The 115343-nt window shown below is 54.2% G+C and carries 89 protein-coding genes, 1 rRNA gene, 6 pseudogenes and 1 other annotated feature (2 of these 97 only partly in view); of the genes and pseudogenes, 55 read left to right on the top strand and 41 right to left on the bottom strand.

The features are described 5' to 3' along the window. Positions 1 to 364 (bottom strand): annotated as a pseudogene (locus tag JMJ16_RS46340) (AAA family ATPase); it reaches 1292 nt to the left of the window's first position. 311 nt (positions 365 to 675) lie between these two features. On the opposite strand from JMJ16_RS46340, the gene JMJ16_RS46335 reads away from it, so the two are divergent. The 4 genes from JMJ16_RS46335 (at position 676) to JMJ16_RS46320 (ending at position 4280) form a co-directional block, all read left to right on the top strand. Next, on the top strand, positions 676 to 1860 hold the full coding sequence (locus JMJ16_RS46335; protein ID WP_201392675.1) for a diguanylate cyclase domain-containing protein: 1185 nt from the start codon (positions 676 to 678) through the stop codon (positions 1858 to 1860). A 51-nt stretch (positions 1861 to 1911) separates the two neighbouring features. Next, positions 1912 to 2322, top strand: a complete 411-nt coding sequence (locus JMJ16_RS46330) for a trans-aconitate 2-methyltransferase (protein WP_201392667.1) — start codon at positions 1912 to 1914, stop codon at positions 2320 to 2322. Between the two features lie 421 nt (positions 2323 to 2743). Beyond that, the gene (locus tag JMJ16_RS46325; protein ID WP_201392665.1) at positions 2744 to 3316 is read left to right on the top strand and encodes a PadR family transcriptional regulator; all 573 of its coding nucleotides are present in this window, start codon (positions 2744 to 2746) and stop codon (positions 3314 to 3316) included. Next, on the top strand, positions 3300 to 4280 hold the full coding sequence (locus JMJ16_RS46320; RefSeq protein WP_201392663.1) for a BtrH N-terminal domain-containing protein: 981 nt from the start codon (positions 3300 to 3302) through the stop codon (positions 4278 to 4280). Before JMJ16_RS46325 ends, JMJ16_RS46320 begins: the two co-directional genes overlap by 17 nt. Before the next feature lie 251 nt (positions 4281 to 4531). Here JMJ16_RS46320 and JMJ16_RS46315 read toward each other — a convergent pair whose 3' ends face one another. Then, entirely contained in the window at positions 4532 to 4912 is a 381-nt protein-coding gene (locus JMJ16_RS46315; RefSeq protein ID WP_201392661.1) for a hypothetical protein, read from the bottom strand. Positions 4913 to 5165: 253 nt separating this feature from the next. Between JMJ16_RS46315 and JMJ16_RS46310 the strand changes: the two genes are divergently transcribed. After that, the gene (locus JMJ16_RS46310) at positions 5166 to 5429 is read left to right on the top strand and encodes a YkgJ family cysteine cluster protein (RefSeq protein WP_236602019.1); all 264 of its coding nucleotides are present in this window, start codon (positions 5166 to 5168) and stop codon (positions 5427 to 5429) included. Between the two features lie 215 nt (positions 5430 to 5644). Next, positions 5645 to 8824, top strand: a complete 3180-nt coding sequence (locus JMJ16_RS46305) for a LuxR C-terminal-related transcriptional regulator (protein WP_201392659.1) — start codon at positions 5645 to 5647, stop codon at positions 8822 to 8824. Positions 8825 to 9006: 182 nt separating this feature from the next. Here the strand turns inward: JMJ16_RS46305 and JMJ16_RS46300 are convergent, their stop codons facing one another. After that, positions 9007 to 10074 (bottom strand): glycosyltransferase family 9 protein, encoded by a 1068-nt coding sequence (locus JMJ16_RS46300; RefSeq protein ID WP_201392657.1) that lies wholly within the window; start codon positions 10072 to 10074, stop codon positions 9007 to 9009. Positions 10075 to 10311: 237 nt separating this feature from the next. Here JMJ16_RS46300 and JMJ16_RS46295 point away from each other — a divergent pair, with 237 nt between their 5' ends. Both JMJ16_RS46295 and JMJ16_RS46290 read left to right on the top strand, forming a co-directional pair. Next, positions 10312 to 10620, top strand: coding sequence for a hypothetical protein (locus tag JMJ16_RS46295; RefSeq protein WP_201392655.1), 309 nt, complete (start codon positions 10312 to 10314; stop codon positions 10618 to 10620). Positions 10621 to 10763: 143 nt separating this feature from the next. Continuing rightward, positions 10764 to 11198: a hypothetical protein gene (locus JMJ16_RS46290; protein ID WP_201392652.1), complete on the top strand. Its 435-nt coding sequence runs from the start codon at positions 10764 to 10766 to the stop codon at positions 11196 to 11198. 100 nt (positions 11199 to 11298) lie between these two features. Here JMJ16_RS46290 and JMJ16_RS46285 read toward each other — a convergent pair whose 3' ends face one another. Continuing rightward, entirely contained in the window at positions 11299 to 12252 is a 954-nt protein-coding gene (locus JMJ16_RS46285) for an aldo/keto reductase (protein ID WP_201392650.1), read from the bottom strand. A gap of 129 nt (positions 12253 to 12381) precedes the next feature. Next, the gene (locus tag JMJ16_RS46280) at positions 12382 to 13146 is read right to left on the bottom strand and encodes a Type 1 glutamine amidotransferase-like domain-containing protein (protein ID WP_201392648.1); all 765 of its coding nucleotides are present in this window, start codon (positions 13144 to 13146) and stop codon (positions 12382 to 12384) included. Positions 13147 to 13774: 628 nt separating this feature from the next. Between JMJ16_RS46280 and JMJ16_RS46275 the strand changes: the two genes are divergently transcribed. Beyond that, entirely contained in the window at positions 13775 to 14845 is a 1071-nt protein-coding gene (locus tag JMJ16_RS46275) for a glycosyl hydrolase (protein ID WP_236602018.1), read from the top strand. A gap of 173 nt (positions 14846 to 15018) precedes the next feature. On the opposite strand, the gene JMJ16_RS46270 is transcribed toward JMJ16_RS46275, so the two are convergent. Beyond that, the gene (locus JMJ16_RS46270) at positions 15019 to 15924 is read right to left on the bottom strand and encodes a 2-deoxy-5-keto-D-gluconate 6-phosphate aldolase domain-containing protein (RefSeq protein WP_236602017.1); all 906 of its coding nucleotides are present in this window, start codon (positions 15922 to 15924) and stop codon (positions 15019 to 15021) included. Between the two features lie 116 nt (positions 15925 to 16040). After that, positions 16041 to 16886: an MIP/aquaporin family protein gene (locus JMJ16_RS46265; RefSeq protein ID WP_201392644.1), complete on the bottom strand. Its 846-nt coding sequence runs from the start codon at positions 16884 to 16886 to the stop codon at positions 16041 to 16043. Between the two features lie 541 nt (positions 16887 to 17427). On the opposite strand from JMJ16_RS46265, the pseudogene JMJ16_RS55255 reads away from it, so the two are divergent. The 5 genes and pseudogenes from JMJ16_RS55255 to JMJ16_RS46235 form a co-directional block, all read left to right on the top strand. Next, positions 17428 to 19832: pseudogene (locus tag JMJ16_RS55255) on the top strand (histidine kinase dimerization/phospho-acceptor domain-containing protein); the annotation flags it as partial. 227 nt (positions 19833 to 20059) lie between these two features. Next, positions 20060 to 21453, top strand: a pseudogene (locus tag JMJ16_RS57625) (mercuric reductase). A 244-nt stretch (positions 21454 to 21697) separates the two neighbouring features. Further along, a complete protein-coding gene (locus JMJ16_RS46245) occupies positions 21698 to 22309 on the top strand; it encodes a sulfite oxidase-like oxidoreductase (RefSeq protein WP_201392640.1) in 612 nt (203 codons plus the stop codon). Further along, positions 22279 to 23037, top strand: coding sequence for a ferredoxin reductase (locus JMJ16_RS46240; RefSeq protein WP_201392638.1), 759 nt, complete (start codon positions 22279 to 22281; stop codon positions 23035 to 23037). The genes JMJ16_RS46245 and JMJ16_RS46240 overlap by 31 nt, the downstream gene beginning before the upstream one ends. After that, entirely contained in the window at positions 23034 to 23300 is a 267-nt protein-coding gene (locus JMJ16_RS46235; RefSeq protein ID WP_236602016.1) for a DUF6510 family protein, read from the top strand. The genes JMJ16_RS46240 and JMJ16_RS46235 overlap by 4 nt, the downstream gene beginning before the upstream one ends. A 62-nt stretch (positions 23301 to 23362) precedes the next feature. Here the strand turns inward: JMJ16_RS46235 and JMJ16_RS46230 are convergent, their stop codons facing one another. Continuing rightward, entirely contained in the window at positions 23363 to 24877 is a 1515-nt protein-coding gene (locus tag JMJ16_RS46230; protein WP_201392636.1) for an APC family permease, read from the bottom strand. A 534-nt stretch (positions 24878 to 25411) separates the two neighbouring features. Between JMJ16_RS46230 and JMJ16_RS46225 the strand changes: the two genes are divergently transcribed. Beyond that, positions 25412 to 28549 (top strand): transglycosylase domain-containing protein, encoded by a 3138-nt coding sequence (locus JMJ16_RS46225; RefSeq protein ID WP_201392633.1) that lies wholly within the window; start codon positions 25412 to 25414, stop codon positions 28547 to 28549. A 92-nt stretch (positions 28550 to 28641) separates the two neighbouring features. Here the strand turns inward: JMJ16_RS46225 and JMJ16_RS55245 are convergent. Next, a pseudogene (locus JMJ16_RS55245) lies at positions 28642 to 29882 on the bottom strand (glutamine synthetase family protein). A 326-nt stretch (positions 29883 to 30208) separates the two neighbouring features. Between JMJ16_RS55245 and JMJ16_RS46210 the strand changes: the two are divergent. Then, positions 30209 to 31771, top strand: coding sequence for a PAS domain S-box protein (locus JMJ16_RS46210; protein ID WP_201392629.1), 1563 nt, complete (start codon positions 30209 to 30211; stop codon positions 31769 to 31771). Beyond that, positions 31758 to 32213: a PleD family two-component system response regulator gene (locus JMJ16_RS46205; protein ID WP_201392627.1), complete on the top strand. Its 456-nt coding sequence runs from the start codon at positions 31758 to 31760 to the stop codon at positions 32211 to 32213. The genes JMJ16_RS46210 and JMJ16_RS46205 overlap by 14 nt, the downstream gene beginning before the upstream one ends. A gap of 62 nt (positions 32214 to 32275) precedes the next feature. On the opposite strand, the gene JMJ16_RS46200 is transcribed toward JMJ16_RS46205, so the two are convergent. Next, the gene (locus JMJ16_RS46200) at positions 32276 to 33163 is read right to left on the bottom strand and encodes an RNA polymerase sigma-70 factor (protein WP_201392625.1); all 888 of its coding nucleotides are present in this window, start codon (positions 33161 to 33163) and stop codon (positions 32276 to 32278) included. Positions 33164 to 33477: 314 nt separating this feature from the next. On the opposite strand from JMJ16_RS46200, the gene JMJ16_RS55240 reads away from it, so the two are divergent. Continuing rightward, on the top strand, positions 33478 to 33729 hold the full coding sequence (locus tag JMJ16_RS55240) for a helix-turn-helix domain-containing protein (protein WP_255553322.1): 252 nt from the start codon (positions 33478 to 33480) through the stop codon (positions 33727 to 33729). Positions 33730 to 33979: 250 nt separating this feature from the next. Next, positions 33980 to 34384 (top strand): PPOX class F420-dependent oxidoreductase, encoded by a 405-nt coding sequence (locus JMJ16_RS46190; RefSeq protein ID WP_201392622.1) that lies wholly within the window; start codon positions 33980 to 33982, stop codon positions 34382 to 34384. 75 nt (positions 34385 to 34459) lie between these two features. Here JMJ16_RS46190 and JMJ16_RS46185 read toward each other — a convergent pair whose 3' ends face one another. Both JMJ16_RS46185 and JMJ16_RS46180 read right to left on the bottom strand, forming a co-directional pair. Further along, positions 34460 to 35641, bottom strand: a complete 1182-nt coding sequence (locus JMJ16_RS46185) for a zinc-dependent alcohol dehydrogenase (RefSeq protein ID WP_201392620.1) — start codon at positions 35639 to 35641, stop codon at positions 34460 to 34462. Continuing rightward, positions 35638 to 36447, bottom strand: a complete 810-nt coding sequence (locus tag JMJ16_RS46180; protein ID WP_201392618.1) for an SRPBCC family protein — start codon at positions 36445 to 36447, stop codon at positions 35638 to 35640. The genes JMJ16_RS46185 and JMJ16_RS46180 overlap by 4 nt, the downstream gene beginning before the upstream one ends. Positions 36448 to 36639: 192 nt before the next feature. Here JMJ16_RS46180 and JMJ16_RS46175 point away from each other — a divergent pair, with 192 nt between their 5' ends. Next, complete coding sequence (locus JMJ16_RS46175; RefSeq protein WP_201392617.1) at positions 36640 to 38172, top strand: zinc ribbon domain-containing protein; 1533 nt, start codon at positions 36640 to 36642, stop codon at positions 38170 to 38172. Between the two features lie 479 nt (positions 38173 to 38651). On the opposite strand, the gene JMJ16_RS46170 is transcribed toward JMJ16_RS46175, so the two are convergent. Further along, positions 38652 to 38816 carry a hypothetical protein gene (locus JMJ16_RS46170; protein ID WP_201375275.1) on the bottom strand — a complete coding sequence of 55 codons (165 nt, stop codon included), beginning with the start codon at positions 38814 to 38816 and terminating at the stop codon, positions 38652 to 38654. 555 nt (positions 38817 to 39371) lie between these two features. Here JMJ16_RS46170 and JMJ16_RS46165 point away from each other — a divergent pair. The 6 genes from JMJ16_RS46165 (at position 39372) to JMJ16_RS46140 (ending at position 49850) form a co-directional block, all read left to right on the top strand. Continuing rightward, positions 39372 to 40769, top strand: coding sequence for a cytochrome ubiquinol oxidase subunit I (locus JMJ16_RS46165; RefSeq protein ID WP_201392615.1), 1398 nt, complete (start codon positions 39372 to 39374; stop codon positions 40767 to 40769). A gap of 11 nt (positions 40770 to 40780) precedes the next feature. Beyond that, positions 40781 to 41797 carry a cytochrome d ubiquinol oxidase subunit II gene (gene cydB / locus JMJ16_RS46160; RefSeq protein ID WP_201392614.1) on the top strand — a complete coding sequence of 339 codons (1017 nt, stop codon included), beginning with the start codon at positions 40781 to 40783 and terminating at the stop codon, positions 41795 to 41797. A 218-nt stretch (positions 41798 to 42015) separates the two neighbouring features. Continuing rightward, positions 42016 to 43767, top strand: a complete 1752-nt coding sequence (gene cydD / locus JMJ16_RS46155; RefSeq protein WP_201392613.1) for a thiol reductant ABC exporter subunit CydD — start codon at positions 42016 to 42018, stop codon at positions 43765 to 43767. Continuing rightward, a complete protein-coding gene (gene cydC, locus JMJ16_RS46150) occupies positions 43764 to 45533 on the top strand; it encodes a thiol reductant ABC exporter subunit CydC (RefSeq protein ID WP_201392612.1) in 1770 nt (589 codons plus the stop codon). Before cydD ends, cydC begins: the two co-directional genes overlap by 4 nt. Positions 45534 to 45832: 299 nt before the next feature. Further along, positions 45833 to 47788 carry a CBM35 domain-containing protein gene (locus JMJ16_RS46145; protein WP_201392611.1) on the top strand — a complete coding sequence of 652 codons (1956 nt, stop codon included), beginning with the start codon at positions 45833 to 45835 and terminating at the stop codon, positions 47786 to 47788. A 331-nt stretch (positions 47789 to 48119) separates the two neighbouring features. After that, positions 48120 to 49850: an ABC transporter substrate-binding protein gene (locus JMJ16_RS46140; protein WP_201392610.1), complete on the top strand. Its 1731-nt coding sequence runs from the start codon at positions 48120 to 48122 to the stop codon at positions 49848 to 49850. Positions 49851 to 50038: 188 nt separating this feature from the next. Here JMJ16_RS46140 and JMJ16_RS46135 read toward each other — a convergent pair whose 3' ends face one another. Further along, entirely contained in the window at positions 50039 to 50566 is a 528-nt protein-coding gene (locus JMJ16_RS46135; protein ID WP_201392609.1) for a hypothetical protein, read from the bottom strand. 80 nt (positions 50567 to 50646) lie between these two features. Between JMJ16_RS46135 and JMJ16_RS46130 the strand changes: the two are divergent. Continuing rightward, positions 50647 to 50808: pseudogene (locus JMJ16_RS46130) on the top strand (IS982 family transposase); the annotation flags it as partial. A 157-nt stretch (positions 50809 to 50965) separates the two neighbouring features. On the opposite strand, the gene JMJ16_RS46125 reads toward JMJ16_RS46130, so the two are convergent. Next, a complete protein-coding gene (locus tag JMJ16_RS46125) occupies positions 50966 to 51919 on the bottom strand; it encodes an aldo/keto reductase (RefSeq protein ID WP_201392608.1) in 954 nt (317 codons plus the stop codon). An 11-nt stretch (positions 51920 to 51930) separates the two neighbouring features. Then, positions 51931 to 52320, bottom strand: a complete 390-nt coding sequence (locus JMJ16_RS46120; protein ID WP_201392606.1) for a PPOX class F420-dependent oxidoreductase — start codon at positions 52318 to 52320, stop codon at positions 51931 to 51933. Between the two features lie 177 nt (positions 52321 to 52497). On the opposite strand from JMJ16_RS46120, the gene JMJ16_RS46115 reads away from it, so the two are divergent. Further along, positions 52498 to 53349, top strand: a complete 852-nt coding sequence (locus tag JMJ16_RS46115; RefSeq protein ID WP_236602014.1) for a helix-turn-helix transcriptional regulator — start codon at positions 52498 to 52500, stop codon at positions 53347 to 53349. Between the two features lie 155 nt (positions 53350 to 53504). On the opposite strand, the gene JMJ16_RS46110 is transcribed toward JMJ16_RS46115, so the two are convergent. The 7 genes from JMJ16_RS46110 to JMJ16_RS46080 all read right to left on the bottom strand — a co-directional run bounded on the left by JMJ16_RS46110 (position 53505) and on the right by JMJ16_RS46080 (position 61894). Continuing rightward, positions 53505 to 54344: a Vms1/Ankzf1 family peptidyl-tRNA hydrolase gene (locus JMJ16_RS46110; protein ID WP_201392602.1), complete on the bottom strand. Its 840-nt coding sequence runs from the start codon at positions 54342 to 54344 to the stop codon at positions 53505 to 53507. Positions 54345 to 54723: 379 nt separating this feature from the next. Continuing rightward, on the bottom strand, positions 54724 to 55584 hold the full coding sequence (locus JMJ16_RS46105; RefSeq protein ID WP_201392600.1) for a phosphotransferase family protein: 861 nt from the start codon (positions 55582 to 55584) through the stop codon (positions 54724 to 54726). Between the two features lie 149 nt (positions 55585 to 55733). Then, positions 55734 to 58235 carry a leucine--tRNA ligase gene (gene leuS, locus JMJ16_RS46100; RefSeq protein ID WP_201392598.1) on the bottom strand — a complete coding sequence of 834 codons (2502 nt, stop codon included), beginning with the start codon at positions 58233 to 58235 and terminating at the stop codon, positions 55734 to 55736. 81 nt (positions 58236 to 58316) lie between these two features. Continuing rightward, positions 58317 to 58583, bottom strand: a binding site (T-box leader). Between the two features lie 123 nt (positions 58584 to 58706). Next, a complete protein-coding gene (locus tag JMJ16_RS46095; protein ID WP_201392596.1) occupies positions 58707 to 59651 on the bottom strand; it encodes an LLM class F420-dependent oxidoreductase in 945 nt (314 codons plus the stop codon). A 105-nt stretch (positions 59652 to 59756) separates the two neighbouring features. Further along, entirely contained in the window at positions 59757 to 60428 is a 672-nt protein-coding gene (locus JMJ16_RS46090; RefSeq protein ID WP_201392594.1) for a DedA family protein, read from the bottom strand. Between the two features lie 141 nt (positions 60429 to 60569). Next, the gene (locus JMJ16_RS46085; protein ID WP_201392592.1) at positions 60570 to 61448 is read right to left on the bottom strand and encodes a hypothetical protein; all 879 of its coding nucleotides are present in this window, start codon (positions 61446 to 61448) and stop codon (positions 60570 to 60572) included. Between the two features lie 218 nt (positions 61449 to 61666). Next, positions 61667 to 61894: a hypothetical protein gene (locus JMJ16_RS46080; protein ID WP_201392590.1), complete on the bottom strand. Its 228-nt coding sequence runs from the start codon at positions 61892 to 61894 to the stop codon at positions 61667 to 61669. A 360-nt stretch (positions 61895 to 62254) separates the two neighbouring features. Between JMJ16_RS46080 and efeO the strand changes: the two genes are divergently transcribed. The 3 genes from efeO to JMJ16_RS46065 all read left to right on the top strand — a co-directional run bounded on the left by efeO (position 62255) and on the right by JMJ16_RS46065 (position 65690). Further along, on the top strand, positions 62255 to 63409 hold the full coding sequence (gene efeO / locus JMJ16_RS46075) for an iron uptake system protein EfeO (protein WP_201392588.1): 1155 nt from the start codon (positions 62255 to 62257) through the stop codon (positions 63407 to 63409). 120 nt (positions 63410 to 63529) lie between these two features. Beyond that, positions 63530 to 64795, top strand: a complete 1266-nt coding sequence (efeB, locus tag JMJ16_RS46070; protein WP_201392586.1) for an iron uptake transporter deferrochelatase/peroxidase subunit — start codon at positions 63530 to 63532, stop codon at positions 64793 to 64795. 28 nt (positions 64796 to 64823) lie between these two features. After that, positions 64824 to 65690 (top strand): FTR1 family protein, encoded by an 867-nt coding sequence (locus tag JMJ16_RS46065; protein ID WP_201392584.1) that lies wholly within the window; start codon positions 64824 to 64826, stop codon positions 65688 to 65690. A gap of 68 nt (positions 65691 to 65758) precedes the next feature. Here JMJ16_RS46065 and JMJ16_RS46060 read toward each other — a convergent pair whose 3' ends face one another. After that, positions 65759 to 66511, bottom strand: coding sequence for an SDR family NAD(P)-dependent oxidoreductase (locus JMJ16_RS46060; protein WP_201392582.1), 753 nt, complete (start codon positions 66509 to 66511; stop codon positions 65759 to 65761). A gap of 252 nt (positions 66512 to 66763) precedes the next feature. On the opposite strand from JMJ16_RS46060, the gene JMJ16_RS46055 reads away from it, so the two are divergent. Then, a complete protein-coding gene (locus JMJ16_RS46055) occupies positions 66764 to 67669 on the top strand; it encodes a LysR family transcriptional regulator (protein ID WP_201392580.1) in 906 nt (301 codons plus the stop codon). 88 nt (positions 67670 to 67757) lie between these two features. Here the strand turns inward: JMJ16_RS46055 and JMJ16_RS46050 are convergent, their stop codons facing one another. Continuing rightward, a complete protein-coding gene (locus JMJ16_RS46050; protein WP_201392578.1) occupies positions 67758 to 68330 on the bottom strand; it encodes a cytochrome d ubiquinol oxidase subunit II in 573 nt (190 codons plus the stop codon). 235 nt (positions 68331 to 68565) lie between these two features. Further along, complete coding sequence (locus JMJ16_RS46045; RefSeq protein WP_201392576.1) at positions 68566 to 69216, bottom strand: hypothetical protein; 651 nt, start codon at positions 69214 to 69216, stop codon at positions 68566 to 68568. A gap of 865 nt (positions 69217 to 70081) precedes the next feature. Between JMJ16_RS46045 and JMJ16_RS46040 the strand changes: the two genes are divergently transcribed. Next, positions 70082 to 71926, top strand: a complete 1845-nt coding sequence (locus JMJ16_RS46040) for a glycoside hydrolase family 15 protein (protein WP_201392574.1) — start codon at positions 70082 to 70084, stop codon at positions 71924 to 71926. On the opposite strand, the gene JMJ16_RS46035 is transcribed toward JMJ16_RS46040, so the two are convergent. The 5 genes from JMJ16_RS46035 to JMJ16_RS46015 form a co-directional block, all read right to left on the bottom strand. Further along, the gene (locus JMJ16_RS46035) at positions 71923 to 73110 is read right to left on the bottom strand and encodes a cation diffusion facilitator family transporter (RefSeq protein WP_201392572.1); all 1188 of its coding nucleotides are present in this window, start codon (positions 73108 to 73110) and stop codon (positions 71923 to 71925) included. The two genes, JMJ16_RS46040 and JMJ16_RS46035, sit on opposite strands and share 4 nt — an antisense overlap. Positions 73111 to 73267: 157 nt before the next feature. Further along, complete coding sequence (locus tag JMJ16_RS46030) at positions 73268 to 74152, bottom strand: carbohydrate ABC transporter permease (protein WP_236602013.1); 885 nt, start codon at positions 74150 to 74152, stop codon at positions 73268 to 73270. Then, a complete protein-coding gene (locus JMJ16_RS46025; protein ID WP_201392570.1) occupies positions 74152 to 75129 on the bottom strand; it encodes a carbohydrate ABC transporter permease in 978 nt (325 codons plus the stop codon). Before JMJ16_RS46025 ends, JMJ16_RS46030 begins: the two co-directional genes overlap by 1 nt. Positions 75130 to 75152: 23 nt before the next feature. Next, a complete protein-coding gene (locus JMJ16_RS46020) occupies positions 75153 to 76463 on the bottom strand; it encodes an ABC transporter substrate-binding protein (protein WP_201392568.1) in 1311 nt (436 codons plus the stop codon). A 205-nt stretch (positions 76464 to 76668) separates the two neighbouring features. Next, on the bottom strand, positions 76669 to 77700 hold the full coding sequence (locus JMJ16_RS46015; RefSeq protein ID WP_201392566.1) for a LacI family DNA-binding transcriptional regulator: 1032 nt from the start codon (positions 77698 to 77700) through the stop codon (positions 76669 to 76671). 364 nt (positions 77701 to 78064) lie between these two features. On the opposite strand from JMJ16_RS46015, the gene JMJ16_RS46010 reads away from it, so the two are divergent. The 6 genes from JMJ16_RS46010 (at position 78065) to JMJ16_RS45985 (ending at position 87063) form a co-directional block, all read left to right on the top strand. Next, positions 78065 to 79396, top strand: coding sequence for a Gfo/Idh/MocA family oxidoreductase (locus JMJ16_RS46010; RefSeq protein WP_201392564.1), 1332 nt, complete (start codon positions 78065 to 78067; stop codon positions 79394 to 79396). Between the two features lie 156 nt (positions 79397 to 79552). After that, on the top strand, positions 79553 to 80428 hold the full coding sequence (locus JMJ16_RS46005; protein WP_201392562.1) for a sugar phosphate isomerase/epimerase: 876 nt from the start codon (positions 79553 to 79555) through the stop codon (positions 80426 to 80428). 124 nt (positions 80429 to 80552) lie between these two features. Beyond that, positions 80553 to 81653, top strand: a complete 1101-nt coding sequence (locus JMJ16_RS46000) for a Gfo/Idh/MocA family protein (RefSeq protein ID WP_201392560.1) — start codon at positions 80553 to 80555, stop codon at positions 81651 to 81653. A 273-nt stretch (positions 81654 to 81926) separates the two neighbouring features. After that, positions 81927 to 83594: a family 20 glycosylhydrolase gene (locus JMJ16_RS45995; protein WP_201392558.1), complete on the top strand. Its 1668-nt coding sequence runs from the start codon at positions 81927 to 81929 to the stop codon at positions 83592 to 83594. A 179-nt stretch (positions 83595 to 83773) separates the two neighbouring features. Next, entirely contained in the window at positions 83774 to 85909 is a 2136-nt protein-coding gene (locus JMJ16_RS45990; RefSeq protein WP_236602012.1) for an APC family permease, read from the top strand. Between the two features lie 59 nt (positions 85910 to 85968). Then, the gene (locus JMJ16_RS45985; protein ID WP_201392556.1) at positions 85969 to 87063 is read left to right on the top strand and encodes a hypothetical protein; all 1095 of its coding nucleotides are present in this window, start codon (positions 85969 to 85971) and stop codon (positions 87061 to 87063) included. A gap of 51 nt (positions 87064 to 87114) precedes the next feature. Here the strand turns inward: JMJ16_RS45985 and JMJ16_RS45980 are convergent, their stop codons facing one another. Then, positions 87115 to 88002 (bottom strand): AraC family transcriptional regulator, encoded by an 888-nt coding sequence (locus JMJ16_RS45980; RefSeq protein WP_201392554.1) that lies wholly within the window; start codon positions 88000 to 88002, stop codon positions 87115 to 87117. Between the two features lie 44 nt (positions 88003 to 88046). Here JMJ16_RS45980 and JMJ16_RS45975 point away from each other — a divergent pair, with 44 nt between their 5' ends. Beyond that, positions 88047 to 88643 carry a LysE family translocator gene (locus tag JMJ16_RS45975; RefSeq protein ID WP_201392552.1) on the top strand — a complete coding sequence of 199 codons (597 nt, stop codon included), beginning with the start codon at positions 88047 to 88049 and terminating at the stop codon, positions 88641 to 88643. Positions 88644 to 88796: 153 nt separating this feature from the next. On the opposite strand, the gene JMJ16_RS45970 is transcribed toward JMJ16_RS45975, so the two are convergent. Both JMJ16_RS45970 and JMJ16_RS45965 read right to left on the bottom strand, forming a co-directional pair. Then, positions 88797 to 89216: a TIGR03618 family F420-dependent PPOX class oxidoreductase gene (locus JMJ16_RS45970; RefSeq protein WP_201392550.1), complete on the bottom strand. Its 420-nt coding sequence runs from the start codon at positions 89214 to 89216 to the stop codon at positions 88797 to 88799. 40 nt (positions 89217 to 89256) lie between these two features. Next, complete coding sequence (locus JMJ16_RS45965) at positions 89257 to 90543, bottom strand: sugar MFS transporter (RefSeq protein ID WP_201392548.1); 1287 nt, start codon at positions 90541 to 90543, stop codon at positions 89257 to 89259. Between the two features lie 358 nt (positions 90544 to 90901). Between JMJ16_RS45965 and JMJ16_RS45960 the strand changes: the two genes are divergently transcribed. Together JMJ16_RS45960 and JMJ16_RS45955 are read left to right on the top strand one after the other, a co-directional pair. Then, positions 90902 to 92635 carry a serine hydrolase gene (locus tag JMJ16_RS45960; RefSeq protein WP_201392545.1) on the top strand — a complete coding sequence of 578 codons (1734 nt, stop codon included), beginning with the start codon at positions 90902 to 90904 and terminating at the stop codon, positions 92633 to 92635. A 211-nt stretch (positions 92636 to 92846) separates the two neighbouring features. Further along, positions 92847 to 95756 (top strand): amino acid permease, encoded by a 2910-nt coding sequence (locus JMJ16_RS45955; protein WP_201392543.1) that lies wholly within the window; start codon positions 92847 to 92849, stop codon positions 95754 to 95756. Positions 95757 to 95821: 65 nt separating this feature from the next. Here JMJ16_RS45955 and JMJ16_RS45950 read toward each other — a convergent pair whose 3' ends face one another. The 3 genes from JMJ16_RS45950 to JMJ16_RS45940 form a co-directional block, all read right to left on the bottom strand. Continuing rightward, entirely contained in the window at positions 95822 to 97042 is a 1221-nt protein-coding gene (locus JMJ16_RS45950) for an FAD-dependent oxidoreductase (RefSeq protein WP_201392541.1), read from the bottom strand. A 352-nt stretch (positions 97043 to 97394) separates the two neighbouring features. Then, positions 97395 to 99092: a cell wall metabolism sensor histidine kinase WalK gene (locus JMJ16_RS45945; protein WP_201392539.1), complete on the bottom strand. Its 1698-nt coding sequence runs from the start codon at positions 99090 to 99092 to the stop codon at positions 97395 to 97397. A gap of 137 nt (positions 99093 to 99229) precedes the next feature. Further along, positions 99230 to 99940, bottom strand: a complete 711-nt coding sequence (locus JMJ16_RS45940) for a response regulator transcription factor (protein WP_236602011.1) — start codon at positions 99938 to 99940, stop codon at positions 99230 to 99232. Positions 99941 to 100187: 247 nt separating this feature from the next. On the opposite strand from JMJ16_RS45940, the gene JMJ16_RS45935 reads away from it, so the two are divergent. Continuing rightward, positions 100188 to 101438: a S9 family peptidase gene (locus tag JMJ16_RS45935; protein WP_201392535.1), complete on the top strand. Its 1251-nt coding sequence runs from the start codon at positions 100188 to 100190 to the stop codon at positions 101436 to 101438. Between the two features lie 254 nt (positions 101439 to 101692). On the opposite strand, the gene JMJ16_RS45930 is transcribed toward JMJ16_RS45935, so the two are convergent. Further along, positions 101693 to 102430, bottom strand: a complete 738-nt coding sequence (locus JMJ16_RS45930; RefSeq protein ID WP_201392534.1) for an aspartate/glutamate racemase family protein — start codon at positions 102428 to 102430, stop codon at positions 101693 to 101695. 102 nt (positions 102431 to 102532) lie between these two features. On the opposite strand from JMJ16_RS45930, the pseudogene JMJ16_RS45925 reads away from it, so the two are divergent. Then, a pseudogene (locus JMJ16_RS45925) lies at positions 102533 to 102673 on the top strand (LuxR C-terminal-related transcriptional regulator); the annotation flags it as partial. Between the two features lie 92 nt (positions 102674 to 102765). On the opposite strand, the gene JMJ16_RS45920 reads toward JMJ16_RS45925, so the two are convergent. Both JMJ16_RS45920 and JMJ16_RS45915 read right to left on the bottom strand, forming a co-directional pair. Further along, positions 102766 to 103224 (bottom strand): ester cyclase, encoded by a 459-nt coding sequence (locus JMJ16_RS45920; RefSeq protein ID WP_007919155.1) that lies wholly within the window; start codon positions 103222 to 103224, stop codon positions 102766 to 102768. A gap of 60 nt (positions 103225 to 103284) precedes the next feature. Then, complete coding sequence (locus tag JMJ16_RS45915; RefSeq protein ID WP_201392532.1) at positions 103285 to 103983, bottom strand: class I SAM-dependent methyltransferase; 699 nt, start codon at positions 103981 to 103983, stop codon at positions 103285 to 103287. Positions 103984 to 104234: 251 nt separating this feature from the next. Here JMJ16_RS45915 and JMJ16_RS45910 point away from each other — a divergent pair, with 251 nt between their 5' ends. From JMJ16_RS45910 to JMJ16_RS45860, 11 genes are all read left to right on the top strand, one after another. Further along, a complete protein-coding gene (locus tag JMJ16_RS45910) occupies positions 104235 to 105533 on the top strand; it encodes an FAD-dependent oxidoreductase (protein ID WP_201392530.1) in 1299 nt (432 codons plus the stop codon). 329 nt (positions 105534 to 105862) lie between these two features. Continuing rightward, a complete protein-coding gene (locus JMJ16_RS45905; protein WP_007919161.1) occupies positions 105863 to 106279 on the top strand; it encodes a cupin domain-containing protein in 417 nt (138 codons plus the stop codon). Between the two features lie 243 nt (positions 106280 to 106522). After that, complete coding sequence (locus tag JMJ16_RS45900; protein ID WP_201392528.1) at positions 106523 to 107347, top strand: cyclase family protein; 825 nt, start codon at positions 106523 to 106525, stop codon at positions 107345 to 107347. A 10-nt stretch (positions 107348 to 107357) separates the two neighbouring features. Then, positions 107358 to 108389: a methyltransferase dimerization domain-containing protein gene (locus JMJ16_RS45895; protein ID WP_201392526.1), complete on the top strand. Its 1032-nt coding sequence runs from the start codon at positions 107358 to 107360 to the stop codon at positions 108387 to 108389. 5 nt (positions 108390 to 108394) lie between these two features. Then, positions 108395 to 109675 (top strand): beta-ketoacyl synthase, encoded by a 1281-nt coding sequence (locus JMJ16_RS45890; protein ID WP_201392524.1) that lies wholly within the window; start codon positions 108395 to 108397, stop codon positions 109673 to 109675. Beyond that, entirely contained in the window at positions 109675 to 110940 is a 1266-nt protein-coding gene (locus tag JMJ16_RS45885; RefSeq protein WP_201392522.1) for a beta-ketoacyl synthase, read from the top strand. Before JMJ16_RS45890 ends, JMJ16_RS45885 begins: the two co-directional genes overlap by 1 nt. Further along, positions 110901 to 111365, top strand: a complete 465-nt coding sequence (acpS, locus tag JMJ16_RS45880) for a holo-ACP synthase (RefSeq protein WP_201392520.1) — start codon at positions 110901 to 110903, stop codon at positions 111363 to 111365. The genes JMJ16_RS45885 and acpS overlap by 40 nt, the downstream gene beginning before the upstream one ends. Positions 111366 to 111563: 198 nt before the next feature. Continuing rightward, positions 111564 to 111812 (top strand): acyl carrier protein, encoded by a 249-nt coding sequence (locus tag JMJ16_RS45875; protein WP_201375333.1) that lies wholly within the window; start codon positions 111564 to 111566, stop codon positions 111810 to 111812. 46 nt (positions 111813 to 111858) lie between these two features. Continuing rightward, entirely contained in the window at positions 111859 to 112332 is a 474-nt protein-coding gene (locus JMJ16_RS45870; RefSeq protein ID WP_201392518.1) for an SRPBCC family protein, read from the top strand. 330 nt (positions 112333 to 112662) lie between these two features. Further along, positions 112663 to 113478, top strand: a complete 816-nt coding sequence (locus JMJ16_RS45865; RefSeq protein WP_201392516.1) for an ABC transporter ATP-binding protein — start codon at positions 112663 to 112665, stop codon at positions 113476 to 113478. A 17-nt stretch (positions 113479 to 113495) separates the two neighbouring features. Further along, positions 113496 to 114752: an ABC transporter permease gene (locus tag JMJ16_RS45860; RefSeq protein ID WP_201392514.1), complete on the top strand. Its 1257-nt coding sequence runs from the start codon at positions 113496 to 113498 to the stop codon at positions 114750 to 114752. A gap of 272 nt (positions 114753 to 115024) precedes the next feature. Here JMJ16_RS45860 and JMJ16_RS45855 read toward each other — a convergent pair. Then, a 23S ribosomal RNA gene (locus JMJ16_RS45855) occupies positions 115025 to 115343 on the bottom strand (it continues 2647 nt past the right edge of the window).

Raw genomic sequence — 115343 nt, 5'->3', positions numbered from 1 at the left:
CCGCCTCGATGTGCTCGGCAATCCAGCCCACGCGCAGTCCCTTGACCGCTTCATGCAAGGCGGCCTCAGTGAAGCCATAGGCTTTGCGCAAGGAGGAGAAGGTCGCCGCTCGTTCAGCCTTCTGAGTGCGAGGAAGAGCACGTGCCTCTTGCCAGGCGAGGGTAGCCCGCATGCGCCTCAAACGCTTCTGGCCTTCGGAGAGGATAGCATTGTAGAGCTGGCAAGCCGCTTCCAGGTGGGCACGCAGGCGTGCGGCTTGCCCTGGATCGACCACCAGAGGCAGTTCGAGCAGAAAGGTCGGGGTCGCAAGTCGTTTCTCCTGCTGTTCTTTCTGCTTGCGCGATTCCTGGCGTGTCTTGGGCATCTGCGCTCCACCTTCAAACACATACCTGTGATCAGTAATAGTACGTCTATTCTAGCAGAGAGACCAGAAGAACACAAGTTCTTAAGGCATTCTTTTTCCTGTTCTCTTCTCGCACGCTGGAGTAGTGATTCATACCCGGCATCAATGACCGGGGCTTTCTCGGGCTCAAACGCACTTTTGATGATTGGGGAGGATGGATACTTCTGGGTTGGTTTGGAAAGAATCATTCCCCTGTCAGTATCATGTACTTGTTCTGGGACCCCGAAGCATGGCCCTCTTTTGGCTGCTGACGTTCCTGGAGGGTTACCTGTGTGCTGGCGTATCTGCTCATCTTTTCCCGCGTGTTTCTGCTGGCAACCCGCCAGGGCTATCTGCCTCGCGCGCTGGCCGAACTGAATCAGGCTGGCACGCCGAGACGGGCGATCCTGACCCAATCCGCGATGATCGCCTGCGCGGCAGTGCTCTTGTTCGTCATCGTGCCAACGCTGCTCAGGCTCTTTCTGTCAGCCGATCTGGTGGACGCATTGTTCTCTGGTGATCAATATGGATTAGTAACCTCACTGCCGGGTTCGCTCTGGTGTGGGTTCCTCGCTCTACTGTTTGGGTTTGCTCTCTGGCTCTGCTGGAAAAAGCGCCGCCGGACCCAGCTCACTCATCTCCAACGCCTGCTTCTGTCTCTCTTGTGCGTGGCTAGTGGTCTGAGTTCGCTTGTCTGCATGGTGGCACCACTGCTGCCGGGCTGGCCTGTGCTGTTCTTTTCCCACAATCGCTGGTTTGCACTGGTTTTGCTGGGCATCGTCGGTTCCTTAGTGCTCGCCTGGGGAAGCAGCGAGCTTCCTCGCCGCTCCGCGCTGGTGCGGGAGAAAGCCAGGAGTCTGGCGCGGGAGAAGGAACTGCGCGAGGAACTACAACGCGCCTACGAGGAGCTCGATCGGCTCTACCAGGAGCAAGCACAAGCTGCGCTGACCGATACCGTGACCGGCTTGCTCAATCACTGGGCCTTTATGCAGCAGTTAGATGAGGCGATCGCACGTGGGCAAACAGAGAGGAGCGGTTTTCTGTTGGTGTTTCTCGATGTGGATCATTTCAAAGCCATCAACGATACCTGGGGCCATCTGGCGGGCGACGCGGTCTTGCGCCAGGTCGCCGAACGCCTGCGTACTGCTCTGCATGCTGGGGATGTAGCGTCGCGCTATGGTGGAGATGAGTTCGCACTGATTCTGGACAACGTCCCGATCACGCGAGCTCATGAGGAAGGGGAGCGCCTGCGAAGGATCATTCAGTCGCCTCCCTATAGCGGGCCGGGCCTGGGAGAACCAACGGCTGAGGTCAGCGTCACTACGAGTATCGGTGTGGCTGCGTATGGCATCCATGGGACCCAAGCGAATCGCTTGATTGACCAGGCGGATCAGGTGACCGACCTGGAAACCCGCCTCCCCTCTGGTACACTTCCACTCAACTTTGTCAGCTGCGTTCCTCTGTCTCAGGCTGGCTGACCATTGGAACGATTCAGAGGAGCGAGCAATATCCTGAAAGGTAAATAGAGGATGAAAAGCAAACACCGCGCACATGATGTTAAACTCTTCGACCGCTGGGGATCGACCTACGAACGTTCCTGGATGCAGCAACGCCTGTTTGATCCGGTTCACTCTGCCGTATTACATCAAGCCGAAAGCCGCTTCAAACCGGCGAGTGTGCTGGATATCGGCTGTGGGAGCGGGAGGCTCTTGCGCAAAGTGCACGACTATTGGCCGGAGGCACACCTTTCTGGGGTCGATCCGGCACAAGGAATGCTCTCCGTCGCACGCCAGCTCACCCCAGAGGCTCGCTTCTCCATGGGTTCCGCTGAGGCATTGCCACTGGAGGATGCCTCAGTCGATATGGAGAGTGAGGCCGCTTCTCCTGAGGAAAGTAGCGTAGAAGCGAAGCCAACTCGCACTCGACGGTGTAAACTTTGACATGAAGCTGTTGATTTTCTTGGGAATTACTCTGTCGATGAGAGATGCCTTTCCTTGACCAGCTACGGAGAAGTTGGCGAAAGCGCACCCAAACGAAACAGCGTACCGTTTTCAGATCTGGATGTGCTGACCCCAATGACAAGGTCGCTAGTTATGGTACATAGTATCTTTTCGTCAGGATCGCACCGACAGGCCAAGACAAGCTTTTTCATGCACGTGTTGAGAGCGTTAGAAGTGGGGCTTATGGATCGATTTAAGCGTGAAACTCCTTGTGATAGATTTTTGCTGTGATCCTAGCCCTACCTCTCAAATCTGGCGAGCCATACATCCCTGTCGTTCTCTAATAGATCTGATTATTGAAATTTTATTCCACTAGTGGTATATTTCATCTATGAAATATTAAAGATAAAGGGGCCCCTCTATGCACCCAATTTCGAATGTAGAATTCATGCTGCTGCAAATGATCGAGGAATGTCGTCAGGCTTCGGGGTACGATATCAAGAAGTTAGTCGATCAACGCGGTTATCGGGAATGGACGAATATAGGCACGACTTCGATCTACGCAGGACTGAAGAAGCTGAGTGATAAAGGTTGGATCGTAACCGAGGAATCCGACGGAAAATTCGGTAAGGGGCCTATGCCGAACCGTTTTGCCCTCACAGAAGCCGGTATTGCCAAGCTGAAACAAGAAATCCTGGACAGCCTGTCATCTGCGCGAGAGCGCGACAGTCGCTTCGATCTCGGCCTGGCTGCTTTGCCTTTTGTCGGGAAGGACGAGGCCGTGGAAGCTTTGCGGAATCGGTTGGATTTTCTTCGAGAGACTTCAAAAAAAATAGAGCAAAAGTATGAATCGCAAGGCGGCGTTCGATTGCCGTTGAACGTAAGAGCGCTGTTCTTGCATCCGATAAGCCTCATCGAGAGCGAGCGAGCGTTCGTTGCCAATCTCATGAAAGAATTGTTGGAGGAGACAGAGGAATATGGGCAAAATCATTGACGGTTTCGTTTCCTATCAAGGCGAACATTGTGAAACGACAGCTATGGGCAATTTGCTGCAATTTGCGGGAGTCCAGCTGTCGGAACCAATGCTGTTCGGACTCGGTCAAGGGCTCGGATTCATATATTGGGACTCAAAGGGGATGGACTTTCCGTTCATCGGAGGAAGGGTGAAACCGGATGAATTGACGGCCAATCTCGCCGCCCGGCTGGGGTTGACCGTCAGCATTCAAGAAACGTCGTCCGTCGATAAAGCGTGGCAGAACGTACGGAGCTGCATCGAACATGGAATTCCGGTCGGGCTGAAATTGGACTCCTATTACTTGGACTATTTCACGAACAAAGTGCACTTTGCCGGTCACTATGCGGTCCTATACGGTGTCGATGACGAATACGCATATATGACGGACACCAGACAACAGGGCGGACTGGTGAAGACGCGTTTGACCAGCTTGGCCGCGGCCAGAAACGCAAAGGGGTCCATGAGTTCCCGAAATCGTTCTTTTACGCTCGAGCCAATCGACGCCTTGCCGCCGCTTGTTCCAGCTGTACGCGCATCCTTGACCAAGAATTCGTATGACTATTTGAACCCGCCCATTCGCAATATTGGGAAAAAAGGCATAGTCAAAATGAGCAATGAAATCTTGAAGTGGCCTTCCCGTAGCAACAATATCGAACATGATTTATGCCTGACCGCTTTGCTGATGGAGCGTGCTGGAACCGGCGGCGCTTTGTTTCGGAATCTGTATCGGGATTTCCTGAAAGAATGCGTCGATCTGTTGGAAGACCCGAAAATCGAACAAGCCTACCGTTTGTTTACGGAAATCGCTCCAATGTGGGTCAGTGTTTCTGCTTCGATCGACCGTGCGGGAAGAACAGGTAACCAACAGGAGCTACAGCAGGCGTCGAAGCTTTTGCTCGAGATTGCGGATAAAGAACGCGCAGCCATGGAGCTACTATCCTGACAATATTGCCCTTGTATCCCCTCCGGGAACGGATGCCTCAACATACAAGGCTCCGTGGAGTCGTCTGAGAAGCAGAAAGCCTGTGCCTCAGCCGACTCCGCAGAGTCCTGACCTTGAGTGACCCATCATATCTTCCAAGCTCCGCTGCCTCGCGTGTCGGTTCTCCGCGCGAACGTGCGGTGAGCTGAACTGGCAGCGGCGAAGCATCTCTCTGGTCAAAAGAGGCCATGAGGAGAAAGATGTAAGATCATTCACGCCGCAGTCCCTCCGATCATCAATGACTGTTCAGAGTAAAGGGGTTTGAGCCAAAAAACGAGAGGTCTCTCTGTGACGAACACGAGATAAAGGTGATCGATGGAAACCTGCAACCGACGCCCATCAGGTAAGTGCGGCGCGGCAGCATTGACCTGTTCACAGAGCGCTTCTAGATCCTGATTGTACCGCTTGTCATTGAATGGCCGAAGCACCACGTCCACCGTGTCCTGGCCCTGTGTGACCATCGCTGGCAGATGAAAAAAGGGAGCCAGGCGTTTCCAGGTCGCATGGGCGTAGGGAGGGGGAAAATAGTGGTCTCTGGTCCACATCACCAGATTCACCGTGGCCTGAAACCCTGGCTTCGTTCCTACAAACAAGTTGACAATACCCTTAAGCATAGAGCTTATACATGGTATTTCCCTTCTCATCAAATAGACATTCAGGTAGGCCATGCCGGGTGCAGTGCCTCAGAATAATTCCTCTTATGTAGAGAAACCATGTGCTATACTAGTGCAAAAATACTAGACGGAAAAACAGGCTACCTCCTTTCCCAGCGAGAGTAGGTGCGCCGCCGTGCCCCGAATGAGGGTTTACAAGCACTACTGAATCTGTTGTACCATAAAAGGAAGAGTGAGCGATTTGGAATGTCGCGCCGGGTGTGGGGCCTGCTGTATCGCGCCCTCTATCAGCACATCTATCCCTGGTATGCCACAGGGTAAACCCGCGGGCGTGCGTTGTGTACAGCTTACCCAGGATAATCGTTGCCAGATCTTTGGCAAACCAGAGCGCCCCCAGGTCTGCCGCCTGCTCCGCCCCTCCCAGGAGATGTGCGGTAACTCACGCGAGGAGGCGTTGACCTATCTCATTCAGCTTGAGCGCGCGACGGCGCCTTAGTATATTAAATCATCCAACCATCGTTCACAGTCCACCTCTTTGAGTCCATCCATTAGCGACGCCTCTTGTTTGGAGAAACCAGTCTCACCAGTCAGAGAACGCTCTCCATAGGATCAGATTGACAGTTTGCGAGAAGGCTTGCTTGTCAGCCGCGTTTTTGCTATACTCACCCATGTTGGGGCGTTGGGGGTGAAACCTGTGTGTACAAGGAGCCTATGCCAAAACCATCTGCACATATACTTCTCTGGTCTGCCGAGCATCACCTGTATGTTCTGCATACCTCTGACTATCCACCACAACCGATGACGCCAGAAAATGAGGAATCCTGGCACACCTGGTTGACGAACCATTCCTCCTTCTCCTTCCGGGGGCAACATGGTCATCTGAGCGTGCTGAAAGAGGCTCGACCACGCGGGACCAGCTACTGGTATGCCTACCACACAAGCTCGGGGCAGACCAGGAAACGCTATCTTGGACAAAGTGCGACCGTGACATTTGCGCGTTTAGAGGAGGTGGCACAGGCCCTTCATGAGTTCAATCAGGATTTGTCATTAGCGCCTTCGCACGCGTCTGCGTCTCCTGTCTCCTTGCCAACAACGCACGCCAATAAAGCAAGCCCTTCCAGCACTCTACAGCCGGGCAGTGAACTCAGAGCTACGATGGTAGTGACCAGGTTCTCTCCCCCAGGTCCGCCCACCATGCCCGTTGTACGGGAGCGGTTGCTCTCGATTTTGGATGGAGCCCTCTCTCACCCACTCACCTTGCTCTCTGCCTCCGCTGGCTGGGGCAAGACGACGCTGCTCTCAGCATGGGCGCGTAGGTATCCCCAATCGGTTGCATGGCTCTCTCTGGAGGCGCTAGATAATGACCTGAAGCGCTTCTGGCTCTCGATAATCATGGCACTTCGCAGATGTCGACCAGAGATTGGGACGCGTGCACTAACCCTGCTGCAAACGCCTACACTGGAGCCTCTTTCTACCAGCTTGACAGCCCTGCTCAATGAATTGGCTGAGACACATGCAGAGACCTCGCCCATCCTGCTGATCCTGGATGACTATCACGTCATCGATGAGCCAACCATTCACCAGTCTCTGACCTTCTGGCTTGAGCATCTACCATCTCATGTGCACCTGGTGCTAGCTAGCCGCGTAGATCCCGACCTTCCCCTCTCTCGCTTCCGTGCGCGCGGGCTTTTGGGCGAGGTACGCGATACTGATCTACGCTTCACGCAGGACGAAACGCACCTCTTTCTCACTCACAGCATGGGACTCCTCCTCTCGGAGGACGATATTACGCTACTGAAAACCCGCACCGAGGGCTGGATTGCAGGTCTGCAACTGGCTGCCCTCGTTCTGCAAAAACACACTGATCCCTCCGCCTATGTGCAAACGTTGAGTGGCAACCAGCGCTTTTTGCTCGACTACCTGCGCGAAGAAGTTCTCGCAAGTCTGCCATCAGAGCTCCAAGACTTCTTGCTACAGACCAGCGGACTCCACCGCTTGAGCGCCTCGCTTTGCGATGCCATCACGGGCAGAGAGGATAGCAATCGCCTGCTTGAACAGGTTGAACGGGCCAACCTCTTCCTGCAATCCCTGGATGAGAATCGGCAGTGGTACCGCTATCACATGCTGTGGGCGCAGGCGATGCAACACGAAGCTCGACGTCGCCTGGGAGCGGCCACCGTATGTTCACTGAACAACAAAGCCAGTCAGTGGTATGAGCAACAGCAGATGCTTCCAGAAGCGATTGAAGCTGCCCTGACATGCGAAGAGTTTTCCCGGGTGGCGATGCTGATCGAGCGGTTTGTGGCTCCAAACAGCTTTCACAATGAGTACCATCTGCTGCGCTCCTGGTTGGGACAATTGCCAGAGGAAGTGGTGCGGGTCCAACCAGAACTCTGTTCCCTCTCTGTCATCGCCATGATGTTTACAACAGATCGGCGTTCACCTACCATCCAAGCACGTTCTGAGCAGCTCCTCCAGTGGGCTGAACAGGGCTTTGAGGCACAAGAGCAATGGGAACAACTGGGAGACGCGTTAGAACTCCACGCCGAGCTTGCCTTCTATCAAGAAGATTTCCCGCATGCGCTTGCGTTAGCTTACCAGGCACAACCGCTCCTTTCCAGGGACAGCTTCCTCTATCCCGACAATATGTTGGCGAATGCGTTAGAAGCATTCTTTGCAGGTGAGGTGGATGTGGCCAGGCCGTACATTCTAGAAAGCCTCGAACTATCGAAACGCATCGATTCTCTTGTGAACATGTTCTCTACGCTCCTCTACCTGGGGAGCGTATGCCTGGAAAAAGGCGAGCTGCAGAAAGCCTCCCACTACTACCATCAAGCCCTATCCTACGTTGAGAAAGACCAGGAGCTATCCCGACGACAATTTCTGGCAACCGGAGGCATGGACCCTTTCTTCACCTCATGGGCATATCATAGCCTCGCTCAGATTTCCTATGAGCGAAATGAAATCGCCAGGGCGCAACACTATCTCTCGCAAGCACTGGCTTTGAGAGAAAAGCCGGAGGAAGGAGTCCACATTTTTACATCGGGTGCGCTCATCCAAGCCCGCCTTCTGCAGTATGCTGGAAAGACCGCTCAAGCTCAGGAGCTACTCTTGAAGTGGGAGAGAAACGCTCGCTTTTCCTGGCCTTTGAGCACGATACGCGTCTATCTGGCACGGCTGCAACTGGCACAGGGAGATCTGTCCGCAGTAGAGCAATGGATACAGGAAAAGGAATACGCTTTCGGTTCCCGAGTTTTCAAACAAGAGCAAGGCCTGCCGCTTTTGAAACAGCAGGAAGAAGCCCTGCTCCTCGCGCGTTTTCACATTGCGCAAAAGAAGGGGGAGACGGCATTAGAAGTGTTGGGTTTCTGGAGAGAAAAGGCCCAGGCTCAGGGGCGCAAGCAGAGCGTTTTGATCATCCAAATCCTGGAGGCTCTGGCTCACGTTGCCTGTAAAGAACAGATGCAGGCCAGGTCATCTCTTCTCCAGGCATTACGACTGGCACACCCTGAGAACTATCAGCGCGTCTTTCTGGATGAAGGCCCTGCCATGGAAGCTCTGCTAAAAACGCTGCTGCCAGAACTCCGCGAGGCCTCCCTGATCTCCCATGTGCGCACCCTCCTCCAGGCATTTGCTCAAGAACCTGGTACCCAGCTCGCAAAAGAGATACTACATCCCAGACAGAACCCATTACTCCTGGAGCCACTCAGTGAACAGGAGCAACGAGTCTTGCGTTTGCTGGTTGCCGGGAGATCCAATGTCGAGATTGCTCGCGAACTGGTGATCTCGGTGAATACCGTGAAAACTCATGTCCAGGGCCTCTATCGCAAACTCAATGTCCACAATCGTGTTGAGGCCAGCGAGGTAGCACGAAACCTGTCTCTGCTCTGAGCTCCTCGCTTTTCCCTCACCCACTCATAACCATCACAACAAGTAATGTCAACTCACCCCCTTGCACTTTATACTCCTTCCAGGCAGCTAAGAGGTGCATCCCCATGAGGTCGAAAAATAATATCTTTTCTCCCAACACAGATGTCTATGTCTGTGTTGGGAGAGAGCTTAACAAACATCCTTTACTGTTCAAGGAGATCATGGATCGCGGAGAGGACCTCTTTCAGGGTGACAGTGTTGACGAAGGATTCCTGGTGCTCACACTCCTCAAGCATGCAATCCTTGCCACAGACGGGGCAGTGCATCTGGAATGAGGCACAGGTGCGATGCCCGGTGCTGGTGATGGGGCCGGAGTTCACCAGGTTCATACACCAGTAGATACCCACCGTTGAGGCCCCGACCGCCCGGGCGAGGTGCACAGGACCCGAGTCGTTGGAGACCACCAGGCGGCAGCGCGAGAAGAGGGCTGCCAGCCCTCCCAGGGAGAGCTGCTCGTACAGGTTCAGCGCTTCTGTATGCATAGATGCCAGTACGCTCTCAACAGTCGCCTTCTCACTGCCAATCCCAATGACCGCGACCTGCATTCCCAGTGCGGCGAGGTGATCGCCCACCTGGGCGAAACGCTCAGCCGCCCAGCGCCTGCGGGGGTCGCCTGCCCCCGGATGGAGAATCACCAGCGGCTTCTTCTGCTCTGGTACGACGCGCTCGGCTTCTTGCAAATCTTCGGGCGTCACATACACATGCGGCTCAAGCTGCGTCGTGGTCGCCCCTACCAGTGAGACCACCTCTAGATAGCGCAGGATTTCATGCTGGAAGTAGACATAGGGGACCCAGCGATCCAGCGCCACAGCATCAGGAGTCTTCAAGCCCAGCGTCGTACGCGCCCCCAGGCTATGCGTAAAGGGATTTGAGTAGCGCCCACCACCATGCAACTGAATCGCCAGGTCAAAGTGCTCGTCTCGCATGGCCTGGAAGAAACGCTCCAACTCCTCCTGGTCATTCTGAAACGTCTCCTTCTCTCCGACGCCCGCACAGGGAGGCACCACAACGACGCGATCCACAGGACCCGGCCTATCGTGCCAGAACGCCTGGTGCCATTTCTTTGCCAGGAGCACAATCTCCGCCTCGGGATAACTAGAGCGCAGAGCCTCCAGGGCAGGCAGGGTAAAGATAAAATCGCCAAGTGCATTGGCCCTGAGCACCGCTATCTTCTGTATCCCTGTAAGCCTACTCTTCTGCTGCTGGTACATGTACGCTTCTCCTCCACTCTTGATTCGAGGGCTGGCATAATTTCAATTACTTCAACCAAATTACTTCAACCGAGGTCCATACTGCTTCTTTCACGCTCAAGCTGGGCCGCAGGTATACACCCATACTCACTCTAAAGGAGGAGATACATTTCCCTACTTCGATGGATGTATAACCTCACCCTCTTAGGTATACTAATTTGACCTAAACGTGTCCTGCTTAGCAGATGGAGCTGACCTATGGAATACTTTGATCTTCATCCACGCGATGTTGAGAGCACACACATTCAGCAGAAAATTGAAGACCTGACAGAACGTATCGACGCGATTGATGACGAGATTCTCTTCTACCAGGATCGCATGACAGCCTTCCAGAATACTAATGAGTTCTTTCGCGTCCTGCATCGCATTGATGGACTGACCCGTGAGGAGAACCAGCTTTACAACGAACTCAACTATGAGAAGCAGAGGTTCTATGAGCGCCGCGCGACATCTGAACTCTCGCCCTACCAATCACCCCCTACTGATCGTTCTTTGACTGATAGGTAGCTTCCTCTCGCCTGGCGGGGGAGACGAACAGCGCTCCCCTGCTTCTCTATGCCATCATTCCCAGAAAATACGCCTTGCCTGGTAAAAAGTGCCGTCCTCAAACGTGATAGAGACTGAAACTTTGCGTGCGAGGACAAATAGCTATGTACTTTGCTACCTGGTTGGAACAGTATCAATTCGAGAAGTTCGTTCTTGATGTCGCGATTGCTACACTTAAATATGGGGGCGTGACCTCTCAACTCTCCAGCTACCAGTTCTTAGATCCTATCGATGCCTGGGGTCTGCCAAAATATCCGGATAAGACACTCATTCTCAATCCCGAGGCCAATATCGCCGAGGGCTTACATAACTTTATTCAAACGAATGAGAGCTACCTGCGCGAGCCTGACACCTGGTTAGGAACCTGGATCAATCCCGATACACTCTGCTGCTATCTGGATGTGACCCTGATCTGTCCTCGCCTGGAGGAAGCGCGGCGCGAGGCCATCCAGCGCAGCCAGACAGGGAAGCGACCCGTCCTGGCGCTCTATAATTTCAAGCACAATAAGACACTCTATCTCAACCAGCCAACAATGTAACAGTAGCCGCGTACGCCAGTAGCGGGCTCGCTACTGGCGTACGCGGCTACTGGGGCTGTGCCCTGGCATACGCAACTATTGGTAGAATACCTTGCTTTGGCTAGCGATGGGCTAGCATGAATTTTTCAAGATCGTGCAGTTCGCTATCGCTCAGGCGATACTCTGCCGCGGCGACCATGTCCTCGATCTGGGCAGGGCGGCGCGAACCGACGATGGCGGCGGTAACTGCTGGATTGCGCAGCGTCCAGGCCACAGCGACCACGCCTGCGGTGACGTTATGCGCCTGGCCAATCTCCTGCAACATATGCGCCAGTTCCAGGTTGCGCGAGAGAGCAGGCTCCTTAAAGTTGTCGGCATTCTTGCGCCAGTCATCGTCAGGCATCTGCTCGATGCGCTCCTTTGTCATGCGGCCAGTTAGAAGGCCCGAGGCCATGGGCGAGTAGACAATCACGCCAATATCGTTCTTCTCACAATAGGGGAGAAGTTCCCTCTCTACGTCGGGACTAAGCAATGAATAAGGCGGCTGCAACGTCTCCACAGGGGCGATGCGCTCGGCACGCTGCATCTGCTCAACATTGAAGTTCGAGACACCAATATGGCGTACCTTGCCCTCGCGTTTCAGCTCGGCCAGCTTGCTCCATCCCTCCTCAATATCAGGCTCAGGATTTGGCCAGTGAATCTGGTAGAGGTCAATATAATCAACGCCCAGGCGTTTGAGGCTGGCCTCGGCCTCGCGCTTGATAGAGTTCGCCTTCAGGCTATTGCTTATCTGGCGCTTCTCATCCCAGACCAGGGAACACTTGGTGAAGATAAGGGGTCTCTCACGACCTTTGATGGCCTTCCCAACGACCTCCTCCGAATGACCCAGACCATACACGGCAGCGGTATCGATCCAGTTAATACCCAAGTCCAGGCCGCGCTTAATGGTGGTGATAGACTCCTGGTCATCCTGAGAACCCCAGCCGGCATCCCAACCGCCTCCACCCATGGCCCACGCTCCAATACCAAGCGGAGTGATCTGCATATCGGTTTTGCCAAAGCGGCGAGTTTGCATATCGGTTTCCCCTTACTACTACTACTACTACATAAACTACAGGTAGGCACACGACCGGTTTACAGACATTATACGTAGCGCATCCGCACAACGGATACATAGGGGAGAGAGTCCAAGCAAGCTTGGACCCTACAATTCGATTTCCGCACCCGCCTGGAAGACGCGTGGTTCCACATTAGCTGCGAAAAGCGTCACGCTCTGCTGGCCCATGACGCGCCAGGTCGCAATGCGACCATCTCGTGGCTCATAGGTACGCACCAGGGCAGTATTCTCATCGATACCTACAAGTACACACCCTTCGGGCGCGCTCGCGATAATCCTCTTCTGCAACTCTTCGCCCATCCAGTGGCGCATGCGATCAAAATGTGGGAAGACCACAATATGCGGCACAAGCCCAAGAGCCTTAGTCCAGCGCGGCTCCTGGCCAGCGCGAATATCGCGAATCGCCAGGGTAAAGCCACCCATGGCCATGGCGCCCGCGCTACAGCCCGCCAGCGACATGCCACCTCGATATGCGGCCTCGATGCGCCTCCAGGCTTCTGAATCACGCATCGACTCAATTACATGCTGCGGATCGCCACCCGAGAAATAGGCTAGATTGCTCTCCTCAAGCAGCGCAACCTGCTCAGGATCATTCGCGCTCTGATGATCAAGAATCCGTGTTGCCCGCACCTCTTTGACGCCCAGGCGCCGGAAATGCGAACTTCCCAGGCCATTCCAATAATTGGGGCCATTGGCCTCCAGGCCGCTGGCCGTAGGCAAGAGCGCAACCCGGCTCTCTTTCACAACTCCACCCCGCGCCTCCAGTAAATAAGTATCCACCTCATTCATCACATCCAGGTACTCGCCTGATCCTAGCAAGGCCAGCATCCCTGCATCTGTAAACTGCTCCATATATCACTCCCCAGGAAAACATAATTTTGCCATTCAATCGTGTGAGCAAAGCTAGCCGCTATGAAGCGGCGTTCACTATTGCTTTTTAATGATGCCTATTGCCTCAAGCATAGTCTCTATCATACACTGAAATAAATCAATATGGGGGCAGAGTATATGATGAACCACAACCGCAAAACGAGGCAAAGGCCCTTCTACTTCTCAGCCCAACTGACATCGCCGGCATCACCACAAGCACCGTAACGCTCGAACAGTACCTTGCCAGAGGAGGCAAGGCCATCTTCCGCGCCATGTTTCCCCATCATCTCCCCCTGAACCCCTTCCTCCAGCTCCACTGGCTACACAAATTCCTTCAAATGCATCCTGAAATTGCCAATGAGTAAGCAAGACCAAACAGGTGAAAATACATTGGTTGCACATACGCCCATTTAGCTGGTCTTATTCTGTATCAAAAACAGCCGTGAACACAATGGCCATTTTCCTAGCGAAGGAGCAATTGGCAAATAAAATTCTTAAAATGAAACTAGAAAATCGGTTTTCTCCGTAACGGTACCAGGTCTATATGCGTAGAATATTTTTAGAGAGTCTGAGAACTGTGCAAGATCTTTTTCACAGAAAGGGACGCACTATGAAGATGTATCTCGCTATGCAGAGAGAGCTAGTCGTCGTTGAGCAGGCTGGCGAGGGTTGGCAGACCCATACGTTTCTTGAGGGCTTGCAGCCAACCTGCCTGGCGGTCGATCCTTTTAGGCCGGAGATCGTGTATTGTGGCACCTTTGGGCGAGGACTCTGGCGAAGTGAAGACGCGGGGCGCTCCTGGCAACCTGTTGGTGATGCCGGAGCTGCTATGGAACCATACAATAACGATGGTATCACCCAGCCCCATATCACTTCGCTCGCGGTCAGCTCGACCGAGCAGAACCAGGGCTATGGCGTGGTGTACGCTGGCTCTGAACCAAGCACTATCTATCGCTCTGATGATGGTGGGCAACGCTGGCGCGAGCTAAAGGCCCTACGCGAACTGCCTTCCGCGCCCTCCTGGCGCTTCCCGCCTCGCCCCTACACCAGCCATGTGCGCTGGATTACGCCCGATCCCAGGGAGCCGGGGCGCCTCTTCGCGGCCATCGAAGCCGGCGCGCTTGTGCGCAGCCTGGATGGTGGCGAGACCTGGGAGGATCGCGTCCCCGATGCCCCTATTGATACCCATACCCTGGTGATGCATCCCCAGGCACCCGACCGCCTGTACTCGGCGGCGGGTGATGGTTTCTCCTCACCAGGACGAGGCTACAGCGAGAGCTATGATGGCGGACAAAGCTGGCGGCGACCCGACGAGGGCTTGGAACAGCACTACCTCTGGGGCCTAGCTGTTGATCCCGCCAATCCGGATACCATTGTGGTCTCCGCCTCGCCGGGTCCCTATGCCGCCCATCACCAGCGCGAAGAGGCCCAGTCCGCCATCTACCTGAAGCAAGCTGGCCAGCCCTGGCGACGCATCTCGGATGGACTCCCCGATATAGAAGGAACGGTCGTACCCGTCCTGGCAAGTTACGAGGCCGAACCCGGCGTCTTTTACGCGCTCTGCAACCGTGGCCTCTACCGTTCAGTCGACGCAGGCCAACACTGGAAGGCACTTCCCATTCCCTGGAAAGAGGAGTACCTCACCCAACACCACCAGGCCCTCGCCCTCAGCCCAACCTAAACAACACCCAGCAGTAGCCGCGTACGCCAGTAGCAGACCCGCTACTAGCGTACGCGGCTACTAGATGAGGCTACTCTGCTTTGCTTAGTGAACAGTTGATGAAGATTGCGTTCAACCAACCGCTAGCTCGCATTCGATGAGCGATTCAGACCGCCGTGGACCGCCATACCTGCCTAGCGTCCCGCCTCAAAGCACTGGTTCCACTCCTCAAAATGCTGCTCGATCTGCGTCGCGGCGGCGTCCAGAGAGAGACGTTTTGCCTCAAAGTCAGCAACGGCGTTCCAGAAGCTGGTACGACCAACGGCAAAACCAATAAAACCTGGCACGCTTGCAGCCGTCTGGAGCCAGTGAATAACGCGTTCCTGGCTTGCTCCACGCCCAAGCACAATGAGGCCAACATTCTGGCCACCATTGCGGTGTGCGACTTCGACAATGTTCTCGCAATCAGCGCGTTGATCCAACCCTTCAATTTTCCAGACATCTGGTTCCACCCCAGCCTGTCGCAATTCTTCGATGGCCCGTACCATTAAGCGAGGCCGAAGCTGGCTGTCATAGGCATCTTTATTCTGATCAACGAGTTCAAGTTGGTGGAACTCAGCTGGGACAAGGAGTTCAAACAGGAATAGATGTTGTGATTGGTGCAAGTAGTCGGAGAGACGTTTCAGACGTTGAGTTTGACGCTGATTCAGCATATGGTCACCCTCGGGATTATAGCGAACCAATGCCTTGGCGAATGTTGGCTGCATGGCCTCAATATGGTGCGCGAAGTCGTCGCCATAGACAAAATCAAACTCGTCTTGCCCACTTTTTTCCACAGGGACTGCCGTGATGGTACCCTGTTGCACCGCCTCGCGGAGAATGCCAACACCATATTGTTCATCAACGAGGATACCCGCCTCCTCTTTGGGGATACGGGCCTTTTTAAACCCCTCGTAGATGACTCGCTTACTCTCAGCTACCCTCAACGCTTGCTCGACATTGAGCGGTTCCTTCCAGCCAAACAAACCACTGATATAAGAAGCGCGATGATCAAATGGTAAAATGGCGAGCTTTTTGGTATATCCTGTCATCCTCATCATGTGCTCCCTTCTTCTCACCTGTGTCTTCTAGAGATAAAGGTAAAGATGTGTTCGGTTGATAGCTCTCTGAGTGCCGAAACGTTTCCTGTGATAAAAAAGTTTCTCTTGTCTGGTGGTCAATTCCTCTCTCTCAGCGCAATCAATTTTCCATCCTGATCGGTATTCAATTGTGGAGCTTTGACATTTTTAAAGATACACCGATAGCGCGGGGCGTGGAACAGCTTGGCTGTCAACACATCGTGTATGCCCACCAGGCTCAGCAATCGAAAGAGTCCGACGGCAAGCAGTGCCCCGATGGGAGAAGCAAGGATATACACCCACTGGTCACGCCAGAACCAGGAGACCAGCGCTGGGCCAAAGCTGCGAGCGGGATTCAGGCTGGAGCCAGAGATGGGCGCAACCTGCCAGTAGATGAACGCCATCAGGAGCCAGGTCATCAAAGGGGTCCAATGCATCAGGCGATGGCTACTGACGAAGAGAAAAATCGCCAGAACCAGCAGGCAAGTGAGTCCCATCTCGATCAGAAACACGCTCCAGATGGGATATCCCGCCCCTGGAGCGGTGACGCCATTGTGGACACTTGCCGCCCGCTCCCTCCAGATCAGCACGGCCAATCCCGCGCCGAGCACCGCACCGAGAAATTGGCTCGCCAGATAGCTGACAAGATCGTGCTGGTGCATCTTGCCTTGCAGCCAGAATGCCAGCGAGACAGCGGGGTTGAGATGGGCACCGCTCAGCTTGCCAAGAGGTGAGATTGCCACAAGCGGTCCGCTTCCCGCGAGCAGCAGTCCCGTAATCAGCCGACGAACGCCGCTATTGGGAAGCACGACTGCCAGTGGTGAATCTGTACCCAAATTGAAGGTGACCGCGCTTAACACGATGAAGACGAGAAACGCGGTTCCCAGCAATTCTGAGCCGTATTCGGGCCAGTGGAGCCGTTGCCACCAGGAATGCTTCTGCATGCATATCTCCCTTATTTCGTCCGCCTCGCTTACGCACGAGCAGACGCGGTACACGATCTTTCCTGGTCGAGCTTCGAGAACAGGTTATTCTGCGATTCTGCCAATATTAGATGAGTAAAGACGCTATCACACAGGACAGTATACGGGAATGTACACAACATTTTTTCAGGCGCTTGGCCATAAACACGTCTTTTGATTTTACTAATGGTGCCATCCCTCGCATCTGAGCAGTGTTCCTTGCTGGCGGATGACCTCTGACTCCCGGAGTATACTGGAAGCGCGGAGAGGAAGTCATGGGTCGAAAGAGCTATCGGAAGGCGAGAAGTGGCCGCCGGGATCCGGCACGAAAGTTCTAGTGCGTAGCTCGACTTCCCTGGTCAATTGAAGCGAATGCGCAGGAATGCAATCAAACAGGAGAGCCATGCATAGTGAGAGGGGCAGAGAGCTCTTTCATGGACAATGGCACAGCATGCATGCTCCAAAGAGTTGATCTGCTCATCGCCAAAAGGCAAACAACAGGGAGCAGAAAGGAAGAACGAGTATGGGCCACGAGTACCATACCCCCCACAACACCATACCAGCGCCGGACCTACGCTCATCCCCTCATGCTCTGCTTGCGACCAAGTTTCTTCCTCCCGTATCTCCCCATAAGATCATTGCTCGCCCGCGTCTCCTGGCCTTGCTCAATGCTGGCCTCCACCGACGCCTCATGCTCATCTCCGCCGCAGCAGGCTTTGGGAAAACCACGCTGCTGGCAAGCTGGGTTCGCACATTTCCTCCAGGTCACCCGCCAGTGGCCTGGGTGTCGCTTGACGCAGGCGATAACGCTCCCCTGCAGTTTTGGGCATACGTTCTGACCGCATTGGAACAGTGCCGGCCCGGACTTTCTCCTCTCCCCGTTGCCTCCTTGTCCGAGATACCACAACCATCCTGGCAAGCAGTGCTCGCAACTCTGATCAATACCCTGGCCCGGCAAAGCGACCCCCTGGTGCTGGTGCTGGACAATTACGAGGAGATTACAGAGCCCGCGATCCATGCCCTGCTTTCCTCACTGCTTGAGCACCTGCCGCCCACTGTGTGTGTGGTCTTGGCAACACGGACTGACCCCCCCTTTTCCCTTGCCCGGCTGCGCGCGCAGGCCCAGATCCAGGAATTACGCGCCGAGCAATTACGGGCAACGAGCGAGGAGATGACCGCCTTTTTCTGGAACGTGATGGATCTTCGGCTTGCCGAGCAAGACATCCAGGCAGTGGACGCACGCCTGCAAGGCTGGTGGGCAGGCATGCAACTGGCAGCGCTTACCTTGAAGGAAAAGGCACACCCCAACGATCTGCTTCGAGCACTCCAGGGAAACCAGAGTGCACTTTTCGAATATCTAGTGCAAGAGGTGCTAAAACGACAGCCAGAGCAGGTGCAAAGCTTCCTCCTACGAACATCCATCTTATCCCGCCTGCACAACTCTCTGTGCAATGCAGTCCTTGAGCAGCAGGACAGCCAGCTTTTCCTGGAGGAAATAGAACAAGCCAATCTCTTTCTCAGCCCACTTGATGAGCAGCGCCAGTGGTATGCCTACCACCCTCTCTGGTCCTCGGTCCTGCGTGCTCAGTTGGAGCGGATCTCTCCCACGAAGGTGCCTGGCCTGCATCTGCGGGCCAGTCAGTGGTATGCGGCCCAACAGATGTGCGGCGAAGCGATCCAGCACGCGCTGCAGGCGCACGAGTGGTCCTGGGCCGCGCTGTTGATGGAGCAGATTCCCCGTCAAGACATCTGGAGTCAGCTTGAGTACGCGTTGCTCCCTTCCTGGATGGAGCAACTTCCCCGCGAGGTTCTGCGTGAGCGGCCTCGTTTGTGCCTGGCCTCTGCCCAGAGCTTGTTCTGGATCGCGATGCCAGACGTCACCGAAAGCTAGGTGCGCGATGCCAGACGCGCCTGGACACGAGCTCATCTGCGGGAAGAACAGACACCCATGGCGCGAGATGCACACGGACCGGAGGCTCCACTCCATCTTCTGGGGGAAATCGCCGCCTTGCAGGCCACAATTGCGGGTTTCCATCATGGGGATGCGGGAGCAACGCGAGCTTTTTGTCAGGAGGCCCTGACCCATCTTGAGGAGCAGCAATGGGCCGCACGAGTCCAGATGGCGTTTGCCCAGGCTCGGGCGAACGTTTCTCAGGGGTATGTCGAGCGCGGTGCCCTGCAACTGCAGGCTGAATGGAGCCGGATCAAAGCGGAGGGCGATCAAACACTCGAGAGTATCTACTGGCGCGAGGCCGTCTGGGAAAGCACGATGGCGGGCAAATTGCACGAGGAAGCCTTACGCCAGAGCCAGGAGCGCGTGAGCGCCCTGATGGATTCCAGCATAATCGGGATCAATATCATCGAGGGGGAGCAGATTGTGGACGCGAATGACACCTTTCTGCGCATGACCGGCTATACCCGTGAAGACCTTTGTGAAGGGCGCATGAACTGATTGTACATGACGCCTCCAGAGTATCTAGCACAGGCCCAGCAGGCTCATCAGGAGCTTGCCGCCGGCAGGCGATGACATATGAGAAAGACTACGTGTGTAAAGATGGTAGTCGCCTTCCAGTGCTCGTGTGCGGGGTCATCTTAAAACATCACCCGTTCCAGGGGATTGCCTTTGTGCTAGATAATTCGGCGCGCAAAGAACTGGAACAGCGAAAAGATGCCTTTTTGGGCATGGTCAGCCATGAGCTGAAGACTCCCCTCGCCTCCTTGAAGCTGCAAACACAGCTTTTGTGTAAGAAACTTGAGAAACGAGACCTTCCCAATATGGAGGTGGTGTGTGCTCGTATGGAAACACAGCTGAATGCTCTTACTCGCCTGGTCGACGAGTTACTCGACCTTTCGCGCATCCAGGCTGGGAAGCTGGAATATGCGCAAGACACGGTCGATCTGGGCGAGATGCTTGAGGAAGTTATCGATTGACGGAACATGACAAGGCCATTCTCAATTTGGGAACTTAGTTAAAAACATGCAGATAGCAGTAGATGGCATCCCGGCAATCTTTTGCATAAATAGGCGGAGAGATATATTTGTCCTTCTATTGTGCCAACGTATATCTTGAAGATGGAACACCACTATTGAGGTATGTATTTCGCTCGTGGGAAGCACCTGTTACGTTTACGGAGAAGCAGAAGGAGAACATTGAGATGCCGCAAGCCACCAACTATGATGCGGTTGTGATCGGGACCAGCCAGGGCGGCAGATTCCTCCCCATCGCTTTGGCGAAGGCAGGCCGAAAAGTGGCGCTAATCGAGCGTGACCACATTGGCGGTGTCTGTGTCAATGTGGGCTGTACCCCCACCAAAACGATGGTCGCCAGCGCACGCCTCGCCTACCTGGCAAGGCGTGGCGCTGACTACGGCATACATATTGGCCCCATTTCGGTCGATCTGCAGGCCGTACGCACACGCAAACATGGGATCGTCGAAGGCGCACGCCTCGGCTACAAAAGCCGTCTTACAGCAGCACAAGAGCTGGATCTGCTCAGGGGCGAAGCTCATTTTCTCGCCCCAAACACGCTTGAGGTCTCTCTCAAGGGTGGCGAGACGCGGGAGATCACCGCGCCACTGATTGTTATCGATACCGGTGACCGGCCTGAACAACTAGAAATCAAAGGCATCGAGAGCGTACCCGTGCTCAATTCAACCACGCTCATGGAGCTAGACACACTCCCCGAACACCTGCTCATCATCGGTGGCGGCTACATTGGGCTGGAGTTCGGGCAGATGTTTCGTCGCTTTGGCAGCCAGGTCACGATCATTCAGCGCGGTCCACGCTTACTTAGGAGCGAGGATGAAGACGTGAGTGACGAAATAACAAAGATTTTGCGCGAGGAAGGGACCACGGTCCTGACCGGAACCACGCCCCAACAGGTGGAGCCACTCAGTGGAGGACGTATTCAATTGACTGTGCGCACGCCTCAGGGAGAACAGCAGCTCATCGGCTCACATCTACTGGCAGCAGCCGGCCGCGTCCCTAACACCGAAGATCTCACCCCGAAGCTGCTGGCATCCAATTAAACAAGGAGGGGTATATCCAGGTCAACGAGCAGTTGGAGACGAGCGTTCCTGGCATTTACGCGATGGGTGATGTGAAAGGTGGGCCCGCTTTTACTCACATCTCTTACGATGACTTCCGCATTTTGCGCACCAATCTGCTGGAGCATGGCAACGCCAGCACGCAAGGTCGCCTTGTTCCCTATACCATATTCATCGACCCCCAGCTTGGGCGCGTTGGCTTGAGTGAAAACGAGGCCAGAAAACAGGGGCGTAACATCCATGTGGCGAAATTGCCCATGAATGCTGTACCCCGTGCTCTGGAAACAGGCGAGACGCGCGGTTTTATGAAGGCTATCGTCGATGCCGAGACCCAGCAAATCCTGGGTTGCGCCATCCTGAGCATAGAAGGGGGCGAGATAATGACGATCATCCAGGTGGCAATGATGGGGAAGTTACCCTACACTGCCTTAAAAGAAGGTACGTTTACCCATCCACTCCTGGCTGAAGGGCTCAATGCGCTGTTTATGACGCTTGATTCTTAGGATAGCTCTCATTCATCGCCAATTTGTTTGGACTGGCTGCTGGAGGCTCGACGTTCATCGTCTTCCTTCGTGAATCTTTGCAACACAGCCGGAAACCAGGCCATGCATTAGATCGATGACGTCATGCTGTCTGAGCAACAACGAGGGGTGGGTTCATCCTATCCGGCGTATGCCGATCAGCCTGGACATCGGTGTATGATAGATTCGAGAGAAACAACATGAGAAAGAGATCAGGAGTGAGAAAATGAGCGAAGGTTTCGTCTCGCGAGGATTCCGAGGTCGCCGAAAGCCTGGCGATAAGAGTGGGCGAATCCCGCCAGGACAATATCTGGAGCGTGACTTTCCCGTCCTTTCGGCGGGACCGACACCACACACGCCTCTCGCAACCTGGGATTTCTCCCTGCTTGGGGAGGTCGATCAACCAAAACGGTGGACCTGGGATGCATTTCGCGCCCTGCCACATGAGATGGTAACCAAAGACATCCACTGCGTGACCAAGTGGTCGAAACTGGATACACACTGGGAAGGCGTCTCCGTCGATACACTGCTCGAGCAGGTTGAGTACGATGCTAACTACGTGATTGCCTTTAGCGATGGCGGCTATACTACCAACCTTCCATTGGAAGACGTGTTGGATGGAAAGGCGTGGGTGGTGTATGCGTATGATGGGCAGCCACTCACCCCCGAACACGGTGGACCAGCACGCCTGCTGGTTCCCCACCTCTACTTCTGGAAGAGCGCCAAGTGGGTCCGAGGTCTGCGATTGGTCGATCGGGATGAACCGGGCTTCTGGGAGTCGCTTGGCTACCATAATCACGGTGATCCATGGAAAGAAGAACGATACCGGGGCGACTAAGCTGGCAGCTTGGCGAGGTGGTTGCGACGCAGGAAGAAACAGCGCGGGCGAAGAGTATTACACTCGCCGTTCCTCACTGGAAGGGGCATCGACCGGGACAGCATGTGGATGTACGACTCACGGCTGAAGACGGCTACCGGGCAGAGCGCAGCTATTCGATCGCATCTGCTCCTCAGCAGGAACAACATGTGACGCTCACCGTCGAACGGATCGATGACGGGGAAGTGTCGCCCTACCTCACGGGTGAACTCCGTGTCGGTGACCAACTGGAACTGCGCGGTCCAATTGGGGGATACTTCGTCTGGGAGGCACAGATGGGTGGTCCTCTCTTGCTAGTAGCTGGGGGATCGGGTATCGTGCCGTTGATGGCAATGATCCGCTATCATGCCGCCTTGGGGAGTACGATTCCGATCCGTTTGCTATATTCGTCGCGATCGTACACGGAGGTGATCTACCGTGAAGAACTCGCTCGCCTGGTCAAGAGCAACACGAAGGTTGAAGTGGTGCAGACGCTGACCCGCGTGCAACCGCCTGGATGGACAGGGTTTCATCGTCGGATCGATACCGAGATGCTGCGCGAGGTGGCATGGCAGGTTGATCGACGGGCATTGATGTTCATCTGTGGCCCAACCCCATTCGTCGAAACAGCCGCAACGAGTCTCATCACATTGGGATACGAACCTGGACGAATCAAAACTGAACGATTCGGACCCACAGGAGAAACATGATGGAGAACAAGCTTGATGGCAACGCTGCCGGGGGCATTCTGCAAGAGATCTTCCCTTTTGAAATGACGCAGGCCCAGGCAACCTGTACAGGTTGCGGTACAACCGGTGCCATCGGTGCACTGGCTGTCTACATGCATGGGATGGGGACGGTCATACGCTGCCCCTTCTGCGATACCGTGCTCATCCGCGTTGCGCAGAGAAGGGGACAATACTGGCTGGATATGCAGGGCGTGCGCGTTCTTCAGATCAGTACAGCGGTCTAGTCCATCTTCCCGCGTACGCCAGTAGCGGGTCTGCTACTGGCGTACGCGGCTACTGGATGCGGCTACTCTGCCGAACCGGTGACTTCGGCGATGATCTCCTGATCATCGGCCTGCTGGCGTCCAGCGGTGAACTGGCCTACGAAGTAGAGCAACACACCCACGATCAGGGAGAGCAAACCAATGCCTCCAATCCAGAGCACCCATTGCGCGCTGGTAACCAGTGATGTCCAGGGACCTGTGAATGTGACATACACACCCACGGCACTGGCAATCAGGCCAAAGACGGCGCACAAGTAGAAGACCCAGGTGGGAGCCAGCTTTACCCGTGTGAAGGCATCCTGGTATTTGTAGCGAATCACAATCACATCCACAAACAGAATGACCATCGAGACACACCAGATAACAGTTACCGCCGCTTGCAGAATGTCATAGATGATGGTTGAAAGGTCAGCGGGCTTGAGGCCAGCATTTAAGGCATACGGAGCCAGAATAAAGGCGATGACCGTAAAGACGGCGGCGATAATAGTCTGCACCAGCACAGCCATCCAGGGAACTTTGTTGGCATTGACCTTGCTGATGATAGCTGGCATACGACGATCCAGGCCCGAGACAAAGAGCAGGCGTCCGAATGAGTAGTTGTAGACAGTCGTGTTAAAGAGGAAGAAGCCAATAAAAATGATATTGACCAGCAAACCCAGCACACTACCCGCGCCACCAAAGCCGGAGGTCACCGCCTGGGCAATCGCTGAAGGGCTTCCCTGCGCGCTTACCGGGGTCACGGCCTGCATCACACCAAAGGTCGTTAGTAGATAGCCTGCCATGACGACCGCCGAACCCCAGAGGAGATACCGGGTAATCGAGCGCGTATTGGTGATCTCGACTCCCATATTGAGTGGAACCTCAATACCCAGTAGAGCCAGAATAACAGTGCCATAGAAAGTATAGGTCGCGGGAACAGGCAACCAATTATGCGCTGCATAGTCAACATGGGCGGAATGGCCACCAAAGAGGGCCAGCAAGCCAGCCAGTCCCACAAGCAGGATCGCGCCGCCATAGGCCACAAAGATCACATTGACCAGATTCTGCGTCACCCGGAAGCGCAGAACAGACAGCACAAGTGAAAAGGCGAGCACAGCCAGGATGACGACCCCTTGCTGCCAGGGCTCAGTCAGCCAGGAGGCGTTGATCTGCTGCAAGAGCGAGACCACGGTATCACTGGTGGCGATCATTACCAGAATACCTGGCCACCAGGCACAGAAGCCTGCGAAGAACCCCATAAAAGAGCCAAACGCCTTGTGAGTCCAGACATAGATTGAGCCTTCGCCCGGAAACATCAAGCCCAGCTGACCTGTGACTATCGCCCCCGGAATAAGAAAAGTTATAAAGCCCAGAATCCAGTACACATACGCGGAGGGTCCCGCGCCGCCTGCGACTACCGCTCCGTTGCTGGCAAAAAGCACAATCGCTACGAAGATCGCCACCATGTCAAATGAATTGAGCACACGCGGTAAAATTCCCCCGGCAATACGCTCCGAGCGGAGCTGATTGCCTTCATTTCCCATTGCAGATGTCGCCATAGCAAGTTTCCCTACCTTTCGCGAAATAATGATACGCGGCTCATCCTTAAAGCCATCATTTACAGCAAACTCGTTGGGAATCGAAGTGTGCGAAGAGGATTGAAGCACATCTATTTTGATGCTCTTATTATAGCATAGAGGCCGCTTTGATTAGTTAAAATAGTCCCGAGATCTTTGCACATTCTCACTTTCACTTGCCGCACATCATCCACAAAAACTAAACCATTAGCCTGGTCTCCCTAGCCCATTTATGTAAGCAATTAGCAGATAGATGAGTGTGTATGTTAACCTATGCAGGATACATAGCAAATGCAGACAGTGAACGTGAATTTTCCGGCAATCTTATCGTTGCCGATGTTTTTTGCATAAAGGAGTCAAAAAACAGAGAGGTCAGTCGCATCATACGCATGTGAAGAGGGAAAAGTGACACTCGTCGCTGAGTACCCATTTCCTAACCCTGAATCAGTCAGGCCCTTTCATATGTGTAATAAAGGAGCAACCTGCTGCTGACCATGAAAACGTATAAGGAGGCATATGAGTAATAACTGGAATCAGCCAGGCACGCCAGCGAACAAGACGCAGAACGGCAAACTGGCAAAAAAAACGGGAGGATTACTCAGCAACTATCAGCAGAAAAATGTCGAGCAGCAACTACCCGCTTCACGCCCATTTTCACAACGACCTGCCGGCCCTAGTCAACCTCCACAGTTTCCGCCTGCAGCCAATCCGCGTCGGCCTGCTTCTTCGCAGTTTCCGCCTTCCCAACCCCAACAGTTCCAGCCACAGATGCCACCACAACCACAGAGGCCCCAGCAGTTCTCTCCACAAACTGCACGGCCTCCCATGAGGCCTTTACCCCCTCAACAACAGGGCTGGATGCCAAATGCGATGCAAGTTATGCGCCAGGTCTCTGGGAAAATGGCCACTTTGGGGCGCAGTAATTATACACAGACTACGCAGACTGCGCCGCCACCTATGGGAAACTATCAGGGGTCATATCCTCAAGGCGGCAATCCCCTCGCTCAGCAACCGACTATGGAGCAGGCTACTCCCTGGAAGGGCGCTTTGAACTCGCCCTTTATCGCGCCTTTGATCACTAACAAGCGCCGTGGGCGTGGACGTCCACAATCGCGCTTCCGCAGGATCTTCAGTCGCGTAGCTCTGGCGGTATTGATAGTAGGCTTTATAGCCTCATCTATCACGGGCTTCTTTGCTGTGAGCTATTATCAACAACAAGCGGGCAAGGTTGCCAGCATTGCAAACAAGACGAGCGCGCAAACAACACGCATCTACGACCGCAACACGACATTAATTGGGGAGTTCTACAATCAAGAAGAAGGAAGTGCTGGCCGCTCAACACCCATCTCATTTAAAGATATTCCCCAGGTTTTGCAGGACGCCCAGGTTTCTGCCGAGGATCGCACCTTCTGGAACAACGCGGGTATCGATCCACAAGGCATTCTGCGCGCCGCCACCTCTGGTAATGGCGGTGGTAGTACCATTACGCAGCAGGTGATTAAAAACCTGTCGAAGCAGAATCAGAGTACCTACACGCGCAAACTCGTCGAGGCTACCCTGGCTCTGGGTATGACGCAACAGTACCCCAAGTGGAAGATTCTGGAGATCTATTTTAATAGTGTCCCCTATGGGATTCAGGATCTCGGCGTTGAGGCCGCGGTTCGCGATTTATTTGGCTTGCAACCCGATTGCGATAAAAACTTTAACTGTAAGCCCGGCATTACGAAGTTGGCTCTTGATCCCAAGACCGGCAAGCCCAATCCAATTGTGGAATTGGCTCGTGCTTCGTTGTTGGCTGGAATTCCTAATAATCCCACCATTTTTGACCCATCAATCAGCGAGACCACACGCCAGAACGCGCTCGGCCGCCAGGACTATGTCCTGCAAAAGATGAAGGCAGATGGCAAGCGTGTCGATGGCAAGCCCATCAACGACGAGATGATCCAGCAGGCCGAGAAATTAACGGCTACCTGGAAATTTGCGCCATATAGCGCGATTAAAAAGGCTCCTCACTTCACCGATTGGGTCACACTTCAGATGGTGCATATACTCGGCAATGGTGACGATCAAATGGGACTCCAGGCCTTCCTCTCGGGCGGCTTTAACATTCGCACCACCCTGGATATGAACATTCAGCAGTATATTCAGGATGCCTCGAAATACTTTATTACGCAGCCAACCTACCAGAAGTTCGGCAGCTATGCTGGAACAACTGCTATACTCAATCGAGACCTGCAAGTGAACGATGCCGCAGTAGTGGTCATGAACTCCAAGACAGGCGAGGTCCTGGGGATGAGTGGTAGCGTTGACTATTACAAGGACCCAAAGAACAAGCGTGTGGCCGGTAGCGTTAATGTGACCACGAGTGGGCGTGGTCCTGGCTCGACCTTTAAACCAATCGTCTATGCTACGGCCTTCCAGATGGGGTGGAATCCAGGGATTGTTCTACCTGACGTTCGTACCTACTTTCCAAATGGCGCTGCTGCAGGCGCCCTGGATCAAGATAACGTAGAATTCCCATATTCGCCCAATGACTACGGTGGGAAGCCGAATGGGGTATCTGGGCCACGCTCAACTATTCGGGCGGCTCTGGCAAACTCATACAACATTCCTGCGGTAAAGGCGATGACCTTTGCTGGCACCGATAATGTCTTTAATAACGCGCGCCTGATGGGCATCACCAGCCTTGATCAAGCTATGCAGAAGAAAAACTGCACGGATGCCATGAATTGTTTTCACCTGACGCCGGTCCTGGGTACAGTGGATGTCTCGCCCCTGGAAATGACCAGCGCCTACCAGACCTTCGCCAATGATGGTGTGCATGTGCCGTACCAGAATATTCTCGATGTCTGGGATAACTATGGCAACCATCTCTTCCATTATGACCCGGCGAAGACGAAAGGCACACGTGTCTTTTCCAGCCAGGTCAACTACCTCCTCACGTCGGTCCTGAGTGATGAGCCATCACGCCAGCCAGAGTTTCCTGGCGACCATGATCTCTCATTCTATGACTGGGACCCAAGCTGTCAGGCGTCCCTCAAGACATACATTAGCTGTAATACCTACCAGGTAGGCGCCAAAACTGGTACCACCGATTCCTTCAAAGATAACTGGACGATTGGTTATACCCCTAGAGCCACAGTTGGGGTCTGGGCAGGAAATGCCGATGGTCATGACATGGCAAATGGAGTGGTTGGTATTACCGGGGCGGCTCCCATTTGGCATGCTGTGATGGAGTTTGTCTCCGGGCGTCCCTGTGCCGACATTAACGACGCGATGAATGTCCACATTGCTTGCCACACCTCTCGTCTCGACCCAGCGACGGATGGCATGAACGGGCCGACCACATTCTCCAAGCCCGGTGGCGTGACCTATACCTGCAACCTTTCGGCGCAGGATGGCCTAGCGGGGGCGGGTATCTGCGACTGGGTTATCAATGGTCAGGCCCCGACACTGCGCGGGAAAGACATTGCCCCAGCCGCGCCTACCACCACCAATGGCAATGGTGGAAACAAACCGGGTGGCGGTAATAACACCCCAACCCCAACGCCAACACCGACACTAACGCCGACGGTCACAGCAACACCAAAACCGCAGAAGACACCTTCGCCTTTCCCGACTTTGGTGCCTCCGTTCCCTACTCCGACTCCGTAGTTTTCTGGCCCGTCTTTGCAACTGTAAAACAATGGTGTGTGACAGATACCGGGCTGCCTGTGGGCAGCCCGGTATCTGTCACACACCATTGTTTAATATTTGTAGAAGTGTTGTGCGGTCTCCTCCTCGGGAGTCTTCTCTTTAAAGAATTCGATTTCGTTGCGCTTGACGGCAATGTAGGAGGTAGCCAGCAGCGGACCCAGGGCTTCGGTGAGTACGGTGTCGTGCTCCAATTCGTCCAGAGCCTCGCTGAGGGTGGTTGGCAGGCGCTGGATGCCCAGGCGGGCGCGCTCTTCATCGCTATAGTTGCCGGGATCAATCTCTTGTGGCTCCCCTGGCTCGATACGCTTCTCGATACCGTCGAGACCTGCTGCTAGCAACGTGCCCAATGCCAGGTAGGGGTTGCCACTATGGTCGGCACACTTCAACTCGATATTGGCAGAATTGGCCTCGCGCCCGCTGAAGAGCGAGGGGATGCGAATCGCGCCTTCACGATTATCATAGCCATAGACACTATAGGCCGAACTCCAATAATGCGGCAATAAGCGCCTGTAGGAGTTGGGGCTACCACAGGTGAGCGCGACCAGGCCGCGAATATGCTTTAAGACGCCGCCCACAAAGTATTTGCCAAGCTGGCTAAAACCACCACGCTGGCCCTCTTCAAAGAAGAGGTTTTTCCCAGCTTGCTCGCCACGCTCGGTCCCCCAGAGACTCATGTGGATATGTGCGCCGCTGCCCGCTTGATCGAGAAATGGCTTGGGGCAAAGGTCGCGTACAGACCATAGTCGCGCGCCACGCTCCTGACCGTCTCGCGAATCAGGCAGACGTTATCGGCGGCTCTGAGCACGTCGGCGTGCTGGATTGAGAGCTCTTGTTGCGCGGGTCCCAGTTCCGTATGAAATAGCTCGATGGAGATTCCCTGCGCCTCTAAGGCGGCGAGAATGGCATCGATCACATGTGCCTGTTCATCGAGACCGATGCTGCTATAACAGAGGCTGCTGTCGGCGGGAAGAAACTGCCCCGTCTGCTCGTCTTTGCGTGCCAGGTAAAATTCGTGCTCAATAGCGGCCTCGGCACGCATGCCATGCGCGGCCAGGCGGGTACTTATGCGCTTCAAGAAGGTGCGTGGGCAGGCTTCCCAGGGAACGCCATCCGTACGGACCATATCACACATCATGGAGGCCGCGTGTGGTGCGTAGGGCAGCGTGACAAAGGTCTCCGGATCTGGCAACAGGCGGAACTCACCAACCGGCCCCATACCCTCGACAGCCGCCAGTTGTTCTACTCCCGTAAAGGCCTGCATGGCCAACGTCTGCCCAATGCCCTCACGCATACGGCTCTCCAGCTTATCCACATGTGTGGCCTTGCCGCGAATAATCCCCCATTATCGCAGTAGAGGAAACGCACCAGGCGAATTTTGTCATTCTTCGCCTTGAGTATGATTTGATGCTTATCCATAGGCTTCTCTCCCAAACTTTGATTTATTCTACTATAACATATATTCATCATGTACTAGACCTCTCACGCCTGCGGCGCTCGTCCTGGTAGGCGCACCCTGCTACCATCACACCACCCAACAGTAGCAAGGTGTCTCTTTTTATCTTTGTAAACCGTATTATGGGTACCAGAGAATTTCTGTTCTTCTATATAAAGGTACTCATGATGCCAATACAAGGTAAGCCTCAAGACTCTTTCCCCGAACGCAATTCCTCTCCTACCCAACGAGAGGCACGTTTGCGTGCGCTTATCGAGCATAGTCATGAGGTTTCGCTTCTACTTGATGATCAAGGTACTATTGTGTATGCCAGTCCCGCACTGACACATGTGCTAGGCTACCTGTCTGAAGAGGTATCTGGACAAGCCATGCTCTCATGGGTTCACCCCCTCGATCAATCCGAGGCCTCTGAGAACATGGCAAGCTTACAGGCTCACACCAGGCAAGAACTCTTTACGACACAAAGGTATCGTCACAAAGGTGGCTCCTGGCGCTGGCTCGAACTACACGCTGTCAATAAACTGGCTGATCCCCAGATAGCCGCGCTTATTTGTAGCCTGCGTGATATTACCACGCTCAAAGAAGCTGAAATCAAGCAGCAACGTCTCGTTGAGGAGTCAGACCTGGCGCATACACACTTGCTTACAGTCCTTCAACAAATGCCCGCGGGTGTTATGATCGCCGAGTCTCCCTCGGGCAAGCTCTTGCTTAGCAACGACCAGGTAAGGCAGATCTGGCGTCACTCTTTTCCTGAATCTAACGAGGTTGACAAATACAACCACTATAAAGGCTTTCATTCTGATGGCACACCCTATGCCGGGCATGAATGGCCGCTTGCACGCTCAATCCGCCAGGGCGAGTCTGTACGGGAGGAAGAGATCACTTTTCTACGCGGCGATGGCACACGTGGTATCATGAGTGTAAGTTCTGCGCCCATCTTGAATACACAGAACGAGATTATCGCTGGCGTCGTTGTCTTCATCGATATTAGTGAAAGGAAGCGCCTGGAGCAACTCAAAGACAACTTTATCAGTATGGTCAGCCATGAGTTGAAAACACCAGTTACCAGCATCAAAGGCTATACCCAGTTGCTGCAAAAACACTTTCAGCGCTCTGATGAGAAACAATCACTCCATTTTCTCGCCAAGATGAACTATCAGCTTGATAAACTGACAGACCTCATCAATGAGATACTGAGTATCTCTCAACTGGATCTGGGTATGCTCAACCTGCGTCCTCAGGTGTTTGATCTTGTTGAGGCTGTAAGGGAGGAGTTAGAGAGCCAGCAGGCCACCACTGCAACGCATAAGCTCCAGCTCAAAGGCATCGAAAAACTCACCATTACAGGTGACCGTGAGCGCATTAGGCAGGTAATCCATCACCTGGTAAGCAACGCTATCAAGTACTCTCCAGGCAGAAAACAGGTATGTATTGAGATCTGTTATAGCGATCAAGCAGCCTTAATTCATATTCAAGATTATGGCATCGGCATCGACTCGGAGCACTTTTCCCAGATCTTCGAGCGTTTTTATCGCGTGGATGAGCCTCTCGAACAAACATTTCCTGGCCTGGGCATAGGACTCTACCTCGCACACGAGATCATCCAGCGCCACCAGGGCCATATCTGGGTGGAGAGCCAGAAGGGACAGGGCTCTACGTTTAGTTTCTCACTCCCACTTCAACCCCATACAACCATTGCCAAGGAGACCAGTCATGACAACCACTAAATCCAGGGTGCTCGTCATCGATGACGACCCAGATATTGTTGAGGTGATCCAGTTACTGCTAGAGGATGCTGGATATCTCGTCTCGAACATCAATCAGCTTCCAGAAAACGCGAACTTAGCTCAAATCTGTCTTCAGGCGCAACCAGACTTCATCATTCTCGACATGCTGCTCTCAGGACAGGATGGTCGTCATCTCGCGCGCCATCTCAAAGAGAACCAGTCCACCAATCATATCCCTTTGATGATGATCTCGGCCCATCCTCAGGCCCGTTCCCAGGCGCTGGCTGCCGGCGCCGATGATTTCCTGGCCAAGCCTTTGACATGGACGAGATGCTCGCCAAAGTCAAGCGTTATTGTTAAGCTTATCTTATCAAGACATCACGATATGCCTGAAGTAATAATACCCTATCTACTATTTTGGCTTACGATTACGTATACGTAAATATGAGGAAGTAGGGTAAGGCTGGTTGTGTACGCCACCAGCCTTACCCTACTTCCTTATAGTTACACCCGGGCAAGTTTCTCCGGGTTGGCAACAATTCGAATTGCCCGAATACGTTCTTGCTCCACTTCAATAGTCATGACGGAGAAGGCTTTTTCGCCTACACGGACAATCAAGGCCACCTGACCATTGACCTCTTCTACTTCAGGGCTATAGCCCTCGGGCCAGAAGCGCCTTGTCCCCAGCAAGAAACGGGCTACCGGGACACGTCCAACAAGCTCGTGAGTCGCTGCACCCCTGACCTTGCCGCCGCCATCTGCCCAGAAGGTGACATCTTCGGCCAACATATTCATGAGTGGTGTCATCTCGCCAGCACTTACGGCTTGCTGAAAACCGTTGAGTAATTGCCGGTGGAGTTGGGGAGAGGCCGGGAAGCGCGGCCGATGCGTACGTAGATGTAGCCTGGCTCGGCTGAAGGAGCGGCGACAGGCTGCCTCGCTCTTGTCAAGCATCGTGGCGATCTCGGGAAATTCATAACCAAAGATTTCGCGTAGCAGGAAGACCGCGCGCTCGAACGGTTGAAGCTGCTCCAGCAAGACCAGGAACGCCAACGAGATCGACTCCTGCATATCGACACGCTTTTCCGGGTCGTCCGTTTCATCCATCTCGGTTGTCAGAATTGGCTCCGGTAACCAGGGACCTACATATAGTTCTCGCTTCCTGCGCGCTAGTTGAAGTTGATCCATGCATAAGCGCGTGACGATCGTGGTGAGATACGCTTTGAGCGAGTGAATGGTTTCTATGGGTGTAGACTGATAGCGCAGGTACGTTTCCTGCACCATATCCTCAGCATCCATCGCACTACCAAGCATGCGGTAAGCAATAGAAAAGAGGTATATCCGGTAAGTTTCAAAGGACTCCACGCTGTTTTCTGCCTTTCGTCGACTCATGAGAGCAAGTGTTGCCATAAATAAAGAGGGTTGAGCCATCTCATTTGGGACAACTTTCTACTCCAATTTTATATACGCCAGAGTAGGGGGTGTGGTGCGTGCTGGCAGCCTGTGGCTGCCAGCACGCACCACACCCCCTACTCTGGCGAGCGCCGCAGGCGCGAGGTGGATTCGGGTGAGAATGGCTTGACATAGCCTTTGATTGCTGGTATATTTATATTTACCAAAGGTAATTTGATTTAACTAAGGTAAAGTCAAAGCATATGGGAAGGTAAGAAAGACGGGCGAAAGAGCAGCAGGATCTCAAGCAAAGCATTCTAGATGCGGCGCGCGAAATTGCTCTAGCGGAGGGGTGGCGCAATGTGACGATACGCAAGATCGCGGATCGCATTGAGTATAGTCATCCCTCCATTTATGCCCATTTTGCAAACAAAGATGTGCTCTTATTAGAGTTCGTGCATGAGGGTTTCCGCCTGTTGGAGGCCGACTTAAAGCTGGCCCGAGCACAAGGCCACGATCCAGTGGAGGCGATGCTGCACCCGAGGGCGAGATCTCAGGCTCTCTGAGGAAAGTTATCACTGACCCCGTGCTGCGGGCTTATGTACCCATTCCAGGCCTGGTTGCATTGGGCGCGATACTCCTGAGGTTCTGAAGCTGGATTGGCTTGGCTCGGGAATTATGATGGCTCTCGCCCTCATTGCAAGCCTCATCTTCGCCTTCTCGCTTAAAAGGTAGAACATACCTTTTGTGATCAATCGTTAAAAGCCTTGATGAAGAAAGATTCGTATTAGGAGCATTCAGAGAAAGAGGAAAGAAATGTTTTCAGAACAAGAGCTCGCGTTTTTGCGCACACAACCCCTGGCCAGACTGGCAACGGTGGCCGTCAATGGTCAGCCCGATGCGGATGCGGTCGGCTTCGCCTTTGAGAACGGGCACTTCTATATTGGCGGTTATTTCCTGGAACGTACACGCAAATATAAAAATATTGCCGCCGGACATAGCAAGGTGTCGCTGCTTATTGATGAACTACCCTCGCTCGAACCCCTTGAGCCACGCTCAATCAAGCTTCATGGTGAGGCTGCGATTCTGCGACTTGAGGAGGGTTTTCGGGGACCTGGCACATATATTGTGATTACGCCGAAGGTCTCCTGGAGTATCGGCATTGAAGGGCCAGCCTTTCAAGATGGGAAGTCAGTCATCAAGAAAATTACCTGGGAATGAAGACCATTTTCGCACGCTTCATACAAGTCGGGCCGACGCGTACTTTCGCAGCGTTGGCCCGCATGATGTAAGTGATTACGCCTCCCAGGGCTTGACCACTACTTTGATACAGGAGTCCTGCTTGTGCTTGAACATTTCATAGGCGTGGGGTACCTGCTCCAGAGAGACTTTATGCGTGATGACAAAACGGGGATCGATCTCAGCCTCCTGAATACGCTTCAGTAGCGGGCGCAGATAGCGATGCACATGAGTTTGACCCATCTTAAAGGTCAGGGCCTTGGCGAAGGCGGCACCCATGGGCATCTTATCCACAAAGCCGCCGTAGATGCCTGGTAGCGAGACAGTGCCTCCTTTACGGCAGGCCTGAATCGCCTGGCGCAAGACATGGGGACGATCCGTGCTCAGGCGCGTTTTTTGCTTGATGGTATCGGTGATGGCACCAACACTGGTTCCATGCGCCTCCAGTCCCACAGCGTCGATGCAGGCATCTGGTCCAACTCCGCCCGTCATCTGCTTGAGCATCTCCACCACATCGCCCTCTTTCTCGTAGTTGATGATCTCGGCACGCCCGTGCTCCTGGGCCATGCGCAAACGCTCGGAGATGCGGTCAATGGCAATGACGCGCTCCGCACCCAACATATAGGCACTCTTGATGGCGAACTGCCCTACAGGACCACAGCCCCAGACCGCGACTGTGTCTCCAGGCTGGATGCCACAGTTCTCGGCCGCCATATAGCCCGTGGGGAAGATGTCCGAGAGGAAGAGCACCTGTTCATCGCTCATGCCTTCGGGAACCTTGAGGGGACCAATATCGGCGTAGGGAACACGCACATACTGAGCCTGGCCTCCGGCATACCCGCCATAAAGATGCGAGTAGCCATAGAGGCCCGAGCCAGAGTAGCCATAGAGGCTCTCAGCCAGCCAGGCATTGGGATTAGAGTTGTCGCAGAGTGACCACATGTCGCGCTTGCAGAACATGCAGTTGCCGCAGGCGATGGTAAAGGGAACGACGACGCGGTCGCCCTTCTTGAGGTTGCTCACATCTTTACCGACCTCAACAACCTCGCCCATGAACTCATGCCCCAGAATATCCCCCTTCTTCATGGTCGGAATATACCCATCATAAAGGTGCAGGTCTGAGCCACAAATGGCCGAGGTCGTAATCTTGACAATGGCATCACGCGGGTTAAGAATTTCGGGATCGGATACATTCTCTACCCGCACATCATGTGCTCCAAACCAGCATAGGGCCTTCATACCCGTACTCCTTCCTCTGCCTGTTTCCCTGTTGGTTGCCCCTTTATAGTGGGGACCTCGCCCGTCTCCACCAGAGATTTAAAGCGGTGCAGGATCTCGGCTACCTGCGTCTCAAGCATGATATCAGTGGCCCGACCCAGCAGCGGCATCTCAAGGACAGTTTGGAGCTTGCGATGATGCGCGAAATCCATCTCCAGGATCGCAATGGTGCCGCGCCCTCCGGGGGCAGCGGTAAAGCGTACACGCCCATTATCCTCAAGCATGGGATTATTGAGTACCCGCCACTCGATCAGCCTTCCTGGCTCCTCCCTGACAATCTCTATGTCCCACTCCAGGCGCTGCCCCTGCGGTCCCCTGGCCAACCAGTGCGAACTCTTCTCGCCAGTTTTACGCACTTCCTGCACCATAGGCATATAGGCAGACGCACGCTCTACATCGCGCCAGGTATCGTACAGTTGCTCGGGGCTGGCTTGAATGGTCATGGCTCTATGCACACGAAAACCCGCTCCACCTGGCAGCTTACTGACATTACTTGAGGGGAAGGGATGCTCCGCCCGGTTGACGTGCAGCCTGTCATAAAGCACGCTATGGCCTGTTGCTCCTCGATAGAGCAGACCTCCACCCAGCAAGAGGCTGGCAAGGCTACCTTTTGTCAGGCCAAAGAGGGTCAGCAGACCTCCACCCACCAGGCACCCGAGGCGCTCCCCCTGAGACATATTCGTGGGCTTATCCGTAGCTCTTTGTAATATATCGCGTATATCGCGTATATTGACTATGGCCCGATTGCTCGACTGCTCTGAAGACATAAGCCGTTTCCTCCATGACTGGATAGGGCTTTAGCCCGCCTCACCACGGTTCTTTCGACCGTGGTGAGGCGTGTTATTAGGCTTTAGCCTTGTGCAATAGAATACTATATAGAACGTATGTTTGACAATTTTACATCAGTCTGGTATTCTCGAAGAGAGATACCCATGTGTTTTTGCGAGAGGAGGTACCACATGGCAAAAGCCACGAAAACCATCAGGCAGGCGTTACACTATCCACCGCAGTATGCTGCCTACTTCGCGGCAAACCAGGGCCTCTTCAATCGCGTCGTGGCCTTTTATTTTGAAGTCATCCAGGCACACGAAGGTCTTCTTGCCCTCAATAATAAGGAGGCCCTCACGGCCCTGGAGAAACTCACGCATACAACGGAGTCCAACCCCCATCCGATCATGCCACTCACCGATCTCGCGCCAGATATCCCTGCTATGTTCCGACGCGCTGCTATCAATGCCGCGCTCGGCTCGGCTCGCTCCTTCTTCTCCTCTCTCAAAACATGGCGATCACATAAGGAGAAACACGAAGCCAAACAAACGAAGAAGGGCAAGAGGAGGCCGTTCAGGGTGCGGCCACCAGTCCCGCCCCGATCATGGAATAAGTCAGCTCCCTTCTACGCAAGCCTTTGGCGCGAGCGTTGTACCCGTTCTATCATGCTCAAAGTCTGGACCGGCTCATGCTGGTCCTGGCTCAAAATACACACGCTCGGTCGCGATCTCCCTGATGGTGATCTGATGGGCAGTCCGCAACTCGTCCGCAAGGGAGATCGCTGGTGGTTGCATACCCCTATCGAAAAGACATTCGAGGCGCCCGCAAAAGTCAGAGAGCAACTCACCGCCGCCGATACACGTCTCTGCGCGGTGGATCTCAATCTTGATTATCACGTAGCCGTGTGCAGCGTCCAGACCGTTGACGGCACCATCCTGGCTACTTCCTTCATTGGGAATGGCACAGCGGTATCGGGCTGTAGGAAGAAACTACTTGGACGTATTGCGCGCAACCGATCTCAGACTGGCATCATTGCCGAGAACGAACAGGACAATGCCGACCTCTGGGCCAAAATCAGGCACGTGGACGAACAGATCGCGCATCTGGTGAGCAGCCGCATTGTCCAGTTCGCCACCAAGCACGAGGCGAGTATTCTCGTCTTCGAGCATCTAGGCAACCTGCGACCAGAGCAGGGCAAGTATTCGCGTCTGGGCAATACGAAACGGGCCTACTGGATGAAGGGCCGCATTTTCCGCTACGCAAAGTACAAGGCGTGGAATGGAGACGGTATCATCACGGCCCGTGTGAATCCGCGCAATACAAGCCGGGAATGCCATCGCTGTCATGGCCTGGTCGTGCGCTACAACCAGGGACAACCCCAGGAGGGCTATACTCCCGGCGCCGCCCTCTGCTTCTGCCCACAGTGCCAGATGCGCGATCATGCCGACAGAAATGCCAGCCTGAGAGTCGGACAGCGCTTGATCGAGCGTACGCAAGCACCTTTGAAGGAAAAGCCTCATGCTCTGACGCGACGTGCGAAGAGGGAGCCGAAAGGCTCAGGTGTTGGGATCTCCCAGGATGCCAAACGCCAGTTGGGACCATCTCTCCCTGCGGCAAGGCGTGGAGATCATGCCAACGGGCATGGCACCGCCCAGAGAGGAAGGCGCCGGATGGGCGCGCCTCTCCCAGATATTGCGTCCCAACTACGGATTCACTTTGAGTAGTGGCTACGCCACATATCTCACGAATCCGACTACGGCACAGTGTCAGAAGCTGCTCGGCTTTAGCCGACGCGGAGTGTCACAAGCAGGATTTAGTACATTCCTGTCACGAATGCCCCTGGTTGTTTGTTCCATCTCTTAGTCCTGTTTACATTTTCATCACAGTTTTCTGAAACTTCTATCATAGTCTCTTCACAAAGAGGCGGTATAGTATTTATTATCCAGGGGCAAGGACATTTCGGCGAGAATGTTTATCCAGACCTAGCCACTCGCCTTGATACATACAATCCAATCCACCGGCAAAGGAGGATACGGCAATGTAGCAAAAGAAACTGCTCCGCGGCATCGATGAGCGAAGAGGCTCTGGTCCCTTCTTTCATCCATGCTGCGGAGCAGTTAATTTATAGAGAGAATAACAGAGTAAGCAGAGAGACCAGGTTGAGTGCTGTACAGCACTCAACCTGGTCTCTCTGCTTACTCTGTTATTTGGTGTTCTCTTCGTGGCGTTTGAGCATGGTCTGGAGCATTTTTACGGCACCTTCGATGGTGAGTTCGAGGTGGCTCTGCGTTTCGGTATTGTAGATCTCAACTATGCCGCGTTCGGGGTGAAACTGGATCTCAAATTCTTCGGTGCTACTGCTATACATTGTCTTGCTTGATCCTCTCTGTGTCTGGTTTGCCTCCATCTACTACTCGTAATCCGCCAGCACTCTGCTTTACTGAAGGCTAGCAGGACCTTCTTCTTAGCCGTGGAGGCACGACGCGTGCTTTAGCAGCATCGATCAGCTTCCATAAGCTCCTCAGGACTGCGGTACCGCCTGGCTATCCTTCTTTATCCCAGGGCCGATATGAGTAAGTGCGCGCAATTCCCCAGGTCGATATGAGTAAGTGTATGCATTACACCTTAGGGTGTTTCGGTCATGAATCTGATGTCGGGATAACGTGTATAGCCAGAGTCCCAGTATATTCAAGCTTACTTAAACGTGGGTGTGTAGGATTCCACCCTACCTCCTGCTCCTTTTGCGGTTTTCACTAAGGTTACACCTGATCCAGACAGGAGAAAGAACCTGGTCTATCAGGGAAAAACTGGATACAGAAATACGGTATTTGAAGCGGCTAATATCCTGCGTTCACACGAGGTTCTTCCCCCTGCACCAATGCTATTCTTTAATTGCGATAAAGTGTAAGGAGCAAAAAAAATAATGGATGCGCTACTTCTAGCAAGGCTACAATTTGCTAGTACAATCATTTATCACTTCCTCTTCGTCCCACTGACGTTGGGACTCTCGATTCTACTCGTGATCATGGAAACCCTCTATGTCCGTACGGGCAAAGAAGTCTACCGGAACATGACGAAGTTCTGGGGTAAGATGTTCCTGATCAACTTCGCTATGGGCGTTGTGACTGGCCTGGTGCAGGAGTTCCAGTTTGGTATGAACTGGTCTGAATACTCACGCTTCGTAGGTGATGTCTTTGGCGCGCCCCTGGCGGTTGAGGCCTTGCTGGCCTTCTTTATGGAGTCAACCTTCCTGGGCATCTGGGTCTTTGGCTGGGATCGCCTGCCGAAGAAGATACACCTGGCCGCCATCTACCTGGTCGCCCTGGCATCTCACCTCTCGGCCTTCTGGATTCTCTCAGCGAATGCCTTTATGCAGCAGCCTACTGGTTTCGTCATTCGTAATGGCCGGGCTGAGATGACGAACTTCTTCGCACTGATCACTAATGGCCGCCTCTGGGTACAGTTCCCACACGTGGTCGCGGGTGGCCTGGTCACTGGCGCCTTCTTCGTCGCTGGTATCAGTGCCTACCGTTTGCTGAAGAAGCGTGATGAGCACGACACCGAGTTCTTTACCCGTTCAGCGCGTATCGGCCTGACGATGGCCTTGATCGGTGGTATCGCGGTCTCCCTCTTTGGTCACATCCAGGGTCAGTACAGCACGGTGCATACTCCTATGAAGATGGCCGCCGCTGAGGCCCTGTGGAATACCGAAAATCCCGCTCCACTCTCGCTCTTTAAGGTTGCGAATACACAGGAGCACAAGGATCTCTTCTCGATCGATATCCCTGCTGGGCTCAGCTTTATGAGCTACAACTCATTTGATGGCAAGGTCCAGGGCCTCAACCAGCTCCAGGCCGAATACGTGAAGCAGTATGGTCCCGGCAACTATATCCCGCCTGTCTTCATCACCTACTGGAGCTTCCGCGTGATGGTTGGTGCTGGTATGGCCATGGTCGCCATCGCGGGCCTGGGACTGTTCCTGCTGAACAAGCGGCGCTTCACCCAATATCCCAAGCTGATGATGCTGATGGTCGCCGCGATTGCAGTCCCTTTTGTTGCCAATACAATGGGCTGGATTTTGACAGAGATCGGCCGTCAACCCTGGCTAGTCTTCGGCGTCCTCAAGACAGATGCGGGCGTCTCGCCTAATGTGAGCGCCGGGATGATCCTCTTCTCGCTAAGCGCGTTTATCGCGGTCTACGCGGCCCTGGCCGTGGTCGATGGCTGGCTGCTCGTACGCACAGCGAAGCAGGATGTGCCTACGCTTGAGGCAGAGAAGGCGGCTTCCGAAGAAGAGAACGTGCTCCAGGGCGCGTACTAAGGGGAACTGTTATGAGCTTACAAATTACCTGGTTTGTGCTGATTATGGTGCTCTTCGCAGGATTCTTCCTGCTTGAGGGCTTTGACTTCGGTGTCGGCATGCTCCTGCCCTTCCTGGGCAGGAACAATGTCGAGCGGAGCACGATTCTTAGTTCGGTTGGTCCCTTCTGGGACGCGAATGAGGTCTGGCTGATTACCGCGGGTGGCGCGATGCTGGCGGCCTTCCCCAACTGGTACGCGACGCTCTTCAGCGGCTTCTACCTGGTCTTTATCCTGCTGCTGCTGTCCCTGATCGTACGTGGCGCAGCCTTTGAATTCCGGGGCAAGCACAACTCGCCACGCTGGCGGCGGACTTGGGACTGGCTGGCCTTCGTGGGCAGCGCGCTTCCCGGCTTCCTATGGGGCATCATAGTCGCCAACATGCTGCTGGGTACGCCTATCGACGCACACATGCACTATGTGGGTACGCCATGGCAGCTCTTCAATCCCAAAGCCATCATCGCGGGCCTGGCCTTTACGCTGATGTTCGCCCTGCATGGAGCGGTCTTCCTGAGCCTGAAGACTGAGCACAAGCTGATGGAGCGCTCCTTCAAGGCGGCTCTCCTACTCTGGCTCCCCACGGTGATCCTGGCCGCGATCTTTATTGGTGGTCTGTACATGGCCTCGCCTGTGATTCATAGCTTCGGCAGCGATCTGCGTGTGCTCACGCCTATCGTAGGTGCCCTGGCTCTCTTGTTGATCCCAGTCATGGTCCTGCTGCGCCGTAGTGGAATGGCCTTTATTCTGACCTCGGTCACAGTCCTGTTGACCACGCTGACAGTCGCGATGGCCATCTTCCCAAATGTACTAATCTCCAGCCTGAACCCGGCCTGGAACCTGACCATCACCAATGCGTCGTCGAGTCCCTATACGCTCACGGTGATGAGCTGGATCGCGCTTACCTGTGTGCCTTTCGTTCTGGCCTACCAGGCCTGGAACTACTGGGTCTTCCGCAAACGCGTCAGCGTTCATACTCTGAGCCATCACTAATCAATCACGTTTGAGCATCTATAAGGATCGCATGCAATGTCGCATGCCTCACACTGAAGCGCATTTCTTCCTTACACACTGCTGTGACATGGGAAGGGACCGGCGAGTCCCTTCCCTTATTTTTTCCTGTTGCTGTAACCCATTCGCCCCTTTGCTGTATATCATAATATAAGTAGGCCTTTTTTCAGATTTGATACTACAAACCCGGGGTAGGGATTATGAAAATATATAGACGCCTCTTTCGCTATACACCGCAGGTACAGCTCTATCTGGCCTGTACGATTGGTATCGCCCTCCTGACGGGGCTGCTCATCGTGGCGCAATCCTATGGCATTACGCAGGTCATTCAACATATCTTTCTCGATAAGCAGACCCTCGCGCAGGTAACCAGCCTCCTACTCATCCTGGCCGCAGTGATGCTTGGGCGCGCGCTTCTGCCCTGGTTCGGCGAATTCATCGCAGGATATACAGCCAGCAAGGCTAAGACTTCTATCCGCGAGCGAGTGATGAAGCGCCTCTTCGCGCTTGGGCCCGCCTACACCTCGGGCGAGCGCAGCGGCGAGATGGCCAATACACTGACTGAGGGCATCGAGGCCCTGGACGCCTTCTTTAGCCAGCTACTGCCCCAGATGATCATTACCATGCTGGTGCCAGTCATCATTCTGATCACGGTCTTTGCCTGCGACTTTCTTTCGGGCATTGTTCTCCTGGTCACGCTCCCCGTCCTACCCATCTTTATGATTTTGATTGGCAAGGCCGCAGACGCCATGACGAAGAAGCAGTGGCGCCTCATGAACCAGATGAGCGCGCATTTCCTGGATGTCTTGCAGGGCCTGACTACGCTAAAACTTTTTGATCGCAGTCGCGCCCAGAGCGAGATCGTCGAGCGTATCAGCGAGCGCTACCGCGTGATGACAATGAAGGTATTGCGTATCGCCTTCCTCTCGGCCTTTGTGATGGAGCTGGGCGCGACGATTAGCGTAGCCCTGGTGGCGGTCGAGATCGGTCTGCGCCTCCTGTACGGTCTGATGCCCTTTGATAAGGCCTTCCTGGTCCTGTTGCTGGCCCCCGAATACTTCCAGCCCTTGCGCACGATTGGCACACGCTTCCACGCCAGCATGAATAGCACGGCGGCGGCTGAGCGCATCTTCGATATCCTTGATACTCCTCTGCCAGAACAGAAGCCAGCCACGAAAGAGCCACTACCCACACCCGAAACCCTGCGCTTCGAGGGCGTCAGCTTCTCCTATCGCCAGGAGGGCGAGGAGCCACGGCGCGCGCTCGCTGACGTCTCCTTCACAGCCAGGCGCGGCCAGAAGATCGCCATCGTGGGACCCAGCGGCGCTGGTAAGAGCACCCTGGCCTCGCTCTTCTTGCGCTTTATGGAGCCAGAGAGTGGTCAGATTCTTGTCAACGAGACACCGCTGGAGCGCTTCTCAGTTCAGCAATGGCGACAGCAGGTGGCCTGGATTCCCCAGCGCCCCTACCTCTTCGACGCCAGCATCGCCGAGAACATCCGCTTTGGGCGTCAGAATGCCAGCATGGAAGAGGGGGTCCAGGCAGCTCAGCAGGCCGGAATCCATGACTTTATTCAGGGTCTGCCCCAGGGCTATGAGACGCCCATTGGTGAGCGCGGCGCGCGCCTGAGCGGAGGCCAGATACAGCGCCTGAGCCTGGCACGCGCCTTCCTCAAGCAGGCACCTATTCTGCTGCTCGACGAGGCCACCGCTAACCTGGATAGCCAGCATGAGGAGCGCATCCTCGATGAACTAAGCACGCTAACTCAGGATCACATCCTCTTTATCATCGCGCACCGCCTGAATACCGTGCGCCAGGCAGACCGCATTCTCGTCCTGAATGAAGGTCGCCTCGTGGAAGAGGGCACGCATCATGAGCTTGTAGAGCAGAATGGCCTCTACAGAGAGTTACTGGCCGCCTACAGGCGCGATGAGAAGGAGGTAAAGGCATGAACGAGAGCACGACGACAACCTTCCTGCGCCTGCTCAAACTGGCGAAACCCCTCAGAGGCTTGATGGCCCTGGCGGTCCTGCTAGGCTTTCTGACTATCGGTTGTGGTGTCGCATTACTGGCGACCTCGGCCTATCTAATCTCCGCAGCGGCACAGCATCCCGCCGTTTCAGCCCTAAGTATCGCCATTGTGGGCGTGCGCGCCTTTGGCATTGGGCGCGGCGTATTCCGCTATCTCGATCGCCTGGTCTCGCACGAAGTGGTCTTCCGCCTGCTCTCACGGATTCGCGTCTGGCTCTATAACGCCATCGAACCCCTGGCACCGGCACGCCTGCTCAGCTTCGCACGCGCAGATGGCACGGGCTTGAGCAGCGGCGACTTGCTGAGCCGCATTATCTCTGACGTAGACGCCCTTCAGAATGTCTACATTCGCGTGATCTCGCCTCCTATGGTGGCCCTGGTAGTTGCTATAAGTGTCTGGCTCTTCCTGGGCGCCTTTGATCTCCTGATCGGACTCGTCTTTATCGTCACCTTCCTGCTAGCAACGGTCGGCGTCCCCCTGCTTACGCACGTCCTGAGCCGCACGATTGGCGAGCGCCTGGTCACACTCAACGCACAACTTAAAACCGAGGTGGTCAATAATATCCAGGGCATGCCCGATATCGTCGCCTTTGGTCAAGAGGAACACCAGGCCAACCGTCTGAGCGCTTTGAGCACAACCCTGCAAGGCCTGCAACGCCAGATGGCCAATATTACGGGCATCCAGAGCGCTCTGACTAACCTCTTTACTAATCTCGCGACCTGGCTGACGCTCCTCCTGGCGATTCCGCTGGTGACCTCGGGTCGCCTCCCTGGCGTCCTACTCGCGATGCTGGTCCTGACGGTCCTCTCCAGCTTTGAGGCCGCGCAGCCTCTTCCTGCCGCCTTCCAGCAACTGGGCAGCACTACGCAGGCCGCGCGCCGTCTCTTTGAGATCGTCGACGCCCGTAGCGAGGTGGAGGACCCCAAAGAGGCCACACCCCTGCCCCAGCGCTATGACATCGAGTTTCGCGATCTGACCTTCCGCTATACACCTGAGCAGCCACCCGTCTTGCGGGACCTCAGCTTCCGCGTACCCAAGAACTCTTGTGTGGCTATCGTGGGCGCCAGCGGCGCGGGCAAGTCGACCATCGCGCGTCTGCTCCTGCGCTTCTGGGAGCATCGCCAGGGCCAGATTCTATTGGGCGGACAAGAACTACAAGGGTATCGCCAGGAGGACATCCATCGCCTGATGAGTGTCGTGGCCCAGGATACCCACCTCTTCAATACCAGCATCTACGAAAACCTGCGCATCGCCAATCACGATGCCGAGCGCGAGACCATCATCACGGCGGCCAAACAGGCCCAGATTCACGACTTTATCGAGTCTCTACCCCAGGGCTACGATACCCAGGTCGGGGAACAGGGCCTGTTCCTGAGCGGAGGCGAGCGCCAGCGCATCGCCATCGCCCGCGCCCTGCTCAAGGACGCGCCCATCCTCATTCTCGATGAGCCAACCGCCAACCTGGATAGCCTGACCGAGCGCGAGATCCTGCGCACCCTGCGCACCCTTATCCAGGGACGCACCACCATTCTTATCACCCACCGCCTCGTTGACCTCGACATGGCCAATGAGATCCTGGTTCTGCGCGATGGCGAGATCGCCGAACGCGGCAGCGAGCGCCAACTCATGCAGAACGAAGGCCTCTACTGGCAAATGTGGAACCTGCAACACAAAGTGCTTGTATAAAAATAAAAAGGGAAAGCGACGCTATGCGCATACGCGTATGCGCATAGCGTCGCTTTCCCTTTTTATGAGCGCAACAGATACGAAGGGCGCACCCTACACAATGATAGACATTGACAATCTTCGATATACTTGAGTATACTTCTTATACTTGCTCCTTTGCTACAGATGTGCCAATGTCAGGAAAGGAGGTGCCAACTTTTCGCTAGCTAGCCATTCCCCGTGCTTTCTCTCTAGCCATGTGCCCCTCATACTGCTATGAATGTCGTCTCATCGCCTGTGCTGCACACAAGGAGGTAGTAATGCACAAGAGACGCCTGCTTAGAGGCCTGGTCTGCTCCCTCATTCTCTCAGCCACCTTTTTACTGCTCCCCATGTTTTCTCATCCCGCTCATGCTCTTAACAATGGTGTCGCTCTGACCCCACCTATGGGCTGGAATAGCTGGAACAAGTTTGGCTGCAATATCAGCGAATCCCTGATCAAACAACAGGCCGATGCTATGGTAAGCAGCGGCTTGAAGGCTGCGGGCTATCAGTATATCAATATTGATGATTGCTGGCAGACGAGCCGCGATAGCAATGGCAACATTGTTGCCGATGCCACAAAATTTCCCAGCGGCATCAAGGCTCTGGCTGATTATGTGCATAACGATGGTTTAAAGCTTGGAATCTACACCGATGCTGGCACCGCGACCTGCCAGGGAAGGCCAGGAAGCTATAACCATGAACAACAGGATGCTAACACTTATGCCTCCTGGGGTATTGACTATGTGAAAGAAGATTGGTGCAATACTTCGGGTCTCGATCCACAAACCCAGTACGTCAAGATGCGCGACGCACTCGCCAACACGGGCCGTGCCATCGTCTTCAGCATCTGTGACTGGGGTACCAACTCACCCTGGAGCTGGGGACCAGCCACTGGTAATCTCTGGCGTACCACAGGCGACATCAGCGACAGTTGGAGTAGCATGCTCAGTAACCTCGACTCCTCTTCGCAACATGCATCCTCGGCGTCTCCTGGCGCCTGGAATGACCCCGACATGCTCGAAGTTGGCAATGGAGGCATGACAACGACCGAGGATACCTCACACTTTAGTATGTGGGCCATCCAGGCCGCTCCCCTCATTGCTGGCAACGACCTTTCGAGTATGTCAACAAGTACAAAGAACATCCTGACGAACAGCGAAGTGGTTGCTGTAGACCAGGACCCGGCTGGCAACCAGGGTACCAAGGTCAGCGACAATGGTTCGGGACTGCAAGTCTGGTCGAAGACTCTCCAGGCCAACGGTGCCCGTGCCGTGGCCCTCTTCAATCGTAGCGGGTCCGCCACCAACATTACCGTCAACTGGAGCGATATCGGCCTCTCCAACGCCAGCGCCACGGTGCGCGATCTCTGGTCGCACATAGATAAAGGCTCATTCAGCGGCAGCTATACCGCGAATGTCCCCTCGCATGGTGTGATCATGCTCAAGATTGTGGGAAGCCCCGTCAGCAGTACCTCATATGAGGCCGAGTCCTCGGCCAACAGCCTCACCGGGCAGGCTGCCGCTTCCAGTTGCAGCAGTTGCTCCGGTGGTCAGAAGGTTGGCTATGTTGGCAATAACAGCGGCACTCTCCAATTCAACAACGTCAACGTTGGTAGCACAGGCAGCTACAAACTGACCATCTATTACACCAATGGTGATGCCTCACGAGGCGCCTCGCTAAGCGTCAATGGCGGGGCTGCCGATGCCCTGAGCTTCACTGGCACAGGAAGTTTCAACACTGTTGGCACCTACACCCTTGCTGTGAGCTTAAATGCAGGCAACAACACCATCAAGTTCTCCAACTCCTCCGCCTGGGCGCCCGACTTCGACCGGATCGTCGTTGGACCCGGTCCGGCCAGCTCCTTTGAGGCTGAGGCATCAGGCAATACCCTCACTGGACAGGCCGCCGCCTCCAGTTGCGCCAACTGCTCTGGCGGGCAGAAGGTTGGTTACGTCGGCAATAACAGTGGCACCCTGCAATTCAACAATATTAACGTTGGCAGCTCGGGCAGCTACAAACTGACCATCTATTATACTGATGGCGATTCGGGGCGTAGCGCTACTATAAGTATCAACGGCGGCTCAGGCACCACCCTGAACTTCTCAGGCACCGGCGATTGGGGGAACGTCGGTACCTATACCGTCACCATCAACCTGAACGCAGGCAATAACACCATCAAGTTCTCCAACTCCTCCACCTGGGCGCCCGACTTCGACCGAGTTACCATCTAGATACAATACCGACGCTACTCAAGCACGCATTTACATATCATGGGCGATCTTCCCCGTCTCATGATATGTAAACGCATCCTTGAACAGCGCAACCTTCCCCCGTATCATTATATGTAGACGTATGCTTGAGCAGCATCGTGCCATTCTATATAAAATCTATCGCTCCCTATATCTCCGCTTGACAGCTTCTCCACTTCATGAGATACTGCCACCAGATTGGTATAGATGACTTAATCTATCAACTATCTAAAAATAGATACCGGTTTCGGGAATAAATAGACTGGTGTCAATACTTATAGAAGATAAGCAACTTAATTTGTGGAGGAAAAGCGTGTATAAGCAAGGCAAACGATTTGCCACTTCTGTGATGCTCGTCGTGATGGCGACTCTGGCAGTCCTGCTCGCGGCCTGTGGTAGCAATCCGGGTTCGACGACAGGCTCGTCGAAAGCCCCCGACGATAAACAGGTATTTGTCTATCCTGTGGCTGGGACGCCCGATCTTAGCGATATGGACCCCGCCTTTGCTGGTGGACCTATTGGACCTACGCTGATATATACAGGTCTCGTCCAGTTAAACGAAAAGCAGCAGCTCATTGATCAGCTTGCTCAGTCGCACAGTGTTTCGGCTGATGGATTGACCTGGACCTTTAAGCTGCGTCCTAATCTCAAGTTCAGCGATGGCTCTCCCCTGACCTCGCAGGATATCGTGTATAGCATTAATCGCGCGCTTGAGCCAGCGCTCAAGTCGCCCTATGCCATGGTCTATCTGGGCCTGATCAAGGACGCCGACAAGCTCCAGACGGGCGCGGTCAAGACCCTGGTCGATGATAGCCTGCTGGCTCCCACGCCAGATACAGTCAAGATCATCACCAAGCAGAAGGCCGCCTACTTCTTGCAGACGATGACCTATGTTACCTCATATCCTGTGAACAAGAAGCTCGTCGACAAGTATGGCAAGAGCTTCGTCGATCACCTGGGTGAGGGCGCCGGAGCCGGTCCCTTCATCATGAGCAAGTACGATCAGGGCCGCCAGATGACCTTTACGCCCAACCCTTACTACTATGGCCCCAAGCCAGCGTTGAAGAAGGTCATCATGGCCTACTATAAGGACTCGGAGACGATCTACAAGGTCTATGAGACCAACCAGGTCAGTTACGCCAAGATCCCGACCGCCAAGCTCGCCTCGGCGCGCAACCTGCCGAACAACCAGTTCCACCTGGTACCGATCCTGGGTGTGCAGTATTACGCCATGAACTACTTAGCCAAGCCCTTTAACAACATCAAGATTCGCCAGGCCTTCGATCTAGCCATCAACAAAGACCAGATCGCGAACAAAGTGCTGCGCGGCAGCGCCATCCCAACGAACAACATCGTTCCTTCTGGTATGCCAGGTCATAATCCAGACCTGACGGGTCCGGCTGGCGTCACCAGCACAAAGGGCGATCAGGCCAAAGCCAAACAGCTCTTTGCTGAGGGTCTCAAGGAAGAGAACTTGACGCTCTCCAGCCTGCCACCCATCACCCTGAGCATCTATGCGACCTCACAGGACGACACCAACCAGGCCGTCGCCGTCCAGCAGATGTGGCAGGAAGTGCTCGGCGTCCAGGTGAAGATTGATACCGTCGATGTCAACAAACTCTCCTCAGAGCTTGACTCGACGACCAATAATCCCAATGGCTTGCAGATGTGGAGTTCCTACTGGAAGGCCGATTATCCAGATCCACAGAACTGGCTCACCACGCTCTTCGCGCCCGAGTCCTCCTTCGACAACTATAACTATGGCAACAATCACGCCAAAGATATAGTCGATCAGAAGAAGGCTCTCGATCTGATGCGCCAGGCGGATGGTGAGATGGATATCACGACACGCCTCAAGCTCTACAACCAGGCTGAGCAACAGGTGGTCAATGACGCGGGCTGGATTCCGCTCTACCAGATGGAGACTGGCAAGGCGCTCAAACCCTGCGTCAAGGGCTATGACATCAACGCGCCCTTCATGCCCGCGCCCGATAGCTGGAGCAACATCTACATCTCCAACGACAAACCCTGCACCAACGTGTAGGAGCAGACAAAACTATTCGCTCACTACTCACTCGGAAGGGAGAAGCTGGCAACAGCCTCTCCCTTCTTTTGCTTTGGTGTATAAAGTAACGTGAGTTCTGGATAATGAATGTACTCGAATTGGTTTGTGATGTCGATGATTTTTGGCTGCTTGATGGCTGGAGCTTATCCAGAACTCACGTACTTTAGTTATTCATGGGTAATAGCAGTTGGGCGGCGCAAGAAGAAACGTAACAGGAGCAAGTAAGCACCCGAGATAAGAGCGAAACCCACAAAACCAAGCACAGCGACGAACCCAGCCAGGGCAGGCGCATCATCAGGGGAAAAAAACATATAATATATCAGATCCAGCAAGAAAAGGAAGCAGAGGGCATAAAAAGGCAAGCCGCTCAAGACAGCCATATTTCTCCGATCACGAGCATCTTCTGATGTAAAAGAAACACGTAAAAAGCGAGCATAGAAGCAGATAAAGGCTATGCCAGCAATGATGTACAAAAGGAGCAACGACAACCACGCAATACCGATGAGATTGGGAGCTACATCATCGAGTGTCAGCAAAAGCATGTGAAAAGGTAGGAAGAATAGAGCTGTACATATAACAATAAACACAATTGGTGGCAACCAGAGACGGAGAAGCAGAAGTATGTCCAGGGAGAAAGGTCCGATAGTTATTTTCATAATAGAATCCTTTCTGAAAAGTTCCAGTATCTTATTCATCGGAGACAATATTTGATTACACTTGTCCCATAGTTTATTCTACGCAAGAGGGCCATAAAGGTTGAAAAGAGGGACCGTTGTCGATCATCGACCAGCTCAAAAACATTTCACAAATTGAGCATTCTCGACATTGCAGTCCTCTCAATTTTGTCGTTCATTTGATTGCTGGGCTTATTGCCTACAGTCATCAAGACAAAAAGCCAGGCCTGCATCTCGATGAACACGCTCTTCTGGCTGCTTGATCAGCCTTGCTTAAACAGAACTCATGTTAAAGTACAGTCAGCGCCTGCGGCGATAAAGGTATGAGATGTGGTAGAGCAATACAACAGGCATTGCCCCACCACATCTCATACTCCCCCGTTGAGCCCCTAGTGGTGAAAAGTCCCGAGTAGCAACTCTTTAATAGCGAGTTCCTTCAGCCGAGGGCAATTGGTTAAGTTCCTGGAGATCAGCAGGGGAGAGTGTCACAGCCAGTGCGCCTATATTCTCATCCAGGTACTCGATATGCTTCGTGCCGGGAATAGGAATTACCTGTTCCCCTTGAGCCAGCACCCAGGCCAGCGCAATCTGTCCAGGAGTAGCCTCATAGCGACGCGCCACCTCTTCAACCCGCTTAACGATAGCCAGATTCCGGGCCAGCGACTCTTCTTGAAAGCGGGGAAGATATGAGCGAAAATCAGTCTTGTCAAACTGGCTTGTGGAGCGATAGCGTCCCGTTAAAAAACCACGCCCCAAAGGCGCGAATGGGAGGAAGGCCACACCATGCGCCTGGCACCAGGGCAAAATTTCGCTCAAAACATCGCGCGTCCACAGTGAGAGTTCAGATTGGAGCGTCGCGATAGGATGCACCTTGTATGCGCGCTCCAGGGTTGGTACATCACACTCCGAGAGCCCAATGGATCGCACCTTGCCCTCCTTCACCAGTTCAGCCAGCGCACCCACGCTCTCCTCAATGGGAACCTTCAGATCAGGGCGATGCAACTGGTAGAGGTCAATAACATCCGTCCCCAGGCGGCGCAATGAAGCCTCGCAGGCCATCTTCAGGTGCGTGGGTGAGCCATCGGTATGCATGGCACGAGTGGTTTTGTCCGATACCACCAGGCCACCCTTGGTCGCCAGCACCACCTGCTCACGTCGTCCTTTGATGGCCTTCCCTACAATCTCCTCGCTGGTAAACGGACCATAGATATCCGCCGTATCCAGCAGTGTCACACCCTGGTCAAGCGCATGCTGCACCAGCTTGATGGAATCCGCCTCGTCAGCGGAACCATAAGCCCAATCGCTCAGGCTCATACAGTCCAGGCCAATAGCACTCACCTGGATGCCTCTTGAACCCAGTATTCGCTGTTGCATAACATCACTCCTTACAGGTTTTGACCCACAATGTGTTGCACCTTAACGTACAAAATCACGCGCGGATCGCCAGGATTGCGCCAAGGTGTACCATAGTGTTCCGCGATTTCATTGAAAAAGGCCGCATCGGGATCTTCCTCAATCCGCTCAACCACGCCGCGGAATTCCGCATAGGTATAGGGATTCTCTGTATCTGTGATGGAGACAGAGACGCGTGGGTCATGCTTAATGTTCTGATATTTCTTGCGGTCGGTCGCATGCGTAAACTTAATATACTCGCCATCCCACAGAAACCACATAGGCGATGACTGTGGCTCGCCCTTGGCCCCAAGAGTCGCTAGATGGGCAAATGTCTTCAAGTGCAATAATTCCTGAACCTTCGAGTTATTCAGATCTGCCATTATAAATTTCCTCTCTTATATCACTGCCTCGGCTCGCTACGCGAGCCTTCCAGACACATCTCAACCTTCTGTGGTAGAATTATGCAATGCTTTTGCTTGCATAACCAGAACTCAACTTATCCTGGTACAAAAACTGCCAGGATAGCAGGCATAGAGAGGTTATTTTTGAGAATGAGGATGGATGATCAAGAACGACGAAGAGAACTGGCTCACTTCCTACGTACGCGCCGCGAGCGGCTCTCCCCAGAGGATGCAGGTTTGCCTGTTGGGACACGGCGACGTACACCGGGACTGCGCCGAGAGGAACTGGCCGTGTTGGCTGGAATCGGCGTAACCTGGTATACCAGGCTGGAACAGGGGCGCGAAATAACCGTTTCCACCCAGGTACTGGAGAGCCTGGCGCAAGTGCTGCAACTCGACAGTGCCGAGCGGAATCACCTCTTCATCCTCGCCCGCGAGCAGGTTCCCGCCGATCCCCATCCCCTGACGGCCATGATCGATCCAGCCCTCCAGCACATCCTGGATACCTTTGGCACCTATCCCGCCTATATCGCCAATCCGCGTTGGGATATCATCGCCTGGAACCAGTCCATGATGCGCGTCTATAGCGACTTTAGCGCCATGTCCAACCGTGACCGCAACATTCTGCGCTACATGTTTACCAATCCACAGCAACGCACCCTGCTTGCCGATTGGGAGAAAGAGGCCCAGGGCCTGCTAGCTGTCTTCCGCTCCAGCACCGAACGCTATGTCGGAGAGCCATGGTTCTCCGCCCTGGTCGTGGACCTTGAGCAAACAAGCCCAGAGTTTCGCCAGTGGTGGCCACGCCACGACATCCAGGGAGTTCATACCGGAAAGAAAGAGCTACAACACCCCCTGGTCGGGCGCCTGGCCCTCCAATCAACCTCCTTCCAGGTCATCGACGCGCCAGACCTGCGCATGGTCGTCTACACACCCCTACCAGAACTGGACACCGCGCAAAAACTGGCTCAGTTGGCCCAACTACCCCAATCCCAACTCGCCAGCTAATATCTTAAGACCACCCTCCTCGCGAGGCACGGCTACTGCGTCCTGGCCTAACCTAATTTGGACACGAAGGACTTTCTAAACATTTAGAAGAGGTTCTGCAAAAGCACAGAGGCCGCAGATGCGGCCTCTGTGCTTTGACTAGATGGATGAGAAGGTTAAACCCATTGGGGGCGATAACGCAGTTGCGCGCCTACCCCTCCTAATTCCTGAAGAACAGGATTGCCCTCTACTACCTCAACCCTGGCCCCTGAATTGGCCGCCTTGCGCACAAGCGTATTGCGTTGCTGATCATCGAGCGGAACATCGTTTGCCAGAATCAGAACGTCTGCCTGTCCATGCTCAAGCGCATCAAGGGTCTCCTGCATGCCACTAACCACCAACCCATTCGCGCGTATGCCTTCTACAAGGTTATCGACCTGGCTATGCGAGGCCTCACGCTCCAGGTATTCGATAACAGGCTTAATCTCGTCGTGTACCTCGCGTAAAGGTGTGTTAATATCAAGCCTCAGAACCTCTTCATGGACTAACGGCTCCACTGTGTTTGAAAGCTCTTCATGGAGCAAGGGAATGGCAACCGCATCGCCCGCGAGAATCACACGCTGGGCATCCTCCTGCTTGACAAGGTCTTCGATAGCTGAGGCGGCCTCGCGCGCAAATGCCTTCCGCTTATTCTCTACACGCCGGTGGTAGCGCGCTTGATTTAAGCAGGTTGCGTTACGCTTCCCATACCCACGAGGCAAGACCTCAGGTCCTGGGATCTCCTCAAGGAAGCCCCAACGTGTAACAAAGAGGCGGGTTGTATTGGTATCAACCAGGGCCGTGATAACTGTCTCATGCTTATCTAGCAAGTGCGCTAGTTGAAAAAGATCGGGATAGGGTTCAAAGGCAATCTGGTTCTGAAATGCGGTACCGACCTCCAGCGTTTCAAAAAGGCCGCGTTCATGACAAGCAAAGATAGCAACGCCCTGCTGCCACGGCTCAACATGGTTCTCCATGTACGACTGCACCTTCTCCACATCCTTGTTAAAGGAATCTAGCATGGGATGACGCGGCAATAACGTCTTCTCAATCTCACGTATACGGTTTCTCAGTACAGGAGTAGATGTACGCGTCCATGGTCGCTTACCAGACATGTGAGGGCTCATATCCAGGTAGATGCTCAACACATACGCGTCACCAGATTCAAAGGAGCAAGCTTGTCAAACAACTCTTGCGTAGTCTGCATAACCTTCTCCTCAAAGAAACAAGGTATGAACTGTTGTGGAAAATCTCCTCCTTTCAAGATATTCACTGCCACAAGACCAGCCATTGTCGAGGCTTCATCTTCTGAAGGGGTAATTGTTTACCCTGCAAGGTTGCAGCGGACGGAGGCCTCTAAAGATAACGCTCCATGGCTTTCTCCAGTTCGCGCCCGCAGCGAAGCACCCATTCCCGGCATGCCACCTGTACACGTACATAATAAAAGAGCCACTTCCAGACCTGGTAGAACCAATAGCGGAGGGGAAAACAGGGACCCAGATCCCTGGCTTCACGATACCGGTTTACTAGCTCGAAATGGTGTATATGCCCATTGATGAGATTTACAAGATCCAGCTCGCGCTCACCCCATTCGGCATCCATCGGATCAATGATGCCAGAAATACTCCAGGTGTGGGGATTAAACAAGAGGTTACCAAAACAAAAATCGCCATGCAGGAGGACCGGCTGCCCCTGACTGGTACCAAGAATTTGTTCGCCATGCTCAATCGTACGATCCATAAGGGCAAGCACTTGAGAACCAAGATAGGAGCAAGCTTTATCAGAGTTTGTAATTGTCTGGTACGTATCCTGGATTCGTTGACTGTAATAATCCCACCAGCTGCGATAAAATGGGCCATCAAACGAGCCATAGCCCTCTGGATGCGCAATGGCATGCACCTCCAGCAGAAGATCCACGGCCTGGCGCTGGAGGGATTGGCGCAGTACATGAGGAAGCTGCTCTGGCCGTGGACAAGTTTGTCCAGGAAGCCACTCCATAGCAAGAGCCGAGTATGGCTCCGTTTCTGGCAAACACGCATAGACCTGGGGTACTAAAGCTGGAAGATAGGCGCGCAATTGGGCCAATTGGCGAGACTCCTGCTCCGCCATACGCGGATATTTCTGCAACTTAATCACGGCACGATACGGGGAACATTGAAAGCGTACACCGTATGTCTTCCCATAGACCCCCTCCCCGAGAGGTGTGATTGATCGCATATCTGTCTTCCATGTCTTCTGAACGATATCTTGCAAGGACGAGTAAACCTGGCTATCAGAAAATTGCATACCAGTCCCTTTATGTCTGCGTTGCCCAGTAGCCGCGTACGCCAGGAGCGGGCCCGCTCCTGGCGTACGCGGCTACGCTTCTACCCAATCACGATATTTACCAGGCGGCCTGGCACGTATACTATGCGCTTGACACTTTGCCCTTCAATAAAGTGCTGCGCGCGCTCCGTGGCCTGGGCCTGGCGCTGGACCTCCTCGGCGCTGGCGCTGGTGGGGACCTCGATGGTGTCGCGCAGGCGACCATTGACCTGTACGGCGATGGTCACACGCTGGGCCTGGATGGCCTCGGGATCGTACTCAGGCCAGGAGGCGCGGTGAACTGAGCCACTTCTCCCCAGCCGCTCCCACAGCTCTTCGGTCATATAGGGAGCGTAGGGGGCCAGCAATACCAGCAGCGTCTCCAACTCAGCCTTTGAGGCCGCGCGCCGCTCAATGATACCGTTGACGTACTCCATGATGGCCGCGATGGCAGTGTTATACTTGAGGCTGGCCGTATCCTCGCTGACGCGCTTGATTGTTATGTGCATGGCGCGGATGGCTTCTGGCGACGAAGGCCTCTTTGGTGCTTGCTGGGCATACTGCTCGACCAGGCGCCAGGCGCGCTCCAGGAAGCGTACCACGCCGCTGATCCCCCGGTCACTGAAGTCGCCACCACCCTCATAGGGTCCCATGAACAGCAAGTAGACGCGGAAGACATCCGCGCCAAAGCGCTCGATATAATCGTCGGGGTTGATGATGTTTCCCCTGGATTTGGAGATCTTCGCGCCATCTCTAGTAATCATGCCATTGGCACGGAAGCGCTTGAACGGCTCATTGTTCTCCAGCAGGCCCAGGTCGTGCAGGGCCTTGGTAATAAAGCGTGCATACATCAGGTGCAGCACACTATGCTCCGCGCCCCCGATGTACATATCCACTGGCAGCCACTTACGCGCCAGGGCCGGGTCCCAGGCCTGCGTGGCATCGTCGCTTGAGATGTAGCGCATAAAGTACCAGGAGGAGTCCAGGAAGTTATCATTGACGTCCGTCTCGCGCCGCGCTGGCTGACCACAAATCGGACAGGTCGTGTTAACAAACTCCTCAATGGCGGCCAGCGGCGAGGCGCCAGTCCCCGTGGGACGCCAGTTCTCAACATCTGGCAGCACAACGGGCAGTTGATCCTCTGGCACTGGGACAGCTCCGTGCTCGGGACAGTAAATGATAGGAATGGGCGGCCCCCAGTAGCGCTGGCGACTGATCAGCCAGTCGCGCAGGCGATAGGAGACGCTGCGCTCCCCCAGACCGCGCTCCGTGAACCAGGCAATAATTGCCTCTCTTGCCTCGGCGCTCGTCATGCCTGTAAACTCGCCCGATTCATACAGGATACCATCCTCTTCATTGGCCTCTTGCTCATCCTGGACAGCAGCGCCATCAGCGGGTCGCACGACGAAGCGCACGGGCAGGCCCACAGAGCGTGCGAAGATCATGTCTGTCTGGTCATGTGCGGGCACGCCCATAATCGCGCCTGTGCCATGCCCCTCCAGGACATAGTCCGCGATCCAGATGGGCAGGCGCTCGCCAGTCAGGGGATGCCGAGCGTAGGCTCCAGTAAAGACGCCGCTTGTGCCGCGTTCGGCATCGACCGCTAACTTGCTCATGCGCTCCTGAAAGGCCTGCACCTCTGCGCGCCGCTCCCGGACTGTGATCGCCTCGATAGCTGGATGCCGGGCGGAGAGCGCGACAAAGGTCACGCCAAAGATGGTGTCAGGCCGCGTCGTATAAGCCTGGATAGCGACATCCTGTCCAGGTTGCGCCTCTCCTGATGTCTCAGGCTCACTCACAACTTGCAGCGCAAATTTCAGGCCTTCGGAGCGGCCAATCCAGTTGCGTTGCAGGTTTTTGACGCGCTCGGACCAGTCCAGACCTTCCAGGTCGTCCAGCAGCCTCTGCGCGTACTTCGTTGTCTTCAGGAACCACTGCTCCAGCCAGCGGCGCTCAACGATGGAGTCGCAACGCTCGCAGCGCCCATTTATGACCTGCTCATCCGCCAGGACCGTCTTATCTTTGGGGCACCAGTTGACGCTGGCGGACTTGCGCTCGGCCAGCCCGACTTTGAAGAGTTGCAGGAAGATCCACTGCGTCCAGCGATAATACTCAGGCGAGGTTGTATCTACCTCGTGTGACCAGTCAAAGCGATTGCCGATATGCTTTAATTGCCGCTCGCGAAAGTGCTCAATATTGCGCTTTGTCAGGATGCGCGGATGCACGCCCTGCTTGATCGCGAAATTCTCGCTATGAATGCCAAAGGCGTCAAAGCCAATCGGCTCAAAGACATCATAGCCCTGCATAGCCTTGTAGCGCCCCTGGATATCCGCCCCGACATAGGAGTACATGTTGCCCACATGCAGGCCCTCGGCCGACGGATACGGGAACATCATCAAATTGTAAAACGGTTTTTTAGCCCGCTGTAAATCCACCTGGTACAGCCTCTGCTCCTCCCAGCGCGTACGCCACTTCGCCTCGAAGCTGGCGAAATCATAGCTGGGAGGCCGCACCTGTTGCAGCGCTTCACCTGCACCTGGTTGCGGGACATGTGTCTGTGACATAAACTCCTCCTGCTGACGGGTCATAGAGCTAATAAACAGCGAGACTCGACGCGGAGGGCAAGAAAAAAGCACCCTCCGCCCACGCAGGGCGAAAAGTGCGCTCAGGGCCACTTTCGCGGTACCACCATGCTTCACCGTCGCCTCGCGACGACGGCCTTTAAGGGTATAGATGTACCCGGCCCGCTAACGGGGGCTACCGGCAGCAACTACTCACCCCTCTGTCCAGGAGAAGCTTTCACCACTACGACTCACGAGGGAGCTTCAGACGACACCTTGATACTGGCTCGCAGCGACCGCCAGCTCTCTGTAATCGCGATGTCTCTTACTTTCCTCGTTCTTCGTCTTGTTCCTTATATCATCTATTATACAGAGCGTACCCGACAATTTGCGCTTTGTCAAGCCTAAAAAAGGAAAAGTGGATGGTGGTATGGCTCTGACATACCACCATCCACTTTTCCTTTTTTAATACACTTAATGCATGCAGGTTTCAGCGAAGAGATGTAGAGGCTCGATCTTTGTGGCATCGGAGAAGCGGATAATGAGCTCCTGGATACCTGCCGCCTCGTACTCGGCGATGCGCTCGCGGATCATATCGGGCGTGCCGATGAGCGCACGCTTGCGGGCCTCGTCGATATTGGCGCGCATATTGGCGGGGAGCTTCGCCACGGCCTCTTCGTCGGTGCGCGCGATAGCACAGTCGTCAACAATCGCCGTACGCTTGATGCTGTTATAATCGCGGCCCAGGGTGTCACAGTGTCCTTTGAGCACCTCAAGCTTATGCTTGATATTCTCAATTGTGCCACCCACATTACAGGCATCGGCATACTGCGCGACTAGTTTGAGGGTCACTTTCTCGCCACCACCACCGACGAGGATGGGAATGTGGGGCTTCTGCACACCTTTGGGCTGGTTGATCGCGCCACGCACCTGGTAATATTTGCCCTCGAAATGGGCCTCTTCCTGGCTCCACATAGCATGGATGATCTGAAGCGCCTCGCGTAGCATGCGCAGGCGATCAGGGCCCGAGGGATAGGGATAGCCATAGGCATTATACTCGTGCTCGTACCAGCCCGCGCCGATACCTAGCACGAGACGACCGTGACTCATCACATCAACCGTGCTCGCCATCTTGGCCAGCAGGGCGGGGTTGCGATAGCTATTACAGGTCACAATCTGTCCAAGGCGCACGCGCTTCGTATCGCGCGCCAGGGCCGCCATGCTGGTCCAGCATTCAAAAGTAACTTCTTGTGTCGGCGTGGGAACGGTATGAAAATGGTCATACAGCCAGACCGAATCAAAATTCAGCTTCTCGGCCTCCTGCGCCACGCGTGTCATCGCCTCATATGCTTCAACAGGATCAGCGATATCCACAAGGTCCATCTTCCAGCCCTGGGGAACAATTACACCAAACTCCATAATAGTTTTTCAACTCTCCTTTTGTTGCTCCATAAGCCAGCTCTGGCTCATGGTTGTCCCCCTATTATACTATCTTCGATCTTTAAACCTTCAAGCCGCACACTATCAAGCCTGCATTCTAGCCTGTAACCGCGCGAGGCGGCGCTGATGACGCTGTTGGCGTTTGCGACGCCTCCACATATACCAGGCACCGAAGAGCACCAGGGCCAGGGCGATAATTACCAGTCCCATGCGTTGGAAGATGGTCTCAAGCGTATCGATCTCGACCGCGATAAAGTAGCCTACCAGGCTGTAAATGGTGTTCCAAAGCAGGGCGGCGATGACTTCGAAGAAAAGGAAGCGTGTATAGCGCATGCGCGTCAGACCAGCGCTGATCGCAACAAATGAGCGCAAATGGCCCGCAACATGTGAGAGGATAATGGCCTTACCCCCATGCTTGTGGAGCATGAGGCGCGCGAGGCGCATACGGGCACCAAAACGCATTCGTATGCCAAGGCGCGTGGCGCTGAAGCGCTGCAATGGACCCCCAAGCGCGAAGCGCCCCAGGAGATAGTCGATATGATAACCGGCAACCGTTCCCAGGGTCGCGAAGAGAATCACCAGGCCCAGATTGAGTGTACCCAGACGGGCATAAAATGCGCCCAGCAGGGCCAGCGAGTTGCCTGGCATGACCAGGCCAAGCAGAGCTGTGTTCTCAGAGAGCGTGCTGAGAAAGACGATCAAGTAGCCATACTGATCGTAAAACAACTTGAGCCATTCAATGAAGGTCTGGAGCATACGTTCTCTTTGCTCAATCTTTCTTTATAAGGTGTTCTCAGCGTCTACGACGCTTCGGGGGTAAGAGATATGGTGGGGAAAGGCCTGGGGCCTTTCCCCACCATATCAAAACTACTTCTGGTAAGTTGGCAAAGCTGTAACCTAGAAGTCGCCGCCACCTGAGTCTCCTCCTCCAAAGTTGCCAAAGTCTCCTCCGCCAAAATCTCCTCCTCCACCAAAGTCTCCTCCGCCAAAGTCTCCTCCTCCACCAAAGCCGCCAGGGTCACCTCCCATGTGTCCCATATCATGGCCCTGGTCCTGGCCAAACATGTGTCCCAGACCATAGCCCATCAAAGCACCCAGGCCACCTACCACCCAGGGGTTCATGCCACTGCGCTGTTGGGGAGGATAGGGACCGTAGAATGGCTGCTGATACTGTGGCGGAAGCTGTTGCCCGTAGCCATCAGGCTGCTGCTGGTACTGCATTGGCGGCACCTGCTGATTATAGTCCGGTTGTTGGTACTGCATTGGCGGCTGCTGCGAGCCATAATCGGGCCGCTGAGGAGGATAGGGACCCTGATTGGACGGCTGGCGAGGCTCCTGGCGGCGAGGCGGTGGAACATCTCTATCTCGCTCCGGCGGATTTGTCGCATCACTTGAGCCAGGACGATAGTAGCTGGAATCGTAGTTTGTGCGTGGCTCTGGCTGCGAACGGGCCTTATAGATATCCCCTTCCTCATCGGCACGAGGCGCTGTTCCAGGCTCTGGCCGCGCTGTATAGCCCGCGGCATAGCCCTGGTCGTAGGTATCGGCCTCCTTGGGTGGAGGCGCGGCCTGCTCCTGGCCAGGTTGATAGTATCCAGTGTCGCTGTAGGGATCGCTATACGGAGCTGCCTGCGGCGGCATCTGCTGTTGTTGCATCTGTGACATATCCGGATAGCCATCAGGCGCACGCTGAGACCAATGCTGCTGGGAAAGCGCACGCGCGAAGAACACAACCATCATGATCACAAAAAACAGGAGCACCAAAGCGGTAAACATAACAAGCTCCTCTAGGAGAGAGCAACCAGTCTTGATCTCCTGTCATGGCTGCTCAAGAAATTTCTGATATTCGCACTACCAGGCAAACTACAAAAGTCTCTCTACAGTCCATCTTACAAAGTTATCGCAGATAAGCAAGCACAGCTTTCATAGGAATAGAAAGTATAGAATATGCTGGGGCAAGGCCTGCGGTCTTGCCCCAGCATATTCTATACTTTCTATTCCTTCGGCTTCTGCTGCCGTTTCAATCGCTGAATGGCCTCGCGCATCTCCTTTTCGGCCTGCTCGCGGCTGATAGGCTCCTCATCCTCTAACTCCTCGGAGGCCATCTGTTGCGCGGCGCCCTTGGAGGCGTTGCGAATCTCTTGCTGCTCTTGCTTGCGGGTCGCCTCATCAACAGGCTCTTCTGGCTTATATGGCTTAATTTGCTCTTTATCTTGAGACATATCCTTCCTTTTCATTTTTGCCTTGATGTTTCGGACTTCACACAACGGCCAGCGACTTCACTGACTATGGTGTGATTAATACAGGTGACACGAAACCTTTATTTAAAGGGTTACTCAAAAGGAAGCTCTTATATAAGGCCCGTTACTGACGTACGCAATTACTTGCACGTGTAATGGTACGGAGACACTGGGCGAGCCGCTATGTCGGTCAGGTATACATACCCTTGACTTTCACCACAACGCTGTGCTAATATCCGACTCGTGGACTCAGATATTAGGTCACCCTAATATCCAATCCATTGAGTCGGATATTTCTAACGCCGGACTCCTCGGCAAAAAAATATTTAAGAGGCTTTCAAAATGATGTTAGTCAAGCAGCGTATGCTTCTCCTTATCCTACTTCTATGCGGTCTTCCGCTGGTATTGCTCGCGGCCTGTGGCTCGACTAGCGACGGCAATAAGACAGGCGGTAAGAACGCGGTTACAATCAACGCCTACGATAACTATTTTGATCCCAAAACCATTAATGTTACAGCCAATCAGCCCGTTGAAGTAACCTTTGTTAATAAAGGCACCAATGTGCACATTGTCGAGATCAAGGGCCTGATCGCCGAAACTACGATGCAGCCAGGCGAAAAAAAGTCCTTTACCATTACGCCACAACAGCGCTCTTATAAGCTCTATGATGAACTTTATGTCAGTAAGGGCATGGAAGGCGCTTTCACTGGTACCGATAAGGTAACTTCTTCAAACAATGCGCCGTCTGGCAATGTGCAGAACGCCAAGATTAAGAATGCAGTTGAGACATACCGACAATACGTTATCCAGCAGACAGATGCTCTAGTTACGAGTACGCAGCAGTTCAACGATGCCATTAACGCGGGCGACCTCAATAAAGCAAAGGTGCTCTACGCGCCGACGCGTGAGTATTATGAGCGTATCGAACCCATCGCCTCAAGTTTTGGCAATCTCGATCCCGGCATCGATGCCCGCGAGGGTGATGTTCCCGATGAGCAGTGGACCGGTTTCCATCGTATCGAGAAGGCACTATGGGTCGATGGAAAGACCACAGGCCTTAAAACATATACCGACCAGTTGCTGAAGAACGTCAAAGACTTGCGCCAGAATTTGGATGGGATTAAACTGGTACCAACCGATATTATTGATGGCGCGGTTTCCCTGCTTAGCGAGGCCTCGCATACCAAAATCACTGGTGAAGAGGATCGCTACTCGCATACCGACCTGTATGACCTGGCCGCCAATGTCGAGGGTTCGCAGGTAGCCTTCAACAGCTTCAAAGACTACCTGAGCGAGAAAAATCCTGGCCTGCAACAGGATATCGCTGGCAAATTCCAGAAAGTACAGGACGTACTCAAACCATTCCGTACCGATAAGGGGTTCATGGACTACGCCACTCTCAAGGACGGAGATAAGCGCGCAATTGCCCAGAGCATTGACGATGCGGGCGAATCCCTTTCCAAAGTCGCAGTCTCCCTTCCCCAAACAGCAAACTAGGATCTTATTCCGAAACCCAACGTCACTGGCGTGCCTAGCGCTTCCCCCCATTCGGGGACAAGCGCGCTCAGGGTTTCGGAGAAGAATCAAGCGAGAAGTAAAGAGAGATGGTAGAAGTACATGAGTGAGAAGACTGGCCAAAAATTTAATCGGCGCAATATGCTGATCTCCGCCAGCGCGGCTGGAGCAGGCCTGGTCCTGGGTGGAGGAGGCGGCTATGCGCTAGCTCACACGCAAGGACAGCAAGCAATGCAACAGACGAGTAACAACGACATCATCTCCTTTTATGGAGAGAAACAGGCAGGAATCACAACACCTCAACAGGATCATCTCCACTTCGCGACCTTTGACCTGACGACTCAGGATCGCAACGAGGTCGCCAGTCTCTTGCGCATCTGGACGGTGGCAGCGGCGGCTATGACCTCGGGCAAGCCTATTGGCGAGGGCACATTTCCAGATCATGCTCCACCTCCCGATACTGGTGAGGCTCTGGGACTACCAGCCGCCAACCTGACCATCACCTTTGGCTTTGGCCCAACCCTCTTCACCAAAGATGGGAAAGATCGCTATGGACTGGCTGCACGCAGACCAGAGGCCCTGGTGGATCTTCCCTCAATGGCTGGAGACGCCCTCGACCCCAACCGCTCGGGCGGCGATCTCTGTGTACAGGCCTGCTCAGATAATCCCCTGGTCGCCTTCCATGCCGTGCGCAACCTGGCCCGCCAGGCTCGCGGACTCGCAACCATCCGCTGGTCGCAGCTAGGCTTTAACCGCACAGCCAGTACCAGCACTCAACAGGAAACGCCACGCAACTTGATGGGCTTCAAGGATGGCACTAATAACCTGAAGGTTGAAGATCCCGCACTTATGGATCAACACGTCTGGGTTGGTGACGAGGGCGCCTCCTGGATGCATGGCGGCTCCTACCTGGTCGCGCGCCGCATTCGTATGCACCTGGAGTCATGGGACCGCGACTTTCTGGCCGACCAGGAGAAGGTCTTCGGCCGGAGGAAGGTCTCGGGGGCGCCCCTGACCGGCAAACAGGAGTTTGATGCCGTCGATTTGACCGCCAAGCATCCGGATGGGACCTCCATCATCGCTACCAATGCACATATTCGCCTGGCGCGAGAAGATGACAACATCCGCATCCTGCGCCGTGGCTACTCATTCACTGATGGCATGGATAAAGTGACGGGCGAATTGGACGCCGGCCTCTTCTTCATCGCCTTCCAGCGCGACCCGCGCAAGCAATTTATCCCCCTACAACAGAAGCTAGGCCAGCGGGACCTGCTCAACGAATACATCACCCATAATGGGAGCGCGATTTTTGCCTGCCCTCCAGGGACACGACCGGGAGGCTTCATAGGAGAGACGCTCTTTGCTTAAGACCCTGGAGAAGGAGTAATCTGTAGTAATGCTCGCGAATTTTTTACCAACGTTTGTCCTGTTCCTACGTGAGGGGCTGGAGGCCAGTATGATCGTGAGTATCCTGCTCACCTCGTTGCGCCAGCTCAAAATGACACATTATAATACCTCAGTCTGGCTTGGTGTGGGCCTGGCCCTGCTCGGCTCGTTCGCGGTCGCGGCCCTACTCAAGACCGTCAGTAGCCTCTTCAGCCCTGACTTCCTCAGCATCTTCAAAACCGTTACCTATTTCATTGCCGTCGTCATTATTACATGGATGACGTTCTGGGTCCAGCACCACAGCCGCACCCTCAAGCAAGAATTAACCGCCCAGGCCAGCGCGGCAAGTTCCGGCTTCGCCCTGGGCCTGCTCGCCTTTAGCACCGTGGGGCGCGAGGGCATCGAAACAGCGATCTTTACCCTGGCCTTCGCCTTCCAGGCCGATACACAGATCCTCCTCCTTGGAGCCTTATCGGGAGTCCTGGTCGCCATCGCCCTGGGTGTACTCATCTATCGCTTTGGCTACCGCCTGAACTACCGCATTTTCTTCCGCGTCATGGGTATCCTCCTGCTAGTCATGGCGGCTGGCTTGTTTAGCAACTTTATTCAGGGTGCCCAGGACGCCGGATGGATTACCTTCGGAACCACCCAGGTCTGGGATACCAGTAGCACCGATTGGCTCAGCGAGAATAAAAGCATTATTGGCAGCTTGTTGCACATCTTCACAGGCTATACCGAGAACACAAGCATCCTACAAATTGTAGGCTTCGTTGTCTACCTGGCTATCGTGGGCAGCTTCTTCTGGCGCATGACCCGCAACCAGAAACGCAGCCTTCCCAGTGCCACGCCAGAAGAGGCTGCAACGCTCAAAGGATAAAATGCAATAGATAGCAGAAGGGTCATGCCAGGCGGCGCCTGGCATGACCCTTCTGCTATCTATTGCATTTAGCGTCCAAAGAGCCAGCCACCATTCACATTTAATACCTCGCCGGTGACAAACGAGGCTTCGGGTGAGGCCAGGTAGTGGACTGCGGCGACCACGTCATCGACATGACCGCCTCGCCCTGCTGGCGTCTCCTTGATGATGCCATTGATTTTCTCATCGGTCCAGGCGCCAGTAAAGCCCGTATCAGCGATATAGCCGGGGGCTACGGCGTTGACTGTGATTGATTGCGAACTCAGTTCGCGGGCAAAGCCATAGGTCAGGCCGTGCAAACCCGCCTTGGACGCGGCATAGGCGGTTGAACCGGCCCGACTTCCACCAGTGAAGGCGGCAATGGAGCTAATATAGATAATACGCCCACCGGGTCGCGCCAGATAAGGACCGACGGCAACGGTCATCAGAAAGCTGCCCTTCAGATTCACGTCAATGACTGCGTCCCACTCACGCTCGGCCTCGTCAAGCGGCATATCGGTCGTGGCGCCACGCACAAAGCCGGCCGCGTTGATTAGTACATCCACCTGGCCCCATTGCTCCACAATGTTCGATACAGTAGACTGCACCTGCTCGCGCTGGCTTACATCCGCCTGGTACCAGGAGACCTGGGAGCCAAGCCCCTCAGCCGTGGCGCGCAAGGTGTCACGGTCGCGCCCAATGATCGCGACCTGCTCCCCCTCCTGGGCAAAGCGTTCCGCCATCGCGCGCCCCATACCACTATTACCACCAGTAATAATAATTCTACGTCCCTGCTTATTCATAGATTTCCTCCCCGAATAAATGATGCAATCATCGTTTTTGTGCTCAGCGTCTACGACGCCGCAAAGGGGTAAGAGGATGTGGCTGGGAACGGCCACAGGCTGTTCCCAGCCACATCCTCTTACCCAGCGAGCCACGTAGTGGCGAGATGTCCTGAATAGACACAAAACCGATAGGCTTAGCATAAGAGAAAACAACTTATCTGTCCAATATATAAATTGTGTTATACTTATATGTAGGGAATATAAATATCTATGGAGCTACGACACTTACGCTATTTTATCGTGGTCGCGGAAGAGCTACACTTCAGCCGCGCAGCCGAGATCCTGCATATGGCGCAGCCACCACTCAGCCAGCAGATCCAGAACCTGGAGAGCGAGCTGGGTATACCGCTCTTGATCCGCACAAAGCGTAGCGTACAACTGACCCCCGCGGGCAAGGCTTTTCTTGTGGAGGCCAAGAAAGTCATCGCCCAGACCGAGCGCGCCATTGAGGCCGCGCACCAGGCCTATAATGGCCTCCTAGGACAATTACATATCGGTTTTGTGGGCACAGCCATGGCCGAGATCCTCCCTACCATCTTAAAGGCCTTCCGCGAACGCTACCCCATGATCACAACAAAGTTACAGAACCTGGTCACCACCGACCAGGTGCAGGCGCTACGCGAAGGCCTGATCGAGGTAGGCTTCATCCATCCGCCAATTCTCGACACTACCCTCAAGCTAGAGGTTATTGGCCGCGAGCAACTGGTTGCCGTCCTGCCTGCCGATCACGCCCTCGCAAGCCAGAAAAGCATCGATCTTGCCCAACTCAGAGATGAACTGTTTGTGCTATATCCCCGCGCCTGGAACATTGGCCTCTTCGACCAGATCATCAGCCTCTGCCAGCAGGCAGGCTTCTCGATGCGCCTGGGCCAGGAGGCTCTGGGCTGGGAATCAATCATCAGCCTGGTGGCGGCGGGCTTTGGCGTCTCTATCGTGCCTGCCTCATCCCGCCTGCTACGCAGTCTGGATGTCGCCTACCTCCCCCTCCAGGGAACCACCCCAACCTTCGACCTTGCCCTGGCCTGGCTCCCAGACAATACCTCGCCCCTGCTACACAACTTCCTCCAGATCGCCCGCGAAACCGCACAAGCACGACAACAACACATGTTGCCCTAACTCGGGAGCCCGCTACTTGCGTACGCGGCTACTGTTGGGAAAGTGCGCCGTTTACAAGCACTACCCGATCTGCGATGAAGCACCTTTTTTAATAATGCAAGCGGCTCTGCATGTGCAGGCGTTTGCGGAAGATCCAGTAACCCAGAGCCTGATAGGCGATGATAATGGGCAGGAAGATTAAAGCAACCCAGGTGAGTAAGACCAGGCTGGAGGGAGCCGCCGCCGCACGCTCAACCGTCAAGCTCCAGGTGGGCTGGAGGCTTGAGAGCAGGAGATGTGGAAAGAGGCTCATTGCCAGCGCGAGCACACCACAGAGCATAGAGAGGCTCGTCGATATGAGCGCCCACCACCAGCGCTGGCGTTGGATCAACTGGCCCGCGACGAAGAACAGCAGGGGCACAAGCACACTTAAAGTCGCGATCCAGGGCACTACCAGCAGGCGCAACATGGCCTGAGAGACGAAAGCGCCAGCGATAGCTAGCAAAACAACCATGAATAGCGCCGGAATCCAGAGCCTCCGCGCTGCCCTCTCAACACGCATGGTAATAGCCGCATCCACGCGCAGGCGGAGGAAGAGCGCACCCTGGAGCGCAAAGAGGACGATAAAAGTGAGGCCCCATAACAAGGCCAGGGGCGTCAACAACTGCCAGGGTGTGCCCACAAAACGCGCAGATTGAACAGAGCCAGCTTTTCAACGCCTTGATGAATGAATGGCTTGAGCGAGTGCAAGAAGCTACACGCTAACATAGGCCAGGAGAAAGCGTTTGCTCTCCAAAAGAGCGCTGGCACATATGTGTGCCAGCGCTCTTTTGGAGAGCAAAAAGTATATATGAAAAATTATTCAAGGAGAAGAGCAAAATGTAACATACATTGTTCTGGAATCTCCCTCATCCTGGTCAGGTGCGCTGTAAGCTCACGCGAGCTTTCTTCCTGCCGATGAATCGTCCAGGGAGGTACAGCATGCAGCGGAGCGTGACGACCAGGATGAGGGTGGCATTGGCATAGAACATACCATTGGCAAAGATAGTAGGCCAGTCGATAACCTGACCAACCTGACCAGAATGCTGTCCTATCAGTGCATCTATCTCATTCCAGCTATAGGGCGGGCTGTGAGTTGGTTCCCAGGAAAATATCGAGGCCCCCAAAGGATATCCCCGGGCCTCCGTATAGACAATATCGCAACAGACCCGATGGTAGAGAATGTGCTGGTAACTCAAATACAGACCGAGGCCAGCGCCAAGGACAATCAGAAAAATTTGCCAGTAATTCAGACGTAAGACCGAGAAACGCCGCCTACCCAGAACAAGCACCATGCCAACTGCTATCACCAGAGGGCAGAAAAGAGCAATTCTTAGGAGAGCAGAAGAATCTACATGCACCGTAAGAGGGTCGTAATCATTGGACACAACTAGCGTTGCCACAATGAATGCAATCGCACTCAAAACGAGAAAAGCGATGGGAAAAACTTTTGCCCCCTTGCCTGCAAGCATCTGAAGTCGCTTGAAAAAAGAGGGCTGAGAGGCATCTGGTGATGGTTTATCGCGCATTCTGAATCTCCTTAAAGCTTATTCGAAAACGGAAAGACGCCAGGCTCCTCATATCAGCCAATTTTCGCATAAGCTCTTCGTATGTAGTCATCAAAGGATCGCACATTTCTAACAAAGAAGCTGTGAATTGAGCCACTTTTTGCTCAATTGCACCAACTGAATCTCTGTTCCCTGGAATATTACAGAAAGGTCAAACAAAAGTGAAGAGTAGACATAACATTTGTGTAAGAAAACACCTCATCCAATGCTTCAACCCCTCGCAAGAGAAGCTAGTACTCCTGGGGCCGTTTCTTAAAAGCTGTTAATGAAGTATTTACGAGTATCTGCTATACTCAATCCCATAGCGAGGGAGGTTACACACAAACCGAACTACATCTAGCAATTCATGCCGTTTTACCCCCGATCTCCCTCGCTCTCCTTCTCTTACCACTACCATCAGTTATGCCCACACCCAAATGCCCCCTCAGTAGGGATTAGCTTATTGATGCATCCGGAAAGTTGTAGGGTCCAAGTTGGCTTAGACTCTTTTCCCCAGGAGAAGTACTCACGTTGCGGGAGGAAGGCCATGCAAGCATGGCCCCTACACATTTCCCGCTGATTTACCGAATGCACCAATTATGCTGTTGCTTAAATTAAAACGGGCTATGAAATCAGCCTGCTGTGCGCTTCTGGCGCTCAAGATAATCCAACTTTATTTACGAAAGCGCATAATCGCCTTGCGCGCCGTAAACGTGGTGCCTATGGTAAGGAGGCAAAGAAAAGAACATAGCATTTGCGGATGCGGATACATTGTAATCAGGTAGTGTTTACAGGCGCTTAGAAGCAAGATGAAAGCAGGATCCTTGCAGGAGATTGGAGACGAGGCATGCTGGAGCTACAAGCAAGATATTTACCTATTGAAGATTATGCCATTATCGGCGACCTGCATACAGTGGCCCTGGTTGGGAAGAATGGCTCGATTGACTGGTGTTGCCTGCCGCGTTTCGACGCGCCAAGCGTCTTTGGTGCGCTCCTGGACGCAAATAAAGGCGGCTTCTTTCAGATCGCGCCCACACCAAGGAACGATTTGCGCTGTTCGCAGATGTACCTGCCCGAAACCAACGTCTTACTCACGCGTTTTCTCTGTGTTGATGGTATTGGTGAGATTACTGATTTCATGCCCATCAAAGATGATGACGATTCCCATACCCTACCCCACCACATCATTCGCTCAGTTGAGGTCGCCAGGGGGAGCATGGAGTTTCACCTAACTTGTCGTCCAGCCTTCAACTATGCTCAGGACGAACATGATACCCATCTGACGGAGCAGGGAGCCGTCTTCCACAGCCAGGGTCTCCACCTTGGACTCTCTACCAATATCGCGCTCTATCCAGATGATCAGGGAGGTGTGCAGGCGCATTTTGTCTTACATGAAGGTGAGTCACTGCACTTTATGTTGGAGAGCACTACCGCGGGTGCTCAGGCTCCTGATCCCCTCTGCGAAGAGGGCTACCAGGAGATGTTTCATAACACCATGACCTTCTGGCGCCAATGGCTCAAGAAATGCCAGTATCGCGGGCGCTGGCGCGAGTATGTCGAGCGCTCGGCCTTGCTGCTAAAATTGCTGACATATGCCCCCACCGGAGCGATTGTGGCCGCACCCACCACCAGCCTGCCCGAGACTATAGGTGGAACACGCAACTGGGATTATCGCTTTACCTGGCTGCGCGATGCCGCCTTTAGCCTCTATAGCCTGCTCACTCTGGGCTTTACCCAGGAGGCGGAGCAGTTTATGAACTGGCTGGATGAGCGCTGTCACGAGCTACCAGATTGCGGCTCGCTCCAGCCTATGTACGGTATCGATGGCGAACATAATCTCAGCGAGAAAATTCTGCCTCATTTAGAGGGATATCGGGCCAGCGCGCCCGTCCGCATCGGCAATGGAGCCTATACCCAGATGCAGCTCGACGTATATGGTGAGATGCTGGACGCAATCTATATCTATAACCGTCACGAGGACATCTCATACGACCTCTGGGAGCATATGCGTAGCCTGCTGCACTGGCTTGAGGACCACTGGCAAGAGCCGGATGAAGGCATCTGGGAGGTGCGCGGTGGTCCCAAACACTTCGTCCACTCGCGCTTGATGAGTTGGGTGGCCTTCGACCGCGCGTTGCGCCTCGCCAGGCACCGGGGCCTGCCCGCTCCCTACGCCGAATGGATGCAGACAAGCACCCAGATCTATCAACAGATCATGGAGGAAGGCTGGAGCAATAAAGACCAGAGCTTTGTGCAATATTATGGCGGCGACGCCATCGACGCCAGCCTGCTCCTTATGGGCCTCGTCAAGTTCACGGGCGCCAACGAGCCACGTATGCTCTCAACTATCCGCCGCATACAACGTGATCTCGCCAAAAGCGCGCTCGTGAACCGCTATGACCCACAATGTGCCGCCAGTGATGGCATCGAAAGCACTGAGGGGACCTTCGGCGCCTGTAGCTTCTGGCTGGCAGAGAACCTGGCCCGCTCAGGCTGTCCCCGCGAGGGCAGACTACTGCTGGAGAAAATGCTCTCCTTCAGCAATCACGTTGGGCTCTTCGCCGAGGAGGTCGGCCTGGTTGGCGAGGCCCTGGGCAATTATCCTCAGGCCTTTACGCACCTGGCCATGATCACCGCCTGCGTCAACATCGATCGCGCCCTCGATGGCAATCTAGATCATAGCCCACTCTAATCGGCCTGGCTTCTAGGAGGTCGCATATGATGCCTGGTCAGGCTATGCGGGTCGTACTCCGCCGTGCCATGTGGATCGACATGGATCTGGACAGTTGCCAGGCGCGGTTGTGTGTGAAAGAGCGCATGCCGCACCTCCTCGGCGATATCATGGCTCTGGCGAATGCTCAAATTCTCATCGACCTCAATATGCATATCGGCCTCCAGAGCACGTCCTAGCCAGCGCGCACGCAGCTCTGGTACATCGAGTACGCCGGGAATCGCTCGCGCCGCCCGCTCCAGGCTATCTATTACCTGCGGGTCAACCGCGTCCATCAGGCGATGCCACATCACCAGGGCCGTATCCTTGACGATAAAGAGAATCGCCAGCGTGATTAGCAGGCCAATGGCCGGGTCCACCAGGGGAAAACCTAGCAGAGAGCCAGCGGCACCAATGAGGACTGCGAGCGAGGTCAGGCCGTCCGCCTGAGCGTGTTTGCCATCCGCCACCAGGGCGGCTGAGCCGATCTCTTTACCAACGCGAATGCGAAAGATGGCCACACCCTCGTTCCCCGCGAAGCCGACAATAGCCGCCAGCATGACCCACCAGGCATAATGCAGCGACTCAGGGTGCAGAAACTTCGTGATACTTTCATAGCCTGCCAGGAGCGCGCTCAGGAAGATCATCAGCACGATTACCACCCCGGCTAGGTCCTCAAGTCGGCCATAGCCATAGGTGTAGCGCCGATTCGCCGCGCGCCGACTGAACGCAAAGGCGATCCAGAGCGGCACCGCCGTCAGGGCATCCGAGAAATTATGAATGGTATCCGCAAGCAGGCCGACGCTTCCACTCAGCATGGCAATCACAAGCTGAAAGAGCGCCGTAACCCCCAGGCCTAATAAAGAGATCTTCAGCGCCCAGATACCCCGGTCACTACTCTCCAACGCGGTATCCACAGATGCCTCGGCATGACTATGGCCATGCACGAAGGGCAGCGCCTCCAACAACCAGCCCCAGCGCCCATGACCATGCTCGCGATCATGCTCATGCTCATGCTCGTGCTCATGCTCATGGGCATGGTCGTGGGCGTGATGCTCATGCGCTTTATGCTTCTCATGCTCATACACATCAGACGTATGTCTATGCTTATGCTGGTCAAACATAGGGCCAGGAGCCTGCCCTGGCACATGGTCAGCATCTTCCATATTTCCTCTCAACTTCCATAACGCTCTATTGCTGGAAAAACGCATACAGGTAGAGTCAAACCATAAACTTAGCAGAGTGTAGAATGCGCTCTCTCCAGTATAAAACGCACGGCATCCTGGCGACAAATCTCGCCGGGTAAGAGGGGATGCTACACTATTATCCTTTCAGTCCTGTCGTGTTTACTCCTTGGATTAAGAGACGCTGGAAAATCAGGAAGAAGCCGAAAATGGGTAACAGAGATAGCACAGACATGGCAAAAAGTTGCCCATAGGCTGAATTTCCTGTACTATCCACAAATTGACTCAGTGCAACTGGAATAGTGAACGTTGCTTCGTCACTGAGGTAGATCAACTGGCTAAAAAAGTCGTTCCATGTCCAGATAAATGTAAAGATGGCTGTAGTTACCAGCGCGGGCAACGCTAACGGCAGGATGATGCGCCAGTAGAAGCTAAAGTGGCTACAGCCATCTATCCTGGCAGCATCATCCAGTTCTGTCGGAATACCACGAATAAACTGGATCATCAGGAAGATAAAAAATGTATCTGTGGCGAAAAGCTTGGGCGCGATCAATGGAAGAAACGTACCTATCCATCCTAGCTCTTTGAAGAGAATATATTGTGGCACAATGAGTACGTGCGCTGGCAGCAAGATTCCTCCCAGCATCAAAACAAACCAGAAGGGTTTATATTTGAAACGCAGGCGGGCAAAGGCATAGGCAGCCAGCGAACAGGAAAAGATATTACCAACGACTGCGCCAAGGCAGACTGTCAGGGAACTGAGAAAGAAGCGGGTGAAAGGGTAGTCAAGGGCATTCCAGCCCTCAGCATAATTCCCTAGTGTCCACTGCGTCGGCACCAGGCCTGGGCTTGAGAAAATCAGATCCTCTGGTTTAAACGAAGAGCTGAACAACCAGAGCAAAGGATAGATCATAACCAATGCGCCACCTAGCACGAGCACATACAGCAGGAAGCGCGTAAATTTTTTCGCGAACCAGCGCGTGTTAGTCCTGGCTTTGCCGGTTCTGGATAGAGATGTGATCATCACTTATCTCCCCTCTCATCCTGATAGAATACCCAGTAACGCGAGGTCAGGAACGCGATCGCGGTAAAACATGCTACCGCGATCAACAAAACCCATGCCATTGCCGAAGCGTAGCCCATCTTCAGATTGGCGAACCCTTCCTGGTAGAGGTAAAGCGTATAGAAGAGGGTAGAGTTCACCGGGCCTCCGGTGCCGCCACTGACCACATAAGACGGCGTAAATGCCTGGAACGCGCCTATCATCTGCAAGATCAGGTTAAAGAACAACAGGGGCGTAATCAAGGGCAGCGTAATTGACAAAAAGTTTTTCAATGGCCCTGCGCCATCGGTTGAGGCTGCTTCATAGTATTCCTGGGGAATCTGTTGTAGCCCAGCAAGAAAAATGAGCATTGGGGAGCCAAATTGCCACACAGCCAGAATGACCAGTGTGTACAGGGCAGTGTCGGGTGTAGAAACCCAGCTCGTGGTAGCATGAATACCAATGAGATTGAGCGCCTGATTCACAACGCCATCTGCGTCAAAGATCTGCCTCCAGAGCAGGGCAATAGCCACACTACTGCCCAACAGGGAAGGCACGTAGTAGATTGCCCGGAAGAGCCCCAGCCCGATCAGCCCTCGCTTGAGCAGAAGCGCGACGCCCAGCGCTAAAGCGAGCTTGAGTGGTACAGAGAGCACCACATAGACAAGCGTTACTCTGACTGCATCCCACCATTGTGGATCCTGGAACATCGTCAGGTAATTTTGTAAGCCAATCCAGCTGGGTGTTCCAATCAGATTGTAATTGGTAAACGAGAGATATAACGAGGCGATAACTGGTCCCGCTGTGAAGATGAAGATACCCACGAACCAGGGGAGAAGAAAGAGGTAGCCGGCGGCATTCTCTTTCTTCTCATGAGAGTGAAGTGCTCGCGGACGTTTCCGGATGGGGAGCTTCTCACGTACCTCGCGCGTTATGCCCTCAATAGGAGTAAGAGCCATCGAACCACCTCCATATTTCAGAGCTAAGAGACCGCTTTCACCGCTTCCTGGTAGAAAGAATTGGCTCCAGCCATGATCGACTGTTTCCCGAAGCCTACTGCCTGAGACGCATTGCTAAGCGCCGTTGAGACTTTGCCTGCTCCAGAGGGGTCCAGCACGGTTCTGGGACTAGCCGTGTTATTGCTCGCCATCAAGTCTGAGTACGCCAGAACGGCTTTATCTCCAGCTTTCAGTGTAGGCTGAAGCGCGGCACGCGCACGCGCACTCCCTGGTACACCACGGTCCAGGCCGATAGCTTTGGCGCCTTTAGGATCTGTTATCAGGAAATTGATAAAGGTAGCAGCATCTTTGGCATATTTCGATTTTGCTCCAATGCTCATCAACATTGAGGGTTTGAGATAGTTACCAGGTCCAGGACCTGTGGGAACCGTCTGGAGGGCCAGTGTATGCTTCGTCAGGGCTTGAAAGCTGCCGAACTGGTTTGAATGTCCCGTCGCGAAGGCCGTTTTGCCAGCGGCGAGCAGGGAGGTATTAGGCCCACTGCCAGTAACCGTTGCCTGAGTTTGAGCGGGAACACAGGCACCAGATTTGCGCATGCCGTCCCAATAGCTAAACCAGGAGGCGATATCATCGACGGTGAACATGATTTTGCCATCCGTCGTCCATAGTTCCTTGCCTCGCTGGCGCACCCAAATTTCAAACATATCTATCGCTCCACTGGCATCGGGAGACCCATAGACACCCTTAGATTTAAGGGCACTGGAGATATTACCTGCATACGTTGCGAATTCGTTCCATGTCCAACTTGTGGGAGGCGTGCCAAGCCCCGCTTCCTGAATGAGCGTGGCATCGTAAATCATACACTCGTAGTTGCCACCCAACGAGATACCATACAACACGCCGTTGTCTTCACTGTTCTTCAACATACCCTGATCAAAATCTGAGAGATCGATGGTCTTGTCATTGACGAATGGCGTTAGATCCAGCAATTCATGTTCTTGGACGTATCGCGCGACGTATGACATGTCCATCTGAATCAGGTCCGGGATGCCGCCGCTGGCAATCTGGGTATTCAACTTATTGAAATAGACGCTAAAGTCGGCGAACCAGGAATGAATGGTAATGTTGGAGTGTGCTTGCTGAAAAGCTTTGATCGCGTTCTGGGTTAACTTATTGCGTGATGCTGGCCCCCAGAAAGAGAGTTGAAGGGTTTCGTTAGCCGCTGTGCCGGTATCGCTACCGCAACCGACCAGGTCTAGCAGGGTCACACCCGCCAGGCTACTCAGTCCGACCTGGCATACGCGCCTTCGCGTATAAGTAATCCTACTACTCATGTAACTGGACCTCCTTGTTTCGACATGAAGCGTTTCATACATTCCGATAATAGGACAAGCGCATGACGATAACTAGTCTGCCTGCCTCCATTGCAAGCAAGTGGGAAAGAGCATCCAAAGTATCAAAGCAAATAGTGGAACAACCTCTTCTTGAGAAGAGAGACATTCTCTCTCCAATGAACAAAGTACGAGTGGGAACTGTACGTTACTGTACGTATGTAGTATCAATAGCAAGCTTGCGTGTGCTTTTTCGTACCACCAGATCCGGTAATAAGATACGCTGATGCAGTTTCATCTCCGAATCGTTTAAGATCTCAACAAGATATTTGATGGCCATACTATCCTGCTCTCTAAAGGCAAAGTTAATTGTCGTCAGCGGCGGTTCAGTAAAGGAGGCCAATTCCGCGTTATCAAAGCTAAGTACTGAGACATCGTTTGGAATATGCAAGCCATGCTCATGGAGAGCATGCATCGCCCCCAACGCCATCGTATCTGAACCAACCAGCACAGCTGTAAAAGGCTGGTGTGTCGCTAGAATGCGCTCCATAGCTTCATACCCACTACGAAACGTATAATGTGCTTCGTGCGCAGGTCCCGGCTCCAGACCATGCTGGCGCAATGTTTCTTTCCAGGTAGTATAGCGCAACTGCCCATTGATCAGATTGATGGAGGGCGGAATGGCCGCAATCTGGCGATGTCCAAGTTCAATCAAATACTCCACGGCCATACGCGTCGCGTACACCTGGTCAAAGCCGACCCATGCAAGACGGGAAGTCGGCACGTAGTCGCGGCGCACCAGGGGGAGCCCATTGCATAACTCCAGCAACTTTTCATCGGAAATATGAAGAGCAGGAGCATACATCACTACTCCATCTACCAACCTCGCCGCGGCGTTATCCAACGCCATCCCCAGTTCATCCGAGCTGGTCATAGTCACAAGCAGGTTGTAGCCAGCATCCCTAGCCGCCAACGCCATACTCCTGATGGAGTCAGCGAAGTGACCACCCTGCATAATGTCAACAATAATCAACTCCAGAATCTGCGAGCGATTGGTGTTAAGCATCTGCGCAACTTTATTGGGGACAAAATCCAATTCTTGCATTGCCAGCAGGACACGCTTGCGCGTCTCCTCTGCAACATTATTGTTCCCATTCAAAACACGCGAAACTGTCTGATAGGAAATACCTGCCTGCCGTGCAACATCACGAATGGTAGTCTTCTTTTTTTTCTGGGCCATGACAGGCTCTTTCCCCATCTCTCGTGCTCACTTGATATGTCCAATGCTGCAATCATATTGTGACCGTTCACAGTATAGCCAATTTTAGATGAAGCTGTCAATAGGTGAGCTATTGATATTGAACCCTAAAAATGCATTAAGCGAAGCCATTATTACTCTTAACGCTTTCTTCTCTTAAATAGTTACGTGTGTTGTTGCATAGAAAGAGCATTACATGCTCTTTCTATGGCCCCTTTAGCGAGGATTTTTGAGAGGTTGATCCACTACGGCTTGATTTATCCGGCAAAATAGTGCATATAATAGTTGTGATCGGTCACAAATTATGCCACCAACAGGACAAAGAAGGCGAAGGGACGGAGCAAGCATGGAGAAGAAACGTTATGCGCTGGTTGGGACGGGGGCGCGCGCCCGCATGTTTATTGACGCGCTCATCACTACATATCGCGACGTGGCGGAACTGGTCGCGTTCTGCGATTTGAGCCAGGTCCGCATGGATTGGTATAACCAGCACTTACAAACGCTGGCGGGATTGCCGCCTCTACCAACCTATCATGCCGAACAATTTGACGAGATGATTGCCGAAACCCATCCCGATACAGTAATCGTCACGACTATAGATGCCACACATCATCTCTATATCATACGCGCCATGGAATTAGGTTGTGATGTCATCACGGAAAAACCTATGACTACAAGCGCGGAAAAAATGCGAGCTATCTTCCAGACAATTGAACGCACTGGCCGCTCACTACGAGTGAGTTTTAATTATCGCTATGCCCCAGCCTATACGCGCTTTCGCGAATTGGTGATGCAGGGTGCGGTGGGGAAACCGCTGGCAGTCGATTTCTCCTGGATACTGGATACCAATCATGGCGCAGATTACTTTCGCCGCTGGCATCGCGAAAAACAGCACAGTGGCGGTCTGCTTGTTCATAAGGCTACACACCATTTTGACCTTGTCAATTGGTGGATTGCTTCATACCCTCACCAGGTCTTTGCGCTGGGCGATCTCAGCTTCTATGGCAAGAAAAACGCCGAAGCCCGCGGCGAACAGTATGCGTATGAGCGCTACACTGGCGTCCCGGAGGCTGACAATGATCCTTTTGCGCTGACGTTGGAGAACAATGAGATGTTTCGTGGCCTCTACCAGGCTGCTGAAAATGAGACGGGCTATTTACGAGATCGTAATGTATTTGGAGAGCCAATTACGATTGAAGATACCATGTGTGTGACAGCGCGTTATCGCAATGGCGTGCTGCTGTCCTACTGCCTGGTTACCTACGCGCCCTGGGAAGGTCTGCGCGTGGCGATTACTGGCACCAAGGGCCGGATTGAGATGGATATTGTCGAGAATGTCAATCATCTCCAAGGGAATGGAGAGGCCAGAATGAACGCCAGCAAAGGGCCTTTCAAATCCGCACGTATCCGTGCGTACCCAATGTTCGCTCTCCCATACGATGTTGAAGTTCCAACGGGAGACGGAGGGCATGGCGGCGCCGATCCCATTTTGCTAGAGCAACTCTTCTCGCCCACTCCGCCAGCTGATCCCTTCAATCGAGCAGCCTCACATATCGATGGTGCCGCTTCAATCCTGGTTGGCATCGCTTCCAATGAGTCAATGCGCACTGGCAAGATGGTCGTCGTTGATGACCTGTTTGTGCTCCCGGACAAAACAGCAGATGAGAGAGACAAGTGAGGGGGATACCTGGCACTTTACTGGTCATAACACGTCTGCTGATTGAGATAGCGCGCTTGAAATAGCCTTTGACCTGGCCTATCGCGAGTAACTGAACACTACACCTCAATAGGACCAATTTCGGCAGTCGTTCGTTGGGCGATGAGATATTCTAGCATGAGTATTGAAAGAGAGGAGCTACTTTTGCGGCTAAGTATTGTAACAGATGAGATTTCTCAGGATCTTAAGCACGCGCTTCACGTTTGTCGCGATCTCCAGGTCGATACGGTCGAACTACGCAAGGTTGAGGGCAAAGATATAGTCCTCCATGATACGGCCAGCCTGATGCGCATTCAATCTCTCTTACGCGATCAAGGCTTTCGTGTATGTTCAATTGCTTCACCTTTCCTGAAATGCCCCCTCTGGAGTGAGCTAGCTCTTACAGCACGCACGAAGGAGCAGGAGCGAGAATGGGATTTATTGCAGCGCTCATTTGAGGTCGCCGCCCTGTTTGGGGCTCCACTGGTACGAACCTTCTCCTTCCTGCGCATACCCGATCCAACAACCATACGCCCAGTTCTCCTGGAAGTGATCGCTGAGGCTGCTCGCCTCACAGAAGAAGCTGGCTTGAAGCTTGTACTAGAGAATGAACATGCCTGTAATATTGCGACAGGAGAGGAAGCTGGCTGGCTACTTCAGCGCCTTCCCGCAGACGCATTTGGTGTCATTTGGGATCCCGGCAACGAGGCGTATGTTGGTTCAAGCCCTTTTCCAGCTGGCTACCAGCATGTGCGAGGACGTGTTCTGCATATGCATGTAAAAGATGCTACCTATCCCCTGGATGCGCCCCAGCAGAGGCGTTTCGTCAAGATGGGCACTGGCTCCATCGATTATGTAGGCCAATTCCGTGCGCTTGCTGAGGATGGATACACCGGGATTATTTCGCTTGAAACCCACTATATTCACCCTAACGGTGGACGTGAGCAGGCAACTCGTGAGTCCTTTGCCGCCCTGTACCAGATGCTACAAGAGGCGGAAGTGACACTCAACTAACACAATATATCAAGGTTTCTCTGTATCCTCCATTTACCCCCTCAATCGAGAGAAACTAAGAGGTCAGAGACAAAGGAGAAGCTCTCTAGAGAGCTTCTTTCATGCAAGAAAGGCAGAAAAAACAATGAAAGCATCGCAGGTACAGAGTTTGCGGCACGCCATCATTGGCGTAGGTGCGGGCATTTTGAATGGCCACCGATCAGCCCTGGCGTTACCAATAGTTGATCTTGTCGCCGCGTCAGATATCAATACAACAATAGGTCAGCAGCGCGCCGACGAATTACAATGCGCCTTTTATGCAGATTACCGGCAGATGCTGGCCGAGACGCAACCAGACGTTGCCGTCATCCTTACTCCTCCTTTTCTGCATGCCTCCATGGTCATAGAGAGTTTGCGAGCAGGCTGTCATGTGCTGGTTGAGAAACCCATGGCGCTTCAGGTGGCGGAGGCCGACGAGATGATCGCGACCGCGCATCGGTACAAACGTGTGCTTGGCGTCGTATTTCAGCAACGCTATCGCCCCGAGATCATGGCCGCGCGCAAGCTGCTGCAGGAGGGTGTTCTGGGCAAGATCCAACGCGTTGAGTTGATGGCGGTGTGGACACGGCCATCCTTCTACTATCAAATGGCACCCTGGCGAGCTACCTGGTCAGGAGAAGGAGGAGGAATTGTCACCAACCAGGCATCACATAATCTCGACCTGCTTTGCCATTTGCTCGGCTCCCCCAGGCGCATCTTGGCCTGGACGCGTAACTTGCTGCACCAGATCGAAACTGAGGATACAGTCCAGGCAATGCTAGAATGGCAGGATGGAGCTTTAGGCATGGTGCACATCAGCTCAGCGGAGGCCGATGATCCTGAGCATCTGAAGATCATAGGGACCCGCGGCTCGCTGGAAATTGGTCGTGACAAGCTGCTGGCCCGCACGCTAGACCTCGACATGAGCGAATATGCGCTTACCAGCCGCGAGCCCTATGCCCAACCTGTACATCATCCATATGCTATTACGTTGGAACAAGGGCAAGGCAATCACATAGCTGTCTATCGCGACTTCCACGATGCTCTTCTCCACGGGAGTAGCGACTATGCCGATGGCGTACAGGCATGCCAGGAACTGGAACTGGCAAATGCAATGATCTATTCAAGCCACTGCCACTGCGAGGTCGAATTGCCGCTCAATCGTCAACACTATTCGTCCCTGCTCAAGGATTTGCAGGCGCAATAATCATAATCCACCTTTGCGCAAAACTCGTTGCAAGAGGAAAAAATCATGTTCTAGTTTCATCTTCTTTTTGACAGAGGTTCAACGCCCCTCCAGAAAAACACTCAACTAGCTGGAGATGGCTATTACCAACTAGCCAGGACTAATATAGGGTGAAACGCCCTGAAATTGACATCCCGTTTTACCACTCTTATACTACATTTGATGCGCATAGCTCCTGATAAGAGGAAGTAAAAATTCCTTGCGCAAATATACTCTATTTTTAGGAGATGATAGTTGAAGCGCAAACGGTTCTTACTAACAAGCGGGATCATCCTACTCTTCTGTCTACTAGGCGTCCTCCTGGCCATATTTTTTAATCCACAGGCACCTACAGCCAGGCAGGCTACCGTTATGATTAATCCCGCGCCTAAAGTCATCCCCAGTTTGCGCGAGTGGCGGGGTAGTGTGGGGGAATTCGAACTACCAGTCCTGGCGCATATTGTTATTGATACACGCTATGAAACGCAGTTGAAAGAGGCGGCCAGCACCTTTCAAAATGACCTGCGCATAGTCGCAAAGCGCAACGTCTCTATTTCTACAGCTCCTAATGCCAGTCCGGGCGATCTCTTCCTGACGCTGGGGGCCACCGATCGCGCCATCGGTGATGAGGGCTACCTGCTCACAATCGAGGATAGCGTCATCATCGATGCCCGCACCAGCAAGGGCGCCTTCTATGGCACACGGAGCCTGCTCCAGATCCTCACGCAAGATGACGCCAAATCTCACATCCCCAGGGGCCTGGCCAGGGATTATTCCAGTTATCCTATGCGCGGCTTTATGCTGGACGTTGGACGCAAATTCATACCCTTAAACATCCTCAAGGACTATGTGAAGCTGCTCGCCTGGTACAAAATGGATGATTTTCATCTGCACCTCAACGATAACCAGTCTGGCGTCGGCAGTGAGGATGGGTGGGAGGCAAAGTACTCCGCCTTTCGCCTCAAGAGCGACAAGTTTCAGGGGCTGGCGGCAACCGATGGGGCCTATAGCAAGCAAGATATGCGCGAGCTACAGGACCTGGCCCGTGCCTATGGCGTAACGATCACACCTGAGATCGACGCGCCCGCGCATGCCCTGGCATTCACTAAGTACCGGCCTGACCTGGCAAGCAGCAAATATGACAAAGACTTCCTGGATCTAAGCAATCCCAAAACCTATACTTTTATGGACTCCGTCTGGGACGAGTTCCTGCCCTGGTTCGATACTGGTGAGTTTCACATCGGCGTCGACGAGTACGCGGTGAGCGACGCCGATAACTACCGGCGCTACATCAATCACTATATCGCCTACTTGAAACAGCACGGCAAGAAGGCTCGCATCTGGGGCAGCCTCTCAGAGATGAAGAGCTCGGTCCCGGTCGATAGTGATGCCACGCTGGAGGTCTGGAATAACCAGTGGTCGAACCCCATTGATATGAAAAAGATGGGCTTTCGTATCATCAACGCCAACGATCAGAATCTCTATATCGTGCCTGGAGTCACCTACTATCACGACTACCTGGATACCCAGTTGCTCTACAACAAATGGGAGCCATACATCTTTGACCTGAGCAACCCCAAACTCAACTATGCACCGGGCGACCCACAACTTGAAGGCGCCATTTTCGCCGAATGGAACGATAGGCTGGGGGGAGCCGTCGACGAAGCTGGACTACACGAACGCATCAAGCCCGCCGTCCAGGCCTTGAGCGAGAAAATGTGGGGCAGCACGCAGAACCGCCTGGGATACGATCAATTCAAAACTCTAGCGGGTATTATCGGCGACGCGCCCGGAACCCAGCTACCACCAATCACGCCCCCACCTCCCCTGCAGGTCCCACCGCATACCGATGCCCCGACCCAGCCAGAGATGTCCATGCTAACGCCAGATCCTGACAGATTCAGGCGAGCCGCGAAGCGCTAATGTTTTGAGTATTATGATGGTCTGGCTCCGCCAGACCATCATAATACTCAAAACACTTTTTCCCTCTAAAAATTTTCTCAAAATTCTGGTCGCTGGCGCTAAATCTCTTTCTATGAGCGATCACGTATGCTATATTCAGCGTACAATTGATGCTCTATTAAGAAAGCTTAAGCTTACATATGGATAACCCCGATAAACTCTTTAATAGGGTAACATACATCGGTAAAGACGGTGCGGAGATACAAGCAGATGACTACGATCTGCAGACGCCTGTAGGCGAGGAACGACGAGGCGGGCGCCTGGGGGATATGCGCTATGTTATTATTCGTCCAGAGAATCCCCCTCTGCGTCGCGTCGGGAGTGGTATGCTAGAGGCCACTGAGGCTGCGGAGGTTCCCGAGGGTCGCCTATCCCAAGCGGCCTACTGGACCAAACGCGCCCTGATTGGTGTCCCCCTGGCCAGCGCTAAGGCGGAGCATGAACGCCTGAGCAAATTTAAAGCCCTGCCTCTCCTCTCTTCTGACGCCATCTCCTCAGTTGCCTTCGCCACCGAGGCCATATTGATCAACCTGGCGGCCGCCGGACCTGCTCACCTGGGCCTGACCCTGCCTATCAGCCTGGTCATTATCCTACTTCTCTGCATCGTCACCATCTCATACCGCCAGACTATTCCTGCTTATCCCAATGGCGGCGGCTCCTATACCGTGGCGCGCGAGAATCTGGGCAAGCTTCCCGGACTGGTCGCCGCCGCCGCGCTCCTCATCGATTATGTGCTCAACGTCGCCGTCTGTATCTCAGCTGGCGTCCTGAACATGGTCTCGCTTTTTCCAGAACTACATGGCTCAATTGTGCTCCTCGACATCGCGCTCGTGGTACTCATCACACTGCTTAACCTGCGAGGCGTGCGCGAGTCCGGCTCTATCTTTGCCTTCCCTACCTACTTCTTTGTCATCAACGCCGCCCTGCTCATAGGCGTTGGCCTCTTCAAGGCCTATGTCACTCATCACCAACCTATCATTGGCACTTTTGCACCAATGAAAGACACAGTTTTCGAACCCCTCACAGTCTTGCTCGTACTGCGCGCCTTCGCAACTGGCTGTTCAGCGATGACGGGCGTAGAGGCGATCTCCAACGGCGTCCCTATCTTTAAGAAGCCAGAGACACGTAATGCCTCGACGACCCTGACTATCATGGCCTTTATTCTGGGAACACTCTTCCTGGGCATTACGCTGCTGGCAATGACCTATGGCATTGAGGCTCATCCCTCCGGCAACCCTACCGTGGTAGCGCAGATCGCCCTGAAGGTCTACAGCAATTCTGGCCCGTTTATCGTCCTCTTTCCCATTTTTCAGCTCGCAGTGCTGGGTATTCTGGCCCTCTCGGCGGAGACAAGCTACGCTGATTTTCCACGCCTGGCCTCGCTCCTCGCGCACGATGGCTTCCTCCCCAGACAGTTCTCATTCCGTGGGGACCGCCTGGCATTCTCAGTCGGCATTATCGCTCTGGCCGTCATGTCCTGCATCCTGCTCATAGTCTTTGAAGGGAGCACCGATGCCCTGATCAATCTCTTCGCAGTTGGCGTCTTTATCGCCTTCACACTCTCGCAGGCAGGTATGGTCATGCATTGGTGGCACCTGCGTGGGACCGTTAAGAACTGGCGCAGGAGCATCATGATTAATGGCCTGGGCGCTAGCACGACCGCGATTGTGGCTATGATCATCGCCGCTATGAAGTTTGTGGAGGGGGCCTGGATCGTTATCTTGCTGATACCTTTACTAGTGCTAATGTTTCTAAGTATCGAGCACCACTACCACATCTTCGAAAGCGAGCGCACCACCGACGTTCCCGCGCAGCCACAACAGATCAAGCACCGCGTCATCATTCCCATTGACCGGCTCGACCGCGTCACCATTCAAAGCCTCTCCTATGCGCGCTCCATTACACGCCATGTGACCGCCGTCCATGTCGTCGTCAATGAGGAGAGCGCACTCAAGATACGCCAGGACTGGATGAAGTGGCAGCAGTATATTGGTGAGGACGAGGAGACGCGCCTGCTACTGATAGAATCTCCCTATCGCTCACTCTTTCGCCCATTGCTGGCCTACATTGATACGATACGCAAGCGTCATCCCGATGAAACCCTCTCAGTAATTCTGCCAGAGTTTGTCGTCGCACACTGGTGGGAGTATTTTCTGCATAACCAGACAGTGTTACGCCTGAAGGCTAAACTCCTGTTCTGCCCGGGCATCGTTGTGATCAATCTGCCACAGCACATTCGTGGCAAACAGCCTGCACTTAGACCGCTTCCCTGGTAAAATAGAGACAATGCCAATCCGGGCATAATAATCAGTATAAAATACGGAGTAGTCCCTGCATGTATGATATACTCTGGCTTCTATTGCGCATCCTGGTCTTTCTACTAGGGGCAACAAGCGTCATTGCCGCGGCACTTTCCGCGATACGCACCTTTGTGCTACCGCGTAGCGCCTCCGATGTGTTCAGCCGCAGTGTCTTTCTCGCTGTGCGCATGTTTTTTGAAATACGCAAACGGCGCACTACCACCTATGAGCAACGCGATCAAATTATGGAGCTGTACGCCCCTATGAGCCTGTTAGCCCTCCTGGTTACCTGGCTCCTCTGCATCCAGCTGGGCTATACTGCTATGTTCTGGGGATTGAACAATGGCTCCCTTTACCGGGCATTTGAGGTTAGTGGCTCCTCGCTCTTTACTCTGGGGATAGCCTTTGTCGATACCTTTCCCGACACCCTCCTGACCTTCTCGGAAGCCGCTATAGGCCTGCTACTCGTTGCATTATTAATCTCCTATCTACCAACCATCTATACCTCGTTCTCACGTCGCGAAGAGGCCGTGACACTGCTAGAGACGCGCGCTGGCTCGCCACCTTCGGCGGTCGAGCTAATCAAACGCTACTACCGCATTGGTGGCCTGGAACAACTCACAGAGGTCTGGCGTAGCTGGGAGAAATGGTTTGCTGAAATTGAAGAGAGCCACACCTCACTGGGTTCGCTCACCTTCTTCCGCTCACCTCAACCGCAGCGCTCATGGGTGACTGCCGCGGGTGCTATCCTGGATACCGCCTCGCTGATCAATGCGGCTCTGGATATTCCGCACGATCCCCAGGCGGATCTCTGTATTCGTGCTGGCTATCTCTGCCTACGCTATGTCTCAAGCTTCTTCAAAATGCCCTTTGATCCTAATCCCGCGCCAACCGATCCTATCAGTATCTCTCAGGTAGAGTTTAATCTCGCCTACGACGAACTCGCCGCAGAAGGTGTGCCGATGAAGCCGGATCGCGAGCAGGCCTGGCGCGACTTCGCCGGTTGGCGTGTCAACTACGATACGCCCCTTCTGGCCCTGGCGGAGCTAACCGACGCACCGCGCGCCCCCTGGGTCTCCGACCGCTTCCTGATTCATCCCCCTCGTCTGCTAGTTCGCTACCGCAGGTAAAATGGCCCCCGCTCATGCAGGAGGGCACGATAGTGCTTGTAAACGGCGCGTTCAATGATTGTGCTGCTCAACGTTCGCGCCTTTTACCACTCTCATCGCTTGATAACGTGCAGGCGTGATCCCAAAGGTGGCTTTAAACATCCGACTGAAGTGCGCTTGATCAGCAAAACCAGCCTCTATAGAGACCTCGACCAGCGATCGGCCCTGGACGAGCTGTTCGCGAGCAAAGTCAAGACGCCGCATGAGCAAATAGCGGTAGGGACTGGTCCCACACATGATCCTAAACTGCCGGGCCAGATCGTAGCGGGTGAGTCCAGTCACTGCCTCCAATTCCAATGAGTGGACGACCCGCGTTTTCTGAGTGTCAAGATACTGGCGTGCTCGTTTCAGGGCAGCAACATCGAGATGACGAGGAAGAGGGACTTGCTTGCAACTCGGATCTGCCTCCATCAGCCCCTCTGCCAATTGCATAATGAGACTATCGATTGCCAGCGATTCGCGGGTGTCCTGAAAGGCATTGATGACTGCAGCAGACAATTTCTGATTCATTGTAACCGGCGTACATACAAATGGCAGCGAGCAGGTGTGAGTACACATGGTCTGAATCGCTTCAAAAATCAAAGCCGGTTCCACATACAGCTCGCGATATCCGAAGCCCTCTTCCGTGCCTGCATGCCCATCATGGACCTCATCGGGATGCAGCACCACTACCTGGCCTGGTGTGCTGATCTCAGAGTGGCCTCGGTAGTCGAAGGCCTGGATGCCAGCGGTCGTCAGGCTGATCGCATAGGTGTCGTGACGGTGCTTCTGATAGGCGCTCCCTTGAAACCATGCTTCTAAGAATTCTACTCCATATTCCGTCTCAGTACTCCGCATCCAATCCTGTGTGCACAATCGTTCAAGACCAATGCCGCTGGCTTTGCTATGCTTCTCAATCATAACAACTGACCTCAAGAATTCTAGTATGAGGAGGGATCTCAGTGATGACAGCCAGTCAAGGTATCACCTTTTTGCTCTTCGCCGTCGTTGCTGCTATTACGCCTGGACCCAGCAATCTCATCTTAACCTCGACAGGTGCCAACGTGGGGTTGCTTCGTGGGCTCCCCTGCCTGGGTGGGGTGGTAATTGGAATGGGGCTCATGATGTTCCTTGTTGCCTTCGGACTTGGAAACGTCGTTCTGGCAAGTCCGGGGCTCGTCCTGCTTCTCAAGTGGGGAGGCATTAGCTTTCTGCTCTGGCTGTCGTGGAAGATTGCCACGGCAGGTCGCAGTGACGCGACAACAGAGAAACAGCCTCTCGGTTTTTGGGGCGCAGTTGCTTTTCAATGGATCAACCCTAAGTCGTGGCTCGTCAGTATCAGCGCGGTTAGCGTCTACTTGCATCCTGTCGCAGGCACAGCATTCACCCAGGCGATAGGCTTTGGTCTGCTGTTTATCCTTGCCGCTCTGCCAAGTTGTTTCATCTGGCTGGCGTTTGGAGCAAGCGTACAGCGATTTCTGTCCACGAAACGAAGCGCAAGAATATTCAACGTTACAATGGGAGCCCTGCTCGCAGGATCTGTTCTTCTGTTCATCTGGTAGCTAAATAGTCCACTGCCTCTTTGCTCTCCTGCCGGGCGGAGGCATGTCCAGTTTATTCTGATTAATGGTGTGTTGAAGGATGGTGGCCCTGGGCCACCATCCTTCAACACACCATTACCCGGCGAGAAACACCGCACGTGCAAAAGAGGTTGCCTACTGGCTGGTGAAGCGGTCAATGGTCACGCGAATAACCTGATTATACTCCTGCCCCATCGACTCGGGAGTGAAACCTATTTCCTGCATTTCAGCGCCATATTTCGCCTTATAGGCGGGCAGGGTAGTGTCGGTCCGCTCTTCGTCACTTGAGAGCACACGCGCCTGGCCTTCAAGGATAATCACGTCGCCACCATCATCAGTATTGTCCAGGGCTAACACGACATTAGGATTCTGGGCAAGGTTGCGGATCTTCTGGTTATTCTTGCTAAAGATGAGGACTGATTCGCCCTCCCACAGGAACCAGACAGGCACGCTATGCGGGCGTCCATCGGGTCGCACCGTTGTAAACCAGGCAATCACCTCATTTGTCAAACGCTCTTTTGTGTGCTCTTTCAAGGTTTCAACAGAGAAACTCATCGTTCTACTCCTTTACCATAACCATTACTTATCATAACCATTACTTCTGCGATTCCTTTACAGGTGCATAGCCGATTAATGTCAGCAGCAGGAGCACCGGCGCGCTTCCCAGGAAGGCCAGGCCCGCCAGCAGGCCAAAGTGCGCCGCCAGCAGGCCCACGATAGCAGGTAGGGCGGCCTTAAGAGGCTCTCCAAAGCCAGTAATAGCTCGGACCAGGCTGGAACGCCCCGGCAACTGCGCATAAGTCTGAGCCTGAGCAATGGGATACCAGCCCGCAGCACCTAGCCCGACTATACCCAGGGCCAGGCCCGCCAGCCAGATGATATGCGTCGTCAACAGCAAGAGCATGCCAGCCAGGACAACTACAGCCATCCCGGCCAGCACGCGATGCGGCACCTGGCTGGCGATTCGGCGTAGCCACGGCTGACGATCCAGCAGCGCCAGGCCCAACAGACTGCTCATCAATGTACCTGTAAGTAGCCAGCCAATGGTCGTCTCGCTGGCATGGAGCGTATCGCGCAGGTAGAGCACTGCAAAGCCAAGCAAGACCTCATCCACCATATCTGGAATTAACGCGAGCAGCCCCCAGCGCAGTAGAGCAGGATTGCGCATAGCCTGGCTCAAAGCACTCCAGGTACTTACACGACCTTCTTCTGGGATGACGCCAGGCTCGGCGTGAACTATATCATCACTGCTAACGAATGACCCTTCAGCTTTTATTCCCACAGGTTCGCACCTGGGAAATGGCTGCGCGACCGTAAGCAGGAATAGAAGCGCCCATAAGCCAGCCGCGAGCCAGCAGATCTCGGGCCAGCCCTGCTGTAAGCTCACCAGGGCCGTTACCAGGAGCGGAGCCAGGATATCTCCCACGCTGGCAAGCAGGGTCCAACGCGTCATTATCGCTACACTCCTGGCCGGATCACTATCGATCAGTGTGGCCTCCGCCAGCCCCACAGCGGTTCCTACGGCGGGATAATAGAGCGCAAACACCACCAGCAGGACACCATAACTGGAGGCGAAAGCCGCCACGACAAAGCACAGGATCAAACACAGCAGCCCACCAAAAATCCACCAGCGCTTGGAGTGGCGGTCACTGAGCACATTGATAATCGGCTCCAGAACCATAGCTGAACAACTGCCAACGGCAAACAACAGGCCAATCTGTTCATAACTGAGTCCCAGGCGATCACGCAAGAGGGGCAGGCCAACAACGGGAAAACCTGAAACAATCTCGTCAAACAAACCATAGCTGAGCAGGGTCGCCTGCATGTAGGCAGCCGATATCCCCCGGGTAGCAGGCTGGCGAAAAACATTCTTGAAGTACATCACGCAAACTTCTCCTCCAACAAAAACTCTGAATAAAGAGCAAAATCTCATTCAGAGTGGGAGGAGCGCGCGCACAAAGGCCGCGACCAGCCATTGCCGCTCGCGACCAATCTTCACCCGTGAAAGAATTCGGGTTGCAAAACTGAAAGTTACCTGCGGGTTAGCAGGGGCTACGTGTGCTCATAGCGATGTTTACCTTATAGACAAACGTTGTTGCACACAGTATACCTCAAAAGCTGCATTCGCGCCTATAGCACCCCGTCTGTCTTGCAACTGATCAGCGACAAGATGCGTACTTGTTTTCAGTACACACATTCGTCGCATGTTTGAAGCGGCGCTAGCAGAGAAAGGATATGCTGTGTCCGAAAATCCATCGACTGCAACGACCCCTCGCCTGGAAGAGTTCACCACCTTTGTCCACCAGATGCTGAAGGAATGGCAGGTCCAGGGAACAGCCATCACGATTGTCAAAGATGGGCAGGTTATTTTCCAGCAAGCCTTCGGCAAGCGCGATACAAAACATGACCTGGATGTCACGCCTCAGACGCTCTTCCCCATTGCCTCATGTAGCAAGGCCTTCACGACGGCGGCTCTCGCGATCCTGGCCGATGAGGGACGCCTGGATTGGGATACACCGATTCGCACCTACATCCCTACCTTTCGCCTGGCTGATCCCTTTGCAAGCGAGCGCCTGACGGCTCGCGATCTGGTCTCGCATCGCTCCGGCCTGCCGCGCCATGACCTGGCATGGTATAACTCAACCGCCAGCCGGAAAGAACTTTTTGAGCGCCTGCCCTATCTGGAACCAACCAAAGACTTTCGTACCCTCTGGCAGTACCAGAACCTGATGTATATGGCTGCAGGCTACCTGATTGAGCAGATCACCGGGCAGACCTGGGAAGAGTTTGTACGTGTACGCATCTTCGAGCCGCTCAGCATGCGCCAGAGCAATTTCTCTATTGTGGAGACGAGCGAGCAGGCAGAAAACTTCTCCCATCCCTACAAGGAAAGCAAGGGCGAGGTCAACGAAATAGCTTTCTATGGAGCGCAGGGAGCCATTGGACCCGCGGGAGCCATCGTCTCTAATATCGAAGAGCTAAGCAACTGGCTTCAACTACACCTGAACAAGGGGCTTTACAACGACCAGCGCATCCTCTCTGAGAGCCAGGTAATACAGCTACATGCCCCTCAGATGGTCATCCCGGGCATGGACAACTATCCCGAACGCCCCTTTGCCAGCTACGCGCTGGGCTGGTTTGTACAGCCCTATCGTGGCTACCCCATGATCCATCACGGTGGCAATATTGACGGCTTTAGCTCCCTCGTTTCGCTCTTCCCCAGCCAGAATATTGGTATCGCCGTGCTGACAAATATGAGTGGCTCCCCTGTACCAACTCTCCTGACCTACGCGGCCTTTGAGCACCTGGTGGGCCTGGAGAGAGTGGACTGGCACGCACGCGCGCAGAAAACTCGTGAAGAATTCAAAGCAGCAGAGCAGCAAGGCCAGGAGCAGGACGCAGGCGAGCGCATACCAGACACTCAACCATCACACCGGCTTGAGGCGTATGTGGGAACCTATACGCATCCAGGCTATGGCACATTTGAAGTGACTCTGGACAGCGAGGAGCTATACGCCGAGTTTAACCAGATGAAAGCGCCGCTCAAGCATTACCATTACGATATCTTCTCCCTGGAGATCGAGCGTTTCGATATCAACCTCAAGGCCTCGTTCCAGGGCACTGTCCGTGGTGATATTGATATCCTCATCGTTCCGCTAGAGCCCACCGCCAACGATATCGTCTTCAAACGCAGCATCAACAAGCAGTTAACCGAGAAGAGCTTTTTGGAGCAATTTATCGGTGAATATAAGGTACTTGATACAGTTATGGTCGTCGTCCTCAAGGGTGAACAGACGCTCCAGGCGACTATCCCCGGCCAACCCGACTACGAACTCCTACCCTATAAAGAGACAGAGTTCCACGTCAAAGGCCTGTCAGGCATACGCATCAACTTTGTGTTGGATGTCGAAGGCCAGGTCATTGAAAGCAAGCTGACCCTCCCCTATGGCGTCTTCAATGCCAAAAAGAAGTAAATAAAGAGAGCACGTGAAGAGGACCCGGGTGGGCAAATTCCCACCCGGGTCCTCTTCACGCGCTCTCTTTATTGCTGGTAGCAATAAAGATTAAGGACTTTAGTCCCTATACAGATGGGCCTACACTGGAATAAAACATAGCGACACAGTGAGCAGGTAGAATCAACAATCAAGACTATAAGAAGGTGTGCGTATATAAGGAGTGCCACCAATGGAAACCAGCCCTACTCCGGCTCAACCGCATAACAGTCCTACACCTGAGCGCCACACAGACCAGGATCCCTTTCTGAGGCGCCTGGATATCGACGCAAACGTTCCTCTGAAAGCTACCCAGCCTGTTCATGCCTTGCGCCAGCTCCCAAAAACGCTTACTAAAAGAGACCTGCTAGTGTTCTCCTTGCTCACCGTCCTGATGTTTACACCCGTTAGCATAGCAGGCGGTGTAGGGTATGGTGCACTCATCTACTGGCTCCTGGCCTTCCTTATTGTCCTTCCTATCATCATTATCTCACGCTGGCTTTCGCTACGCGTTGCCAGTTATGGAGGACAGTATCGCTGGATTACGGCTCTGGGAGGACCACAATGGGGATCAATTACGGGACTTTTCTTCTGGCTCGCGGGACTCTTCGCCACTAGTGCCTCCCTCATAAGTAGTCTGGTAATATTCCAAATATTTGCTTCACCTCTATTTGCTACACCTGTTGAAGAGCTAGGGGGGGTGCTATGCCTCACAGCCATTGTGTTGGGACTCATATTTATTCCTCTGGGCAAACTCAAATATATTCTTGCAGGTATTCTCATCCTCAATATGCTTCAGATTCTTCTCCTGGGGCTGGCAGGCTATCTCTGGGTCCTCAATGGACATGCCCCGGCGACAAGCTCAGCTACCATACTGCCGGGGCCACAGCATATGGAATTTTTTAGTATCGCCATTTGGGGTCTGCTGGGAGGCGAAGCTCCATACATTATGACAAGCGAAATAAAAAATCAGCATCCTGATAGAGGCCGCAACGTAGGTAATTTTATCTGGAGGAGCTATGCCATCATCCTCCCGTTCTACCTGTTCTCAACACTAGGCGTTCTCTTATTCTTCGGGCAACAAAACAATCCTATTCCTATACAAACAGGTATTGCTGCGATTCAAAACACCTTCGGGCTAGCAATAAGTAAAGTTGTTCTCATTTTCTTTCTTATCGGTACGACCGGAAAGACTGTGCTGTTCATCACGATGTCCTCACGTCTCCTGTTTATGGCCGCCCGCGATGGGATGTTACCCGAAAGGCTAACGCGCATCAACCGCCAGGGCATTCCCTATATGAGTTTACTGGTTCAGGTAGGGATAACCGCGGCTTTTGTTCTCTTGATGGACTTGCTCCTAACAGGAATATCTGATTTTAATCCAATCAGCACGCAGCACGGTCTCCCTTTCTACCTTTTCCTACGTGCTATTACTACAATTATCTGGCTTTTGGCCGCCATCCAGGTCTTCGCCATGGTCATTCGTTATATTGTGCACTTAAAAAATCGTTCTCGCCATTCACGCTTAGAGGCCCATATTAGCGGACGTGAGGGTGCCTGGATTGTAGCTGTTTCATGCTTCGGCATTATCACAATGCTGATTGGCATCGTAGAGGTTATTGGCCATTCCTGGGCACCCACGATCTTTTCACAAATGCGCTGGAATTTTACCGTCGTCACCTTTACCCTCATCGCTATTGTCATTGGTTGGCTCTGTGCCGAGATACCACGGAAACATACCCTGCTGACGACGTTGCGCAAGGTCAATACACGTGAGCAGGCACTACGCAACCAGCTAGAGGAAGCATATCACGAACAACAGATTCTCGTTGCCCAGCAACAGGAGCTTCTCACAGCCGTGGATCAGCTTTATCGTGAAAACGCCCGCGCGGCAGTAACCGATCCCATCACTAGCCTGCCAAACCACCGGGCAGTCATCGCATACATTGACACAGCTCTACGCGAGGCTAATGAAACGCAGGAATCCATGGCCCTCCTCTTCGTGGATTTAGACCGCTTCAAGCTGATCAATGACAGCTGGGGGCACCCGGCAGGCGACGCTGTCCTGCACGAGGTTGGCATACGCCTGCAAGACACCGTTGGCATAACAAACTTTGTGGGCCGCTACGGCGGCGAAGAGTTTGCGGTCATACTGCGTCACAGTAACGTCTCTGAGGCCGTTCAGGTCGCTGAAAAAATTCGTCACAAGATCATGGAAAAACCCTTCATCTGGGATATCGACGAGAACGCAACACCGGTTGAGCTAACCATTACGGCGAGTATCGGTATCTCCATCTATCCCTATCATGGTGAAACACGCGAAGCTTTGCTTGAGCAGGCCGACCGCGCGATGTACCGCGCCAAGCATAGCGGTCGCAACCGCGTCTGCATCGTCTTCGCGGAAGAGCGCGCCCACCAGATCATTACCGTCTCGGGATTGGGCAGTTTCTCCTCTGAGGAGATCTGCACGGCACGCGCCCTCCTGGCTGCCATGCAAGCGTATGACAAAGAGACATATGAGCACGCGCAACGCATGGTTAACCTCTCGGAGGCCGTCGCCCGTCGTTTACGCTGTGGATCGGAAGAAATCCATAACGTGCGCCTCGCCGCCATGTTCCATGATATCGGCAAGGTCGCCGTTCCAGATAGCATTCTACACAAGCCAGGGCCGCTGAACACAGATGAATGGGAGGTTATTCGACGCCATCCGGACACCGGCAGACAGATCCTCTCACGCGCTGGTGGAACCTTCGCCATTGTCGCCTATATCATTGGCGCACACCATGAGCGCTGGGATGGCCAGGGCTATCCCGGTGGCCTGGCCGGCGAGCAGATTCCGCTGGCCGCGCGTATCCTCTCGGTTGTCGACGCCTATGATACCATGATCTCAGGGCGCATCTATCGCAACCCCATCAGCCATGAAGAGGCTTGCGCGGAACTCAAGCACTGTGCGGATTCCCAGTTTGATTCCACAGTCGTCGAAGCCTTTTTACAGGTCCTCCAACTGCCCGACGTCACAACCGAGGCCAGCGAACCCTTCCTCCCCAACACCTGGTCGAAGCCAAAACAGAATAGTAAGTCAGGGTATGGAATGAGGATGTAGTTGACGGGCGAAGCCCGTCAACTACATCCTCATTCCATACCCTGAACGTCGCAGGCGCGAAAAGGTCAGGCTTTGATGTGCACGGGGCGCAAACCAAATAACAGGACGCGCATAGGAATATCGCGCAAGAAGGGAATACTAAAGAAAACGCGCATCATCAGCGGAAGGCTGGGTGGCGTTCCCTCCTTTTCCAGGGGCTTCACCAGGCGCTTTTGCAACTTCTGCTGGTGATTTTGAATCAGCTTGACCGGTAGCATGCGAGCACGCTGAATCTGCTCCATATCCGCTGGCTGCACATTCTTAGCCTTCAGCTTATCACCCAGGATATTCGAGGCGGTCACCGCATCTTGGACCGCAAGGTTGATGCCCGCGCCCGCAATGGGAGACATGGCATGCGCGGAATCTCCAATCAGCAGCACACCCGGCGCATACCAGCGCTTGAGGCAGTAAGCCTGGATAGAGAAGACCGAGACCTGCTTCCAATCCTTAATCTCATTGACGCGCTCCTCAAACAGCGGCTCGATATTGGCAATCGAGCGACGCAACGCCTCCAGACCCCGCTCATGCACACGAGCATAGCCCCCCTTAGGAATAGGATATCCAAGCTGCCAGACATCTGGGCGCGGCGAGACCGAGAGAATTCCTTTATCTGACTGGATGACCGTCGCCAGCTCAGGATCGGATGGTTTACGCGAGAGGCGCGTCCAGAGAATATCCATAGTTGGTTCCGCGAACTGAGGCTCCAGGCCTGCCATCTTGCGTACACGCGAGAAACGCCCATCCGCGCCGACAACCAGTTGCGCCTGTATCTCTCCACGTCCGCTCTGGCCACGATAGCGCACACCGCATACCTTGCCATTCTCCTGTAACAGGCCATCAACCTGGGCGCCCATCAAGACCTGGAAGTGAGGATACTGCTTGGCCTCCTCTATCAGCATCGAGATAAAGTTAGGCTGAGGCAGAATCGTTACATGCGGAAAGCGAATCCGCAGGCGCGAATAGTCCGCTAGAGAGATCATCCCCTTCGGCGTCTGCATACTCAGCTTTGAAATCTTGGTATGCGGAATCTTCATAAGCTTCCCAATCAAGCCAAGCTCATACACCACATCCAGGACCGAGGGAAATACTGTGTCGCCGCGAAAATCCCGGTCAAAATCCATATGCGATTCAAGCAACACAACAGGAATATTCTGCCGAGCCAGCAGCAAACCAAGCATAGCACCGGCAGGCCCCCCACCAACAATACAACATGATGTCTGTGAGACCGAAACAGATGTATCTAACATATCTCTACTCTTACCTCTCTCATGCCTAATCCTAAATGATGAAGCATAGCAGTCAAGCATGGTACGACACTACTGGATAATTACTATACTTAAGCCCATCATACGCCCATACTTGAAAAGCACTTCATCTATAAAGAGAGGGAGGTGGTGAGGCTGTCCTCACCACCTCCCTCTCTTTATAGATGAAATTAAACACATCTTTTCTGGACAGGGGATATAGTAACAACAGGAGCGGGAACGAAACGCTCCTGAAGAGGCGTAATCCACCATCGAGACAACGTATCCGTATCTTGCTTGCTTACCACTTTGGGACAGATGCAGCGCACCAGTCGGGCATAACTCCTATGCTCGTCTAGTGCTGCTGCCGCTGTTCCAGCAGCTTCACAATAGGGGTCTTAGTGGTAATATCTTGCACCGCCAGAGGGAAACGCAGGGTAAAGCAGGTCCCCAACCCCACCTCGCTCTCAACTTCCACACTTCCACCCATAGCCTCCGTCATCTCCTTGACAATCGCCAGTCCCAGGCCAGTCCCAGAGGCAGGCTGCTGGCGCGACTTCTCCGTGCGGTAGAAGCGTTCCCAGATATGAGGCAATTCGTCAGCGGGGATACCCTCACCCGTATCTTTGATTTGCAGCACTACCTCTTCATGTGCCAGGTCTGCCTGTGCGCTGACGGAGATAATACCTCCCGGTGGTGTATGTCGTATTCCATTGTTGAGAAGATTTTGCAGAATCTGCTCCAGCCGGGCCTCGTCAACCAGGGCCTGCGGCAGGTTCACCGCCACATCCGCGATGATCTCCACACGACTACCACGCCAGGCCAGGGGCGCCAACACATCCACCAGGCGCTGTGTTAACACATCCACATGACTGGGAGCACAGCGCAGCTTCAATTTGCCAACCTCGGCCCGCGCCAGGGCAAAGAGGTCATCGATCAATCCCTGCAAGCGTACTGTCTGCTGATTAATAACGTTCAGATCCTGGCGCAACATAGGAGGGGGAGCCTCATTCCAGTTGGCCAGGGTTGACTCAAGATAACCACGCATGGTCGCCACAGGCGTGCGCAGTTCATGCGAGACGCTGGCTATCAGCTCCCGGCGCTCGTTGAGCAATTGCGCAACGTTGTCGCGCTCCTTCTGCAGCTCATGCAATGTCTCTTCCAGGTGGGCGGCCATGGCGTTAAAGTCGTTCTGTAGTCGCGCCACCTCGTCCTCGCCCTGCACCGGAATACGGATGCTATAATTGCCCGCGCGCATGGCGCTGGCCGCGCCCACAAGTGTCTCTATGCGCTGCGTAATACGGCGCGCGAAGAAGTTCGAGAAAAGTAAGACAGGCGGGAGCACAAAGACCAGAATCGCCGCGATGGCGCTCCCTGATAGGAACAGGTTCAAGAACAGGTAGAGCGGCAGGTTCTCCGGTTTTGAGTAAGAGAAAGCACTCGCGAATAAAATAAAAAGTGAGAGCACGCCTACTCCAAACATGGGAATCATCATAATCGCATGGGTGAGCGCCCAGCTCAAATGCTGCTTACGCAAGCGATTCCAGGCCTGGAGCACACGAATCGCTGCTCGCAGGAACAGGAAAAAGCTGGCGCTACAGAAAGAGAGGAAGACATCAATAGCAAGCGAAGTTGCCGGAGGATGCGCTACATCAGTGGATCGAAAGCGATCCGCATAGCCAGACCAAATGATCGTGTTCAGACCCGATAATGAAGGGAAAGGGGTCCAGACCAAAAAAACCATCTCAAGCAGGAAAATCACAAGCACACAGGCCGCCATGAGAAATTCGACGCCCACCTGTCTGCGCCAGGGACGCACTTTTGACGTACGCCAGCGCATGGTACTCCAGAACACACTTACGGGGCAATAAAACAGGAAAAATGTGACTGTATTATTCATTAATCGTCCAGGTTCGTCCGCCATCTGCGCGCGAAAAAACAGCCACCAGGTAATGATCACTACTGCCTGGATGAGCACCATCTCGAGCAAGGCCTGCCAGCCACGCGTCTGAAACCAGAACTCGCGCATCTTCCTGATCAATGTATTTCCCATATCATATGTCTCCAGGCCACAAACTCCAGGCTCCTGACCATTTTACTCTGCCCGCTCTATAGGGATCATGCTTGCACGGCCTTGCCCAGGGAGTCAAGCATTTCTCTCCCCGACAAAAGTCCAAGCAAGCGTGGACCCTACACCTTACCTGATGCTCCATTGTGCAGGCGGTAGCCGATGCCCCAGACTGTCTCGATGGAATCGCCCAGCTTGCCAAGCTTTTTGCGCAAGCGCAAGACGACATTATCAACCGAGCGGTCTCCGCCGATGTAGGTGCCACTCCAGAGTGTTTCAATAAGATAGGAGCGGCTAAAGGCGCGCCCGGGGCTACGCAACAGCAGTTGCAGCAGCGCGAATTCAGTAGGACTCAAATCCAGCAGCGCACCTTCGAGGGTTACCTCGTGCGTTTGAGGATTGAGGCGCAGATTGCCCAGGCATAGCTCCTCGCTCGCCACACGGCGGTCCGCGCTAATAGTCAACTTAATCAATTCGGCGCGCCTGAGCAGGGCACGCACACGCGCTACAAGCTCGCGCATACTAAAAGGCTTGGTCAGATAATCGTCGGCCCCGATCTCCAGCCCTATGACGCGATCAGCCTCCTCGCTGCGAGCCGTCAGCATCAACACGGGAGTCGCCGAGCTCTGGCGCAAGCGCCGTAGCACCTCCAGGCCATTGAGCCGGGGCAGCATCCAATCCAACAAGACTACATCTGGCTGGTGGCGCTCATGCAGATCCAGCGCCTTCAGGCCGTCCTCAGCATGAAATACCTCGTATCCCGCGCCCCTCAACTCGCGCATAACAATCTTTGCCAGGTCGTTCTCGTCTTCAACCAGTAGTACCTTCTCCATAACAGGTGCGTCATCCCCTCTATACATGTGTTCTATTATAGCTTTGCCAACTGGACATGAAAATAGCATACAGGCTCTACAGAGTATATACCCATAAATTGCGACAAAGTTGCGACAACTTGCATCACACCACCAGACAATTACCATTTTATGGGTCAAATGACTCTTTCAAGGAAGAAGAAAAGCATCTATACTACTGGCAAAACAATGCATATACGGAATTGTACACAAAAGAGGGAAAGCTAGTATGCAAACCGAGGCACAGAATAATCATCCCCCTGGGCAAGGTGCTGGAGGAGAACAAGCTCTCAAGGCTACATCTACAACCAAAGGTAAATTCCGGAAACGTGGCAGCATAGTTTCTCTCATGGCACGTTTCTTGCTGGCGCTGCTTTTCCTTGGCGGCATATACACCTCGCTCCTCCCCTGGGGCCAGGCGACTCTGCGCGCAACCTTTATTCTTCCATCGCTGCTCACGGCTTCAGAGCCGCTACCGCTCACACTGGCGGGCGAACCAATCACGCATACGCAAAAAGCGCTTCCAGCCTCGCATGGCATGCTCTACCTGGATATCTTTACGCCTGACATGGTTCCGCTTATCCATGGCGAGCGCCAGGGCGTGCTGCTCTTACCTGGAGTGGGAGACCAACGCCAGGTGCCACAGTTGATCAATCTTGAGCAGACGCTGGCACGCTCAGGCATAGTTGTCGTGGCAATGACCACCTCGACCCTCTTGCAGGATGACGTCTCCATAGAGGATAGCGCGGACGTGGTGCAAGCCTATCAATACCTACAAGCTCTCCCCGCCTTACAGGGCCAGCGCACGGGCATGATCGCCTTTAGCGCAGGTGTGCCACTGATAACGCACGCGGCGGCGGACCCCCATATTCGCGACCAGGTGGCCTATGTTACCGCCTTTGGTGGCTACTATAACGCCGAGACCCTGCTTGAGACCTTTGGGCGCCGCGCCGTCTCCTACGATGGCAAGACCGAGTCCTGGCAACCAACCGCCTACGCGCTACAAGTACTTGCCAATGTGACCACCGAACAGCTTCCCGTCTATGAGCAGGAACTCATTCGACAGGCCCTCAGCCAGGATGGCTCACCACTCTCACAAGGAGAACAGGACCAGCTCTCGCCAGAGGGACGCGCCGCCTATCAGCTCCTCAGCGGCACAGCTCCGAACCGGGTCGCACAGAATATGGCCGCGCTAACGCCCGCGATGCACGCGCAGCTCCAGGGCCTCTCAACCAGCCAGATCATCAAAGAGATTCACGCTCCCGTATACCTGCTGCATGACCGCAACGACGCCTTTCTGCCCTTCACCGAGACCCGCGCCTTCGACCGGGATCTCACGCGCCTGCATCACTCACACAACTACGTCGAATTCCATATCTTTGATCATGTCGAAGTGCGCTCCAACCTCAACTTCTTCCAGACCATCGGCGATGGCTCAAAGCTCTTCAACCTGATCAGTCAGGTCTTCCAGGCAGGGTAAATTGAGTGAAGGGATGTGGATTGTGGAAATGCCTCCGGCATTTCCACAATCCACATCCCTTCACTCCAGACAATAGGAAAGAGAGATTACAGATGATAGAACTATCGCTCACACTTGGCTGGCTCCTGCTGGGGGCGCTGCTGGGGCTGTTGACATGGCTCGCTCGGGCGGGACAGCGCCCCCGCGACTCTGGCTGGTGGCACATGACCTTGCTTGGCGCACTCCTGGCGCCCATCAGTGGCTGGGGTGCCTCGCTACTGTTGGGGCGCTTCTTCGCGACGGGCGTCGTGCTCTGGCTCACGATTGCTGGCTGCCTGCTCCTGCCGCGCCTGATACGCGTGCAGGGCCGCCAGGGTGCCCAGGCGGGGACTCGTCAGCATGGGTAGCCCAAGATCGGGACACAAATCGCTCACACCTGCCATGGAGGCCTGAGACAGCACCACAACGTCGGCCTCATGGGCATGCGCGCGGAGCTGCGTGGCAATCTCGCCCAGGTAGGCCTGTTGATCGCCACGCTCAAAATGTGCCCAGGCCTCACGACAGAGCAGCTCGACGATGTCGATGGCTTTGCCTGCCCGGCGCGCAGCATCAAGCAATAGCTCGCGCGTTGGCGCCAAGGTGCTCTCAAGGGCAGCGACCAGCAGGATGCACTCGCCCTGCCTGACGGCCTCCTCCGCCATGGCCCGGTCGACGCGCATCACCGTCACTGGAACCTGGTCGGAGTACTCCTCCACGCTGGCGCCAATCGTGGAGCATGTGCAAACGATCACACTTGCGCCATGCTCCACGCCCTCTTCAACATAGCACTCAATGCGTGCGCGCAGGGCAGGGGTAACGCCACCCTGCTCCCTCGCCTCTTGCAAGAGACTCTCATCTACCACGTGCTCAAGCGCCACGCTGGCGGGATCTATCACACATTCAGCGACTAGGCGCTCAAAGGTAGCAACGTGAACTGGAGATGTATGTAGAAATAACAATGTTGGCTGTGTCATATCCTTGCCTTTCAAATAACACTATTTTACCTCCTAAAGTACCACACTGTCTCCACAAAATGTTGAGTCAATCTCTGCTTTCTCGCTAATCCCGGCAGAGCCCTCAGCGAACCCACGGTCCGCACACATGTCAGCAATATTCTCTCCAAGCTGCACCTTACCGACCGCACCCAGGCCGCTATTTACGCCCTGCAAAAACGCCTGGTCGCACTTAACGAGGCATTTGAGGAGGAAGAGGTCTAAGCCAGGAGGTTGCTAACAACGTTGTTAGCAACCTCCTGGCTTAGACCTCTGAATTCTAACTCACGCGCTGTGCGAGCTAGAAAAGACGGGCGTTAGGCGCGCTGTGAGCGGGCCGCGACGTGTGTCAGGTGATCGTCGGCATCCTCTTCGGGTGAACCCAGTTGCGCAAGCAGGACGCGGTGATCAAAAGTGGTGCGCACTTCATGGATCTGGCCGTCATAAATGACGAAGTTGTCGATGCGTGGGAGGGCGAAGCGCACGCCGCTGGCGGGAATATCGTGGAAATCACGCTGGTGGACACCGCTCATGATGGCATAGGCAGCGACCTTCTCGTCATCGGCGATAATGACCTCAATCTTGAACTGAACATTCAAGGCGCTACGAATCTCACTACTGAAGCCCAGGAAACCCTCAGCACCACGAATGCCATCGGGGGGACCATAAAAGGCAAAGTCCGAAGCCAGGATCTCATTGGCGACCGCGCGGTCACCCTTGCTGAAGACATCTTCGAAGAAACGTTTTACCAGTTGCTCGCTCTGTTCTTTGGACATAAAGCTTAGATACCCTTTCCAGGTACTACCTAATTAAGAAGGTAGAAACGCCATACTTCCTTATTGGGAAGAGACAACACTGCCAGGGGCAGTTTTGCGATAGCTCGCGGTATAAGACCACCAGGGGATGCCCACATATCCGGCATCCTCCAGCCCAGCCGCTTCGGCGCACCTGCGCACCATACCTGGCAGGCAGAAATCAGGGTCGCAGAGTTGCTCTGTGACCGATACTACACCTCCCACTTTGAGCACACGCGCACACTCGCGGAAGAACGCCACTGGATACGGAAGCTCGCCTACGACCGTCACCAGGAAGACCATGTCAAAGCTCCCCTCGGGCAAAGGCATATGGCAACCATCCGCTTGAATGATCTCCACATTGCTCACCTCTTCCCGCTCCAGGCGCTGGCGCAGCAGTTCAATCATCTTCGATTGCACCTCCACACACGTGACGCTGCCAGAGCTTTTTCCCGCAGCCACACAACACGCCAGGACAGTCGTGAAGAGTCCCGGCCCCGGCCCGATCTCCAGGACGCGCATACCCGGCGCCACGCCCGCACGCTCTACGATGTGCTCCGGGGAGCCAAAGAGCTTGCGCCTGAGCGGAGCATCCAGGTATGGCGCGATTTCAGGGGGCATGGGTTCCGGGTGAAGCCTGCGCCTAATACGGAGAAATACCTGGCCAGTAATAAAAATGCTTGCGAGGCATAAGAGCACAATCCCTAGTCCTCGTAACCACCTGGCTGCAAATAGGCGCATAACTTCCCTTTTCTCAACGAAAACTATTAAAAGTAGAGCAAAGTTATACGAGAGCCTTTACTCATTTTAATATTTTTTGCGTATCTCAATGCGTTCTTATTTCTATTGTAACTCTTCACTTTTAACTCTATATAGGCATATATCGCAACTTTTAGTACACATTTTTGTCACTAAGTGTGATCGCTTTGTGATTGCTATCTATACTGAAATATAGGAGCAATACGGGTAACAATTGGAAAGGATAATTTTCGATGAGCAAAGCGTTGCCGGAGCGACCACAGGTTCAGGAGTTTTCCGCGCAGCAGGATAACATACATGAGATTAAGAAGACAACCTGCTGTATCGTGGGGGCGGGGCCAGCCGGGGCCTTTCTCGCCCTGCTGCTCGCGCGTCAGGGGGTGCCTGTCATACTACTTGAGGCGCATAAAGACTTTGCGCGCGAGTTTCGTGGCGATACCATTCATCCATCTATTCTGGAAGAGATGCAGGCGCTCAGCCTGACTGAGCGCCTGCTCCAACTCCCCCATACCAGGGCCTATAACGTCCAATTCCATATGGGAGAGAGGCAGCTTACCTTTGACGATTTTCGTCGCCTGAAATCGCCCTACCCCTATATTATGAAGCTCTCACAGGTCAGGTTTCTCAATTTCCTGGTGGAAGAGGCCAGGCAATACCCCCACTTTCAGCTCGTGATGGGGGCGCGCGTCGAGCGCCTGCTGGAAGAGGAGGGAAGCATCCGTGGCGTACGCTATCGCACGCCCGAGGGCGAGGTGGAGGTACAGGCCGCGCTGACCATCGGCGCGGATGGACGCTTCTCCTGGACGCGGCGCCTCGCGCATATGGCGCCCATTACGCTCTCGCCACCACTGGACTTCCTCTGGTTCCATCTCCCACGTCATGAGAGCGATCCACACTCTGAAGCAGTCGAACTGCATTTCGCGCCCGGCATGTTTATCATCCTCCTGGATCGCGACGATAAATGGCAGGTTGGTTGCGCCATTAGCAAAGGGACCTATCAGCAGGTGAGACAGGCGGGCATTGAAGCGCTTCAGCGAGAGGTGGAGAGCTGCGTCCCCTGGTTCGCTGATCGCGTTGAGCACCTGGATAGCTGGAAGCAGGTCTCGCTGCTCTCGATTGAATCCAGCCGCCTGGAGCGCTGGCATCGCCCTGGTCTCTTGCTTATTGGGGACGCGGCACACGTCATGTCGCCCATCGGCTCCGTCGGCATCAATCTGGCCATTCAGGACGCGATTGCGGCGGCCAATCTGCTCACCAGGCCCCTGCTAGACCAAACACTCAGCGAGAGCGATCTGGCCGCCGTACAGCGCAGGCGCGAATTACGTACACGCATCGCCCAGGGCTGGGTTGGCCTGATCCAGCAACAGATCGTCAAGTCTCTCAATGCACGCATGCCTTTCCAACTACCGCCAATCGCCCGCCTGCTGCTACGCGCCCCTGTGATTGGTACGATTCCTACGCGCATCACAGCCCTCGGCTGCTGGCAAGAACGCATCAAACCACGCTTACTGCGACCTGCGTCAAAATTGTAGGGTTCATGCTGGCATGGACTTTTAGGCCGAGCAAGCTCTGCCCCTACACAGCCTGTGTACGCAGTAGCGTACACAGGCATTAACGAACATGGGCAAAAGTCATGAAACTTTACCTCTTTCTTTCCAGCAATTTGTTAGTGCAAGCTACTCATAACTAGTTATAAGGTAATTGAATATTTATTTTCTACCGTACTCTATACTTAACTCAACAGGACATAAGAAGCGCGTGAAGCGAGATCAAGTCAGATCAGATCTAATATGTTCTTAGTTCTCAGTTCTTAGTCCTTAAAAAATAGTAGACGGTATGCATTCAAGAAAGGATTACTACAATGAAACACCTTCGTTCTCAGGATGTCCCAACCGATATCGTTCGCGAGCCAGGTGCCAAGCAGGCCACCATTAAGCGTCTCATTGATACTACCGATGGCGCGGACCGCTTCGTCCTTAGCCTCTTCGAGGTCATGCCCAATGGCTCAACCCCCCCTCACTACCATGAGTGGGAGCATGAAATTTTCATCCTCGAGGGTTCGATGACGCTGCAGTTGCCGCAGGAGAAGCGCGACGTGAAGCTCAACGCTGGCGATGTTATCTTCATCCCTCGCAACGAGCCCCATGGCTTCATTACCGGTAGTGATGAGACCTGCCGCTTCCTGGTTGTCGCTCCCACGGAGCGCCCGCCCATCCGCAACTACTTCCTGACCGAGGAGCCATACCAGTACGAGGAGACCGCTGGTCATCGTCGCTAGTTTCTGGCCCTACTGTCAACTCTTTATATAAATAAGCCTCTTCCTCTCCTCTTCTCTGAGGAGGAGGCCTTAATCCATCTTTTATTCATCCATTAGATCTTATTCGGAAACCAACGCCGCTCTCGCGGCTAGCGCTTCGCGCTCAGGTTTTCCGAAAGGCAACACTCTTATCCGTACCAGAAGCGTCTATGGCTACCCACTGGCTATGCCTTCACATTGTTTGCATTGTTTGAGAGCTACATTATGCCGCAGATTATTGACTTAAGCTTGCCTATTGAGCCCCATCCACGCGATCCAAACTTTGGAGGGATACGCACGACCGATCACACCACGGGCGGTGACCAGATCTGGCGCGCGCTCTTCTTCCCCAAGAAGGCATCCCTGCGCAAGAGGCTCAATGGCTTCCGGCGCTACCTGCGCCTGCGCCATAAGGCGAATCGCCACAGTTTTCCTGATGGCAAGTTTCTCAGCAACGAGGTCTACACGGTCTCGGTGCACTGTGGAGCGCACTTTGACGCACCCTATCACTTCGGTCCCGAATGTGAAGGGAAGCCGGCTCGCCGTATTCACGAGGTCCCGCTTGAATACTGCTTTGGACATGGCGTTGTGCTGGACCTCTCGCACAAGGACCCCAGGTCCGCCATTACGGTCGCCGATCTGCAAGAAGCCCTGGTGCGCGCCAACTATGAACTACAACCCAAGGATATTGTTCTCATACGCACGGATTCCGATAAATTGTGGCCTCGACCAGAGTATTTCTCGGCTCACCCGGGAATGACACTGGAGGCGACTCGCTGGCTTGTGGAACGCGGCATCAAGGTCATTGGCATCGATACCAACGGCTTCGATCTCCCCTTCATGGAGATGGTTCAGTCCTATCTCGCGACCGAGGATTCGGAGAAGCTCTGGCCCACACATATGTATGGGCGAGAGCGCGAATACTTCCACATGGAGCGGCTAGCGAATCTGCACCTCCTGCCGAAATCTCATGGCTTCCAGGTTGCCTGCTTTCCCATCGCGCTTCGCGATGCCGGTGCCTCCTGGGTTCGTGCTGTAGCGATTGTGTAAAAGAGGAATTATGGTACTGCAAATTCCCAATCAAGAGTTGCTCGCGCCCTACCTACAGGTACCGATTGCCGCGCCACTCTTAGACATCAACTTTGGCTTTGCCCGAGCCAGGGTCCTTGATACAGCAATTGAGCTCAAGCTCTTTACGCACATCGCGGGGGGAGCACACACCTGCTCCGCGCTAGCCACGGTCGCGAGCTGCAACGCCCAGGCGCTACAAGCCTTGCTCGATGCCCTGGTGGGACTCGAGCTCCTCCAGCGGAAGCGCGAGGCCTACAGCTTAAGCGCACTCGCGGCAGTCTACCTGGTAGAGGGGCAGCCGGGCTATATCGGCTCCCACCTGAGCGCGGTCATGGAGCAATGGGATACCTGGGGTAACCTCACCGAGGTCATGCGCACAGGCAAGAAGAAGTTGCGGCGAGACTGGGGTTCACCTGAGGGCCGTGAGCAAGACCCTGGCATGTTCACACACCTCTTCCCGCTGGTCTTTCCTGCGGCCTGGCAGGCCGCCTCACAGCTAGATACCGAGCTACAAGGGCGTGTGCTCGATGTCAGCGCGGGCAGCGGGGCCTGGAGCATTGCCACGGCGTTACGCCATCCACACGTCGAGATCATCGCACGCGACGAGCCAGGTCTCCTCCCAGACCTACATGAACAGGTCTCACGGTTTGGTCTGCAAGAACGTATCCTTCTTCAACCCACACAGTTGGAGCTACGCTCGCTGCCTTCCGAGAGCTTTAGCCTGGTTATTGTTGGCCACTTATGTCGCTTTAAGGGAGCGCGCAAGAGCCAGGCCCTCTTACGCGAATGTTATCGCCTGCTCCAACCAGGCGGAAAGCTGCTCCTCGCCGATGTCATGCCCAATGATGAGCGAACCGGGCCAGCGGCGGCCCTGATGATTGGTCTGAGCCTCTTCCTCAATTCCCAGGAAGGCGGCGTGTTCACCACGACCCAGTTCCATACATGGTTACGAGCCACTGGTTTTGAACAGATAAAAGAACTGAGAATAGGGCCACTCCCCTTGCTCTTAGCTTCGAGGTAAAAGAAATGCGCAAAGTTGTCTTGACAGGATTAGGTGTTGTCAGTCCGCTTGGTATCGGCAAAGAACAGTACTGGCAGGGATTATCTGCTGGTCGCAGCGCGACAAAACACCTCTCACAGGTAACCAGTTGTCAGTTGTTTGAGAAATTCGATTTCGCCTCGCAGGTTATCTCCGAGGTCGATAACTTCGATCCCGCGCAGCTTGGGCTTCCCCGCGAAGTACAGAACCTGGACCGCTTTATCCAGTTCGCAGTCGCGGGAGCCATGCAAGCCGTCGCGGATGCCAAACTTGATGTGAAGTCCATCGACAGCGACCGGGCCGGCGTCGCCCTCTCAACCGCGATCTGTGGCACACGCCAGATGGAGTCAGAGTTTATCAAGGTCACCAACCTGGGACGCGAAGAGATCGATCCCAGCAAGGTCAGCCCCAATCTCTTCCTGGCCTCAATGTCAAACACACCGGGTATTCTGATCTCCGCGCTCATGGGTCTGCAAGGCCCCTGCGTAACACTCTCGACCGGCTGTATTGGCGGACTCGACGCCATTGGCTATGCCTTTGAAACCATTCAGAATGGCGACGCGGACATCATGCTCACGGGTGCCAGCGAGGCGCCGATTACACCGGTAACCATTGCCTCCTTTGAGATCATTCACTGCCTCTCGCAGCGCCATAACGACCAGCCACAGCACGCCTCCCGTCCCTTCGATGGCAAGCGCGATGGCTTCGTGCTCGCCGAGGGCTGTGGCGTCCTGGTTCTGGAAGAGTTGGAGCACGCTAAACGTCGTGGAGCGCATATCTACGCCGAGATCACAGGCTTCGCCAACACCTCCAACGCCTTGCATATGACCGACCTCCTTTCCGATGGGGATGACCTCGCCCGCGCCATCAACAGCGCGATTGAGCAAAGCGGCATCCAGCCAACAGAGATCGACTATGTCAACGCGCACGCCAGCTCGACGACGCAGAACGATAGCTGCGAGACGAGTGCGATCAAAATGGCCCTGGGCGATCACGCATACAAGATTCCGGTCAATGGCACCAAGTCCATGCAGGGACATGCTCTTTCAGCAGCCAGCGCCATGGAAGTCGTCACTTGCGCCCTGAGCCTGGAGCACCACTATATTCATCCTACCATCAATTATGAAGAGCGCGATCCCCTCTGCGACCTTAACTACGTGCCCAACCAGGGACGCCCCTGGAATGGTGATGTCATCCTCACCAACGCCAGTGGCTTCGCAGGGCTACACGCATCAATGGTTCTGAGAGCAGCACCAGGAGAGAAGTAATGAAAAAGGTTGTCATCACAGGTATCGGGTGTATCACACCCGCGGGAATAGGCATGGACGAGCTATGGGAGCGCGCTCGTTCGGGAGAGGCCTGCACACAGACCATTGACCGCTTCGATCCCGCGCGCTACCAGTGTCAGGTCGCGGGCCAGGCCAACACCTTTGACGCGCAACAGGAGCTGCCAGCGCGCACCGTCAAACGCACGGACCGCTTTACGCACCTGGCCCTCGCCACGGTCAACCAGGCCCTGGCGGACGCTCGCCTGAGTGTGGATGCCGAGAACGGCGTTCGCCCGGAGCGCGTCGCTGTCATGGTCGGCAACGTTCTCGGCGGCTGGGAGTTCGCTGAGCGCGAACTGCGCGAGTTGTGGCGCGACGGCGCACGCGAGGTCAGCCCCTACCAGGCCACGGCCTGGTTCCCCGCGGCGCCCCAGGGCAATATCTGCATCAACCTGGGCATCAAAGGGCCAGCGCGTACCTTTGTCTCTGACCGTGCCAGCGGCGCCTACGCACTCATTCATGGTGCAGATGTCATTCGCCGTGGCCAGGCCGACGTGGCTATCGCGGGCGGGACCGAAGCGCCGCTCTCACCCTACGCCTGGCTCTGCTGCCAGACCGCAGGCTATCTCACCCGCCACGGCAACAAGCAGCCAGGTGCGGCCTATCGCCCCTTTGAGCGCAAACACACCGGAACCGTCCTCGGCGAAGGCAGTTCCTTCCTGATTCTGGAAGAGCTGGAACATGCACAGCGCCGTGGCGCGACCATCTACGGAGAACTCAAGGGCTGGGCGGTCGGCAGCGATGGCTATATCCCGCTCTACACTGTTGAGCCGCATGGCTACATCCTGGCTAAGACCATCCAGAAGAGCCTGCGTCACGCAGACCTGGAGGCTGGACAGGTCGACGCCATCTTCGCTCACGGCTCCGGCATTCCAGTAGAGGATATGACCGAGGTCTACGCCTTCAAGGATACCTTTGGCGCACGCAGCCAGGATGTCCCGGTTACGGCTCCTAAGTCCGCCATCGGGCATATGCTTGGCGCGGCAGCCCCAGCGGACGTAGCTCTGGCCCTACGCGCCATGGCGAAGAAGGAGCTTCCGCCCACTGCCAACCTGGATCAGCCAGCGCCCGGTTTTGACCTGAACTTCGTGCGCGGCAATGCCCAGAAACTGGAATCCTTCCGGAACACCCTCGTCGTCTCACGCGGATTTGGAGGAGTGAACGCATGTATGGTAGTGAGCGCCTGGCCGGCAACCGTGGCCTGATCCAGATACAAAACATTCAAGCACCCATGCAATCGCTCGCGCTTCTGCCAACCGTACAGGCTCTTGGGGTAGATCTGGTGCATATACAACGCATGCAGGATATCTACAATCGCTGGGGCGAGCGCATCCTGGTCAGGCTCTTTACTGACCAGGAGCGCCACTCCTGCCAGAACGCCGATGGCTATCGCTGGCGCTCGCTGGCAGGCCGCTTCGGCGCTAAAGAGGCCGTCAAAAAGATCCTGGCGAGCCAGGGACAATTGGTGGGACTGAATGAAATCGAGATCCTGAATGGGACGTATGGCGAGCCATATATCAGGCTTCACGGACGTGCGCAGGCCGCATTCGAGCACCTGGGATACACCCGCCTGATGCTTAGCATCTCACACGATGCGGGCATGGCCATCGCCACTGTGATTGCTTCATAGTAAAAGGGAGGTGCAGGAGGGAAACCCTCCTGCCGGGGCGTGGGCTTCCTTTCCGCTCACCTGAGCCAACAGGCTAGGTGCGAAAGTGCCGCAGTGCCCCCGAATGGGGGTTGGTGAGCGGAATAAGAAACCAGTCCCCCACACAATTCCCCTGTTTACTTTGTAAATAAATTACTAACGAGAAAAGGGATAGAAACTATGAATATTCGTGCGGAACTTCTCCATGTCATGCAGGACCTGCACATTGATATTAGCAAGGTGACGCCCACAACCAGACTAAAAGATGACCTGGATATGGACTCCACCGAGATCGTCGAGATGGCGGTCGCGCTTGAGAAGCGCCTCCCTCTCACTATTGATGACGCCGCTCTGGGTAAATTACAGACCTTTGCCGACGTAGAAAAATTCCTGCAAGCCCTCATGGACAAACAGGTAGCCGTTTCCTAATCGCCAATTAAACAAACACAAAAATATAATATGGAGGATTACAACCATGCCACGCATTCAAAACAGCATCATCATTTGCAAAGACCCGCAGACCGTCTTCGACATCACCAATGACATCGAGCGCTGGCCCATTCTCTTCAACGAGTACCACGGTGCAAAGATTCTCAATCGCGAGAGCGAAGGCCGCTACACCCGCCTGACCTTCCAGCTCACCAATGCCGAGGGCAACACCTGGCGCTCTCAGCGCCTGTTAGACCACCAGCAAATGGTCGCCACCGCTGAGCGCGAAGAGCCACTCTATCCCTTCGCGTACATGCACTTGAAGTGGACCTGCGAGGCCGCGCCAGAGGGTACAAAGATGACCTGGACCCAGGACTTCGAGCTCGACCCCAAATATCCCGATCCCCTGCCTGTCGTACTTGACCGCATGAACGCTCACACCATAGAGAACCAGCAAAATATCAAAGAGAAGATCGAGTCTGGACAGGCGGAGAAGCTGGCAGCAGAGGCTGTAAGCTAACCACCGTATCTCTTTCTTCTTAAACACTGTGCCAAGGGCGCGCTGACAGCGTGGTCATTGCTCTCCCTGGCACACCAGCACACATGGAGGGAGCAATCTTCTTACATAAGTAGCAACTACCCAGACCCACGTGCATGCTGCTTGAGCAATTCCTGTTTAGTGTTGGCGTGGCTATGGCAGCCGCAGGCTGCCATAGCCACGCCAACACTAAACAAAGCGAGCGCCGCAGGCGCGAGAAGTAAAGGCAACAACATGCACATGGCATAATCCAATGTTTTCGCAATAGAGGTGAGTGGGAGGGAATGTGAAAACGTCTTAAGGAGTAGAAAAGTGTTTGATGCGACCTTAAAGTTAAACGACCGGGTGCCTAATACCATTTACAGAAAAAGCGTGGCCGAGGTTGAGGTGCAAAACCTGGTGAAGCGTTATGGCAAGCTGGAAGCGGTCAAAGGCATCACTTTTGGCATAAATAGAGGAGAAATTTTTGGGCTTCTCGGGCCCAATGGCGCGGGCAAAAGTACCGTCATCAATATGATGTGTGGCTACCTACGTCCCACCGCTGGCGATACCTACATTCGCAATCTCTCTGTCAAAAAGAAAGGCAGAGCCGTCAAATATCACATCGGCGTCGTGCCACAGGAGCTTGCACTATATAGTGATTTAAGCGCCCTGGAGAACCTGACCTTTTTTGCCAAAATGTATGGCATTCCTGGTCAGCAACGTAAGAAGCGCGCCGAAGAGGTCCTCAACTTTGTGGGGCTCTACGAGCGGCGCAAAGATACACCGAAGCATTTCTCTGGCGGCATGCAGCGCCGACTCAATATCGCCATTGCCTTGATGCACAGTCCATCCTTCCTGCTCATGGACGAGCCAACCGTCGGAGTAGATCCGCAATCGCGCGAGCACATCTTTGCAAGCATCGAGCTCCTGCGCGACCAGGGAACAACCATTCTCTACACAACGCACTATATGGAAGAGGCCGAGCGCCTCTGCCAGCGTATCGCGATCATGAATGAAGGGAGCATCATTGCTATAGGCACATTGCCCCAGCTACTTGCCCGGCTAGAACCAGAACGCACTATTCAACGACCACGAGGACTACAAGAACTCTTTATCCAGCTTACAGGCAAAACGCTACGGGACTAGACTGAAAGAACAATTCAATGAGAACGCTCTGGCATATCGCGAAAAAAGACCTCTTGCAGGTCATTAAAGATAAACACTCGCTCATTCTGCTACTTCTCGTCCCGCTTTTGCTGATCAGCATTATGGGCAGTGCCTTTGGCAGCGCCTTCAGCAACAACGCGTCGGTAGAATTTATGGTTGCCGTCAACAACCAGGACAGTGGGCGCGTAGGGGATACTATTGTCAAAACCTTGCAAGGAACCAATAGCAGCTTTAAACTTAATGTGAAGGGATATAGCACTTCTCAGCAAGTCTTACAGCAGGTGGAGAACGAAAAAGCGGTCGCAGGCATCATAATCCCCACGGGAACCTCGCAGAGGCTCCAGGATGCCGCCAGCAAAGGCCAAACGCCGAACAACGTCATTCAGTTCTACACCCGCCCTAACAGCAGAGATGAACGCAGTACCTTCACGCAACAGCTCGTCACCAGTGTCATCAATCGCCAGATCGACGCCCTCTACGCGGGGAGCGCCGCCGTTCAGCAGGTGCAAGCTGTCTGCCAGCAGCCAGCAAATACCTGTAATTATGCAACTATCAAACCTGAAGCCATTAGTAAAACGGTTGGGGAAGCCAGCCAGACAAGTAAAAATATAAGCCTGGTGCAGATGCTTACAACAGGGAGCGCACCCAAAAGCAACAACTTCGACCAGTTGCTGCCGGGCTTCGCGGTACTCTTCGCGCTGTTTGGTCTCAACTCGGCTGCATCCACCATTCTCCAGGAGAAGGAAGAGGGAACATTTCGCCGTCTGCTGATTGCCCCGGTACCCAGGTACGCCCTGCTTGGGGGCAAGCTTATCGCCCAGTTCCTGCTCACGCTCCTACAATTGAGCGTACTCTTTACAATTGGCTATTACGTGTTCAAGCTCAACATTGGCTCCTGGCAGGCCATCGCGCTCCTGCTGGTCAGCACCAGTTTCGCGACCACGGGTCTCGGCATGTTACTCGTCTCAATCGTCAAATCGAGGAGACAGCTCACACCCATTGTCACATTGACCACGCTGGTAACGTCCGCTATTGGCGGCTCCTGGTGGCCGCTCTGGTCGGAACCGCAATGGATGCAGCAGATAGCCAAAATTGGCATCACGGCCTGGGCAATTGATGGGCTAAACGGTGTCATGATCTTCGGAAAAGGCCTCTCCGAGGTGCAGTTCAATATCCTTGGCCTGCTTGGGTATGGCCTGATCTGCTTTTTCCTGGCCTTGCGTCTCTTCCGTTTCCAGGAGCAAAGCGCGTAGGCGAGCGTTGCAAGCAAACTCTTCTCATCGTCAACTTTGCGCGTGTTTGATAAAAGAAGAGCCGATAATTATTTGAGCTTAGCTCAAATAATTATCGGCTCTTCCTCTGTATCTGTAACCTGTCCAAAGAAGTACTCCCTCAATTTTGCTGAGCCACGCTGGCCTGCTCCTGCTCCCCGTGCCGCTCGCCCTCTCACTCGTGCTCAGGTCCGATCTCAGACCGCTCTCACTCACACCACAAGGACTCACCACATTCGCGAAGAAACAGAATGGGAAACAAGCCGTACGATCATTAGTACTGCTCCGCTCCACCTGTTACCAGGCGTCCACGCGCAGCCTATCCACCAGGTCTTCTTCCTGGGATCTTGACTCTTCTAGAGAGTGGGAAAAGTTATCTTCGGGTCGGCTTCGCGCTTAGATGCTTTCAGCGCTTATCCCTTCTTGACGTAGCTACCCAGCTCTGGAGGAGGCCCCCCAACTGGCGCACTAGCGGTCAAGCCATCTCGGTCCTCTCGTACTGAAGATGACTCCCCTCACTTTTCCGACGCCCACGACGGATAGAGACCGAACTGTCTCGCGACGTTCTGAACC

The organism is Ktedonobacter sp. SOSP1-52, assembly GCF_016587395.1.
The sequence above is the reverse complement of the archived record's forward strand: the minus strand, read 5'-3'. Positions and strand labels throughout refer to the sequence as shown.

What these genes read in the sequence shown, in the direction of transcription:
- JMJ16_RS46330 (WP_201392667.1), top strand. Translation starts at nt 1,912, where the DNA reads ATGAAAAGCAAACACCGCGCACATGATGTTAAACTCTTCGACCGCTGG.
- JMJ16_RS46325 (WP_201392665.1), top strand. Translation starts at nt 2,744, where the DNA reads ATGCACCCAATTTCGAATGTAGAATTCATGCTGCTGCAAATGATCGAG.
- JMJ16_RS46320 (WP_201392663.1), top strand. Translation starts at nt 3,300, where the DNA reads ATGGGCAAAATCATTGACGGTTTCGTTTCCTATCAAGGCGAACATTGT.
- JMJ16_RS46305 (WP_201392659.1), top strand. Translation starts at nt 5,645, where the DNA reads ATGCCAAAACCATCTGCACATATACTTCTCTGGTCTGCCGAGCATCAC.
- JMJ16_RS46300 (WP_201392657.1), bottom strand. Translation starts at nt 10,074, where the DNA reads ATGTACCAGCAGCAGAAGAGTAGGCTTACAGGGATACAGAAGATAGCG.
- JMJ16_RS46295 (WP_201392655.1), top strand. Translation starts at nt 10,312, where the DNA reads ATGGAATACTTTGATCTTCATCCACGCGATGTTGAGAGCACACACATT.
- JMJ16_RS46290 (WP_201392652.1), top strand. Translation starts at nt 10,764, where the DNA reads ATGTACTTTGCTACCTGGTTGGAACAGTATCAATTCGAGAAGTTCGTT.
- JMJ16_RS46285 (WP_201392650.1), bottom strand. Translation starts at nt 12,252, where the DNA reads ATGCAAACTCGCCGCTTTGGCAAAACCGATATGCAGATCACTCCGCTT.
- JMJ16_RS46280 (WP_201392648.1), bottom strand. Translation starts at nt 13,146, where the DNA reads ATGGAGCAGTTTACAGATGCAGGGATGCTGGCCTTGCTAGGATCAGGC.
- JMJ16_RS46275 (WP_236602018.1), top strand. Translation starts at nt 13,775, where the DNA reads ATGAAGATGTATCTCGCTATGCAGAGAGAGCTAGTCGTCGTTGAGCAG.
- JMJ16_RS46270 (WP_236602017.1), bottom strand. Translation starts at nt 15,924, where the DNA reads ATGATGAGGATGACAGGATATACCAAAAAGCTCGCCATTTTACCATTT.
- JMJ16_RS46265 (WP_201392644.1), bottom strand. Translation starts at nt 16,886, where the DNA reads ATGCAGAAGCATTCCTGGTGGCAACGGCTCCACTGGCCCGAATACGGC.
- JMJ16_RS46245 (WP_201392640.1), top strand. Translation starts at nt 21,698, where the DNA reads ATGAGCGAAGGTTTCGTCTCGCGAGGATTCCGAGGTCGCCGAAAGCCT.
- JMJ16_RS46240 (WP_201392638.1), top strand. Translation starts at nt 22,279, where the DNA reads ATGGAAAGAAGAACGATACCGGGGCGACTAAGCTGGCAGCTTGGCGAG.
- JMJ16_RS46235 (WP_236602016.1), top strand. Translation starts at nt 23,034, where the DNA reads ATGATGGAGAACAAGCTTGATGGCAACGCTGCCGGGGGCATTCTGCAA.
- JMJ16_RS46230 (WP_201392636.1), bottom strand. Translation starts at nt 24,877, where the DNA reads ATGGCGACATCTGCAATGGGAAATGAAGGCAATCAGCTCCGCTCGGAG.
- JMJ16_RS46225 (WP_201392633.1), top strand. Translation starts at nt 25,412, where the DNA reads ATGAGTAATAACTGGAATCAGCCAGGCACGCCAGCGAACAAGACGCAG.
- JMJ16_RS46210 (WP_201392629.1), top strand. Translation starts at nt 30,209, where the DNA reads ATGATGCCAATACAAGGTAAGCCTCAAGACTCTTTCCCCGAACGCAAT.
- JMJ16_RS46205 (WP_201392627.1), top strand. Translation starts at nt 31,758, where the DNA reads ATGACAACCACTAAATCCAGGGTGCTCGTCATCGATGACGACCCAGAT.
- JMJ16_RS46200 (WP_201392625.1), bottom strand. Translation starts at nt 33,163, where the DNA reads ATGAGTCGACGAAAGGCAGAAAACAGCGTGGAGTCCTTTGAAACTTAC.
- JMJ16_RS46190 (WP_201392622.1), top strand. Translation starts at nt 33,980, where the DNA reads ATGTTTTCAGAACAAGAGCTCGCGTTTTTGCGCACACAACCCCTGGCC.
- JMJ16_RS46185 (WP_201392620.1), bottom strand. Translation starts at nt 35,641, where the DNA reads ATGAAGGCCCTATGCTGGTTTGGAGCACATGATGTGCGGGTAGAGAAT.
- JMJ16_RS46180 (WP_201392618.1), bottom strand. Translation starts at nt 36,447, where the DNA reads ATGTCTTCAGAGCAGTCGAGCAATCGGGCCATAGTCAATATACGCGAT.
- JMJ16_RS46175 (WP_201392617.1), top strand. Translation starts at nt 36,640, where the DNA reads ATGGCAAAAGCCACGAAAACCATCAGGCAGGCGTTACACTATCCACCG.
- JMJ16_RS46170 (WP_201375275.1), bottom strand. Translation starts at nt 38,816, where the DNA reads ATGTATAGCAGTAGCACCGAAGAATTTGAGATCCAGTTTCACCCCGAA.
- JMJ16_RS46165 (WP_201392615.1), top strand. Translation starts at nt 39,372, where the DNA reads ATGGATGCGCTACTTCTAGCAAGGCTACAATTTGCTAGTACAATCATT.
- cydB (WP_201392614.1), top strand. Translation starts at nt 40,781, where the DNA reads ATGAGCTTACAAATTACCTGGTTTGTGCTGATTATGGTGCTCTTCGCA.
- cydD (WP_201392613.1), top strand. Translation starts at nt 42,016, where the DNA reads ATGAAAATATATAGACGCCTCTTTCGCTATACACCGCAGGTACAGCTC.
- cydC (WP_201392612.1), top strand. Translation starts at nt 43,764, where the DNA reads ATGAACGAGAGCACGACGACAACCTTCCTGCGCCTGCTCAAACTGGCG.
- JMJ16_RS46145 (WP_201392611.1), top strand. Translation starts at nt 45,833, where the DNA reads ATGCACAAGAGACGCCTGCTTAGAGGCCTGGTCTGCTCCCTCATTCTC.
- JMJ16_RS46135 (WP_201392609.1), bottom strand. Translation starts at nt 50,566, where the DNA reads ATGAATAAGATACTGGAACTTTTCAGAAAGGATTCTATTATGAAAATA.
- JMJ16_RS46125 (WP_201392608.1), bottom strand. Translation starts at nt 51,919, where the DNA reads ATGCAACAGCGAATACTGGGTTCAAGAGGCATCCAGGTGAGTGCTATT.
- JMJ16_RS46120 (WP_201392606.1), bottom strand. Translation starts at nt 52,320, where the DNA reads ATGGCAGATCTGAATAACTCGAAGGTTCAGGAATTATTGCACTTGAAG.
- JMJ16_RS46115 (WP_236602014.1), top strand. Translation starts at nt 52,498, where the DNA reads ATGGATGATCAAGAACGACGAAGAGAACTGGCTCACTTCCTACGTACG.
- JMJ16_RS46110 (WP_201392602.1), bottom strand. Translation starts at nt 54,344, where the DNA reads ATGGAGAACCATGTTGAGCCGTGGCAGCAGGGCGTTGCTATCTTTGCT.
- JMJ16_RS46105 (WP_201392600.1), bottom strand. Translation starts at nt 55,584, where the DNA reads ATGCGATCAATCACACCTCTCGGGGAGGGGGTCTATGGGAAGACATAC.
- leuS (WP_201392598.1), bottom strand. Translation starts at nt 58,235, where the DNA reads ATGTCACAGACACATGTCCCGCAACCAGGTGCAGGTGAAGCGCTGCAA.
- JMJ16_RS46095 (WP_201392596.1), bottom strand. Translation starts at nt 59,651, where the DNA reads ATGGAGTTTGGTGTAATTGTTCCCCAGGGCTGGAAGATGGACCTTGTG.
- JMJ16_RS46090 (WP_201392594.1), bottom strand. Translation starts at nt 60,428, where the DNA reads ATGCTCCAGACCTTCATTGAATGGCTCAAGTTGTTTTACGATCAGTAT.
- JMJ16_RS46085 (WP_201392592.1), bottom strand. Translation starts at nt 61,448, where the DNA reads ATGTTTACCGCTTTGGTGCTCCTGTTTTTTGTGATCATGATGGTTGTG.
- JMJ16_RS46080 (WP_201392590.1), bottom strand. Translation starts at nt 61,894, where the DNA reads ATGTCTCAAGATAAAGAGCAAATTAAGCCATATAAGCCAGAAGAGCCT.
- efeO (WP_201392588.1), top strand. Translation starts at nt 62,255, where the DNA reads ATGATGTTAGTCAAGCAGCGTATGCTTCTCCTTATCCTACTTCTATGC.
- efeB (WP_201392586.1), top strand. Translation starts at nt 63,530, where the DNA reads ATGAGTGAGAAGACTGGCCAAAAATTTAATCGGCGCAATATGCTGATC.
- JMJ16_RS46065 (WP_201392584.1), top strand. Translation starts at nt 64,824, where the DNA reads ATGCTCGCGAATTTTTTACCAACGTTTGTCCTGTTCCTACGTGAGGGG.
- JMJ16_RS46060 (WP_201392582.1), bottom strand. Translation starts at nt 66,511, where the DNA reads ATGAATAAGCAGGGACGTAGAATTATTATTACTGGTGGTAATAGTGGT.
- JMJ16_RS46055 (WP_201392580.1), top strand. Translation starts at nt 66,764, where the DNA reads ATGGAGCTACGACACTTACGCTATTTTATCGTGGTCGCGGAAGAGCTA.
- JMJ16_RS46045 (WP_201392576.1), bottom strand. Translation starts at nt 69,216, where the DNA reads ATGCGCGATAAACCATCACCAGATGCCTCTCAGCCCTCTTTTTTCAAG.
- JMJ16_RS46040 (WP_201392574.1), top strand. Translation starts at nt 70,082, where the DNA reads ATGCTGGAGCTACAAGCAAGATATTTACCTATTGAAGATTATGCCATT.
- JMJ16_RS46035 (WP_201392572.1), bottom strand. Translation starts at nt 73,110, where the DNA reads ATGGAAGATGCTGACCATGTGCCAGGGCAGGCTCCTGGCCCTATGTTT.
- JMJ16_RS46030 (WP_236602013.1), bottom strand. Translation starts at nt 74,152, where the DNA reads ATGATCACATCTCTATCCAGAACCGGCAAAGCCAGGACTAACACGCGC.
- JMJ16_RS46025 (WP_201392570.1), bottom strand. Translation starts at nt 75,129, where the DNA reads ATGGCTCTTACTCCTATTGAGGGCATAACGCGCGAGGTACGTGAGAAG.
- JMJ16_RS46020 (WP_201392568.1), bottom strand. Translation starts at nt 76,463, where the DNA reads ATGAGTAGTAGGATTACTTATACGCGAAGGCGCGTATGCCAGGTCGGA.
- JMJ16_RS46015 (WP_201392566.1), bottom strand. Translation starts at nt 77,700, where the DNA reads ATGGCCCAGAAAAAAAAGAAGACTACCATTCGTGATGTTGCACGGCAG.
- JMJ16_RS46010 (WP_201392564.1), top strand. Translation starts at nt 78,065, where the DNA reads ATGGAGAAGAAACGTTATGCGCTGGTTGGGACGGGGGCGCGCGCCCGC.
- JMJ16_RS46005 (WP_201392562.1), top strand. Translation starts at nt 79,553, where the DNA reads ATGAGTATTGAAAGAGAGGAGCTACTTTTGCGGCTAAGTATTGTAACA.
- JMJ16_RS46000 (WP_201392560.1), top strand. Translation starts at nt 80,553, where the DNA reads ATGAAAGCATCGCAGGTACAGAGTTTGCGGCACGCCATCATTGGCGTA.
- JMJ16_RS45990 (WP_236602012.1), top strand. Translation starts at nt 83,774, where the DNA reads ATGGATAACCCCGATAAACTCTTTAATAGGGTAACATACATCGGTAAA.
- JMJ16_RS45985 (WP_201392556.1), top strand. Translation starts at nt 85,969, where the DNA reads ATGTATGATATACTCTGGCTTCTATTGCGCATCCTGGTCTTTCTACTA.
- JMJ16_RS45980 (WP_201392554.1), bottom strand. Translation starts at nt 88,002, where the DNA reads ATGATTGAGAAGCATAGCAAAGCCAGCGGCATTGGTCTTGAACGATTG.
- JMJ16_RS45975 (WP_201392552.1), top strand. Translation starts at nt 88,047, where the DNA reads ATGACAGCCAGTCAAGGTATCACCTTTTTGCTCTTCGCCGTCGTTGCT.
- JMJ16_RS45970 (WP_201392550.1), bottom strand. Translation starts at nt 89,216, where the DNA reads ATGAGTTTCTCTGTTGAAACCTTGAAAGAGCACACAAAAGAGCGTTTG.
- JMJ16_RS45965 (WP_201392548.1), bottom strand. Translation starts at nt 90,543, where the DNA reads ATGTACTTCAAGAATGTTTTTCGCCAGCCTGCTACCCGGGGGATATCG.
- JMJ16_RS45955 (WP_201392543.1), top strand. Translation starts at nt 92,847, where the DNA reads ATGGAAACCAGCCCTACTCCGGCTCAACCGCATAACAGTCCTACACCT.
- JMJ16_RS45950 (WP_201392541.1), bottom strand. Translation starts at nt 97,042, where the DNA reads ATGTTAGATACATCTGTTTCGGTCTCACAGACATCATGTTGTATTGTT.
- JMJ16_RS45945 (WP_201392539.1), bottom strand. Translation starts at nt 99,092, where the DNA reads ATGGGAAATACATTGATCAGGAAGATGCGCGAGTTCTGGTTTCAGACG.
- JMJ16_RS45940 (WP_236602011.1), bottom strand. Translation starts at nt 99,940, where the DNA reads ATGGAGAAGGTACTACTGGTTGAAGACGAGAACGACCTGGCAAAGATT.
- JMJ16_RS45935 (WP_201392535.1), top strand. Translation starts at nt 100,188, where the DNA reads ATGCAAACCGAGGCACAGAATAATCATCCCCCTGGGCAAGGTGCTGGA.
- JMJ16_RS45930 (WP_201392534.1), bottom strand. Translation starts at nt 102,430, where the DNA reads ATGACACAGCCAACATTGTTATTTCTACATACATCTCCAGTTCACGTT.
- JMJ16_RS45920 (WP_007919155.1), bottom strand. Translation starts at nt 103,224, where the DNA reads ATGTCCAAAGAACAGAGCGAGCAACTGGTAAAACGTTTCTTCGAAGAT.
- JMJ16_RS45915 (WP_201392532.1), bottom strand. Translation starts at nt 103,983, where the DNA reads ATGCGCCTATTTGCAGCCAGGTGGTTACGAGGACTAGGGATTGTGCTC.
- JMJ16_RS45910 (WP_201392530.1), top strand. Translation starts at nt 104,235, where the DNA reads ATGAGCAAAGCGTTGCCGGAGCGACCACAGGTTCAGGAGTTTTCCGCG.
- JMJ16_RS45905 (WP_007919161.1), top strand. Translation starts at nt 105,863, where the DNA reads ATGAAACACCTTCGTTCTCAGGATGTCCCAACCGATATCGTTCGCGAG.
- JMJ16_RS45900 (WP_201392528.1), top strand. Translation starts at nt 106,523, where the DNA reads ATGCCGCAGATTATTGACTTAAGCTTGCCTATTGAGCCCCATCCACGC.
- JMJ16_RS45895 (WP_201392526.1), top strand. Translation starts at nt 107,358, where the DNA reads ATGGTACTGCAAATTCCCAATCAAGAGTTGCTCGCGCCCTACCTACAG.
- JMJ16_RS45890 (WP_201392524.1), top strand. Translation starts at nt 108,395, where the DNA reads ATGCGCAAAGTTGTCTTGACAGGATTAGGTGTTGTCAGTCCGCTTGGT.
- JMJ16_RS45885 (WP_201392522.1), top strand. Translation starts at nt 109,675, where the DNA reads ATGAAAAAGGTTGTCATCACAGGTATCGGGTGTATCACACCCGCGGGA.
- acpS (WP_201392520.1), top strand. Translation starts at nt 110,901, where the DNA reads ATGTATGGTAGTGAGCGCCTGGCCGGCAACCGTGGCCTGATCCAGATA.
- JMJ16_RS45875 (WP_201375333.1), top strand. Translation starts at nt 111,564, where the DNA reads ATGAATATTCGTGCGGAACTTCTCCATGTCATGCAGGACCTGCACATT.
- JMJ16_RS45870 (WP_201392518.1), top strand. Translation starts at nt 111,859, where the DNA reads ATGCCACGCATTCAAAACAGCATCATCATTTGCAAAGACCCGCAGACC.
- JMJ16_RS45860 (WP_201392514.1), top strand. Translation starts at nt 113,496, where the DNA reads ATGAGAACGCTCTGGCATATCGCGAAAAAAGACCTCTTGCAGGTCATT.